At 64.1% G+C, this 113,341-nt stretch carries 101 protein-coding genes, 4 tRNA genes, 1 pseudogene and 1 riboswitch (1 of these 107 cut by a window edge); of the genes and pseudogenes, 60 read left to right on the plus strand and 46 right to left on the minus strand.

The features are described 5' to 3' along the window. Positions 1-603, plus strand: a pseudogene (locus ABEA18_RS17620) (DUF3417 domain-containing protein); the annotation flags it as partial. A gap of 43 nt (positions 604-646) precedes the next feature. On the opposite strand, the gene ABEA18_RS17625 reads toward ABEA18_RS17620, so the two are convergent. Next, the gene (locus tag ABEA18_RS17625) at positions 647-1,006 is read right to left on the minus strand and encodes a barstar family protein (protein WP_345451267.1); all 360 of its coding nucleotides are present in this window, start codon (positions 1,004-1,006) and stop codon (positions 647-649) included. Positions 1,007-1,011: 5 nt separating this feature from the next. Further along, the gene (gene glgX, locus ABEA18_RS17630; protein WP_345451269.1) at positions 1,012-3,120 is read right to left on the minus strand and encodes a glycogen debranching protein GlgX; all 2,109 of its coding nucleotides are present in this window, start codon (positions 3,118-3,120) and stop codon (positions 1,012-1,014) included. 280 nt (positions 3,121-3,400) lie between these two features. Here glgX and ABEA18_RS17635 point away from each other — a divergent pair, with 280 nt between their 5' ends. Next, positions 3,401-4,213, plus strand: a complete 813-nt coding sequence (locus tag ABEA18_RS17635; protein WP_345451271.1) for a carbon-nitrogen hydrolase family protein — start codon at positions 3,401-3,403, stop codon at positions 4,211-4,213. Positions 4,214-4,399: 186 nt separating this feature from the next. Here ABEA18_RS17635 and rlmB read toward each other — a convergent pair whose 3' ends face one another. From rlmB to ABEA18_RS17660, 5 genes are all read right to left on the minus strand, one after another. Then, the gene (gene rlmB / locus ABEA18_RS17640) at positions 4,400-5,395 is read right to left on the minus strand and encodes a 23S rRNA (guanosine(2251)-2'-O)-methyltransferase RlmB (RefSeq protein ID WP_345451273.1); all 996 of its coding nucleotides are present in this window, start codon (positions 5,393-5,395) and stop codon (positions 4,400-4,402) included. Between the two features lie 79 nt (positions 5,396-5,474). Beyond that, positions 5,475-6,938, minus strand: a complete 1,464-nt coding sequence (gene cysS / locus ABEA18_RS17645) for a cysteine--tRNA ligase (protein WP_345451275.1) — start codon at positions 6,936-6,938, stop codon at positions 5,475-5,477. A gap of 68 nt (positions 6,939-7,006) precedes the next feature. Then, positions 7,007-7,516: a 2-C-methyl-D-erythritol 2,4-cyclodiphosphate synthase gene (ispF, locus tag ABEA18_RS17650; RefSeq protein WP_345451607.1), complete on the minus strand. Its 510-nt coding sequence runs from the start codon at positions 7,514-7,516 to the stop codon at positions 7,007-7,009. Between the two features lie 23 nt (positions 7,517-7,539). Beyond that, positions 7,540-8,322 (minus strand): 2-C-methyl-D-erythritol 4-phosphate cytidylyltransferase, encoded by a 783-nt coding sequence (ispD, locus tag ABEA18_RS17655; protein WP_345451277.1) that lies wholly within the window; start codon positions 8,320-8,322, stop codon positions 7,540-7,542. Positions 8,323-8,479: 157 nt separating this feature from the next. Then, positions 8,480-8,962 carry a CarD family transcriptional regulator gene (locus ABEA18_RS17660; RefSeq protein ID WP_011690592.1) on the minus strand — a complete coding sequence of 161 codons (483 nt, stop codon included), beginning with the start codon at positions 8,960-8,962 and terminating at the stop codon, positions 8,480-8,482. Positions 8,963-9,257: 295 nt separating this feature from the next. Here ABEA18_RS17660 and ABEA18_RS17665 point away from each other — a divergent pair, with 295 nt between their 5' ends. Beyond that, a complete protein-coding gene (locus ABEA18_RS17665) occupies positions 9,258-9,836 on the plus strand; it encodes a hypothetical protein (RefSeq protein ID WP_345451609.1) in 579 nt (192 codons plus the stop codon). A gap of 93 nt (positions 9,837-9,929) precedes the next feature. Here ABEA18_RS17665 and ABEA18_RS17670 read toward each other — a convergent pair whose 3' ends face one another. Both ABEA18_RS17670 and ABEA18_RS17675 read right to left on the minus strand, forming a co-directional pair. Beyond that, entirely contained in the window at positions 9,930-10,610 is a 681-nt protein-coding gene (locus ABEA18_RS17670) for a response regulator transcription factor (protein WP_059388662.1), read from the minus strand. Next, the gene (locus ABEA18_RS17675; RefSeq protein ID WP_236818303.1) at positions 10,607-11,812 is read right to left on the minus strand and encodes a sensor histidine kinase; all 1,206 of its coding nucleotides are present in this window, start codon (positions 11,810-11,812) and stop codon (positions 10,607-10,609) included. The genes ABEA18_RS17670 and ABEA18_RS17675 overlap by 4 nt, the downstream gene beginning before the upstream one ends. Before the next feature lie 206 nt (positions 11,813-12,018). Between ABEA18_RS17675 and phoU the strand changes: the two genes are divergently transcribed. Further along, positions 12,019-12,672 (plus strand): phosphate signaling complex protein PhoU, encoded by a 654-nt coding sequence (gene phoU / locus ABEA18_RS17680; RefSeq protein WP_078106623.1) that lies wholly within the window; start codon positions 12,019-12,021, stop codon positions 12,670-12,672. 73 nt (positions 12,673-12,745) lie between these two features. On the opposite strand, the gene ABEA18_RS17685 is transcribed toward phoU, so the two are convergent. Continuing rightward, complete coding sequence (locus tag ABEA18_RS17685; RefSeq protein WP_345451282.1) at positions 12,746-13,492, minus strand: phosphoglyceromutase; 747 nt, start codon at positions 13,490-13,492, stop codon at positions 12,746-12,748. Between the two features lie 129 nt (positions 13,493-13,621). On the opposite strand from ABEA18_RS17685, the gene ABEA18_RS17690 reads away from it, so the two are divergent. Then, entirely contained in the window at positions 13,622-14,434 is an 813-nt protein-coding gene (locus tag ABEA18_RS17690; protein WP_425550549.1) for a class I SAM-dependent methyltransferase, read from the plus strand. Between the two features lie 130 nt (positions 14,435-14,564). Here ABEA18_RS17690 and ABEA18_RS17695 read toward each other — a convergent pair whose 3' ends face one another. Both ABEA18_RS17695 and ABEA18_RS17700 read right to left on the minus strand, forming a co-directional pair. Beyond that, complete coding sequence (locus ABEA18_RS17695) at positions 14,565-14,903, minus strand: DUF2516 family protein (protein ID WP_345451284.1); 339 nt, start codon at positions 14,901-14,903, stop codon at positions 14,565-14,567. A gap of 10 nt (positions 14,904-14,913) precedes the next feature. Beyond that, the gene (locus tag ABEA18_RS17700) at positions 14,914-16,098 is read right to left on the minus strand and encodes a trans-sulfuration enzyme family protein (RefSeq protein WP_345451286.1); all 1,185 of its coding nucleotides are present in this window, start codon (positions 16,096-16,098) and stop codon (positions 14,914-14,916) included. Positions 16,099-16,236: 138 nt separating this feature from the next. Between ABEA18_RS17700 and tmk the strand changes: the two genes are divergently transcribed. The 3 genes from tmk to ABEA18_RS17715 are packed head-to-tail and all read left to right on the plus strand — an operon-like array spanning position 16,237 to position 19,713. Then, entirely contained in the window at positions 16,237-16,917 is a 681-nt protein-coding gene (tmk, locus tag ABEA18_RS17705) for a dTMP kinase (protein ID WP_345451288.1), read from the plus strand. Beyond that, positions 16,914-18,062, plus strand: coding sequence for a DNA polymerase III subunit delta' (locus ABEA18_RS17710; RefSeq protein ID WP_345451290.1), 1,149 nt, complete (start codon positions 16,914-16,916; stop codon positions 18,060-18,062). Before tmk ends, ABEA18_RS17710 begins: the two co-directional genes overlap by 4 nt. A 49-nt stretch (positions 18,063-18,111) precedes the next feature. Next, positions 18,112-19,713 (plus strand): alpha/beta hydrolase, encoded by a 1,602-nt coding sequence (locus tag ABEA18_RS17715; RefSeq protein ID WP_345451292.1) that lies wholly within the window; start codon positions 18,112-18,114, stop codon positions 19,711-19,713. A 61-nt stretch (positions 19,714-19,774) separates the two neighbouring features. Here the strand turns inward: ABEA18_RS17715 and ABEA18_RS17720 are convergent, their stop codons facing one another. Continuing rightward, positions 19,775-20,518: a phosphonatase-like hydrolase gene (locus ABEA18_RS17720; protein WP_345451294.1), complete on the minus strand. Its 744-nt coding sequence runs from the start codon at positions 20,516-20,518 to the stop codon at positions 19,775-19,777. A 222-nt stretch (positions 20,519-20,740) separates the two neighbouring features. On the opposite strand from ABEA18_RS17720, the gene ABEA18_RS17725 reads away from it, so the two are divergent. The 3 genes from ABEA18_RS17725 (at position 20,741) to srmL (ending at position 23,022) form a co-directional block, all read left to right on the plus strand. Then, positions 20,741-20,813: transfer RNA gene (locus ABEA18_RS17725), tRNA-Thr, on the plus strand. A 221-nt stretch (positions 20,814-21,034) separates the two neighbouring features. Next, on the plus strand, positions 21,035-21,709 hold the full coding sequence (locus ABEA18_RS17730; RefSeq protein WP_345451295.1) for a hypothetical protein: 675 nt from the start codon (positions 21,035-21,037) through the stop codon (positions 21,707-21,709). A 194-nt stretch (positions 21,710-21,903) separates the two neighbouring features. Beyond that, a complete protein-coding gene (gene srmL, locus ABEA18_RS17735) occupies positions 21,904-23,022 on the plus strand; it encodes a PheS-related mystery ligase SrmL (protein WP_345451297.1) in 1,119 nt (372 codons plus the stop codon). A gap of 99 nt (positions 23,023-23,121) precedes the next feature. Here srmL and ABEA18_RS17740 read toward each other — a convergent pair whose 3' ends face one another. Continuing rightward, complete coding sequence (locus tag ABEA18_RS17740) at positions 23,122-23,673, minus strand: GNAT family N-acetyltransferase (protein ID WP_345451299.1); 552 nt, start codon at positions 23,671-23,673, stop codon at positions 23,122-23,124. A gap of 281 nt (positions 23,674-23,954) precedes the next feature. On the opposite strand from ABEA18_RS17740, the gene ABEA18_RS17745 reads away from it, so the two are divergent. From ABEA18_RS17745 to ABEA18_RS17755, 3 genes are all read left to right on the plus strand, one after another. After that, complete coding sequence (locus ABEA18_RS17745; RefSeq protein ID WP_425550550.1) at positions 23,955-24,776, plus strand: nuclease-related domain-containing protein; 822 nt, start codon at positions 23,955-23,957, stop codon at positions 24,774-24,776. 177 nt (positions 24,777-24,953) lie between these two features. Then, positions 24,954-25,130, plus strand: a complete 177-nt coding sequence (locus ABEA18_RS17750) for a CsbD family protein (protein WP_236815163.1) — start codon at positions 24,954-24,956, stop codon at positions 25,128-25,130. 186 nt (positions 25,131-25,316) lie between these two features. After that, positions 25,317-25,838 carry a DUF7793 family protein gene (locus ABEA18_RS17755; RefSeq protein WP_345451306.1) on the plus strand — a complete coding sequence of 174 codons (522 nt, stop codon included), beginning with the start codon at positions 25,317-25,319 and terminating at the stop codon, positions 25,836-25,838. Here ABEA18_RS17755 and ABEA18_RS17760 read toward each other — a convergent pair. The 5 genes from ABEA18_RS17760 to ABEA18_RS17780 all read right to left on the minus strand — a co-directional run bounded on the left by ABEA18_RS17760 (position 25,835) and on the right by ABEA18_RS17780 (position 31,181). Further along, the gene (locus ABEA18_RS17760) at positions 25,835-27,004 is read right to left on the minus strand and encodes a Gfo/Idh/MocA family protein (RefSeq protein WP_345451308.1); all 1,170 of its coding nucleotides are present in this window, start codon (positions 27,002-27,004) and stop codon (positions 25,835-25,837) included. The genes ABEA18_RS17755 and ABEA18_RS17760 overlap by 4 nt on opposite strands. Next, positions 27,001-27,846, minus strand: a complete 846-nt coding sequence (locus ABEA18_RS17765) for a sugar phosphate isomerase/epimerase family protein (protein ID WP_345451310.1) — start codon at positions 27,844-27,846, stop codon at positions 27,001-27,003. Before ABEA18_RS17765 ends, ABEA18_RS17760 begins: the two co-directional genes overlap by 4 nt. A 49-nt stretch (positions 27,847-27,895) precedes the next feature. Next, the gene (locus ABEA18_RS17770; RefSeq protein ID WP_345451614.1) at positions 27,896-28,684 is read right to left on the minus strand and encodes a carbohydrate ABC transporter permease; all 789 of its coding nucleotides are present in this window, start codon (positions 28,682-28,684) and stop codon (positions 27,896-27,898) included. A gap of 161 nt (positions 28,685-28,845) precedes the next feature. Then, positions 28,846-29,805, minus strand: coding sequence for a carbohydrate ABC transporter permease (locus tag ABEA18_RS17775; RefSeq protein ID WP_345451616.1), 960 nt, complete (start codon positions 29,803-29,805; stop codon positions 28,846-28,848). An 8-nt stretch (positions 29,806-29,813) separates the two neighbouring features. Next, positions 29,814-31,181 carry an ABC transporter substrate-binding protein gene (locus tag ABEA18_RS17780; RefSeq protein WP_345451312.1) on the minus strand — a complete coding sequence of 456 codons (1,368 nt, stop codon included), beginning with the start codon at positions 31,179-31,181 and terminating at the stop codon, positions 29,814-29,816. 227 nt (positions 31,182-31,408) lie between these two features. Between ABEA18_RS17780 and ABEA18_RS17785 the strand changes: the two genes are divergently transcribed. Continuing rightward, on the plus strand, positions 31,409-32,446 hold the full coding sequence (locus ABEA18_RS17785; RefSeq protein WP_345451314.1) for a LacI family DNA-binding transcriptional regulator: 1,038 nt from the start codon (positions 31,409-31,411) through the stop codon (positions 32,444-32,446). Between the two features lie 153 nt (positions 32,447-32,599). Here ABEA18_RS17785 and ABEA18_RS17790 read toward each other — a convergent pair whose 3' ends face one another. The 6 genes from ABEA18_RS17790 to ABEA18_RS17815 all read right to left on the minus strand — a co-directional run bounded on the left by ABEA18_RS17790 (position 32,600) and on the right by ABEA18_RS17815 (position 36,791). Then, on the minus strand, positions 32,600-33,439 hold the full coding sequence (locus tag ABEA18_RS17790; RefSeq protein ID WP_345451316.1) for an aldo/keto reductase: 840 nt from the start codon (positions 33,437-33,439) through the stop codon (positions 32,600-32,602). A 117-nt stretch (positions 33,440-33,556) separates the two neighbouring features. Continuing rightward, the gene (locus ABEA18_RS17795) at positions 33,557-34,009 is read right to left on the minus strand and encodes a hypothetical protein (protein WP_345451318.1); all 453 of its coding nucleotides are present in this window, start codon (positions 34,007-34,009) and stop codon (positions 33,557-33,559) included. Between the two features lie 8 nt (positions 34,010-34,017). After that, positions 34,018-34,671 carry a bacterial proteasome activator family protein gene (locus ABEA18_RS17800; RefSeq protein ID WP_345451320.1) on the minus strand — a complete coding sequence of 218 codons (654 nt, stop codon included), beginning with the start codon at positions 34,669-34,671 and terminating at the stop codon, positions 34,018-34,020. Positions 34,672-34,697: 26 nt separating this feature from the next. Beyond that, positions 34,698-35,165, minus strand: a complete 468-nt coding sequence (locus tag ABEA18_RS17805; RefSeq protein ID WP_345451322.1) for a GNAT family N-acetyltransferase — start codon at positions 35,163-35,165, stop codon at positions 34,698-34,700. Between the two features lie 25 nt (positions 35,166-35,190). Then, positions 35,191-35,772, minus strand: coding sequence for a PadR family transcriptional regulator (locus ABEA18_RS17810; protein ID WP_345451324.1), 582 nt, complete (start codon positions 35,770-35,772; stop codon positions 35,191-35,193). 35 nt (positions 35,773-35,807) lie between these two features. After that, positions 35,808-36,791 (minus strand): NAD(P)H-quinone oxidoreductase, encoded by a 984-nt coding sequence (locus ABEA18_RS17815; protein ID WP_345451326.1) that lies wholly within the window; start codon positions 36,789-36,791, stop codon positions 35,808-35,810. A 114-nt stretch (positions 36,792-36,905) separates the two neighbouring features. Here ABEA18_RS17815 and ABEA18_RS17820 point away from each other — a divergent pair. Continuing rightward, a tRNA-Ser gene (locus ABEA18_RS17820) sits at positions 36,906-36,993 on the plus strand. A 91-nt stretch (positions 36,994-37,084) separates the two neighbouring features. Here ABEA18_RS17820 and ABEA18_RS17825 read toward each other — a convergent pair. Both ABEA18_RS17825 and nirD read right to left on the minus strand, forming a co-directional pair. Then, positions 37,085-38,347: a plasmid pRiA4b ORF-3 family protein gene (locus ABEA18_RS17825; RefSeq protein WP_345451328.1), complete on the minus strand. Its 1,263-nt coding sequence runs from the start codon at positions 38,345-38,347 to the stop codon at positions 37,085-37,087. Positions 38,348-38,399: 52 nt separating this feature from the next. Beyond that, complete coding sequence (nirD, locus tag ABEA18_RS17830; RefSeq protein WP_345451330.1) at positions 38,400-38,768, minus strand: nitrite reductase small subunit NirD; 369 nt, start codon at positions 38,766-38,768, stop codon at positions 38,400-38,402. A gap of 279 nt (positions 38,769-39,047) precedes the next feature. Here nirD and nirB point away from each other — a divergent pair, with 279 nt between their 5' ends. Then, positions 39,048-41,666: a nitrite reductase large subunit NirB gene (gene nirB / locus ABEA18_RS17835; RefSeq protein WP_345451332.1), complete on the plus strand. Its 2,619-nt coding sequence runs from the start codon at positions 39,048-39,050 to the stop codon at positions 41,664-41,666. 20 nt (positions 41,667-41,686) lie between these two features. On the opposite strand, the gene ABEA18_RS17840 is transcribed toward nirB, so the two are convergent. Beyond that, complete coding sequence (locus ABEA18_RS17840; RefSeq protein WP_345451334.1) at positions 41,687-42,460, minus strand: potassium channel family protein; 774 nt, start codon at positions 42,458-42,460, stop codon at positions 41,687-41,689. 109 nt (positions 42,461-42,569) lie between these two features. Here ABEA18_RS17840 and ABEA18_RS17845 point away from each other — a divergent pair, with 109 nt between their 5' ends. Continuing rightward, complete coding sequence (locus tag ABEA18_RS17845; protein WP_345451336.1) at positions 42,570-43,448, plus strand: undecaprenyl-diphosphate phosphatase; 879 nt, start codon at positions 42,570-42,572, stop codon at positions 43,446-43,448. Between the two features lie 124 nt (positions 43,449-43,572). Continuing rightward, positions 43,573-44,352: a VOC family protein gene (locus tag ABEA18_RS17850; protein ID WP_345451338.1), complete on the plus strand. Its 780-nt coding sequence runs from the start codon at positions 43,573-43,575 to the stop codon at positions 44,350-44,352. A 112-nt stretch (positions 44,353-44,464) separates the two neighbouring features. On the opposite strand, the gene ABEA18_RS17855 is transcribed toward ABEA18_RS17850, so the two are convergent. Further along, positions 44,465-46,468 carry an FAD/NAD(P)-binding protein gene (locus ABEA18_RS17855; protein ID WP_345451340.1) on the minus strand — a complete coding sequence of 668 codons (2,004 nt, stop codon included), beginning with the start codon at positions 46,466-46,468 and terminating at the stop codon, positions 44,465-44,467. Positions 46,469-46,527: 59 nt separating this feature from the next. Here ABEA18_RS17855 and ABEA18_RS17860 point away from each other — a divergent pair, with 59 nt between their 5' ends. The 3 genes from ABEA18_RS17860 (at position 46,528) to ABEA18_RS17870 (ending at position 50,311) form a co-directional block, all read left to right on the plus strand. Then, positions 46,528-48,789, plus strand: a complete 2,262-nt coding sequence (locus tag ABEA18_RS17860) for a prolyl oligopeptidase family serine peptidase (RefSeq protein ID WP_345451342.1) — start codon at positions 46,528-46,530, stop codon at positions 48,787-48,789. A 183-nt stretch (positions 48,790-48,972) separates the two neighbouring features. Continuing rightward, positions 48,973-49,060 (plus strand) — tRNA-Ser (locus ABEA18_RS17865). Positions 49,061-49,228: 168 nt separating this feature from the next. After that, positions 49,229-50,311: a metallophosphoesterase family protein gene (locus ABEA18_RS17870; RefSeq protein ID WP_345451344.1), complete on the plus strand. Its 1,083-nt coding sequence runs from the start codon at positions 49,229-49,231 to the stop codon at positions 50,309-50,311. Positions 50,312-50,399: 88 nt separating this feature from the next. Here the strand turns inward: ABEA18_RS17870 and ABEA18_RS17875 are convergent, their stop codons facing one another. Both ABEA18_RS17875 and ABEA18_RS17880 read right to left on the minus strand, forming a co-directional pair. Next, positions 50,400-51,839 carry an MFS transporter gene (locus ABEA18_RS17875; RefSeq protein ID WP_345451346.1) on the minus strand — a complete coding sequence of 480 codons (1,440 nt, stop codon included), beginning with the start codon at positions 51,837-51,839 and terminating at the stop codon, positions 50,400-50,402. Beyond that, positions 51,836-54,007 carry a RecQ family ATP-dependent DNA helicase gene (locus tag ABEA18_RS17880; RefSeq protein WP_345451348.1) on the minus strand — a complete coding sequence of 724 codons (2,172 nt, stop codon included), beginning with the start codon at positions 54,005-54,007 and terminating at the stop codon, positions 51,836-51,838. Before ABEA18_RS17880 ends, ABEA18_RS17875 begins: the two co-directional genes overlap by 4 nt. Before the next feature lie 125 nt (positions 54,008-54,132). Here ABEA18_RS17880 and ABEA18_RS17885 point away from each other — a divergent pair, with 125 nt between their 5' ends. From ABEA18_RS17885 to ABEA18_RS17900, 4 genes are all read left to right on the plus strand, one after another. Further along, positions 54,133-55,551 (plus strand): phosphomannomutase/phosphoglucomutase, encoded by a 1,419-nt coding sequence (locus ABEA18_RS17885; RefSeq protein ID WP_345451350.1) that lies wholly within the window; start codon positions 54,133-54,135, stop codon positions 55,549-55,551. A 27-nt stretch (positions 55,552-55,578) separates the two neighbouring features. Next, positions 55,579-56,031: a hypothetical protein gene (locus ABEA18_RS17890; protein WP_345451352.1), complete on the plus strand. Its 453-nt coding sequence runs from the start codon at positions 55,579-55,581 to the stop codon at positions 56,029-56,031. A gap of 24 nt (positions 56,032-56,055) precedes the next feature. Continuing rightward, positions 56,056-56,505 carry an RrF2 family transcriptional regulator gene (locus ABEA18_RS17895; protein WP_345451354.1) on the plus strand — a complete coding sequence of 150 codons (450 nt, stop codon included), beginning with the start codon at positions 56,056-56,058 and terminating at the stop codon, positions 56,503-56,505. Between the two features lie 154 nt (positions 56,506-56,659). Next, positions 56,660-57,820, plus strand: a complete 1,161-nt coding sequence (locus ABEA18_RS17900; RefSeq protein ID WP_345451356.1) for a globin domain-containing protein — start codon at positions 56,660-56,662, stop codon at positions 57,818-57,820. Between the two features lie 164 nt (positions 57,821-57,984). On the opposite strand, the gene ABEA18_RS17905 is transcribed toward ABEA18_RS17900, so the two are convergent. From ABEA18_RS17905 to ABEA18_RS17915, 3 genes are all read right to left on the minus strand, one after another. Next, entirely contained in the window at positions 57,985-58,617 is a 633-nt protein-coding gene (locus ABEA18_RS17905) for a TetR/AcrR family transcriptional regulator (protein WP_345451357.1), read from the minus strand. A gap of 1 nt (position 58,618) precedes the next feature. Beyond that, positions 58,619-61,255 (minus strand): PEP/pyruvate-binding domain-containing protein, encoded by a 2,637-nt coding sequence (locus ABEA18_RS17910; protein WP_345451358.1) that lies wholly within the window; start codon positions 61,253-61,255, stop codon positions 58,619-58,621. Between the two features lie 158 nt (positions 61,256-61,413). Next, entirely contained in the window at positions 61,414-63,240 is a 1,827-nt protein-coding gene (locus ABEA18_RS17915) for a phosphoenolpyruvate carboxykinase (GTP) (RefSeq protein WP_345451360.1), read from the minus strand. Positions 63,241-63,523: 283 nt separating this feature from the next. Here ABEA18_RS17915 and ABEA18_RS17920 point away from each other — a divergent pair. Next, positions 63,524-63,597, plus strand: a tRNA-Arg gene (locus ABEA18_RS17920). A 301-nt stretch (positions 63,598-63,898) separates the two neighbouring features. On the opposite strand, the gene ABEA18_RS17925 is transcribed toward ABEA18_RS17920, so the two are convergent. Next, entirely contained in the window at positions 63,899-64,627 is a 729-nt protein-coding gene (locus tag ABEA18_RS17925; RefSeq protein ID WP_345451362.1) for a FadR/GntR family transcriptional regulator, read from the minus strand. A 363-nt stretch (positions 64,628-64,990) separates the two neighbouring features. Between ABEA18_RS17925 and ABEA18_RS17930 the strand changes: the two genes are divergently transcribed. From ABEA18_RS17930 to ABEA18_RS17985, 12 genes are all read left to right on the plus strand, one after another. Then, a complete protein-coding gene (locus ABEA18_RS17930; RefSeq protein WP_345451364.1) occupies positions 64,991-66,631 on the plus strand; it encodes an ABC transporter substrate-binding protein in 1,641 nt (546 codons plus the stop codon). A 135-nt stretch (positions 66,632-66,766) separates the two neighbouring features. Continuing rightward, positions 66,767-67,723, plus strand: a complete 957-nt coding sequence (locus tag ABEA18_RS17935; RefSeq protein WP_059388624.1) for an ABC transporter permease — start codon at positions 66,767-66,769, stop codon at positions 67,721-67,723. Between the two features lie 2 nt (positions 67,724-67,725). Continuing rightward, a complete protein-coding gene (locus ABEA18_RS17940; RefSeq protein ID WP_345451368.1) occupies positions 67,726-69,864 on the plus strand; it encodes a dipeptide/oligopeptide/nickel ABC transporter permease/ATP-binding protein in 2,139 nt (712 codons plus the stop codon). Then, on the plus strand, positions 69,861-70,667 hold the full coding sequence (locus tag ABEA18_RS17945) for an ABC transporter ATP-binding protein (RefSeq protein ID WP_345451370.1): 807 nt from the start codon (positions 69,861-69,863) through the stop codon (positions 70,665-70,667). Before ABEA18_RS17940 ends, ABEA18_RS17945 begins: the two co-directional genes overlap by 4 nt. Before the next feature lie 36 nt (positions 70,668-70,703). Then, positions 70,704-71,621 (plus strand): dihydrodipicolinate synthase family protein, encoded by a 918-nt coding sequence (locus ABEA18_RS17950; RefSeq protein ID WP_345451372.1) that lies wholly within the window; start codon positions 70,704-70,706, stop codon positions 71,619-71,621. A 572-nt stretch (positions 71,622-72,193) separates the two neighbouring features. Further along, entirely contained in the window at positions 72,194-73,153 is a 960-nt protein-coding gene (locus ABEA18_RS17955; protein ID WP_345451374.1) for an ROK family protein, read from the plus strand. 61 nt (positions 73,154-73,214) lie between these two features. Further along, positions 73,215-73,901, plus strand: a complete 687-nt coding sequence (locus ABEA18_RS17960) for an N-acetylmannosamine-6-phosphate 2-epimerase (RefSeq protein WP_345451376.1) — start codon at positions 73,215-73,217, stop codon at positions 73,899-73,901. A 61-nt stretch (positions 73,902-73,962) separates the two neighbouring features. Continuing rightward, positions 73,963-75,423 (plus strand): dihydrolipoyl dehydrogenase family protein, encoded by a 1,461-nt coding sequence (locus tag ABEA18_RS17965; RefSeq protein ID WP_345451378.1) that lies wholly within the window; start codon positions 73,963-73,965, stop codon positions 75,421-75,423. Positions 75,424-75,498: 75 nt separating this feature from the next. Continuing rightward, positions 75,499-76,215 carry an ABC transporter ATP-binding protein gene (locus ABEA18_RS17970; RefSeq protein ID WP_345451380.1) on the plus strand — a complete coding sequence of 239 codons (717 nt, stop codon included), beginning with the start codon at positions 75,499-75,501 and terminating at the stop codon, positions 76,213-76,215. Beyond that, positions 76,212-78,248 carry a YhgE/Pip family protein gene (locus tag ABEA18_RS17975; RefSeq protein ID WP_345451381.1) on the plus strand — a complete coding sequence of 679 codons (2,037 nt, stop codon included), beginning with the start codon at positions 76,212-76,214 and terminating at the stop codon, positions 78,246-78,248. Before ABEA18_RS17970 ends, ABEA18_RS17975 begins: the two co-directional genes overlap by 4 nt. After that, complete coding sequence (locus ABEA18_RS17980; RefSeq protein ID WP_345451383.1) at positions 78,245-78,877, plus strand: TetR/AcrR family transcriptional regulator; 633 nt, start codon at positions 78,245-78,247, stop codon at positions 78,875-78,877. Before ABEA18_RS17975 ends, ABEA18_RS17980 begins: the two co-directional genes overlap by 4 nt. A 62-nt stretch (positions 78,878-78,939) precedes the next feature. Next, positions 78,940-79,554 (plus strand): hypothetical protein, encoded by a 615-nt coding sequence (locus ABEA18_RS17985; RefSeq protein WP_345451385.1) that lies wholly within the window; start codon positions 78,940-78,942, stop codon positions 79,552-79,554. Here the strand turns inward: ABEA18_RS17985 and ABEA18_RS17990 are convergent. Then, on the minus strand, positions 79,527-80,483 hold the full coding sequence (locus ABEA18_RS17990; RefSeq protein WP_345451387.1) for an EamA family transporter: 957 nt from the start codon (positions 80,481-80,483) through the stop codon (positions 79,527-79,529). The two genes, ABEA18_RS17985 and ABEA18_RS17990, sit on opposite strands and share 28 nt — an antisense overlap. A 72-nt stretch (positions 80,484-80,555) precedes the next feature. Here ABEA18_RS17990 and ABEA18_RS17995 point away from each other — a divergent pair, with 72 nt between their 5' ends. Further along, complete coding sequence (locus tag ABEA18_RS17995; RefSeq protein ID WP_345451389.1) at positions 80,556-81,527, plus strand: LysR family transcriptional regulator; 972 nt, start codon at positions 80,556-80,558, stop codon at positions 81,525-81,527. Positions 81,528-81,609: 82 nt separating this feature from the next. On the opposite strand, the gene ABEA18_RS18000 is transcribed toward ABEA18_RS17995, so the two are convergent. The 3 genes from ABEA18_RS18000 to ABEA18_RS18010 all read right to left on the minus strand — a co-directional run bounded on the left by ABEA18_RS18000 (position 81,610) and on the right by ABEA18_RS18010 (position 84,682). Further along, entirely contained in the window at positions 81,610-82,140 is a 531-nt protein-coding gene (locus ABEA18_RS18000; protein ID WP_345451390.1) for a SixA phosphatase family protein, read from the minus strand. Positions 82,141-82,351: 211 nt separating this feature from the next. Further along, positions 82,352-83,221 carry a winged helix-turn-helix domain-containing protein gene (locus tag ABEA18_RS18005; protein ID WP_234752433.1) on the minus strand — a complete coding sequence of 290 codons (870 nt, stop codon included), beginning with the start codon at positions 83,219-83,221 and terminating at the stop codon, positions 82,352-82,354. A 567-nt stretch (positions 83,222-83,788) separates the two neighbouring features. Continuing rightward, positions 83,789-84,682 (minus strand): hypothetical protein, encoded by an 894-nt coding sequence (locus ABEA18_RS18010; protein WP_345451392.1) that lies wholly within the window; start codon positions 84,680-84,682, stop codon positions 83,789-83,791. Between the two features lie 560 nt (positions 84,683-85,242). Here ABEA18_RS18010 and ABEA18_RS18015 point away from each other — a divergent pair. The 13 genes from ABEA18_RS18015 to ABEA18_RS18075 all read left to right on the plus strand — a co-directional run bounded on the left by ABEA18_RS18015 (position 85,243) and on the right by ABEA18_RS18075 (position 102,161). Then, on the plus strand, positions 85,243-85,983 hold the full coding sequence (locus ABEA18_RS18015) for a response regulator transcription factor (protein ID WP_078106594.1): 741 nt from the start codon (positions 85,243-85,245) through the stop codon (positions 85,981-85,983). Between the two features lie 12 nt (positions 85,984-85,995). Next, positions 85,996-87,474: a sensor histidine kinase gene (locus ABEA18_RS18020; RefSeq protein ID WP_345451395.1), complete on the plus strand. Its 1,479-nt coding sequence runs from the start codon at positions 85,996-85,998 to the stop codon at positions 87,472-87,474. 164 nt (positions 87,475-87,638) lie between these two features. Continuing rightward, a riboswitch (cyclic di-AMP (ydaO/yuaA leader) is annotated at positions 87,639-87,812 on the plus strand. Positions 87,813-87,814: 2 nt separating this feature from the next. Then, on the plus strand, positions 87,815-88,543 hold the full coding sequence (locus ABEA18_RS18025; RefSeq protein ID WP_345451397.1) for an aggregation-promoting factor C-terminal-like domain-containing protein: 729 nt from the start codon (positions 87,815-87,817) through the stop codon (positions 88,541-88,543). 148 nt (positions 88,544-88,691) lie between these two features. Then, positions 88,692-90,059, plus strand: coding sequence for a glycosyltransferase (locus tag ABEA18_RS18030; protein ID WP_345451399.1), 1,368 nt, complete (start codon positions 88,692-88,694; stop codon positions 90,057-90,059). Continuing rightward, complete coding sequence (locus tag ABEA18_RS18035) at positions 90,056-92,119, plus strand: ArnT family glycosyltransferase (RefSeq protein ID WP_345451401.1); 2,064 nt, start codon at positions 90,056-90,058, stop codon at positions 92,117-92,119. Before ABEA18_RS18030 ends, ABEA18_RS18035 begins: the two co-directional genes overlap by 4 nt. Positions 92,120-92,125: 6 nt before the next feature. Beyond that, the gene (locus tag ABEA18_RS18040) at positions 92,126-94,231 is read left to right on the plus strand and encodes an ArnT family glycosyltransferase (protein ID WP_345451403.1); all 2,106 of its coding nucleotides are present in this window, start codon (positions 92,126-92,128) and stop codon (positions 94,229-94,231) included. 124 nt (positions 94,232-94,355) lie between these two features. After that, a complete protein-coding gene (locus ABEA18_RS18045) occupies positions 94,356-95,888 on the plus strand; it encodes a sodium:solute symporter family protein (protein WP_345451405.1) in 1,533 nt (510 codons plus the stop codon). Next, positions 95,885-97,150 carry an AGE family epimerase/isomerase gene (locus tag ABEA18_RS18050; RefSeq protein WP_345451406.1) on the plus strand — a complete coding sequence of 422 codons (1,266 nt, stop codon included), beginning with the start codon at positions 95,885-95,887 and terminating at the stop codon, positions 97,148-97,150. The genes ABEA18_RS18045 and ABEA18_RS18050 overlap by 4 nt, the downstream gene beginning before the upstream one ends. Beyond that, on the plus strand, positions 97,147-97,896 hold the full coding sequence (locus tag ABEA18_RS18055) for a 6-phosphogluconolactonase (protein ID WP_345451407.1): 750 nt from the start codon (positions 97,147-97,149) through the stop codon (positions 97,894-97,896). Before ABEA18_RS18050 ends, ABEA18_RS18055 begins: the two co-directional genes overlap by 4 nt. Further along, positions 97,893-98,657, plus strand: a complete 765-nt coding sequence (locus tag ABEA18_RS18060; protein ID WP_345451408.1) for a sugar isomerase domain-containing protein — start codon at positions 97,893-97,895, stop codon at positions 98,655-98,657. The genes ABEA18_RS18055 and ABEA18_RS18060 overlap by 4 nt, the downstream gene beginning before the upstream one ends. Then, entirely contained in the window at positions 98,654-99,817 is a 1,164-nt protein-coding gene (locus ABEA18_RS18065) for an N-acetylglucosamine-6-phosphate deacetylase (RefSeq protein ID WP_345451409.1), read from the plus strand. The genes ABEA18_RS18060 and ABEA18_RS18065 overlap by 4 nt, the downstream gene beginning before the upstream one ends. Further along, positions 99,814-101,097: a neutral/alkaline non-lysosomal ceramidase N-terminal domain-containing protein gene (locus ABEA18_RS18070; protein ID WP_345451411.1), complete on the plus strand. Its 1,284-nt coding sequence runs from the start codon at positions 99,814-99,816 to the stop codon at positions 101,095-101,097. The genes ABEA18_RS18065 and ABEA18_RS18070 overlap by 4 nt, the downstream gene beginning before the upstream one ends. Beyond that, entirely contained in the window at positions 101,094-102,161 is a 1,068-nt protein-coding gene (locus ABEA18_RS18075) for a LacI family DNA-binding transcriptional regulator (RefSeq protein WP_345451413.1), read from the plus strand. Before ABEA18_RS18070 ends, ABEA18_RS18075 begins: the two co-directional genes overlap by 4 nt. On the opposite strand, the gene ABEA18_RS18080 is transcribed toward ABEA18_RS18075, so the two are convergent. The 3 genes from ABEA18_RS18080 to ABEA18_RS18090 form a co-directional block, all read right to left on the minus strand. After that, a complete protein-coding gene (locus ABEA18_RS18080) occupies positions 102,096-102,773 on the minus strand; it encodes an HAD-IA family hydrolase (protein ID WP_345451415.1) in 678 nt (225 codons plus the stop codon). The two genes, ABEA18_RS18075 and ABEA18_RS18080, sit on opposite strands and share 66 nt — an antisense overlap. Before the next feature lie 55 nt (positions 102,774-102,828). Next, positions 102,829-103,206, minus strand: a complete 378-nt coding sequence (locus ABEA18_RS18085; protein ID WP_345451417.1) for a VOC family protein — start codon at positions 103,204-103,206, stop codon at positions 102,829-102,831. 61 nt (positions 103,207-103,267) lie between these two features. Continuing rightward, positions 103,268-104,746 (minus strand): MFS transporter, encoded by a 1,479-nt coding sequence (locus ABEA18_RS18090; RefSeq protein WP_345451419.1) that lies wholly within the window; start codon positions 104,744-104,746, stop codon positions 103,268-103,270. Between the two features lie 102 nt (positions 104,747-104,848). On the opposite strand from ABEA18_RS18090, the gene ABEA18_RS18095 reads away from it, so the two are divergent. Then, positions 104,849-105,556: a TetR/AcrR family transcriptional regulator gene (locus ABEA18_RS18095; RefSeq protein ID WP_345451421.1), complete on the plus strand. Its 708-nt coding sequence runs from the start codon at positions 104,849-104,851 to the stop codon at positions 105,554-105,556. Between the two features lie 16 nt (positions 105,557-105,572). On the opposite strand, the gene upp is transcribed toward ABEA18_RS18095, so the two are convergent. Further along, positions 105,573-106,208 (minus strand): uracil phosphoribosyltransferase, encoded by a 636-nt coding sequence (gene upp, locus ABEA18_RS18100; RefSeq protein ID WP_059388604.1) that lies wholly within the window; start codon positions 106,206-106,208, stop codon positions 105,573-105,575. Between the two features lie 23 nt (positions 106,209-106,231). Between upp and ABEA18_RS18105 the strand changes: the two genes are divergently transcribed. The 6 genes from ABEA18_RS18105 to ABEA18_RS18130 all read left to right on the plus strand — a co-directional run bounded on the left by ABEA18_RS18105 (position 106,232) and on the right by ABEA18_RS18130 (position 110,839). Continuing rightward, positions 106,232-106,741: a nucleoside deaminase gene (locus ABEA18_RS18105; RefSeq protein ID WP_345451423.1), complete on the plus strand. Its 510-nt coding sequence runs from the start codon at positions 106,232-106,234 to the stop codon at positions 106,739-106,741. A 112-nt stretch (positions 106,742-106,853) separates the two neighbouring features. Then, positions 106,854-107,843, plus strand: coding sequence for a glycosyltransferase family 2 protein (locus tag ABEA18_RS18110; RefSeq protein ID WP_345451425.1), 990 nt, complete (start codon positions 106,854-106,856; stop codon positions 107,841-107,843). Beyond that, complete coding sequence (locus tag ABEA18_RS18115; protein WP_345451427.1) at positions 107,840-108,259, plus strand: GtrA family protein; 420 nt, start codon at positions 107,840-107,842, stop codon at positions 108,257-108,259. The genes ABEA18_RS18110 and ABEA18_RS18115 overlap by 4 nt, the downstream gene beginning before the upstream one ends. Then, positions 108,252-110,129, plus strand: coding sequence for a glycosyltransferase family 39 protein (locus ABEA18_RS18120; RefSeq protein ID WP_345451429.1), 1,878 nt, complete (start codon positions 108,252-108,254; stop codon positions 110,127-110,129). The genes ABEA18_RS18115 and ABEA18_RS18120 overlap by 8 nt, the downstream gene beginning before the upstream one ends. 48 nt (positions 110,130-110,177) lie before the next feature. Beyond that, positions 110,178-110,564, plus strand: coding sequence for a VOC family protein (locus ABEA18_RS18125; RefSeq protein WP_345451431.1), 387 nt, complete (start codon positions 110,178-110,180; stop codon positions 110,562-110,564). Beyond that, complete coding sequence (locus ABEA18_RS18130; protein ID WP_345451432.1) at positions 110,561-110,839, plus strand: acylphosphatase; 279 nt, start codon at positions 110,561-110,563, stop codon at positions 110,837-110,839. The genes ABEA18_RS18125 and ABEA18_RS18130 overlap by 4 nt, the downstream gene beginning before the upstream one ends. A gap of 42 nt (positions 110,840-110,881) precedes the next feature. Here the strand turns inward: ABEA18_RS18130 and ABEA18_RS18135 are convergent, their stop codons facing one another. The 3 genes in view from ABEA18_RS18135 to ABEA18_RS18145 are tightly spaced (at most 49 nt apart) and all read right to left on the minus strand, a layout consistent with a single transcriptional unit that may run on beyond the window. After that, on the minus strand, positions 110,882-112,093 hold the full coding sequence (locus ABEA18_RS18135) for a DNA glycosylase AlkZ-like family protein (RefSeq protein ID WP_345451433.1): 1,212 nt from the start codon (positions 112,091-112,093) through the stop codon (positions 110,882-110,884). Between the two features lie 49 nt (positions 112,094-112,142). After that, the gene (locus ABEA18_RS18140) at positions 112,143-112,538 is read right to left on the minus strand and encodes a 6-pyruvoyl trahydropterin synthase family protein (protein WP_345451434.1); all 396 of its coding nucleotides are present in this window, start codon (positions 112,536-112,538) and stop codon (positions 112,143-112,145) included. Between the two features lie 2 nt (positions 112,539-112,540). Further along, a protein-coding gene (locus tag ABEA18_RS18145) for a zinc-dependent alcohol dehydrogenase (RefSeq protein WP_345451435.1) crosses the window boundary here: on the minus strand, positions 112,541-113,341 show its 3' portion. It continues 222 nt past the right edge of the window; 801 of the gene's 1,023 nt are visible here — the last part of the coding sequence; its start codon lies beyond the right edge, outside the window — the gene reads right to left on this strand; it ends in the stop codon at positions 112,541-112,543.

Consider the following 113,341-nt stretch of genomic DNA (forward strand, 5'->3'; position numbering starts at 1 on the left):
TTCTACGGCTCCACGGTCTCCGCGGACGCCGGCGCGGCCGGGCCCTCGCAGTCCGGCCCGGAAGCCGTGCCGACGCACTGGGTGTCCATGATCAAGCACACCCTGGCCCACCTCGGCCCGGCAGTCTCGGCCGACCGCATGCTCCAGGACTACGTCAACACCCTCTACCGCCCGGCAGCAGAGTCAGGACGGCGTGCCGTGGCTGGCTCCTTCAAGGAAGCGAAGGAGCTGGCGGCCTGGACCACCAAGGTCCGCAACGCCTGGCCGCAGCTGATCGTGGAACACGTCGATTCCATCGGCGTCTCCGAGGAACCCCAGATCGGCGACACCCTCCAGGTCAACGCCTACATCGCCCTCCACACCCTGACACCGGACGACGTCAGCGTCGAGGTGGCATACGGGCGGGCTGAAGAAAGCGATGAGTTGGAGGACATCACCGTGGCCGAACTGAGCTCGTTCGAGGACCTCGGCAACGGGCGCCACCTGTTCACCGGTTCCATCCTGATCAACCGTTCCGGATCGTTCGGCTACACCGTCCGCGTCTTCCCGAAGCACCCCTCCCTGGCCTCCAAGGCCGAACTGGGGCTGATCGTCAACGCGTAGTGGCAAACCGGCTGGGTGGGCATCGCCCGCCCGGCCAGTCGAGCTACTGCTGGAAGACCGCTATCACAGCGAGGTCCCGCCCGGAGTAGAACTCGGCGTCCTGGAGGATCTCGCAAACCAACCCGAAGGACCGGTCCGTCCGGTAGGCCGCCGGGACCTGCCAAATCAGGGTGACGGGTGATTGCTCGTCCTCGGACACACTGTCTGCGAAATCGTGGAGTGAATCGTTGAGCGCATCCAGGTCCACCCCGTCGTACTCGGGGAAATCGAGCACCTGGCCGAACACCTCCAGGACGCCTTCCTTGTTTGCCGCCGGCGGCACCATCACGGTGCGGCGGCCGGCGTCGGACACTTGTTCCTGTAGTTCTTCCAGTGTCCACGTGTCTGCCGAATAGATTTTCATGGTTCCTAGGTGCGGTAGATGTTGATGGTGTTGCCTTGGACGACTTCCCGTTCGCCTGCCGCGACGAGCGCTCCTTGCCTGCGGTCATTGAGCTCGGACGTTGTCAGCCTTAGTTCGAACATCCGGCTGCCGGCCCCTGATTCGGCGACCAGTTTCGGCAGGACGACCTTCTGGTCATCCTTGTTCCCGTTGATCACGAGCAAGCCGCGGTGGGCGCCGCCTTCCGAGCTCACCAAGAGTTGCACAACACGCAGGGAAGGATCGTGCCAACGGGCCGCCGTCATGGGCTGGCCCTCCTCATCAAACCAGTCCAGGCCCGTCCCCTTGTCAGGGAAGCCTGCGTCCTGCGCTTGCAAGAACTCCTTGCGGAGCCGGATCACCCGTTTGGTGCTCCGCAGCATGTCATGCGATTCGGGTGTCTGGGTCCAGTCGATCCACGTCAGGGGGTTGTCCTGGCAATAGGCATTGTTGTTTCCCTGCTGTGTGCGCCCAAGCTCGTCACCGGCAGTGATCATGGGTACGCCGATGGAGATCATCAACGTAGTCATGAGGTTCCGTTTGGAAAGGGCACGGGCCGCGAGAATCCTCTCGTTCTCCGTTCGTCCTTCGAATCCGTGGTTGTAACTACGGTTGTCGCCGTGGCCGTCGCGGTTTTGTTCGCCGTTGGCTTCGTTGTGCTTGCGGTCGTAGGACACGAGGTCGGCAAGCGTGAAACCGTCGTGGGCGGTGATGAAGTTGAGGGAGGCGAGCCTCGAGCGCCCCGAAGGTTCAAAGACCCGGGCGGAGCCAGTCAAGGCGTCCGCCAGGACCCCAACATTCCCGCCGGACATCCCGGCGTCGGCGGCGCCCCGGTCAGAGAGCCAGAAGCGGCGCACGCCGTCGCGGAAGTGATCGTTCCAGTCCACCCAGCCCTTGGGGAACCGTCCGGTCTGCCAGCCGCCGTAGCCCACATCCCATGGTTCGGAAATGAGCTTGGTCTTGGAGATCACGGGATCTTCCGCGATGCGCTTCAGGAAAGGGTGCTCGGGATCGAACTCGTTGCCGGCATTGCGGCATAGGGTCACGGCAAGGTCGAAGCGGAAGCCATCGATGTGGAATTCTTCCGCCCAATAACGCAACGATTCAATGGCCAGATCCACTACCCTGGGTTCGGCAAAATTGAGGGTGTTGCCGCAGCCCGTCGTATCGAGGTAGCGGCCGTGGGCATCGTGGCGGTAGTACCACTGCTCGCCCAGGCCCCTGAAGCTGAAGGTGTCGCCGTCGGGCCCGCCTTCCGCCGTGTGGTTGTAGACGACGTCGAGGATCACTTCGATCCCCGCCGCATGCAGAAGCTTCACCATGCCCTTGAATTCGTCCTGGACGGCGTGCGGACCGGCCTGCTGGGCGGCTTGTGTAGCGTAGTCCGAATGGGGGGCGAAGAAAGCTGCGGTGTTGTAGCCCCAATAGTTGGTCAGGCCCAAGTACTGCAGGTGCTGCTCGTCCACGTGGAAGTGGATGGGCAGCAATTGAACGGCCGTCACTCCCAATGAGTGGAAGTGTTCGATCATGGCGGGGTGGGCCATGCCCGCGTAGGTGCCGCGAAGGTGCTCCGGGATATCCGGATGCAGCATGCTTTGGCCGCGGACGTGAGCCTCATAGACAATCGTGTCCCGCCACGGCGTGCGCAGCGGACGGTCGTCGCCCCAATCAAAAGCCGAGTCCATCCGCACGGAAGTCAGTAGTTCTCCCCGCTGGTGGACCGCCCGACCGTAGGGATCGAGCAACAGCTGCTCGGCGTCGTCGGCGTCAAAGTCCGGGGCAGGAACGGACAGTGGAAGCGCGTCCTCGTGGACTGCTGCGCGGAAGCCGTACCGGGTGCCGAGCGGCAGCCCGTCCACGATCCCGTGGTGCACGCCGTCCTCAAGTTTGGGAAGCGTGTGGACTTTCCAGGAGTCGCCGGGGGCCTTGTAGGCGATTTCGACCCGAGTGAGTCCGGGGGCCCATACAGCGACGTTGACCCGGTCCGGCGAGGGGGTGTCGCGGTCGGATTTCCCAGGCAGCGGAACACTCAGCCCGAGCGGCGATGGCCGCGAGGCGTCCACTGTAGATGCTGTGTCAAAAATCGGCATAACCATTAGTTGAGAGTTTAGTCTCTGACGCCAATTCTCCCCTGCCCGCGGCCCATATGACAGTGCCCATGCCCGGCGGTCGAAACCACGCCAGAGGCCCCTGCGGACGCAAACAAGCCGCTCACCTGCTGAAACGTCGAACCGCCCGGTTCGTTGCGCTTTTCGTGAAACCTGTCGTTTGAGCGGATTGTGTCGATTGCGCCGAATACGCCCGCCCGCGCGGACGAGTTCGTATCCTCAGCGCGCTCGTTGCATACTTTGGCTATACACCAACGTGGAGGTAATTGTGCGAATCGCCCTTGCTCAACTCATCAGCGGCCGCGAGCTGGCAGACAACCTGCTCCTGTTGGAAGGCTACGCCCGCCGGGCAAAAGATGGCGGCGCCGAGCTCGTAGTATTTCCGGAAGCGACCATGCGGGCGTTCGGGAATTCCCTGCTGGACATCGCTGAGCCCCTGGACGGGCCATGGGCCAGCCAGGTGCGGAAGATCGCCCAGGATCTAGGAATCGTGATCGTCGCCGGAATGTTCACCCCCGGGCTGGCCGCCGACGGCAGCAGCAACGGCAAAGTCCGGAACACGCTGATCGCCACCGGGCCCGGGGTGGACACCAGCTACGACAAGATCCACCTCTTCGATGCCTTCGGCTTTACGGAATCGGATACCGTCGACGCCGGCACCGATCCGGTGACATTTGACGCCGGAGGCCTCACCTTTGGCCTGGCCACCTGCTACGACATCCGTTTCCCGGCCCTCTTCACCGCCAATGCCGACCGCGGCGCCGATGTGAATATCGTGTCCGCTTCCTGGGGTGCCGGGCCTGGGAAGGCGGAGCAGTGGAAGCTGCTCGCGCGAGCCCGGGCGATCGACACCACGACCTTCGTGCTGGCGTGCGGCCAAGGCGATCCCGCGAGCCAAGGCCGTGAACCCAAGGGTGCAGCGCCTACCGGAGTGGGGCACTCGGTCGTCGTGTCTCCCTTTGGGAACGTGCTGGAAGAGCTCGACGCCGAACCCGGCCTCTTGTTCGCAGAGCTGGACGCCGCCGTCGTCAAGGAAGCGCGGGTCAAGCTCCCGGTCCTGGCGAACCGCCGCGACTTCTAGCCCCGGCTTCTCGAGGAACACTGACGCTCGCTCACATATGGCGCCAAAGACACTGACGCTCGCTCACATCTGGCGGTAAATAGACGGACGCTCGCTCACCCTGTGAGCGAGCGTCCGTCGGAAACACCAAATAAGTGAGCGAGCGTCGGCATTTGGCCGGCGGCTGTGCCGCCACCCACCGCAGGGTTACTTCGTGGCGCGCTGCCTTGAGACTTCGTACAAGGAGATACCCACGGCCATGGAGGCGTTGAGCGATTCCATGGCGGAGTCGATCGGGATGGAGATGATCTGGTCGCAGTTTTCGCGGACCAGGCGGCTGAGGCCCTTGCCCTCGGAACCCACGACAATGCACACGGGATCGGTGGCCAGGGCGAGATCCGGCAGCGAGACATCGCCGTCGCCGTCCAGGCCCAGCACGAAGATGCCCATCTGTTTGAACTGCTTGAGCGCGTTGTTCAGGTTGGCCGCGCGGGCCACGGGAACGCGGACCGCCGCGCCGGCGCTGGTCTTCCAAGCCGAAGCGGTGACGCCTACGGAACGACGCTCCGGGACAATCACGCCGTGACCGCTGAAGGCGGAAACGGAGCGGATGATCGCGCCTAGGTTGCGTGGGTCGGTGATGCCGTCGAGCGCAACGAAGAGGGGCGCGTTGGGGATGTACCCCTTCTTCCACTTTGTGACCGTCTCTTCGGCGAGGTCGTAAGCATCCTGGTATTCGTACGGCGGGATCTGCAGTACGAGGCCCTGGTGGACAGCGTCTTCGGTCATGCGGTCCAGCTCGGGCTTACCGGTTTCCAGCAGCGGGATGCCGCGTTCGGCAGCGAGCTTGAGCGACTCCTTGACGCGGTCGTCCATCTCGATCCGAATGGCAACGTGCAGTGCCTTCGCGGGGATTCCGGCGCGAAGCGCCTCCACCACGGAGTTGCGTCCGGTGACGACTTCCTCAGTAGCGCGGCCCTTCGGGCCTGAGCGGGCGCCCGGGTTGGAGCGGCTGGCGCCCCCGGCCGCGCGCTTGGCCGCGGAGCGCTCTGCAAGCTGCTTGCTCTTGTACGCCTTGTGGTACTCGCGGTCCTCAGCCTTGGGGGTTGGACCCCGGCCTTCGAGGGCCTTTCGACCGTGGCCACCGGTTCCGGTGGTGGGGCCCTTCTTGCTCTTGACAGCCCGGCGACCGTTGTTGGCCATGAATTCCACCCTTGATTGTGTTGAGTACGTCTGCAATCAAGTCTACTGAATCAACTTAAATCGGGACGACGGCGCTTTCTCAGTCCCTCTTGAGGCTCCAGCTGGCTCCATCGGCGCCATCCTCGACGGCGATACCGGCTGCGGCGAGAGTGTCGCGGATCGCGTCGGAAGCCGCCCAATCCTTGTTCACCCGCGCTTCGGCGCGAGCCTGCAACTGGGCTTCCACGAGGACCTCGAGGGCCTGGGCAGTCTCGGAGTTCTCCTGGACTTCGCCGCGGACGTCGTTCAGTCCAAGCACGGTGGTCATGGCCAGCACGGCCCGGAGCGCCTGCTCGGCCCCGGCGTCGTCTCCGGACGCCAGGGCGGTGTTCCCCGCGCGGACAGTCTCATGCAGCGCGCCGAGGGCCTGCGGGACGTTGAGGTCGTCATCCATGGCAGCACCAAAGGCATCCGGAACGGGGCTCGACTCAGGGTGCGCGGCGAAGTCGCCACCGAACTTCTTGGAAGCCTTCGCAACAAAGCCGTAGATCCGCTCTACTGCCGCCGCAGCCTCCTGGAGCGAAGTGGGCCGGTAGTCCAGGATGGAGCGGTACTGCGCCTGGCCAAGGTAGTACCGGACAACCCGCGGACTGGCGAGCTCGAGCATTTCCGAGGGGCTCACTGTATTGCCCACGGATTTGGACATCTTTTCGCCCTCGTACGTGACCATGCCGTTGTGCAGCCAGAAATTGGCGAATCCGTCACCCGCGGCCTGCGATTGTGCCATCTCGTTCTCGTGGTGCGGGAAGCGGAGGTCCAATCCGCCGCCGTGGATGTCGAACTGCCGGCCCAAGTACTTCGTAGCCATGGCGGAGCATTCAAGATGCCAACCCGGCCGGCCCGTTCCCCACGGCGAAACCCAGCTCGCCGTCGTCGGCTCCCCGTCCTTGTAGCCCTTCCACAGCGCGAAGTCGCGCGGGTCGCGCTTCCTGTTGCTGAATTGAGGCTCGACGTCGGCGGCTCCCTGCATGTCGTCGATGTTCTGGCGGGTCAGCGAGCCGTACTTGCTCCAGGAGCGGACGTCGAAGTAGACGTCCCCGGAGTCGTCCAGCGCAGGGTAGGCATGGCCGCGGTCGATGAGCCTTTGAATGAGGGCGTGCATCTCCGGGATGTGGCCGGTGGCGCGCGGCTCGTAGGTGGGGCGGGAAACGCCCAGGACGTCGTAGGCCTGCTCGAATTCCTGCTCGTAGCGGTAGGCCAGGGCCCACCATTCTTCCTCGGCCTTGGCTGTTGGTTCCTCGGCCCAGTCCGGCCCGAACGACTGCGCCGACTTGGCGAGGATCTTGTCGTCGATGTCCGTGACGTTGCGGACAACAGTGACACGCAGGCCCCGGTATTCAAGCCAACGTGTCAACTGGTCGAAGGCGATCGCGGAACGGACATGCCCCACGTGCGGCATCCCCTGCACCGTGGCACCGCAGTAGTAGACGCTGGCCTTGCCGGCTTCAAGGGGAACGAAGTCACGGACTTCGGCGGATGCAGTGTCGTAAAAGCGCAGGGTCACCGCTCCAGATTAGCGGATGCGCACCCTCTGGCTTCGTTGCACACCATCTATCCCTGGTCAGGCGCTATTTAGGCGCTATCGCTTTGGGGCGCTGCCGGCACGGCGTAGACGAGGGCCGTGGCGACAGCGGAGATGCCCTCTCCCCGTCCCGTGAAACCCAGGCCATCGCTGGTGGTTGCCGTGACGCTGACGGAAGCTCCTGCGGCGGCGCTGAGGATACGCTGCGACTCCTCACGCCGCGGCCCGAACTTCGGCCTGTTGGCAACGAACTGCACTGCCACGTTCCCGATCTCAAAGCCGGCAGCCCGGACAATCCTGGCCGCCTCCCCCAGCAACTTCACCCCGGACGCACCTGCGAATTCGGGACGGTCGGTGCCAAAATGCGTGCCGAGATCACCAATGCCGCAAGCGGAGAACAGCGCGTCAGCAGCCGCATGGGCAACGCAATCGCCGTCGGAATGCCCGGAAAGTCCACGCTCCCCCTCCCAAAACAGCCCGCCGAGCCATAGCGGCTGCGGATCGTTGTCAGGTGCGTAGGCGTGAACGTCCACCCCGATGCCTGTGCGCGGCAGAATCATGGCCACGGTCTCCGAGCCTGCCATCAGCCTTCAACCCAGCGGACTCCGAGCGGTCCCTCCAGCAGGCCTTCGGCAATGATGAGATCCAACGGCGTGGTGATCTTCAGGGACTGGCTGGCACCGCGGACCGCGTGGACCGGCACGCCCAGGAGCTCGACCAGCATGGCGTCATCCGTGACTGCCGCCGACTGCTCGTCGTCGAACGTCGCGGCCGCCGCGTGGGCGCGCAACAAGGTCTCAAAGTCGAATCCCTGCGGAGTCTGCACCGCACGAAGTTGTTCGCGCGGGGCGGTGCCGGTGACGATCTCCGGCGCGATTCCGGCGTCGTCACCGTCAGTTTCCGCAACCATCTTGACGGTATCCACCACCGGCATGGCAGGAATGACCGCTTTGGCCCCGGACGAGAGCGCCACGGCAATCCGGTGGAAGACCCGTTCGGGAGTCAGCGCACGCGCGGCGTCGTGAACCAGCACAGCGCGCGTTCCTTCGAGGACCGCCCCAAGGGCGGCGCGGACCGAATCGGCACGGGTGGATCCGCCGTCGACGACGGTAATCAGCGGGCCGTCAGCGCCCAGTTCCTGCCGGAATTCCTCGCACAGCTCGCGCAACTCCAGGTCCCCGGCGGGGACGGCCACGCAGATCTGGCGGGCAACGTCCGCCGTCGCGACGCCGCGAAGAGCATGGGTGAGGATCGTTTCGCCGCCCAACGGCACTTTTGCCTTGGGCATGCCGTAGCCAAGCCGTTCACCGGAGCCTGCCGCAACGACGACGACGGCGGTGGCCTCGCGCTGGGATGGTGTAGTCATGCGCCCAAGCCTACGTGGTGGCCACCCGCCCAACTAGCTGGCAGCAAGTGTCGTTTTGGGCGCCCAGAACGACATCTACTGCGAGGTAGTTGGCCTTTTGGGCAAAAGGAAACCCCGGCAGCAGGTTGCTACCGGGGTTCAAATCTTTGAATCTCTGTTAGGAAGCCAGAACTTCGTCGAGAACGCTTGCGGCCTTCTCTTCGTCGGTCTTCTCAGCCAGTGCCAGTTCTGAAATCAGAATCTGACGGGCTTTGGCCAGCATTCGCTTTTCACCTGCGGAAAGGCCGCGATCGTGATCACGGCGCCAAAGATCGCGGACGACCTCTGCAACCTTGATGACGTCGCCGGAAGCAAGCTTCTCCAGGTTTGCCTTGTAGCGACGGGACCAGTTGGTGGGCTCTTCAGTGAACTCGGCACGGAGAACGTCAAATACGTGCTCCAAGCCTTCCTTGCCCACTACGTCGCGGACCCCAACAAGGTCTACGTTTTCTGCTGGAACTTCAATGGTCAGATCACCCTGAGCCACCTTGAGCTTGAGATACATTTTCTCTTCGCCCTTGATAGTGCGCATCTTGATTTCTTCAATTTTTGCTGCACCGTGGTGAGGGTAAACTACTGTCTCGCCGACCTCAAAAACCATGTGGACTTTCCCCTTTCCCGCAGACCAGTTTATCACGCTTAAGGCATACGATTGGCACGGAAAGGGGTCCTGAGCCCTGTAAATACGCGGAAAATGGCCTTTTCGACCCTCCGGCACCCTCTTGACGGGAGGGCATAAAAGTGCATTGGACGCAGCGTTCCGGACGACCCTACTCCTTCTGGGGGGCCGCCACAATGGTGATCGGAATCCTTGTTCCTGCTAGTTTGCCGATAGGCTATGGCTGAAAAGTGTTCCAATGACTCTTAGAGGAGTACGTGTCGTGCGCATTACTGCGATGAACCGTGTCCAGCGCGGCAAACTGGCGATGGCGGCGGCCGCCATCAGCATCGGTCTCTTGTCCGTGACCGGCTGTGGCTATATCAATCCCCAGCAGACCAACGAGCAGTACTCTCCGTCTGACGGCGTCAGGGAAGACCTCGGTCCGCTTCAGCTGCGCAACATGCTCATCGTCTCCACGGATGCCAACAAGCCGGGACGCGTCATTGGTGCCGTGTTCAACACCTCCTCGAGCGATGCAACCTTGACCATCAGTGGTGCCGGCGGGTCACAGGCGACCATTCCGGTCAAGGCCAAGTCGCAGACCTACCTCAACGAGACCACGGACGCCGCGGTTCTGAGCACGAGCGGCGGAGTCCCTGGTTCCATGGCTTCCGTGACCATCAAGACCGGCTCCGATTCCCGCGCCGTGCAATTCCCGGTCCTGGACGCTTCCTTGAAGGAATACGCGAAGTACCTCCCCACCGCTTCCGCTTCTCCGAGCCCCTCGGCCAGCGGTTCCGCCACCCCGAGCAGCAGCGCGACTCCGGGCAGCAGCGCGACCCCGACGCCGAGCACGAGCGCCACCGGCCACTAGGCGGCCGGCGTCGCTCGGATCGGCAACACGCTGGATCCTCGAAGACAAAAAGGAAGGGCTCCCGAGGGGAGCCCTTCCTTTTGCTGTGGCTTCTTACGGCTCGAACTTGTAGCCCAGGCCCCGAACCGTCACGAGGTAACGGGGAACGGAGGGGTCCGGCTCGATCTTGCTGCGCAAGCGCTTCACGTGGACGTCCAGGGTCTTCGTATCGCCCACGTAGTCCGAACCCCAGACGCGGTCGATCAACTGCCCGCGGGTGAGCACCCTGCCCGAATTGCGAAGGAGCATCTCAAGGAGTTCGAATTCCTTCAGCGGAAGCGACACCTGTTCGCCGTTGACGCTCACTACGTGCCGCTCGATGTCCATGCGCACAGGGCCGGCCTGCACGGTGGATGTGATGAGCTCTTCCGGCTCGCCTTGCCGGCGGAGCACAGCACGCACGCGTGCCACGAGTTCCCTGGAAGAGTACGGCTTGGTGACGTAATCGTCCGCGCCAAGCTCCAGTCCTACTACCTTGTCGATTTCCGAGTCCTTGGCCGTCAGCATGATGACCGGGACGCTGGAACGTTGGCGCAGTTGCCGGCAAACCTCAGTGCCAGGAGTCCCCGGGAGCTGGAGGTCCAGCAGGACCAGGTCGGCCCCGTTCCGGTCGAACTCCACCAAGGCGTCACTCCCGTTGTCCACAACCTGGACATCGAAGCCTTCCTTGCCCAATAGGTAGGACAGAGGGTCGCTGAACGACTCTTCGTCCTCCACGATCAGAATCCTGCTCAAGCGCCAGCTCCTTGCTCTAGGGCGCGCACAGCGCCCGTCGATTGAATCACGCTCCGGGGCTTCGCCCCGGCGTCGTCGTCCTCCTGGCCTTCCATTTCCGGAAGGCGGATGGTGAAAGTAGAACCTTGGCCGGGCTGGGACCAGACGGTGACCTCGCCGCCGTGGTTGGACACCACGTGCTTGACGATACTCAGGCCCAAACCCGTTCCCCCGGTCTGCCGGGACCTCGCCGCATCCACGCGGTAGAAGCGTTCGAAAATGCGTTCCTGGTCTTCGGGACTGAGACCCTCGCCCTGGTCTGTGACGGAAATGGCCACCACGCCCTCTTTGGCGCGGACCCCCACTCCCACACGGGTGTTCTCCGGCGAATAACGGATGGCGTTGTCGATCAGGTTCCGTAGTGCGGTCACCAACAGGTCCTGGTCACCGAACACCATTGTTTCCGAGCGCCCGCCGACCACGATCTTGATGTTCTTGAGCTCCGCCGGGAGCTGCGACCGGTCCACGGCCTCGGCGATCACCGTATTGATATCCACTGCGTGCCCTTGCTGGGCCACGTTGGCGCCCTGCAGCCGGGACAGCTCTATGATGTCCTGCACGAGCGCGGCGAGTCGTGTGGATTCCTTGTGCATGCGCTTGGCGAAGCGGCGCACGGCTTCTTCGTCGTCCGGGCTTGCCTCGAGCGCCTCGGCAAGCAGGGAGATAGCGCCCACAGGCGTCTTGAGTTCGTGCGAGACGTTCGCGACGAAGTCGTTCCGGATCTCTTCGGTGCGGGTGATTTCGGTGCGGTCATCGGCCAGCAGGACGATATATTCCCATCCGAGCATGGCTGCCCGCACCTGCACCACAATGGTTCCCTTGCCCAGAGGACCGCGGGGCAACTCGAAAGTCTTTTCCAGGATCACGCCGTCGCGCCGCACCTTTGCGGTCATGTCCAGCAACTGCTTGTGCACCACGGTGTGGCCTCTCACGAGGCCGTATGCGTAGGCCGCGGGACTGGCCCGGACCACGCCGTCGATCGCGTCCACCACGACGAAAGCGCGCCCGACGACGGACAGCACCTCCGCGGCTCCCTCCGGAAGCAGCGGCTCGGTTACGTCCAGGTCAACAATCTTTCGCTGCCGTTCGCTAAGCCTGAACGCGAGCACGCCAAAGACGCCGCACGACAGGCCGACTAGACCTGCGATGACACCGATGAGCACTGGATCCACGGATCTAGCTTATGCGCTCAAAACACTGCAAAATATGGAACGGTCACCAAACGGCCCCGATTCAGCTAACGTTCACCTAAAGGTGCGCAATCGTTCATTGACCACTGCCACCCTTACTAGTTGGACCGTAGTTAGCTGTGATGATTTTCGCGCCGCCAGAAGGGTGCGGAGGAGATTTCCAAGGAGAGGACGCCACCGTGCGCAAGGTTTTTCAGGAGGAGCTCATCCAGGTCGGTGAGGACCTCATCGAGATCTCGAAACTGGTCACTGAGGCGATCCAGAACGCTACCACCGCATTCGAAGGTGCCGACGTAGATCTCGCCCAGGATGTCATTGCCGCCGATGCCCGGATCGATTTCCTGCAGAACGGCCTCGACGAACGGGCCATCGATATCCTGGCCCTCCAGGGCCCCGTTGCAAGCGATCTCCGGATGATTGTCGGTTCCCTGCGGATGAGCGCATCCCTCGAGCGCATGGGCGACCTCGCCCGGCACGTGGCCCAGCTGGCCCGTTTGCGCTACCCGGCTACGGTCATCCCCGAGCAGCTGACGGCAACGTTCAAGGACATGGCCCGCCTCGACCTCGAAATCGTCCAGAAGGTCACCCTGCTCCTGGAGTCACGCGACCTGGAAGTTGCCCGGGACATCCTCAAGCTCAACATCCGGGTGGACGATCTGCACCTGAGCGTCTTCAGGGCGATCGCCGATCCCGCATGGGCCGAAACTGCCGCCACCACGGTGGATGTGGCCCTCGCCAGCCGCTACTTCGAGCGCTTCGCCGACCACGGCGTCTCCGTTGCCCGCAAGGTGACCTACCTGGTCACCGGTGAGTGGCAGCCGGAAGGCTTCTAGCCAGGTTTAACAAACAACGACGGCGGCAGGCCCACCTTGCGAGGTGGGCCGGCCGCCGTCGTTCTCTCAAAGCTTATTTCTTGCCTTGGGCAGCTACAGCCTTGATGGACTCTGCCGCAGCCTCGGGGTCGAGGTAGGTTCCGCCCGGATTGATCGGCTGGAAGTTCTCGTCCAGGTCATAGACCAACGGGATGCCCGTGGGGATGTTGAGGCCCGCGATGTCTTCGTCGCTGATGCCGTCGAGGTGCTTGACGAGGGCGCGCAGGGAATTGCCGTGTGCGGTGACCAGGACGGTCTTGCCCGCCTTGAGGTCTTCCTTGATGTCGGACTCCCAGTACGGCAGGAGACGCACGAGGACGTCCTTGAGGCACTCGGTGCGCGGGAGGGCGTCGCCGAGGTCCGCGTAACGGGGATCGTGTGCCTGCGAGAACTCGCTGTCGTCGGAGAGCGGGGGCGGCGGGGTGTCGTAGCTGCGGCGCCATTCCATGAACTGCTCTTCGCCGAACTCGGCGAGGGTCTGGGCCTTGTCCTTGCCCTGCAGCGCGCCGTAGTGGCGCTCGTTGAGGCGCCAGTCGCGCTTGACCGGGATCCAGCCGCGGTCGGCCTTGTCGAGGGAAATGTTCGCGGTGTTGATGGCCCGCTTGAGCAGGGACGTGTACAGGATGTCCGGGAGAACGTTGTTCTCGACCAGGAGCTCTCCGCCGCGCGCTGCTTCCTCGCGGCCTTGGTCGTTCAGGTCGACGTCCACCCAGCCGGTGAACAGGTTCTTGGCGTTCCAGTCGCTGTGGCCATGGCGCAGCAGAATCAGCTTGTAAGTCATGGTTTTCATCCTAAGCGATCATGCCCTGCTGTTGCCGGGCGTTACGCCTCAACGCGGGGTCACTTAGCGCCGATGTTTGCGGGCCGGATGGGCCGTAAGTGACCCCGCGTTGGAGGATAAAGTGGGACCGTGGTGCAAAAAGCGGAGCGGGTGCAGGGAAGACGCGGCAAACCCGTCGGCAACATCACCAGGGGCACCACCAATCCCAACCGCATGCGCCGTCTGGACCGCTGGTTGGCGGGCCCGCAGGGATGGCGTCTACGCTCCGCCGTCGACCCCTTGGTAGTGGACCTGGGCTACGGCGCTTCCCCGGCCACCGCCGTCGAACTCTTCGAAAGGCTGCAGGCAGTCCGCCCCGACGTCCGCGTGTGCGGGATCGAGATCGAACCCGAGCGCGTCCGGATCGCGAAATCCCTGGAAAGGCCCGGGCTCAGCTTCCACGTGGGCGGTTTCGAGGTTCCTGTTCCAGGCAATCCCGTGTTGGTGCGGGCCTTCAACGTGCTGCGGCAATACGAGGAATCGGACGTGGCGGGGATCTGGACGCTGGTGCAGTCTCGGCTGGCACCGCGGGGACTGTTCATCGATGGCACGTGTGACGAAATCGGCCGCAGGGTGACGTGGGTTGCGTTGGATCCGGACGGGCCGCTGAGCCTGAGCCTGTCCATGCGCTTCGGCGGTTTCGAACTTCCCTCCGACGTGGCCGAACGCCTCCCGAAGGCACTCATCCACCGCAACGTCCCCGGAGAACGCATTCATGCTTTCCTGAATGCGCTGGACCAGGCATGGTTGGAAGCCGCACCGCTCGCGTCCTTTGGCAGCAAGCAGCGGTGGACCGCTATGTGCCAATCAATGCGCGACGCCGGTTGGCCCCTTCAGGACGGAACGTCGCGCTGGCGCCTTGGGGAACTTACCGTCGATTGGTCAGCGGTGGCTCCCGCTTAGTTGGCCGCGGGCGGGCCTGGGCCCACGCCGGCAGGGTTCCCTGAGCGAGCTTGCGAGCTTAGGGAGCCGGTTGGGCCCACGCCGGCAGGGTTCCCTGAGCGAGCTTGCGAGCTTAGGGAGCCGGTGGGGATCACCAGGGACCGTACGGCCCCTGGTTGCGGCCGCTGTTGCCGATTTCCTTTACCGCGGGACGGACGTCCGCCAAATAGACACACGCTGCCGTGACGGCTGCGATGCCAAAGATGCCGAAGCCACCGCCGCCACCGAGGAGCGATAGCCCGCCGATCACCGCGGCGACGCCGGTCAGGGCCAGCCAGAAGGTCTTGGTGCGCTTGGATGCGGCTTCGTAGGACGAGGGCTTGTGGCGCAGGCAATCGACCAGCGCCCACAGCTCCAAAGCGAAGGCAACCAGTCCCAGAATGAACCAAATTCCATTCTGGATGTATGAAATCAAAATTTTTCCGTCCACGCCCTCAAGCCTAGCGGTCAAGCGCCTTGAGCGCTTGCTCCAAATCCGCCCAGAGGTCTTCGACGTTCTCGATCCCGACGCTCATCCTGATCAGGTTGTCCGGCACGCTGAGCGGTTCCGCGGTGTGCCGGCGTCGGCGTTCGATGAGGGATTCGACCCCGCCCAGCGACGTTGCGGGGATCCACAACCGTAATGCACGAACCAGTTGATCTGCTGCGTCGGCCCCGCTGCGGGTTCCGTCTCCGGCCAACTGGATGCACAAGATGGAGCCGAAGCCCTTCATCTGGGACTTGGCCCGTTCGTGGCCGGGATCGGTGGGCAGGCCCGGGAAGCGGATCGACTCGACGCGCGGGTGGGTGCTCAGCCGCTCGGCCAACGTCGCGGCAGAAGCTTGCGAGCGCTCGATCCGGAGTGCCAGCGTGCGCAGGCCTCGGAGCGCGAGCCACGCCTCGAAGGGGCCCGCGATGCCGCCGTGGATGATCCGGTGGTGAAGGAGTTCCGCGCGCAGCTCCGCATTCGAGGTCACCAAGGCGCCGAGTACGACGTCGGAGTGTCCAGCCAGGTATTTGGTCACCGAATGGAGCACGACGTCGGAGCCCAGGCTGAGGGGCTGCTGAACGAGCGGCGTGGAGAAGGTGTTGTCCGTGACCACGATGGCGCCGGCTTCATGCGCGGCGGTGGCCAGTGCCCGTACGTCGGCGATGCCGAGCATGGGGTTGGTGGGGCTTTCAATCCACAGCATGCTGGCGGGTATTCCATCGGCGGGGGCGAGTTGCGCCTTGACGGCGTCGGTGTCCGCGATATCAACGGTCCGCAGTTCAAGGATGCCCTTGGCCGCGAGTTCGGTGGCCATGACGAGCGATCCTGCGTAGCTGTGCGTCGGCATGACCAGGACACCTCCGGCCGGCACGAGCGACAACGCGGAACTCACTGCGGCCAAGCCCGAGGCATAGAGCAAACCGGGCAGTTCGGCTCCTTCCAGCTGGGCCAGTGCTTCCTCGAACGGATCCCACGTGGGGTTGGCATAGCGTCCGTAGCCGCGGTCGCCGTCGCTCAGTGCTCCTGTGCCGAAATACGTGGAGGACAGAACGATGGGCGGGTTGACGGGTTGGTCATGGCTTCGTTCGGGACGGCCTGCCGCCACCACCACAGTGTCTGGGGACAGATCTGCGGCATGTTCTCGGGAAAGACTCATTGCCCCAGCCTACGGCGCGGGGCGCGGGCGTTGGAAAGGTGTTACGGCTCCGTCTCGTCGAGCGGCAGGTTCGGTCCCGCGCAGGTGGGCGAGCGCCGTCGTCGGGCACTGTCAGAGTTCCTCTGTACGCTTAGATCCGTGACTACGCAGCGCCTCAAGCAGGACCAGAGCCCCACGCCGGACTCGGGCCCAGGACTCTTCATCGCCTTCGAGGGCGGGGATGGCGCCGGCAAGTCCACGCAGGCCGCCCGATTGGCTGAATCGCTTGAGTCCCTCGGCTTTTCGGTGCTGCGCACCCGCGAGCCCGGGGGCACCCCGATCGGCGAGAAGCTGCGTTCCTTGGTGCTGGACCACGGCCACGGCACTATCGACCCCCGGACCGAAGCCCTGATGTTCGCCGCATCCCGGGCTGCCCACGCAAGCCAGGTCATCCGCCCGGCCTTGGCGCAGGGTTCTGTGGTGATCACGGACCGCTATATCGACTCCTCCGTCGCTTACCAGGGTGCCGGCAGGGACCTCGGGACCGTCGACGTCAGGCGGCTCAACGAATGGGCCACCGAAGGCCTCGAGCCGGACCTGACAGTGCTCCTGGACGTCCACCCGGGCGATGGCCGGGACCGCAGAACAGCCGGAGACGCTGCCGAGGACCGGCTCGAGTCGGAACCGGACGATTTCCATGCCCGCATCCGTGCGGCGTTCCTGGAACTGGCGGAGGCCCGCCCGGAGACGTACCTTGTGCTGCCCGCCAAGGACGCCGTCGAAAATCTCGCCGCGCAGATCCTGCGGCGTGTACAGGACTTGCTCGGGAGCCGCACGTGAGCGTCTGGGACGAGCTCCAGGGCCAGGCGCCCGTCGTCGCACAATTGCGCGCCGCCGCCCAAGGCGAGGGCCTCACGCACGCATGGTTGTTCACCGGTCCGCCGGGTTCAGGCCGTTCCAACGCGGCCAAGGCATTCGCCGCGGCATTGAATTGCGAACAGGACGACGTCGCACTTCGCGGCTGCGGCGAATGCGCATCGTGCCGGACCATCCTGGGCGAAACCCACTCCGACGTGACCTTTGTCCGCACGGAGAAGGTCACCATCACCATCGACGAAGCCCGCCAGTTGGTGTCCAAGGCGGGCGACCGGCCGGCTACCGGCCGTTGGCGCATCATCGTGGTGGAGGACGCGGATCGCATGGCCGAACGCACCACCAACGTGCTCCTCAAAGCCATCGAAGAACCGACTCCCCGGACCATCTGGATGCTGTGCGCGCCGTCGCCCGCCGATGTGCTGGTCACCATCCGCTCGCGTTGCCGCCCGGTGAGCCTCCGGATTCCACCGGCTGCCGACGTCGCCGCCCTGCTGGTGAAGCGCGACGGCGTCGACCCCGCCATTGCGGACAGGGCCGCCCGCGCAGCCCAAAGCCACATCGGAATTGCGCGTCGACTGGCCCGCGATCCGGAAGCCAGGGAACGCCGGATGGAGACTGTCCGTTTCCCGCTGGGCCTGCGGGGCGTCACTGCTGCCGTGATGATGGCCGAAAAGCTGGTCAAGATCGCAACGGATGAGGCCAACAGTTCCAACGACGAACGCGACGCCGCCGAGAAGGTCGCCCTGCTCGCGAGCCTGGGCGCTCCGGAGTCGGGCACCCTGCCGCCGTCGATGCGCAGCCAGGTCAGACAGCTTGAGGACGACCAGAAACGCCGTGCCAAGCGATCCATCACCGATTCCCTCGACCGCACGCTGACCGATCTACTGTCCTTCTACCGGGACGTCCTGGTCATTCAGCTGGGGAACGCGGTCGAGTTGGTCAACGTTGAACTCAGGAGTGAACTGGAGGGCTACGCGGCCAGCTCCACGCCAGAGATCACCTTGGCGCGCATGGATGCCATCAACAAGGCGCGAGTGCGGATCACCACGACCAACGTGGCACCGCTGTTGGCCGTCGAATCCATGGCGAGCAGCCTGATTCAGCAATAGCCGGATAGTTTAGAAACACAGCACGCTTCCCCAGCCTGAGGAGAAACGCATGACCCCCGCACGACGCCGGCCCGCCGGGTCCAGTTCCAGGACACGGTTCCCCTCACTGCGGCGGGCGGCAGCGGCAGTCGCTGCCACGGTCACCGCGAGCCTGCTGCTGAGCGGCTGCGTGTTCTCGGTACCGGTGCCCAATGATGGCGCCAGCAACGGGTCCGGTAACGTCAGCACCCCGGACGCGTCCATCGCAGCCGCGGCGCCGGCAGGACTGGAAAGCTTCTACTCCCAAAAAGTGAACTGGACGTCCTGCGAGCAGGGATTCCAGTGCGCCAACATCAAAGTGCCGGTGGACTACGCAAAACCCAATGGTGACAGCATCTCCATCGCTGCCATCCGGCTCCAGAGCCAGGGCACAAAGAAGGGTTCACTACTGGTGAATCCTGGTGGCCCCGGAGCTTCAGGCTATGACTTCGTGAGGGACGCGGCGAAAACACACTTCACCAGCAAGCTGCGGTCCAGCTTCGACCTGGTGGGTTTCGATCCCCGCGGCGTCAAGCGGTCTGCGCCGGTAACGTGCCTCAGCGATGCCGAGCGGGACGCCTCCCGCGAGAAGGTCTACAACTACGACACTGACCAGGGCGTCGCCGCGGCGCTGGCCGACACGAAGGCCATGAATGCCCAGTGCGTGGAAAAGTCCGGGCCCGCCCTGCCGCACATCGACACCGCCAGCTCCGCCAAGGACATGGACATCCTCCGCGCAGTGCTGAACGACGCAAAACTCAACTACCTGGGCTTCTCCTACGGAACCTCCCTCGGTGCCACCTATGCGTCCTTGTTCCCGAACAACGTAGGCAAGCTCGTTTTGGATGGCGCAGTGGATCCGTCCCTCAACAACGAGGACCTCACCGCGGGACAGGCAGAGGCGTTCGAAAAAGAACTCCGAACGTATGTGGCGGATTGCCAGGCAAAATCCGGATGCCCCATGACCGGCAGTGTCGATAATGGCGTGCAGCAGATCCAGAACCTCATCGCCGACGTCGAGCAGAATCCAAAACGCGCCAAAGACGGACGGCTCGTCACCGGGGCTACGTTCGTCAGCGGTATTTTCACCCCGCTCTACGACAACGAATCGTGGCCTGTCCTGACCCAGGCTCTGGTGGCAGCGTTCAAGGGCGACGTGTCGCTCATGCTTCGGATTGCCGACTTCGGCGCGGACCGGGACCCGAACGGCACCTACACGTCAAACACCTCGTTCGCGTTCAACGCCATCAACTGCCTTGACTACCCTATGGTCACGGATACAGCCGGGATGCGTTCCGAAGAAGCCCGATTGAAGCAACTCTCCCCCACCTTCGGCTATTACTTCTCCTACACCGGCATCAACTGCAAGGACTGGCCCTATAAGCCGGTGCACACGCCTGCTCCCATCAAGTACACCGGTGCGGCGCCGATTGTGGTTGTAGGCACCACCGGGGACCCCGCAACGCCTGTCGCCTGGGCTGGTTCGCTGCGCAAACAACTCGGCAACGCTTCCCTCGTGACGTGGAAGGGCGAAGGCCACACCGCCTACGGCCGCTCCAACCAATGCGTGTCCGACGCCGTGGACAACTACTTCGTGGATGGAAAGGCGCCTTCGGACGGGACTATGTGCTGATTCCCGCAGGGAATTTGCCTTCAGACCCACGAAATCCCAGTCCTCAGCGACTAGGCCTGCGCTAGAGCCGTGCGGCGCGGGGCTCCAGCAGCGCGGGAAGGTTCTTGACTGAGGGCACGACGGCGGTGGCGCCGGCCGCGCGCAAAGCCGCCTCGGAGTGGAAACCGGTGAGCACGCCCACCACGGCGGAGGCGCCGGAGCGAACGCCGGACAACATGTCCGAGCTTGTGTCCCCCACGACGACGACCTCACGGACATCGTCCAGGTCAAGAGCCAACACGGCCGTGAGAATCATGTCCGGGTAAGGGCGACCGCGGCCGGCGTCAGCGGGGCACAGGCTGAGATCCGCCTTCCCCATCCACCCCAGCGACTCAAGCACCATGTTCTGTGTGTGCCGGCCGAAGCCCGTAGCCAGGCAGACTTTCACGCCGGAGTCCCGCAACCAGTCGATGGTTTCCTCGGCGCCTGGAATAGCCCGGACGCCGCCGTCGGCAATCAGATCGTCGTAGGCGCGTTCGAAAGCCTTGTTGGCGCTCTCGGCCCGTTGAGCTTCTTCAAAAAGGTGGCTGAAGACGGTCAACTTGGAAAAGCCCATGGTGTCCCGGGCGTAGCCGAGCATGCTTTCGAAGCGCGGCGAACCAGGCTCGACGCCGGTCTCCTGCAGGGCGCGGGACATAGCACGCTCTGTGAGACCATCGTCGGTAATCGTGGTGCCCACCATATCCAAGACAGCAAGCCGGAGCCGCTGCGCACGATGTGCCCCGGCGTCGTCCGCGTTGATCCTCTTGCCGCTGTCCATGCTCATGGCGCCCCTTCGCTGGTTGATGACCGAAATCGTGCGGCCATGTTAGTCCGCCCAGCTTGGCCCCGGTCCGCGACGACGGCCTGAACCCGGCGCGACGAGCGGATGAATTCCGCAACAACGGCGCCGCGGTAGCTCCGCCCGGGGCTGTTTTGACCCGGACGACGTGACTCTATTACAGTTGTATCTTGCGTGATTCAGCCGGTACCCGGCCGATAACGCGGTGCTTCCTTAGCTCAGTCGGTAGAGCGTTTCACTCGTAATGAAAAGGTCATCAGTTCGATTCTGATAGGAAGCTCGAAAAGCCCCGCCAATCCATTGGAATGGCGGGGCTTATTTTTTAGGTTCTTGGCGGCTTCCACGGCGCGGGGGTGAATGCCTGGGCTCGCGACGCCCGGTGCGCCGGGCGCTGCGAAGTTCAGGCAACAGGATAGAAAAGATGGGCGGGAGTTACTGGCTCCCGCCCGTCGTTCCCCCTTTCCGGGGGCAGACTTCCGAGCTCCCGAACACCTGAGGATCATGAACTTCCGCAATCGTCTCTCCCTGCCCACCGCATTCCTCTTTGCCGCATTGGCCCTCGCGGGATGCCAACAGGGAACCCACCCGGCCGAACCTACGGCCAAGTCCGCGTCGCCGGCAGTTCCTCAGGCAGTTGCGGCGGCTGGAAACACACCTTCCGGTGCGGCGGCTGCAGCCGTGAAGTCCATCCACTCCCCCGGCATCGTCGCAACTGACGAGCAGCTTGCCGCCGGACAGTGCGCCGCCAAAGTGGTCGACGCCGCCACCGGCGAGTACCTGCCCGACCCGGCCTGCACTCCAGGGGCCGCAGATCCAGCGGTTACCCAGGAGAACATCGATTCAACCATTTGCACGAGCGGCTACACGGCCACGGTGCGCCCGCCCGCTTCGAACACGGACAAGGTGAAGGCCGAGAGCCTGCGCGAATACGGCCAGGTCGCCATGAAGACCACGGAATACGATCACCTGATCAGCCTGGAGCTCGGCGGTACCAACTCCGTCTCGAATCTGTGGCCTGAGCCGAACAAGGCGAGCGCCACGGGCACCACGAACCCGAAAGACGCGGTGGAGAACACTCTGCACAGGGCCATCTGCGCTCACAAGGTCACCCTGTCGGCTGCCCAGGAGGCGATCGCCCACAACTGGGTCACTGCCGTCAAAGACCTCGGTTTGTAGCTGCGCGAAGCGCTGACGCCGACGATCAGGGTCGGCAGCTGGGGTATAGTCACCCCATGCTCTCCATGCGCCGATTTACTTGCCCCCGACCGGGTTCCGGTCGCGAGGGCTCTCAGGCGCGCGCCTAGGTCCTGGCGCCGGATTCGAGTCGGGGGAAGTAACCCGCCACTCAAATCCAAACAATAGGACCAGCAATGCCTGCTTATCTCAGTCCCTCCGAACTCAACGATGCTCTGACCACCCGGGATCTCTCAAATCCGGACGGCGGACCTCATGCAATGCAAACACTCTTGCAAGGCGTCATCGACGCGCTCGGCAGCAAATGGGGTGTGCCTTCACGGATCGTTCGACACAGCCCTCTGGTGAGCGTGGCCGACAACTACGACCGCCTGGGGTTCAACGAATCGGACGTGACCAGGGATCAAAGATATTCCCGCTACGTCAGTCCTACGGTGATGCTCCGCAGCCATACTTCGGCTTCCATCCCCTCTCTGCTGCGGGAGTTGGATTCAGCCGAATCCAACGACGAGCTCTGGGCCATCCCCGGTCTTGCCTACCGGCGCGATTCCATCGACCGCACCCACGTGGGTACGCCACACCAGGTCGACTTGTGGCGCGTCAGCTCCCGGGAACGACGCGGCTCCGGTGATCTCCAGGAAATGCTTGCCTCCCTCGTGCAAGCGGTCATTCCAGGGGCGCAGTGGCGAGCAGTTCCGGCGGTTCACCCCTACACCAGGGAGGGCTTGCAGCTCGATGTCCTCATGGACGGGGAATGGCTCGAACTCGCGGAGTGCGGACTCATGGCCCCGCATCTGTTCTCCGAGGCCGGCCTGGATCCCGCAAGGTGGTCCGGGCTGGCTCTGGGGATGGGTTTGGACCGTGCCCTGATGCTCCGCAAAGGCATCCCCGACATCAGGTTGCTCAGGTCCACGGACAAAAGAGTCGAACAGCAAATGCTGGATCTCTCCCGATGGAAACCGGTGTCCCAGATGCCCTCCATCCGGAGGGACATCTCGATCGTCGTTCCGGCAGATCTGAACGCCGAAGTGCTCGGAGACCGGGTACGGACAGCCTTGGGCGAGCAAGCCGAAGACTTGGAAAGCGTGGAGCTCCTGGCGCTGACTGCATCCGGAGAACTCCCCGCGGCAGCGCGGGAACGGCTCCGCATCCGCGACGGACAGGCCAACGCCCTCATACGTTTGGTGCTTCGCCCCATCGCCCGGACCATGACGGATCCACAGGCCAACCAGATCCGGGACATTGTTTATCTAGCCCTGCACGAGGGGCCGGTCAAGGAGCTCATCGCAGGATAGGGCATGCGCGGCCTGCAGCAAATGATGCCGGGCGCCGCGGCTTATGCGCGCATATATATTGGAGCGAAAGGCCCTAGAGCGACCGTCATCCTCAGTGCCCTACCAAGGGGTTCCCCGAAGGTCGATCGGTCCGGCGGGCCACGATGCGGTGGTCTTACCCGCGGAGCAGATCAGGATCGGACTGTCCACGGACTCGATGATTGTGGTTCCGTCAAGTCGTGAAAAGCACCGCTCTTGCGCTCGGATCCGCCGCCAGCCGCAGGACTCATAGAACGGCGCGATCTCTTCACGGCAGCCGAGGTAGCCGAAATCCGCGCCAGCTGTCTCCATGGCCACCCGGGTGCGTCTCATCAGCAGAGTGCCGAGTCCTGTTCCTCGTGCTGGAGGTGCCACGAGTACCCCGCCGGTGCCACCCACAAGGATCCCGATAGGGCCGACGCCGATCAGCCTCGTCTGGAATCCGACGTGACCAAGGAGGCCTAGACCATCGAAAGCGAGGACATGGACATCGGCGGGCGAATACCCATAGGGATGGTCAGGATCCCACACGCCGAACGTCTCGTAATATTCGGCGTCGAAGAGGGACCGAAGGCCCTCAATGGTTCCGCTATCAAGGTGGCTGTGCCTGACAACCCGGATCGTCGTCTGCATTTCCCTATCCTCACATGGAGTTTATCGATTTGCGGGCGCACGCCCTGGATCCGGGGAGTGACCGATCTGCGGGCCACAGGAAGCCGCCACGGTCTACGGGCTTCGTCTATCCCTGACACCCCGGTGCGTTCCCCTTGTCAGGCACGGGACGGACCCAACCCCGGAGTCTGGACGAGACCGGATGCGGTACCTCCCAGAAACGTCCCCCTCTGAGAGTGAGAATGGACCATGCCAGCGCGTATCTCCGACCCAGCAACCCAGTCCGCATCCTCATGAAGCAGATAAGGCTTCGGTACGCCGGGGCATGTCGGGATTGCGGGACTCCTCTTCCGCCCGGCACGAAAGCGATCTACGAAGCCGCCACGAAGACTGTCCGCTGTCTGGGGTGCGTCCCCGTGGCCAAGTCCCCGGATCCCCAACCGGCCGGACCACCCGAACTAGCCGATGAGGACTTATCGCCCACCGCGTCCGGAGTAGCCGGTTCGTCAGCGCGACGAGAATACGAGCGCCGCAAGGCCAAGGATGAGGCGAGGCTCCGCGAGAAGTGGGGCCGATTGGGTGGTCTCGCCGTCGCGCTCTCTGACGAGCGGCAAAGCACCAAGGCCTGGGACCAGGGTGCGATCGGCGAGGAACGACTCGGGGCCAGGCTGGATTCCCTCGCCACCGCCGGCGTCGCGGTCCTTCATGACCGCCGAATCCCCGGTTCGAAGGCGAACATCGACCATATCGCCATAACCCGCCAGGGGGTCTGGGTGATCGACGCCAAGCGGTACAAGGGGCGGCCCGAGCTGAAGATCGACGGCGGCATCCTTCGCCCGCGCGTCGAGAAGCTCCTCGTCGGCCGGCGCGACTGCACGAACCTGGTCGATGGGGTGCTCAAACAGGTCGGACTCGTACGCGACCTCGTCGGAGATGTGCCGGTCACCGGGGCGCTGTGCTTCGTCGAAGCCGACTGGCCCCTGATCGGGGGCGCGTTCGCCACCGGCGGCATTCACGTTCTCTGGCCGAATCGCCTAGCCAAAGTACTAGCAGAGCAGACAGCCGGCGACGTTGATGTCGCCGCTACGTGTGAGTCGGTGGCCTCGCGGTTCAAGTCTGCGTAATGACCTTGTCAGCGTTCGAAGCCGTCCGTAGGGCCATCGGAATGTCGTCGAGTCCCCGGGCTGGTAGAGGTGCCTAGTCATCGGGTAGCCGCCCCGGACTTGAAATCCAAACCCGAAGCATGCTTAGTATGTAGTAACGGCCGGATCGATCGGCTGCCGAACCAGAGGAGGAACACCATGGGACTAGGCGACAAGATTGAGAACGCTGCCGAGAAGGCTGGCGGCAAGGGCAAGGAAGCTGCCGGTAACGCCACAGGCGACGAAAACCTGAAGGCGGAAGGCCAGGCCGACCAGGCCAAAGGCGATTTGAAGCAGGCCGGCGAGAAGGTCAAGGACGCTTTCAAGAAGGACTGACCTGACCGTCTAGCGAAGGGCGCATCCCATCGGGGTGCGCCCTTCGCTGTGCCCGCTAGTTGATTCCAGACGGACTCCCTCGGGAACACTCCGCATACTTACTAATCATGGACGCCGGGCAACCTCACCGGTACTGTGATCACACCCGAATGTTGCTCATCCGGGGACTGCGTCAATGGAGTTGCAGTGAAATCACATCTGGGGGATTTGATGACAACGCTGGTTCAGTCCGAGGGCGAATTACACCGCGACGCAGAGGTCGACACCGTTTCCGGTGCGGACGGAGGCGAGGCGTGGTTCAGTTCAGAACATGAAAATGTCCGTGTTGAGGACAGGGGTGAAGGGGTACTCCGGATCACTTTGCGCCCGGGCCGCCGGATCACCGCAGAGGACGGAGCGCTTGTCCGGGAAAGATACGTGGCTCTGACGGGCGGAACGGGCGCCGCGGTGCTGCTGCAGGTCATCGGCGTCGAGTCCGTCAGCCGCGACGCTGTCCGATTCTTCAGTGAGGCCGCCACCATCACGGCCTTTGCGATCCTGGGCAGCACGCCCGTGGACCGTGTCATTGCCCACGGCAGGCACGGGCTCCCCGCACCGCAGTGCCCGACCCGGTATTTCTCCGACGAACTAGAAGCCCTGGGGTGGTTGCGCGATCTGCGTGCTGGCGCCGCAAAGAGCGGCACCAGCACGGCAGTCAGGCAGACTTAGGCGCCCCCGGTGTGGACGACGAGGTCGTCATACTTGCCGGCCAGGACGTCTTCGAAGTACACGGCCGTCCCCAAGGTTGCCGACACGTAAAGGGCCCGCACCGTGGCCAGGGCCGCGGTTGCTTCCTGAACTCCGACCCGCGGATCTTTTCCTTCGCGGATGGCTTCGACGACGTCTGCGTACTGCTTTTGGTGCGCGGTCTGCAGGTCATCCGATCCGTCGATGTTGGCTGAGGCATCATGCGCCCCGACCTCAAGTTCGGACTGGTTCCCGGCCCCGGCCACGCCGTAGGAAGATTCTCCCTCTACAGGAGCGTTGTCTGCGGCGTGGAAATACTGCAGCCGATCATTGTCGACAACAGCCGAGCCCTTCTCGCCGTGGACCTGGATCCGGGCAGTGAGTCCGGGATAGGCCGCGGTGGTGCAGTGGATGACTGCCAGGGCGCCCGAGGCGAAGCGGACAGTGGCAACTGCCGTGTCCTCCACCTCGATGCGCTCGTGGGCAAGAAGCGCAGTATGGGCGTGGATCTGAACAGGGGTGCCCAGGAACCAAAGAAGCAGATCAACACTGTGAACGCCTTGATTCATCACGGCCCCGCCGCCGTCGAGCTCCCAGGTGCCCCGCCACTGGCCGGAGTCGTAGTAGTTCTGGCCCCGCCACCAGGCCAGCGAAGCCACTCCCGAGGTGATCCTGCCGAAGCGTCCGGACCGGACCGCGCGGGCCACGGCGACGCTGGCCGGATCGAAGCGGTGCTGGCTGATCACCGAGACGACCTGCCCGGTCGCGGCAGCCGCCGCATCCGCAACGCGCCTGGCGCTGGGCAAGTCCACGTCGATGGGCTTTTCGATGATGACGTGCTTGCCGGCGTTCAGGGCCTCGACGGCCAGGTCGGCGTGGAGGCCGCTTGGCGTGCAGACTGCGACGAGGTCGATGTCCGCGTCCTTCAGCGCTGCTGCCAGCGACGAGTAAACAGCCGGACGAGGGTGGTGCAGCTCGTTCTCAACGGAGCCTGCCAGCGCAGCCGCGGCTGGCCCAACCGGGTCAACGAGGGCGATAAGCTCCAGATCCTTGTTGTCGGTGATAACCCGGGCGTGCTGGCGGCCGATGACTCCGCAGCCGACGACGGCGGTCCGCAGCTTACGCTTGGGCGTGGTTGCTGTGGTCATTTGGTACCAACTCCGGCTTCAGCGAGGAGCCGGTTGAATGCGCGGCCCGCAACTCCGAACGCCGCAGGTCCGGAGAATCCCCCGAGGTGATGGGTGTTTGCCAGGTGGGGTTCCAAGGAAGCGAAGCCTTCGAACCCGTCCGCCTTCAATGCGCTGATGGTTTCGCGGAGTTGGCCGTCGCCATCCCCAGCCGGCATCACCAAACTGTCATCGGCGCGGGCATCCTTGACCTGGAGATATTCCAGGTACGGGCGGAGCATGCGGTAGGCCTCGCTGAAGGGTTTGACACCCACCTGGACGAAGTTCGCGGCGTCCCAGGCAACCCGCAACGCCGGGGAATTAACAGTCGTCATGATGTCCAGGACGCGTTCAGGCGTGTCGCCGTAGATGTCCTTTTCATTTTCGTGGAGGAGTACGACGTCGTGCGCCTGGGCCTCCGCGGCCAAGGCACGCATGCGCACCATGACGGCGTCGCGGATGTCTTCAGCGCTGATGCCTTCCTCTCGATAGAAGGAGAAGATCCGGATGTAGCGGGTGCCTAGGACCTTTGCGGCCCGGATGGCCGCGTGGAGGCGGTCCACCTCGAAGGCGACAGGCGTGGTGATGTCGACCTTGCCGATGGGAGAGGCGATGGCGGACACCCCCATGTTTTGCCCGCGCAGTATCTGCTCCAGCCGGGCGAGGTCCTTTTCGGACAGCTCCACGATATTGGTGTCCCAAGCGCTGCGGACTTCGATGTGGTTGGCGCCCAAGGCCTGCAGAACTGCGATCTGGATGAACGGGTCCGGGCTTATTTCGTCGCCGAATCCAGACAGTGTCCACTGGGTTTGCTTGACGGTCACGTCGTTTTCTCCTTGAAGTAATACATGGGTGGCAGCCGGTGTGGCCGGCCTATTTGACGCCGCCGGCAGTCAGGCCGCCGACGAGGAAACGCTGGAAGATGAGGTAGAGGATGACCACCGGGGCGGCGCAGACCAAGGATGCGGCCATCATTTGGCCATACAGGGGCAGCGCCCCACCTTCCGCGGAGGAACCGAAGATCTGCAGTACAACCGCAACGGTCTGGGTATTTGGACGGGTCAGGACCGAGGCGAACATGACATCATTCCAGCCGAGCAGGAAGGAAAAGACGCCGGCGACCACCAATCCGGGCCAGCTAAGCGGGAAGATGATCCGGAAAAGAACACCGAGGGAGGAGGCTCCGTCGATGCGGGCTGCTTCCTCCAGTTCCTTAGGCAAGCCCCTCAGATAGGTGACCATGACCCAGATGGAAAACGGCAGCGCAAACGTCAGGTACGCCAGGAAAAGGCCCCAGTAGGTTCCAATGACAGTGACTCCCAGATAGTTGCCCGCCGAGGCAAAGAGAACAAACACAGGGAGCAGCAGCAGGCCGCCGGGAACGCTTTGCAAACCGATGAGCCCGCGCAGAATGCTGAGGCGGCCCACGAACTCGAACCGGACCAGCACGTAGGCGGTGATGATGCCCAACAACGAGGAAACGACGGCGACCGCTCCGGCGATCATGACGCTGTTGATCAGCCCGTTGCCCAAGGGCAGCGTGCTCCAGATCTTTGTGTAGTTGGCCAGGGTGAATTCGGTCGGGAAGAACGCTCCCCTGGCTACCTCCACATCGGAGTTCATGGACGAAAACACGATGTACAGCAGGGGAATCCCGACCATGGCGCACAGCAGAATGGTGCCTCCGACCAGCAGAGGTGTCGGAAGCAGCCGGTATACCGCGGCAGTCTGCCGCCCGGCCTTGCGGGGCGCGCTTCCAGCGGGAAGCGCCGGGGAGGTATCCAGCGGGACCTCCATAACGACGTCGGGGGCCTGGTTGTTGCTCATTTCTTGCCTCCCGCGTCGGTGCCGGTGTCGAGTCGAACGGCCTTCAGGTAGAAGTAGAGCGGTACGGCAATCAGCAGAAGCGAGATCAGTGCCATCGCCGCGCCCATGCCGAACCGCAGGCTGGTGAAACTCATGCTGTAAACGAGGGTCGGCAGTACTTGCACGTCAAATGGAGCAGGGACTCCGAAAAGCAAGAAAGCAAGCGAGAAGTTGTTCATGTGGTGGAGGGTCGCGATGAGGCAGGCCAAGGCGACTGGCCCGCGCAAATAAGGAAAGATCACGTAGCGCAGCTTCGTCCACCACAGGGCGCCGTCGATGGCCGCGGCCTCGTGGACTTCCTGGTCCACGGATTGAAGGCCCGACAATGCCATGAGGTAGATGAACGGCCAGGCCGCCCACACCTCGACGAGGATCAGTACCCAGAAGCTCGCCGGACCGGTGAGCCACTGGCCGGCAGGCAGCCCGAGCCCGGTCAGCACCTTGTTGACGATGCCGTCGTGCTGGAGCATGGTGCGCCAGAAGCTTCCCACCACGAACGATGGGAGGACATAGGGAATCAGGAACATCGAGCGCACCAGCGACCTGCCACGATAGGCATTCTGGGTCGCGAGTGCGGCGTACACACCGATCGGTACCGTGATGACGGTTGCGATCAGAGAGAAGCCGACGCTGTTGCCGAATGCGTGGACCAAGTCAGTGGATGTGAACGCTTCGACGAAGTTGTTCAGTCCTACGAAAGGGGCACTGATCCATTTACGGATGGTGTACTGATCGAGCTGAAGCATCGCGATGTAGATGCCCAGAATCAGGGGAACGATGATAATCAGGCCGATCAGGAGCGCACCCGGGGTGAGCATCCACAGCGGCCGGTTTCGTTCGCTCACAGTCCGCCGACGCTTGGCGGGAGGTTGCCCGCCAAGCTCCGGGGCGCGCCGCAGTGCGGCGTCTTTTTTCATCGTGATGCTCACTTGTTTGCCGACGCCCTGTCGAGGGAGGCTTGTGCGTCCTTCTGGGCTTTGGCCAGCGAAGCCTTGAGATTGCTCTCATTGAAGGTGCCATTGCCAAGATCGGGGCGGGACTGAACGACGACGTTGGTCAGGGCCAGCTGGATGTCGCCCCAAGCGCCGGTGAACGGCGTGGTCTTGGACTTGGACGCCGAATCAATGATCGGAGCCAGCGAGGGATCAGCGTCCTGGACCTTCTTGGCCGCCGCAGCGTTCGTGGGCAGATCCCCGAACAGCTTGTTGTAATTGATCTGCTCGTCGTCGCTGGTGAGCAACTTGATGTACGCAGCGGCGAGGTCCTGGTTCTCCGAGTACTTGGCGATCACCATGTTGTCACCGGAAATGATTGAGCTCACCGGCTGGCCACCGGAGGGCGCGGAGCTCTGTCCGGGCGGCACGGTCGGCATCACGGCGTACGCGTACTTGCCCTTCACCGGTGAGGCATCGAAGGTGACTTTTGACGATGCGGTGGTCATCAACATCATCGCGGACTTGCCCGCGGCGAAGTCAGCTGCAGCCTGGGTGTCGTTCCAGCCCACTGCGGCCGGGTTGACGACCTTGTCTTTGGTCAGCCAGCCGAAGTATGTTTCATATGCCTTGAGCACCGTCGGGTCATCAATGCGGGCCGTCTTTCCATCCACCAGGGTGTTGCCGGACTGGTTGGCCATTGCCCAGGCAAACTTCCACGGTGTGTAGTTGTCGGCATATCCGGTCGCGAACCCGTACGTGGATCCCGTGGTCAGCTTCTTGGCCTGATCCAGCAGCCCGTCCCAGGTGTTCGCGGGCTTGTCGAGCCCGGCCTTCTTGAACAATTCGGTGTTGTAGGCAAGAACGTAGGGCCTGGAGGTGAAGGGGACGCCCACTTCGTTCTGGGCGTCGGGACCGGAAATTCCGAGCGTCGCCGGAACGAAGCGATCGCGGCCGCCTACTTTGTTCCACATATTTGAGTCGAACTTCACGAAGGCGTCTGTTGAGTACGCGGTCGGGGTGAAGGTCGTACCCACTGCGTAGACGTCCGGGCCTTGGCCTGCGACAACGGAGGTTTGGATCTTCGAGAGCTCATCGTTGGCGTTGGCGAACGTCTCGAATTTCAGGTCAGCGCCGGTCTGCTTCTTGAATGCGTCGGCAATGTGGGTCTGCCAGGCCTTGAACTGATCGGCTTTGTTCGTGTTGGCACCGACCAGGACATCCAGGGTCTTGCCCTGGCCGTTGGGGGCGCCGCCGCTCGCGCTTGCGGAGCTGTTGTCGCCACCGCATCCGGTTACTCCTAGTGCTCCCAGCGAAACGAGAACGACCGCGCCAATAAGTCGCGTCCTTGAGTTCTTCATGTCTTCTTAATGCTCCTCGTTGAGTCGCCCCGAGATCTTCGGGGGAACCGGCCAGACAGACCGGATGTTAGCTGGAACACTATGACAGTTGCTGCAACAAGTGCAACGGTTGCCAAAAATTGCCATCGTTGCTTCTGGGGCCGGTCTGTCACAGATGGGAAGGCGGTTCGCAAATGAGAGAAGATGGACTTTCAGACCGCATTGCGGGGCCGCAAGGGGGCAGCACAATGAGCATTAGCGAGGCCAGCATTGGAGCCAGTCCGCTGGGGCGGGGACCGACTATCAGGGACGTTGCCGCTCTCAGCGGCGTGGCCGCCTCCACGGTCTCGCGGGCATTAACCCAACCGCACCGCGTCAACCAAGCCACCCGGGAACGCATTGAAGCGGCCGCACGCGAACTGGGATACGCCCCCTCCACATATCCCCGCAGTACTGGCCCAGGAAGGTCCGGAGCTGTCGCCGTCCTGGTTCCGGACATCACGAATCCGTACTTTTTTGACTTCATCCGCAGCACGCAGCACCAACTCAAGACTGCCGGCTACACCCAACTGCTCGTCGACACCGAAGAGGATGTCGAGCTGGAAGCAACATATCTGGAAGAGTTCCGGGGCTCCGCCGTCGGCTTCATTCTTCCCGCAACCCGTCTCAGCGACGAACAGCTGATCAGCGCCGCTGCCAAATCCCCCTTGGTGACAATAAACCGCAGCACACCCGGTGTGCCCAGCGTGATTATCGATACTCCTTCGGGGGTCCAGCAGGCCATGGAGCATCTGTTTTCACTCGGGCACAGGGACATCGCCTATCTCGCGGGGCCGCCGAATTCCTGGTCCGACGGCCGGCGCTGGGACGCGCTGCAGGAGAGAGCCGAGTTGTTGGGAATCATCATCCGGCGCCTTGGACCCTACCACCCGAGTACGCGGTCCGGCGCAGCCGCCGCCGACACCCTGCTCAACAGCGGGGCCACTGCGTGCATTGCGTTCAACGATTTGGTCGCCATCGGCGTTCTCGTCAGGCTGAGGGAGCGCGGCATCGACGTTCCCAATGAAATGAGCGTGGTCGGGTGCGACGACATCTTCGGAGCCGACTTCTGCCAACCGCCCCTGACCACCCTCACCGCACCGATCGAACAAGCCGGACGGGTCGCAACGGACATGCTCGTCAGCAGGCTGCGACCCGGCCGGTCCCAGATGCGGATGAAAGCCGAGCTCCCCACCCATCTGACGATCCGCGCCTCCACCGGTCCGCCCCTCCGCCCAGCGAGGTGAGCCCACAGCGCTCCCCTCTGAGCAACGCGGGGTCACTTACGGCCCATTTGGTGCCGCTGAATGGGCCGTAAGTGACCCCGCGTTGCGAGATCCCGCCTGATACACGCAAGAAGGCCCCGCACCTGTTTGGTGCGAGGCCTTCCCGTTGAGAAACTAGGCGAAGTCGGAGACTGCCGGGTCCGGTCCGATGCGGCCTTCGGCGCCTCGGTCCAGGCCGTTGATGGCCTCAATGTCGGCCTCATCCAAGGTGACGCCGAGTGCTGCGAAGTTTTCCTGGATCCGGGACTCGGTCACGGACTTGGGGATCACGACGTTGCCGATCGCCAAGTGCCAGGCGATAACCACCTGCGCCGGGGTGGCGCCGTACTTGGCAGCGATCTGGGCGATAGTGGCGTTCTCAAGGAGCTCGCCGCCCTGGCCGAGAGGCGACCAGGCCTGGGTCAAAATGCCGCGCGCCGTAGCGAACTCCCGGAGTTCGGCCTGATTGAAGAACGGGTGCAGTTCGATCTGGTGGATCGCCGGAACAACGCCGGTCTCGTCGATCAGGCGCTGCAGGCCTTCCTTGCTGAAGTTGGAGACGCCGATGGACTTGACGCGTCCGCGCTTCTGGAGCTCGATGAGCGCCTTCCAGGTGTCCACGAACTTGTCCTGCTTCGGCTGCATCCAGTGGATCAGGTACAGGTCGAGGGTTTCCAGGCCGAGGCGGTTCATGGATTCTTCAAAAGCCGCGAGCGTGGACTCGTAGCCCTGGTCCGCATTCCACAGCTTGGTGGTGATGAAGATTTCCTCGGGCTTGAGGCCGGAGGATGCGATGGCGCGTCCCACGCCTGCCTCGTTGCCATAGATCTTGGCTGTATCGATGTGTCGGTAGCCGGCGTCGAAGGCCTGACGCACTACCTTTTCGGCTACATCGTCCTCAACCTGCCACACCCCGTAGCCGAGCTGGGGGATGGCGTTGCCGTCGTTAAAAGTAAGGTTCGGTGACGAAGTCATGGCTTCCATCCTGCCAGCCCCGCACACCGGGTGGCTACGGATTCCGCCCCCTCTAAGCTAGGCGCTTAATAGTTGTTATGTGGGAATAGACGCGTCTGCACCTAAATCGCCAATAGCCTACGAGCCGGCCTTGGCCCTCAGCAGGCGTTCGGCTTCTTCGACATTTTCGTAAACGGCTTCAGCGCGTCGTCGTACCGAAACGGCTCCTACAGGAACGGGCCCGACGGCGAGACGCAGCATCGCGGCTGCCTCCGCCGTGGTGGCAAGAGAGTTCCCCGCTTTGGACAGCGCGCGATGGACACCCGCGAGCGATCCAGGAATGTCCAGCCCATCACTGGGCGCCTGGAGTTGGGCCTCCACGCAGATCGCACGCACCCTGGACGACAAGTCCGCCAGTTCGTTCGCAACGGCCACGAGTTCGACGTAAAGCTGTTCGTCTTCTACGCCTTCAAGCACTTGGTGGTACCGGTCAAGGCCGCGATGGAAGCGATCGTGGGCACGGCGCCACAGTCCTTTGCCAAGTTCAGCGTCATCCTTCCGTCCCTGTCGGACGGCCCCAAAGAATCCCAACCCAGCGCTCAGAGGTACTGACCCGGGTGTCGGTCCGGGTCTTCAACGCGAGAAGGTTCGTCTGGTTCCGCTTCCTTGCCGTGAAGGCGGGCACGCTGCGGCTCACCATTTTCGCCAATCACGACGCCCGGGGCGATCATGGTTCCGGGCGGGAGCTGGCGAAGCTGCAACTGGGCAACAGCATGCTCCCGGGCTGCCTGCTGGGCAGCAATGGCGGTCTGGATTCCATGGAACAACCCTTCGAGCCAACCGACGAGCTGGGCCTGCGCGATCCGTAGTTCGGCGTCAGAGGGCGTGGCGTGTTCAGGGAAGGGGAGGCTGATGCGCTCCAGCTCTTCCACTAGTTCCGGTGCGAGGCCCTCTTCCAGCTCTTTGATGGAGCGTTCGTGGATCGCCGCAAGGCGTCCGCGGGCTGCCTCGTCCAAGGGTGCGCTCTTCACCTCTTCGAGGAGCTGGCGGATCATGGTGCCGATCCGCATGACCTTGGCCGGTTCGTCGACGAGGTCCTGCAGGGTGCTGCCCTTCTTGACGCCAGGCTTCCCGTTGGCCTTCGGACCTGCTTCCGATGTGCTCTGTGCCGTGCCAGCGTCCAAGGTTGTGCCCTCCACCGGGATGTCGTCAAAACTCTCGCCACTGGGTTGAGTGTCGTCCTGATCGCTCATGCGTTCATACTCTCACGGGCCGCAACTCAGCCCAGTGCCTTGACGAGTATTTCGCCTTCGTCCTTAGCGAAACCACATTTTTCGTAGAAGCCCGTCGCATAGAGGTTGGCCGGGACCCAGACTTCTTCCATCCCGTGTTCCCGCATCCACTCCTCCATGACGGCCAAAAGAGACCGGCCGATACCACGGCGGCGCCACTGCGCATGAGTCCCCATTTCCATGAGGAGCAGTTCGGCCCAAGGTCCGGCATTACGACGGCGCTGAATGCAGCAGTGGAGGAATCCCATTGTCTCGCCGCCGAGCTCAGCCAGCCAGAAAAGCACGCCGGGGTCGCCCAGAAAGGAGCGGGCGCCGTCGTACGTCAACGCGCCTGACGGCACGACTGAAGGATCCTCGTCGAACAAGTTGTCCGTCTCCGCCAAGCGAATCAGCGCGTCGGCGTCCTCGGGGCCGAGCAGCCGGATCCGGACGCCGGCATTCGTCAATGTTTCCATGTCAGCACCTCCCCTGCGGAGCAGTTTATGCGGTGGGTGTCCCCGTGGAGCGGACGGTTCCGATCATGCCGTTGCTGGCGCCGTTGGCCTGCTGGACCAGCCTCGCGTCGCAAAGATCCAGCCAGCGGGCCTCCGCCTCGGCATGGAAGATCAGGGAGTCCAGGACGAGCAGCCTGGCCGTATCCGTCACTCTTTGGTTGGCGGCCAGGTCCCTGCGGTCCTGGGTATACGCCTGCAGCTCGCGCAAGGAAATCTCCCGTTGGGCCTGAATCAGCGCGGGGACGTCGGTGCCCGCCGTCGTGACGGCCAACGCCAGCTTGATGGCCAATTCGTTCCTCGGCGGCGCTCCACGATCCACTGCGGTCGCGAACCATCGACGGATCTCCGCAGTCCCGGCGTCGGTGATGCTGAAAAGCACGTGGCCGCGTCCGTCGTCGCCCTCTTTGCGGACCAAAGCGTCGCGCTCCAGCCGGTTCAGGGTGGTGTACACCTGTCCGATGTTCAACGGCCAGACGGCTCCCGTGCGTTCCTCAAACGCCGCTCGCAATTGGTAGCCGTAGCGTGGTTGCTCCTGAAGTAATGCCAGGATGCTGTACCGGATGGACATCGATCTCCTTCGTGCTGCCGGTTCGGCGGGCGCCGCTAGAGCAGCAGCAGGACTTTGCCCATGTGCTCGCCGGAATCGAAGTATTCGTGGGCTTCGCGGACCCGCTCCAAGGGGAACGACTTGGCCACGAACGGCTTGATCCGGCCGTCGGCCAGCATCGGCCAGACCGATTCACGGACGGCATTCATGATGACACCCTTTTCCGCGACCGGCCGCGGACGGAGCGCCGTGCCGATGATGGCCGCCCGTTTGCTGACCAACTGGCCGAGGTCGAGTTCGCCCTTGACGCCACCCTGCAGCCCGATCACCACCAGCCGGCCGTAGTCCGCGAGTGCTTCCACGTTCTGCTGCAGGTATTTGGCACCGACGACGTCGAGAATGACGTCCGCGCCTTTGCCGCCGTTTTGTGCCCTGAGGCTTTCGACGAAATCTTCCTCCGCGTAATTGATGGCAATGTCGGCCCCGAGGAAGGCTTTCGCGGTTCCGACCTTTTCGGCCGTTCCGGCCGTCGTCGCGACCTTAGCGCCGTACGCTTTGGCGAGTTGGATGGCCATGGTGCCGATGCCCCCAGTGGCGCCATGGATCAGTACCGTTTCACCGGCCTGCAGCTGTGCAGTCATGATGAGGTTCGAGTAAACCGTTGCGGCTACCTCAGGCAGGGATGCGGCGGTGACCAGGTCCACGCCGTCGGGCAATCGCAAAACCTGCTCCGCCGGGACAGCAACCTGTTGCGCATAGCCGCCACCCGAAAGCAGGGCCACTACCTTGTCGCCGACCGAAAACGGCTTGCTCACCTCGGGCCCGAACGCGGCAATCCTGCCGGAGACCTCTAGGCCGGGAATTTCGGACGCTCCCGGCGGCGGCGGGTAGAAACCGCGGCGCTGCTGGACATCCGCCCTGTTGAGACCTGCAGCGACGACGTCGATGAGAACCTCGCCGGGGCCTGGAACCGGAGCAGGGACGTCCCGGATTTCCAGAACCTCGGGCCCGCCCGGTTCGGAGATGTAGACGGCTTTCATAGAGTGCTCCCGATCCCTCGCTCAGTGCAGTTGGCCATTCAGACACCTTAACCGCGTTAATCGCGGCGGCAGGTTTTTGGCGCAGCCAACTCCCTATGAAACACTACTAGGCAGGGAAGGTTGTCCGAGCGGCCTAAGGAGCTGGTCTTGAAAACCAGTGTGCGGTAACCCCGCACCAAGGGTTCAAATCCCTTACCTTCCGCGTGGCGCGCTTTAAGGCGCGAACTGGCAGCAGATGCCCACAGAATCGCTTCTTGTGGGCATCTGCTGCTTTTTCGACGGCGCTAGCCAGTTCAGTAGCTGCGGTCCCCTAATCGACGCTGCACGTCGAGCAGGAATTTGAGCCCGCCGTCAGACAGTTCCGAGTTCCGGAGACTCCAGCTGGCCGACTCCCGCAATGCCAGGCACCGGAGGGTCCGGCTGTTGTCCAGATCCAGGTGCCAGGCGTCATCCAAGGGAATCTCGGTGCCGCCAGGCATCCGGTAACCCTTTGCGTGGAGCGCCGACTGAATCACTTCCCGGCGCACGTTGTACGGGGGCGCCTCGCCGCTAACAGCCCAATGGACCAGCAGGCGCATGACCTCTTTGTCGACGCCGTGCTGCGGAAAGGCGAACCGCTCGGCCAGATAGTCCCACAGGGCTGCAGGATCCTGCACAGCGTGACGGCCAGCGGGGGTGAGGACCAGCCTTCCTTTAAACTTGCGTAACAGTTTCCAATCCTGCAGTTGTTCACGAAGGTCCAGGATCGGAACAACGTTGTTCTCATTTCGCCCCGGCATCGGCCACTCATCATCCCAGCCGAGCTGGGTCATGGCCCGTTTGACTATTGCGGGTTTGAGGTAGCCGGCGGATGTCAGTTCCAGCCCGTCCGGGTGTGCTGCATTTAGAAACCACGAAACCGGGCCAAGGACGGTCTCCCTGTCTTCCGGTGTAGCGTCGCCCGGCCAGATCCGTCGTGCCAGTTGGCACAGCTGCCCATTCACCGCGACGAGATCGAAGTCGGTGGGGTCGAAGTCGGCTGCCGGCTGATGGGTTACCAATTCGAGCCACTTCGCGCACTGGCCACGCTCGGAGTGGCCAGGGTTGCCAAGCACGGCCACCACATTCGCGTAGCCCGCTGCCCCGCCAGAGTCTTCCAGGGGTCCCCGCATCGCGCCATCGAGGCAGGCAACGGTGTTTTCAGGGAGAGTGGCCGGGCCCACGACCTCGATCTCGTGAATCCACGAATCACCAAAATCGTACTCGTACTCCAGCGGAGCTTTACCCGGCCGGGCCGGGTCAATGAGCTCAAGCAGCCCGACGTCGGCAGCAAGCTCGGCGCCGGGTTGCACGCCGTCGTCGTCGGTTCCGATGATGATCCGGCGGACGCCCTGACGATCGACACCGCTAACGCCGTAAAGGTGGCAATCCTTCCAACCGAAGGCCGTCTGAATGCTTCCGTGCAGGACAGCGACGGTGGCCGACTCGGGGAGGACCACCCGCCTCCAAATGAGCGGTTCAGTACCGAGAATTTCTATACGGAGCTCGACGGCGGGAAACTGCTTGGGTGCGTCCATATCGGCCATTCTGCCAGTAGGGGCAGCGACGCCGGGACGCCCCTGATGCAGCCTAGACGGCTACTTCGACATATCCGTCCACCAAACGGGTGTTGTAGGTGGCGAGCCGCAGTTCAGGGTTGGTGAAGCATTCGCCGGTTTCCAGGTCGTACACCTCTTTGTGAAGCGGCGAGGCGATGGTGGGACGGCTGCCCCGGGAACCGACGATGCCCCGCGCCATGACGTTGGACAGGGTCGCCGGGTCCTGCTGGGATACCGCCAGGACCTGATCCGGCGTAGTGCGGAAGAGCGCTACTTGCTTGCCTCCGACCAGGGCAGCTTCGCCCCAAGCCGGTTCCAGCTCGTCGATTGCGCAGACGCGGTGCCAGCCGGACGCGGTCGGTGCGCCCATCAGGTTTTGCCGATCCAGAATTACGGTCATTTCAGCCCCTATCGCTAAGCCTGCCGGTCCGGCGGATCCAATTCCGCCAGCCGGCACGGGCCGTTTGCGGCCACAACTTCACGGTAGGCCCGCGATGTTTCGCCGGAATGCAATCAATGTGTCCTGCTCGTAAAGGAGACCTCACATAACCGCAATCCTCACCGTGATGCCGAAGTTAAGCCCCCGAAACAAAAGGGAAACTGACGCGAAACTGCGTGTCTTTAGTCTGAAGTGACAAGTCGCGGATGACGGTTCTGCGGCACATGCGAAAGGCCGCCAGTGACCGGACATACTTCCCCTTCAGAGAACCCGCGCCGCATTGTGGTCGCGGGCGGAGGCCCTGCGGCCCACCGCTTTGCCGATGCCATGCATACCCGCGGTCTCGAGGGCTGGCACGTCACGGTCCTGACCGAGGAAGCGCATCTTCCCTATGACCGGGTCACGCTGAGCAAGGCGCTCATCGAGGTGGACTGCGACCTCACCCTCGGACACGCGTCAATGTGGGAGCACGAGGCCCTGGACCTGCGCACTGGCGAGCGGGTGGTCAAGATCAACGCCGATGCCAAGTCGGTGGAAACCGCGGCTGGCAATAGCTATGAATACGATGCCCTCGTGGTTGCGACTGGTTCGAATGCTGCCCGTCTGCCGATCCCGGGCGCCGAGCTCACCCATGTCTACCGCACCCTCGAAGACGTCTGGGCCATCAACGAAGCAATCACGCAGCTCACGGAAAAGCTGGGCCGCAAGGTCAACGCTGTCACCATCGGCGGCGGTCTCCTCGGCCTTGAATCGGCAGCAGGGACGGAGCGGTTGGGTGCCACGCCGATCGTCATCGACGGCGCGTCCTGGCTGATGGCCACCCAGCTCGACGAAGGCGCCGGCCAGGCACTGGGCCGACTTATCAAAGACAAGGGCTTCGAAATCCACGGCGGCGTCTTCCCCTCGGAAGTTTTGTCCGACGACGACGGCCAGGTCACCGGTGTCCTCATGGCCGACGGCCGCACCATCGACGCCGACATCGTGATCGTCGCGATCGGGGTCAGGCCGCGCGATGAGCTCTTCCGTGCAGCGGAGGGCGAGGAACAGGTCTTCACGCTTGGCCAGCGCGGCGGTGTTGTCATTTCCGATGCTTGCGAGACTGAGATCCCCGGAATCTTCGCCATCGGTGAGGTGGCGAACTTCGGCGGGATGTGCCTGGGCCTCGTGGCACCGGCGAACACGATGGCCGAGATCGTCGCGGACCGCCTGCACGGCGGACAAGCGACCTTCCCCGGTTTCGACACGGCCACCAAGCTCAAGCTCTCCGGCGTGGACGTCGCGAGCTTCGGCGACGCGTTCGCCAAGACCGAGCACTCCCTGGAAATCGTCTATGCCGACCCCGCCCGCGGCGTGTACCAGAAGATCGTCACCACCGACGACGCCAAGACCCTCCTCGGCGGCATCTTCGTCGGCGACGCCACCCCGTACATGAGCCTGCGCCCCCTGCTCGGCCGCGAACTGCCCGCAGAACCCGGCGCCTATTTGACGGCCGCCGGCGGCGGGGACGCCCCCGACACCGAACTGCCCGATGACGCGATCCTGTGCTCCTGCAACAACGTCCCCGCCGGGAACATCCGGGACGCGGTCAACGCGTGCGGGACGTGCGAAGGCAAGGAGCCGGTCCGCGATGTGCCAGGCCTCAAGGCCTGCACCCGGGCCGGGACGCAGTGCGGTTCGTGCGTGCCGATGCTCAAGAAGCTCCTCGAAGGGGAGCTGAAGAAGTCCGGCATCGAAGTCTCCAAGGCGTTGTGCGAGCACTTCGAGCTCTCCCGGCAGGAACTTTTCGACGCGATCCGCGTCCTGGAACTGACATCCTTCGAAGACATCCTGGCCAAATACGGCACCGGAGCGGGCTGCGACATCTGCAAGCCAACCATCGCCTCGATCCTGGCGTCGCAGCATTCCGCGTACGTGCTCGACGCCGGCCGCGGCAGCCTGCAGGACACCAACGACCGCGCCTTGGCCAACATGCAAAAAGACGGCACCTACTCCGTGGTCCCGCGCATCCCGGGTGGGGAGATCACGCCCGACAAGCTCGTGGTCATCGGCACGATCGCCAAGAAGTACGGCCTGTACACGAAGATCACCGGCGGCCAGCGCATCGACATGTTCGGCGCCCGCCTCGAACAGCTCCCGGAGATCTGGGGCGAACTCATTGACGCAGGCATGGAGTCCGGCCAGGCGTACGGCAAGAGCCTGCGCACTGTGAAATCCTGCGTGGGCTCCACTTGGTGCCGCTTCGGTGTGCTCGACTCTGTTTCCATGGCTATCAACCTCGAGTTGCGCTACCGCGGCCTGCGCAGCCCGCACAAACTCAAAATGGGGGTCTCCGGCTGCGCCCGCGAATGCGCCGAAGCCCGCGGCAAGGACGTCGGCGTGATCGCGACATCGGAGGGCTGGAACCTCTACGTCGGCGGTAACGGCGGAGCGAACCCTGCCCACGCCCAGCTCCTCGCCGGCGGCTTGGACGACGAGACCCTGGTGAAGTACATCGACCGCTACTTCATGTACTACATCCGCACCGCCGACCGGCTCCAACGCACCGCCCGCTGGCAGGAAGAGCTCGACGGCGGCCTGGAGCACGTGCGCCAGGTTGTCGTCGAGGACTCCCTCGGCATCGCCGAGGAGCTCGAAGCCGCCATGGCCAAGCACGTTGGGTCGTACGAGGACGAGTGGGCCGCGACCCTGAAGGACCCGGAACGCCTCCGTCGCTTCCGCTCCTTCGTCAACGCCCCCGAGCAGGAAGACGAGGCCATCGTCTTCGTCCCCGAACGCGGCCAGATCCGTCCGGCCACCAACGAAGAAAAAAGCGCCGTCTTGATTTCTTCCGCGAGCATCCCGGTCCGCGGAAGGGACTAAGGACGCACCGGGACGGCGGGCTAGGGCGACGGCGAGTGGTCGCCGCGGGCTCCGACCACGCCGCCCCGTGGCTCGCCGTCGGCGGTTTCCAGAAGCGCGCTAAGGCGTTCGACTTGCTCTGCCAACCGGCGGATCTCCTGTTTCATGGGCTCCTCGGCGACTGTCGCGGCCGCCGCAGCTCCGGAGGAGACCTGTTCAACGAGCCACGAGGCAACCGAAGCGGTTACGACGCCCAGGACAGCGATTCCGCAGACCATCAAACCTCCGGCAACGCAGCGGCCCACAACCGTCACCGGGTAATGGTCCCCGTAGCCGACGGTTGTGATGGTGACCATCGCCCACCAGATGGCATCGCCAAAGTTGGTGATGTTGGCGCCCGCGGCGTTCTCCTCAGCATCAAGCACGGCGAGGGCACCGCAATACGTCAGGAGGGCCGCGGACCCAAGGACAAAAGTGAGGATGCGGCCCCGCATCGCGTTCCCGGCGGTGCGGTGAAGCAGCTTCAGGAGTGTCACGAGCCGCAACAACCTCAAGGGCCTGAGGACCGGGAGGGCCAAAATCAGCAATTCGTGCAGGTTCCGCACGAACCACTGGGCGCGACGCCGCGCCAGGACCAGGCACATCGCGTAGTCCAGGGCAAACACCAGCCAGGTGACCCAGATGATGGTGTCAACGACCGTGGATTGGGCCTCGCTGAGATTGGCGATTACTTGGAATGAATAGGCCACCAGGAACAGCACGGCTGCCGCCACCATGGGCCATTCGGAAACCTGCCGCCATCGCTCTTGAGTCATTCGTCGATATTAGCCACCCACCCTGTTGACCGCGTTCACCTGCTGGCACACGGCTGCCTCCCAGCAAACGTTCATCTCCCAGTAACCGGTTCTGGCTAGGATCGAACCCATGATTAATATGATCCAGGCCATCGTTATGGGCCTGCTGCAGGGAATCACCGAGCTCTTCCCGATTTCCAGCCTCGGCCACAGCGTCATCCTGCCCAAACTCTTCGGTTGGGGCCTGGACCAGAAGGCGCCCGAATTCCTGAACTTCCTCATAGCCACCCACCTGGCTACAGCAATTGTGCTGTTCTTCTTCTTCCTCCGGGACTGGATTGAAATCGCCAAGGGTCTTGGCCGCTCCATCCGGGACCGGAAGATTGCTCCGTCAGACACGTACGCAAAGCTCGGCTGGCTCCTCGTGGTTGGAACCGTGCCGGCCGGAATCATCGGTTTGGTCCTGGAAAAGCCCATTCGGAACCTCTTCGGTTCGCCGCTGATCGCTGCCGCCTTCCTGGTGCTCAACGGTCTCATCCTTTTTGCAGCCGAGCGTCTGCGGACAAGGGACAGCCGCCGCGTAGCGGAGCAGGCGGCCACTGCAACGGTTTCCGACGCCGAAATCGCCACCCTGCCGTGGAAACGCGCCTTGGCAATCGGAACCGCCCAGGCAGCCGCCCTCATCCCGGGAATCTCCCGCTCCGGCTCGTCGATGGCCGGAGGATTGCTGTCCGGGCTGAACAACGAAAACGCTGCGCGGTTCAGCTTCCTGCTCGCCACGCCGATCATCGGCGCGGCCGCCGTGCTCAAGCTGCCTGAACTCTTCACCCCGGCCATGGCCGACGAGCGTGGCGTGTTCCTGGTGGGGGCCCTGTGCGCGGGTGTCGCCGCATGGTTCGCCACCAAGTTCCTGCTCCGTTTCTTCGAGACCCGGACCTTGACGCCTTTCGCCATCTACTCGGTGGTCGGCGGAGCGATCTACTTCATCCTGATGCTCGTCATGGGCTAGGTTCCGCTGAAGGCATCGAGCCAGGCATTGAAACTGTCGGAGGCCCCGCATAGGGTTTTGTCTGTCTCCACCACCCACTCATGAAGCCGTGGCAACAACCGCGGTAAACGACACAGGAGCAAACATGCCTACGCCTGACATCACCCCCGGTTCACCTTGCTGGATCGACCTGATGACCTCGGACCCGGAGAAGGCAAAGTCCTTCTACAACACGCTCTTCGGCTGGACGTACGAGACCGGGGACCAGGAAAAGTACGGCGGCTACATCACGGCCTCGAAGGACGGCAAGATGGTGGCCGGGATCATGCAGAAGCAGGAAGACATGGGCCAGATGCCAGATGTCTGGTCAACGTACCTGCGCACTGACGACATCAAGGCCACCACCGAAGCGGCCCTCGCCAACGGCGGCCAGGTCTACATGGAACCCATGGAAGTTCCGGACCAGGGAACCATGGCGATGTACGCGGATTCCTCTGGAGCGGCCATCGGTGCCTGGCAGTTCGGCGAAATGAAGGGCTACCAGCTGGCTGCCGAAACAGGCGCACCCGCCTGGCACGAGCTCTTCGCCAAGGAGTACGACTCGGCAGTTTCCTTCTACCAAAACGTCTTTGGTTGGGAAACCACCGTCATGGGCGACTCCCCTGAGTTCCGCTACACCACGCTCGGGGCGGGCGACAACGCCAAAGCCGGCATCATGGACGCCTCCGGTTTCCTCCCGGCGGAGGTCCCGTCCTACTGGGGCGTCTACTTCGCGGTGGACAAGGTCGATGACACCATCGAGCAGGCGGTCGGGCTAGGCGCCACCGTCGTCCAGGCGGCTGAGGACACTCCCTACGGCCGGATGGCCACCCTGACGGACCCGACGGGTGCGATCTTCAAACTCATCCAAAACCAGGCTGCATAGGCCCAACCGCTAGGCGCAGCCCGCCACCCACCAGAGAGCATGCTCTCCCCTCGCTCCTGCGAGTGGACATATAAGGTTTATGTCCACTCGTTGGAACGGGAGGGGAGCATGCTCATTCTTGGAGGGGAAGGCCGAGCATGTCCCGAGCGATTTCGTCCGCGTCGCGGAGGGTCCGTTGGCCGCTTCGGTAACCGGTGCCATCGGAAGGCCGGGCTTCGGCGGCGATGGCCGTTCCCCACTGGGTAGAGGAAAGCTGCAGGCCAAGGGCGTATAGCCCCGGAGTCACTGAACCGTTGGCGCCCACCAGCCGGTAGGGGTGCGGCTGCACATCCAAGCCAGAGGTCTGCACCGGCATTCCCTCGGCAGTCATCATCACTTTGGGCCGCACCAGTCCGTCGGCCAGCAATTGCCGCAGGAACGGAGAAACACTCACGCCAACGCGGTTCGCGGGAGACATGGCCTCAATCAGGGTCCTGGCTTCCACGGCGTCGTCGTGCACCCAGGCAGATACCGCGCGGAAGACGCGCTTGGAACGGTCAACGCTGAAGCGCGGATCCGGGCCAACGAAACCCACGACGCCGGCGCGCGCCAAAGCGGCCAACTGTTCGGCGCGCAGGGCGGGAGGACCGCTCGCGAGTCCCTCAACGAAGGATTCGAACCAGCCCCGCAGCTCGCCCACCCACGATTCGTCCGTGATGCCGCCGTCGGCCACGGCGCTCTTCAGGATCGCCCGTCCGGTATGCAAGGCACCGATGGCCATCTTCACGGGATCTGACTCACCGAGCGCGGAGCGGCGGGCGTCGTCGTCCAGATAGTCGACGACGGCGGCGTCGAGTTCTTTCCTGGACGCGAAGGAATGCCCGGCCAAGGGCGCTGCGAGGCCCAGCAGGTCAAGGCGGCGCGACGCGGCAACGTGGGTGGCAACCAGCTCTGCAACCTGGTTTTCCCATCGCCCGGTGGCATGCGCGTGCGGCTGCAATAAGTCTTCGAGGGCAGCAAGGAATTCCCTCGCATCGGACACGGCCACGGGTTCCGCTACGACCAACGTTGAGTAGTAGGCCCACAGGGCGTCCCGATGCAGGAGGGGCCAAAGATCGTGGTCGAAGCCAGGTTGGATGCCTGCCGCGGCGAAGCGTTCCACCGCGCTCTCGGTCAGATACCGCAAGCGCACGGACTTGGGATAGTACCCGTCCAACCCGGCCTTGGCCCGGTACGGGGTTCCCCGTCTGGATGCCGCGATGATCTTCGGTTCCCGGCCGGAAGGCAAGTACTTAAGCTTGCCCGGGAGACCGACTTCAGCCGGCACGAATTGTCCCCCTCGGCCTTCGGTCAGCTGGCCCATGACGTCGAAGAAATTCAGGCCCATGCCGCGGACCAGGACCGTCTCCCCGTCCGGGACCAATGCCCAGTCCACATCGGCGGGTGCGGCGGGCGGCACGTACAGCAGCCCGAGCTCCGAGGCCACCTCACTGAACGACCGCTGCTCCGGGTTGAGCCGGGACTCAAGGTGGCCCAGCGCGAGGACGAGGGAATCCACGGTGAGCCGGGCGCCGTCGTCGAGTTCGACGTCGAACCCTCCGCCCGCGGGCTCACCGGGCGAACCGTCCGGTGCACCGTCCGCCCGGCCGCCCGGGAGCGGACGCGCCGCCACGGCGTTGCTTCGGTGAAAGGCGATCTCCACGCCGGCCGGGACACGGTCGAGTAGTTCCTCCAGCGTGGATCGCAGATACCGCCCGTAAAGGGCACGGCTGGGAAAGTCGTCGGAGGCGAGCCCGGCAAGTTCGGCCCGTTCCTCGTCGCTCAGGCCGTGACCGCCACCTGACCGCTGCTCCGCCCGCCACTGCTCAAAGGAGCCCCCGGCCAAAGGCGGTGCGAGTCGCTCGTCCTCGGGGATCAACGTGGGGTAGAACGACTGCGTGTTCATGAGGTACAGCCGGGACTGCTCGGGCTGCCAGACGTGCCCGGGGCCGGCGGGATAGGGGTCCACGACGTCGATGTGCAAGGAACGCGTTTGGGTTTCTGTCGCAGCCCAATTGGCGAGCAAACGCTCCAGCACACTGGTGCCGCGGGGACCTGCCCCGATCAGCCCGACCCGAATGTTCTGCGATTTACCCACGCCCAAGCCTAACTTCTTGTGACTTGCTTCCTTCTCAGACAGTCACTCTAGGATGGGGGATGACCACCACAGCAGCTGATCAAGCGCCCGCGCCCGACAACGAAACTGCCCAGGGAACCGCAATCGCCCCCGAACCTGTCGACGAGAATATCTGGCTGGAAGACATTCACGGCGAAGAACAGCTGGCCTGGGTGCGGGAGCAAAATGCCCGCACCGAAGACTTGCTCGACGACGCCGACTACACGGTTTTGGAAGCCGGAATCCTGGAGGTCCTGGACTCCACGGACAGGATCGCCATGGTCAACAAGCGTGGCGAGCACTACTACAACTTCTGGAAAGACCAGCAGAACCCCAAGGGCCTCTGGCGCCGGACCACCTGGGAAAGCTACCTCAGCGACGCCCCGGAATGGGACGTGCTCCTCGACATCGATGCGCTGGCCGCCGCCGAAGGCGAAGAATGGGTTTTCCACGGCGCCAACTTCCTGCGCCCGGCCGAGGGTGAACCGCACCGCCTCGCCATCATCGCTCTCTCCCCCGACGGCGGTGACGCCAACCGCCACCGCGAGTTCGACGTCGAGACCCGTGCCTTCGTGGACCCGGCTGCAGGCGGTTTCGACCTTCCGACCGCGAAGGGCAACGTGAGCTGGCTCGACGCCGATACCCTGCTCGTTGCCAGCACCGCCGACGGCCTGCCGAAAACCAGCTCGTCCTACGCGCGCACCGGGGTGAAGCTCCGTCGCGGCCAATCCTTGACTGAGGCGGAGCGGATTTTCGAGATCCCCGAAGACCACATGATGGCACTCGTCGCCCACGACTCCACCCCGGGTTTCGAACGCACTTTCGTCGTGGACTGGATCGACTTCTTCAACCGGACCACTTCCGTTCTGCATGACGACTCGTGGCTGGCCATCGATGTCCCCACCGACGTCAACCTCAGTTCGCACCGCGAATGGCTCATGTTCCGTCCGCGGCAGGACTGGAACGTGGACGGAACCACCTATCCCGCAGGGTCTCTGCTGGCCGCCGACTTTGAGGGCTATCTGGCCGGGGCACGCGATTTCACGGTACTTTTCACCCCGGATGAACACACGTCCCTCCAGTCGTGGAGTTGGACCCGGAACTACCTCCTCCTGAACCTGCTGCACGACGTCTCTTCCGAAATCAGGGTGCTCGACCCGGCCCACAAGGACTCCGCTGGTGGGTGGGCCTCGACTTTGTTGGATGCGTGCCCGCCGCTGCACGATGTCAACGCCTACGCCGTCGACGACGAGGACGAAGCGGAAGGCGACGACGCCGGCAACGACTACTGGCTCGTCGCAACGGGCTTCACCACCCCCACCACCCTCATGCGCGGCACCCTGTCCCCCGGGATCGCGAGCTACACGCTCGACGGAGGCCACGACGGCGGTGTGGCGAGCACGCACGCAGTGGTGAAGTCCTCGCCGTCGTTTTTCAACGAGGCGGACTACGAGGTCCAGCAGCACTTCGCCACCTCGGCAGACGGCACGCGCGTGCCCTATTTCCAGGTGGCGTCCAAAGATCTTGACCTCGACGGCGAGAACCCCACACAGCTCTCGGGCTACGGCGGCTTCGAAGTCTCTAGGACCCCGGCCTACAGCGGAGCCATCGGGCGCGCCTGGCTGGAACGCCGGACCGAAAGCATCCCGTCCGAAGACGGCTCTGCTGCACATTCACGTGGCGGCGTCTACGTCGTGGCCAACATCCGCGGCGGCGGCGAGTACGGTCCCGCTTGGCACAGCGCAGCCTTGCAGGCGAATCGACACCGCGCGTTCGAGGATTTCGCTGCTGTGGCGCGGCACCTCATTTCGCGGGGCGTCACCAGTCCGCGGCGGCTCGGCTGCGTGGGCGGCTCCAACGGCGGACTGCTGGTGGGCAACATGCTGACCCAATACCCCGAGTTGTTCGGAGCCATCTCCTGCGGCGTCCCGTTGCTGGACATGCGGCGCTACACCAAGCTTTCGGCCGGCTACTCCTGGATTGCCGAGTACGGCGATCCCGACGTCCCGGAACAGTGGGAGTACATCCGCACCTTTTCGCCGTACCACCTGCTGCGCGACGGCGTGGAGTACCCGGAGACGTTCATCTGGACGGCCACCTCCGATGACCGTGTAGGCCCGGTCCAGGCCCGGAAGATGGCAGCCCGGATGCAGGCAATGGGCATCCCGAACGTGTGGTTCCATGAAGCACTTGAAGGCGGTCACGCCGGAGCCTCGGACAACCGCCAGGCAGCCTCACTCCAAGCCCGCAGCCAACACTTCTTGTGGCGGGCGCTTGCGGGCAAGGAAGGCTCGGGGCACTAGCGCCCTCGACGGGGAGCGCCCGACGGCGGCCCGCGCCAAGTCCGACAGGCGGCAGTGTGGCGCCCGACGGCGGCCCGCGCCAAGTCCGACAGGCGGCAGTGTGGCGCCCGACGGCGGCCCGCGCCGCCGTTTTGCGCTCGGTGCCCAGTTCTGCGTATCCTTGGTTGGCTAGCAATAGCAACTGGAGACGTGCCAGAGCGGCCGAATGGGCTTCACTGCTAATGAAGTGTGGGGCACAACTCCACCGGGGGTTCAAATCCCCCCGTCTCCGCGTTTGGCCCCGGTCCCTGACCGGGGCCTTTTGCGTTCCTCGGGCCATCAGCGGCCTGGGTCTTCAACGGCGCCGACGGCGGGGAAGGTTCATGTCTCCGACTCTTTCAATTCAGCTCGCGCCAATAACCTCGTCCGGGTAACGGAGACCAACGACGAGGAGAGATTCATGCGTTCAATGACCAGATTCGCGATCGCAACGGTTGGGGCCGTCCTGCTGTCAACCACATTGCTCACGCCGCCGGCGCTGGCGGCCAATGACGGTAACAAGGCGGGACAAGACGGCTCCAACGGCAACGGACACCAAGGCAATACCGAGAGCTTCAGCTTCGGCGTCATCGGGGACGTGCCCTACGGTAACGCTGAAATCCAAGCCTTCCCCTCCTACATTCAGGACCTGAACGCGCACAAGGAACTGAGTTTTGTAGCACACGTGGGCGATATCAAGAACGGATCATCCCAGTGCACGGACCAGTACTTCCAGGCCATCAAGACGAACTTCGACAGCTTTACTGCCCCTCTCGTCTACACCCCGGGTGACAACGAATGGACTGACTGCCACCGAACGAACAACGGTGCATACAACCCCCTGGAAAGACTGGCCAAGGTGCGGGAAGTCTTCTTCCCGCAGCCAGGTGTCACGCTCGGTTCGCCGATGCAGGTGAAGTCACAGGCAAAGGAAGGCTTCCCGGAGAACGTCAGCTTCCGCAAGCATGAGGTCGCCTTCACTGCCGTCAACATTCCGGGCAGCAACAATTCGATGCTGCCTTGGACGGGACTCGGCCAGACCCAGCCCACCGCCGCCCAACTTAACGAGGTACAGCAGAGGACCGAGGCTGATATCCAGGAGTTGAGGGATACCTTCCGGAAGGCGCGGAACAACGGTGACCGGGCCGTCGTCGTGATGACTCAAGCGGACATGTTCGACCCGACAGTCGCGACCCCTTCCGAGGCGGATTTGGGTGCTTTCAAGCCCCTGGTGCAGACCTTGATCGAGGAATCGAACTCGTTCGGCGGCCCGGTCTACCTGATCAATGGCGACAGCCACGTTTACAACCAAGACCACCCCCTCGCCGCCGGTTCCACGTGGCTGTCCTTCTACGGCCAGGCCACAGCGGCGAAGAACCTGACCCGAATCACCGTGGATGGATCCAACAATGCCAAGGACTGGCTGAAGATCACGGTCAACCCAGGTGAAGCAATGAGCGTCATGTCGTTCGACCGGATCCCCTTCACGCACCCAGCGTCCTAGCTAAGCGATCCAAGCACCACGGCGGACGGCCGAAAGTCGCCGGAACCTCCAGCATGGAAGTTCCGGCGACCAGCGTCCTCGAATGCCTCTAGCCCCGCCGTTTTTCGGGTTTGCTCACAGCACTTCGACTGACTTCCGCTCCGGCGTGCCGGTGCAGAGTGAGGCTGTCCGCTGTGCTCAACAGCATCACGGCAGCCATGGCGAGGAAGGCGCCACGGTACGCCGAGGAAGGGCCGTCGCCAAAGACCGGCGCATGGTCGAAGAGACGCAGGAAGAGTGCACCCACTGCAATCCCAGCGCCCGCGGCCAGTTGCACCAACGTGGCTGATACGGCGTTGGCCGAGGGAAGCTCCCCCGGGACGATATCCGCATACTGCACCGAGGCGTACGCCGAGAATCCGATCGAGCGGAAGGCTCCGCTGGCCAGCAGCAACGCAAAAATCAGCGGCTCCGGGGTGCCTGCGTTGAGCGCTGCACAAGCGGCAAAGGTGACTGCCGAAGCGAAAGAGGCGAAGACCAACACGGGCTTGAAGCCGAATCGCCGAATGATGGGCGTCGTGGCAGGCTTGATGCCGATGTTGCCGATGAACACCGCGGCCACCATGGCACCGGATTTGAGTGGATCCCAGCCAAAGCCGTCCTGGAACAACAGAGGCAGCAGGAAGGGCACCGAGCTGATGGTCAGGCGATAGACGAACCCTCCGGTGGAAGTGGCCCGGAACGTGCGAGTGGCGAAAACCCGGAGATCGAAGAGCGGAGCCTTGGCTTTGAGCATCCACCAGGCCGCTCCGGCCAAAGCCAGTGCTCCGGCCAGCAGCACGACTGCCGGGACCACGCCCGCGCCGTGGCCGCCAACCCCTTCAAGACCCACCACAAGCGATCCGACGCCGAAGGTGGTGAGCGTGAGCCCCCGCCAGTCGAGCCTCCGGCCAGCATCGCCTCCCGTACGCGGGACCAGCCTCAGGGCTGCGATGAACGCAGCAAGCCCCAGCGGTACGTTGATCAGGAAGATCCAGTGCCAGGAAAGATAGGTAGTGAACGCTCCGCCCACAAGCGGCGCCAAAACGGGGGCCAGCAACCCGGGCCACACAAGGAACGCGGTGGCTCGAAGGAGCTCAGACTTGGGGGTGCCCCGCAGCACTACCAGAGTCCCGACCGGCACCATCATGGCCCCGCCGGCCCCCTGTGCCACCCGGCTCAAGGTCAGCAGGGTGAGGTCCTGGCTGGCTGCGCACAACAGCGACGCCACGGTGAACACGGCGATCGCCAGGCAGAAGATCCGACGTGCGCCAAAGCGTTCTGCGAGCCAGCTACTGAGCGGAATTCCCATGGCCACAGTCACCAAGTAGGCAGTCATCGTGATGTTGACGTCGGCCGAGACCACTTTGAAGTCGGCCGCGATGCTCGGCATGGCGGTGGTAAGGACTGTCCCGTCAAGGAACTCCATGAAGAAGGTGGCGGCAACCAGCAAAGCGAGCCGCGGCTGCCACTTGGATTCGGACGGGACGTCCGGGACTGCGCCGGTCACGCTGCCTGACCGAGGACGAGCGGCAACACCGATCCTGCCCCGGCCTGCCTGAGTGCACGGCCGGCAACGGTCATGGTCCAGCGGCTGTCCGCCAGGTCGTCGACCAAGAGGATGCCTTGACCGCCCAGCGACGCAAGGTTCTGTCCAAGTTCCGGACCCACCACGAGGCGCTCCCAGACGCCGGCGAGCCGATAGGCGCTGTTGCCACCGCGCCCGCCCGTGGGTCCGCCGTGCTGGAGTTGGAGTGAACCCAAATACGGCATCCGGCCGATGCCGGCTATGCCGCGGGCCAAGGATTCGACCAGCGCCGGCTTGTTCCTGGAGGGGATGCTCACGACGGCTGCCGGGCGCCCTTGGCCGCTCCACCCCGGGGATCGGCCGTCTCCGGCAGACCATTCGCGCAAGAGCTGCACGCAGGCCTGCAACATGCCCGGTTCAATCTCGCGGTCAGCCGCACCGGCGGCAAAGAGCTCGCGCAGGGCACCACCCCAGCCGAGGTCGGTCAGGCGGGCCAGCACGCGCCCTTCGGCCAGTAACTCCTCCGGCTTGATCTTGCCTTTCACTGTCACGCCGAGCCGATCCATGCCACTGGGCCATTGAAGCCGTGGTTCCAGCGCAAGACCCGCGCGCCGAAGCGTCTGCCCGGCGGCGTCGGCGGCGGCTGCTGCCACGTCCGCCGGGAACCACCTGCCGGCGCAATTGTCGCAGCGGCCGCATGCACGCGCGGACTCGTCATCCAGGACCGCGGTGATGTATTCCATGCGGCATCCGGCGGTGTCTTGGTAAATCACCATGGAATCCTGCTCGTCCACCCGGGCCTCGGCGATCCGGGCGTAGCGCTCGGCGTCGTAGATCCACGGACTTCCAGTGGACCTCCAGCCACCGCCCACGCGCTCCACCGCTCCATCCACGGCGAGCACCTTCAGCAGGAGTTCCAAAGGCGTCCGGCGCAGGTCCACCCGTGCTTCGAGGGCCACCGTGGACAAGGCAGAGCCGGATTCGGCCAAGACGTCGAGGACGGCTGCGGCCTTTTCCTCCGAGGGCATTGAAGCAGTCGCAAAGTACTGCCAGATCTCGCGGTCCTCGGATCCAGGCAGGAGGAGCACATCGGCATTTGCCGCGCCACGGCCGGCACGTCCGACTTGCTGGTAGTAAGCCACCGGCGATGACGGGGCACCAAGGTGGATGACGAACCCGAGATCCGGCTTATCGAAGCCCATGCCCAGCGCCGATGTGGCAACCAACGCCTTCACTTGGTTGTCCTTGAGGAGTTGCTCGGCCCGTTCACGATCCGCGGGGTCCGTCCGCCCGGTGTAGGACAGGACGTTGTGGCCTGCCTCGGAGAGCAGCCGGGCGGTGTCTTCAGCGGCAGAAACGGTCAGGGTGTAGATGATTCCGCTGCCTGGCATGTCTGCAAGATGGGTCAGAAGCCAGCCAAGGCGATCCCGCGAGTCGGCGAGCTTCAAGACACCCAGCCGCAAGGACTCCCGGCCAAGCTCACCGCGGATGGTCAGCACTCCAGCCCCGAGCTGTTCTTCGATGTCATGGACCACCCGGGAGTTGGCCGTGGCCGTGGTGGCCAACACGGGAACACTGCCAGGCAATTGCTCGATGAGATCGGAGATGCGCCGATAGTCGGGACGGAAATCGTGCCCCCAGTCCGAAATACAGTGTGCCTCGTCAATCACCAGGAGACCGGTACGGCGGATGAGCTCGGGAAGCTGGTTTTCCCGGAAGGAAGGATTGGTCAGCCGTTCCGGCGAAACCAAAAGAACATCCACTTCGTCCGCGGCCAGTTGTTCGCGGACGTTGTCCCACTCAAGCTGATTGGCGGAGTTGATAGCTACGGCCCGCACCCCGGCACGTGCGGCTGCCGCCACCTGGTCCCGCATTAGTGCGAGCAGCGGCGAAACGATGAGGGTGGGCCCTGCGCCCCGGCGCCTCAACAACAACGACGAGACGAAGTACACAGCCGACTTGCCCCAGCCTGTCCGCTGCACCACCAATGCGCGCCGTCCGGCGTCGACGAGGGCCTCAATCGCCTCATACTGGCCGTCGTGAAAACGGGCGTCCGCATTTCCCACAAGCTCCTTCAATACTTCAAGGGCCTGCAGCCGGGTGGTGGACTGATCTGCTGCGAGTAGGGCGGCATCCGGGTTGTTGGGCATGGCTTCAGTATTCCAGCACCCGCAGACAGCCAGAACCCGGGACTTCATCTATGTGGACAAAACGTTTTCCACATAGATGAAGTCCCGGGGCAGCGTCGACCTCGCTCCACAGTAAGATTGAGCCCGTGACTAGCGAGCAGAAGAAGACATTTGACCTCTCGGCTTCCTTCAAGGCCTATGACGTCCGGGGAATTGTTGGCGAATCCATCACCTCCCACATCGTGGAATCCGTCGGCGCGGCCTTCGTCGACACCCTCGGCCTCGCTGGCGAGACGGTGCTGGTTGGCGGCGACATGCGCCCGTCATCCCCTGAATTCATCAAGGCATTCGCCGCCGGCGCTGCCCGCCGCGGCGCCAATGTCCAGCTCCTGGACCTCATTTCCACCGATGAGCTCTACTACGCTTGCGGTGCCCTCAATGCGGCCGGTGCCACCTTCACCGCAAGCCACAACCCCGCCGAGTACAACGGCATCAAAATGTCCAAGGCCGGCGCCCAGCCGATCTCGTCCGAAACAGGCCTCAAGGAAATCCAGGCACTCGCGGAGAAATACCTCAACAACGGAAACATCCCGGCTGCTGATGTCCAAGGCAAGATCGGCGCCCGCGATGTCCTGAAGGACTACTCGGAGTACTTGCGCAGCCTGGTTGACCTCAAGGGCTCCCGTCCGTTGAAGATCGTCGTCGACGCCGGAAACGGCATGGCCGGGCTGACCACTCCCGCAGTGCTTGGTGACCTGCTGCTTCCTGCCCTGCCGTTCGAGATCGTCCCCCTGTACTTTGAGCTGGATGGCTCCTTCCCGAATCACCCGGCCAATCCGCTTGAGCCCGAAAACCTGCGCGACCTTCAAGCCGCAGTCATCGAGCATGGTGCGGATATCGGCCTGGCGTTCGACGGTGACGCCGACCGTTGCTTCGTGATTGACGAGAAGGGCGAAGCAGTATCCCCGTCTGCCATCACCGGAATGGTTGCGCGCCGGGAAATCGCCCGAGCACAGGCCGCGGGTGAAAAGACCCCCGTAATCATCCACAACCTTCTGACCTCGCGGGCAGTCCCGGAGCTCGTCGCGACGGATGGCGGCAGGGCCGTGCGCACTCGTGTGGGGCACTCGTTCATCAAGGCAGTCATGGCCGAAGAAGGAGCCGTCTTCGGCGGCGAACACTCGGCGCACTTCTACTTCCGCGATTTTTGGAACGCGGACACCGGCATGCTCGCGGCCATGCACGTCTTGGCGGCATTGGGCGAGCAGGACGGCCCACTATCCGATCTTGGTCGCCAGTACGAGCCTTATGTCTCTTCCGGTGAAATCAATTCCGAAATCGAGGACAAGGCAGGAGCCATTGAGCGGGTCCGCGCCGATTTTGATGGCGATGACGTCGACGTGGACTACATGGATGGCAGCACCTTCACCGCGAAGGACGGCAGCTGGTGGTTCAATCTTCGTCCGTCCAACACGGAGCCTTTCCTGCGCCTGAACGCCGAGGCGAAGGATGTTGCCACCATGGAGAAGGTACGGGATCGCGTCCTCGCACTGGTCCGGTCCTAGCCGGCAACCCCTAAGGCGGGCAGCAGCATGAATTCCCAGATCAACGGCCTTGAGAGCACACAGGACCACGAACTCCGCGAAGTGCGTGAAACGCTGGGGGCCGCCTTGGCAACAGCGCAGGAACAACTGGAGCAAAACAGTGGCTTCCTGCCCTTCGCAGTCACGCTCGCCGAGGACAACGAACTTCGGATCGTCTTCGTAACGCCTGGAGAGCCGGACGACGAGGGAAACGTTGACACAGAGTCGATGCTGGCAGACATCCTCGAATTGCTGCGCCAAGGCCGTGATGAATACCGCGCGGTGGCGATTGCCAACGACGTCATCCTTCCTGAACACGGCTCGGACGGGATTCACGCCGCGGCTGAGCATCGCAGCGGCGGTCTCCTCGCAGCCGTTGTCCCTTACGTCCAGACCGCCGAAGGCTTTACCTTTGACAACGCCGAGGCCGACACCAATGAGCCCCTCGTATGGGTGGACTAGACCTTACTCCGTAAGCTTGAGGGCATGAAGATCAATGCCTTCGCGGATGTGAGCCTGCGTGCGCTCCTGGTTCTATCGTCCGCGCCCGCAGGAGAACTCCTGACGACCCAGAACATCGCAGACGCCGTGGGGACTCCTTACCACCACGTCAGCAAGGCCATCGTGCGGCTGAGGGAGCTCGGCCTCATCGACGTCGAGCGCGGCCGAAACGGCGGATCACGGCTCAGCGCCGCCGGACAGCAGGCCACCGTTGGCCAGATCCTGCGTGAACTGAATACCAGGGCCGACCCCGCCGAGTGCCAATCCGTACATGGCGACTGCCCGCTGATTACTGAATGCGGCCTGCGCCATGCCCTGGCCCGCGCGAGGGAAGCCTTCTACCGGGAGCTGGACGACGTCGTCGTGTCCTCCCTGCCGCGCCTGCGGCAAATGGTGCCGGCATTCCAAGCGATCGGATTACGCCCCGGACTGTAAGCCCGGCTTGTAGCGGGCCTCTGTCATCTTCGGACCGTCGATTAGGCAAATACTTCTACGACGTGTAGAAATTAGCTATAGATACTTGCATTCCAAATACAAGTATTAATTCCGGTCCGTATGCGTCCCACGGGCCACTACGACAGGAGTACCTATGCTCTCGGACAAGTCCTTCCCCGTCATCGAGGCCACTTTGCCGCTCGTCGGCGCCCGGATTGGTGACATCACCCCCAAGTTCTACTCCCGACTCTTCGCTGCGCACCCCGAACTGCTCGATGGGCTGTTCAGCCGTTCGAACCAGCGCTCCGGCAACCAGCAGCAGGCCCTCGCTGGAAGCATCGCCGCCTTTGCAAGCCATCTGGTGAGCAACCCCGGAACCCTGCCGGAGACAGTTCTGTCCCGCATTGCACACCGCCACGCTTCCCTGGGGATCACCGAGCCGCAGTACCAAGTGGTCTACGAGCACCTCTTCGCCGCCATCGCGGAAGACCTGGCCGAGGTCATCACCCCTGAAATCGCTGAAGCCTGGACAGAGGTCTATTGGCTCATGGCCGATGCGCTGATCAAGCTCGAAAAGGGACTCTATGCAGCGCAGGCCAATGGCAAGATGTGGAGCCCCTGGAAGGTCGCGTCGAAGACTCCTGCCGGCACCGGGTCCACGACCTTCACCCTGGAGCCGGCCGACTACACGCCGATCACTGAAGCTCTGCCGGGCCAGTACATCAGCGTCAAGGTCACACTCCCCGACGGCCTGCGCCAGGTCCGCCAGTACTCGCTTTCCGGCAACGCCGGCACCAGCCGCAGCTTCACGACAAAGATCGACGACGGCGGTGAGGTCTCACCCGTGCTGCACAACACCGTTCGGGTCGGTGATGTCCTGGAGATCTCCAACCCCTATGGCGAGATCACGCTCAAGGAGGGCAACGGTCCCGTGGTCCTCGCCTCGGCGGGCATCGGCTGCACGCCCACGGCTTCCATCCTGCGCTCGCTCGCCGATTCCGGCTCCGACCGCCATGTGCTGGTCCTGCACGCAGAGAGCAATCTGGACAGTTGGGCGTTGCGCGGCCAGATGACGGACGACGTCGAGCGCTTGGATGGTGCGGAACTCCAGCTCTGGCTGGAGGAACCGCAGGCCGGGTCCAAAGCGGGCTTCATGTCACTGCGCGAAGTGGACCTTCCAGCCGATGCCTCGCTGTACCTGTGCGGACCCCTGCCGTTCATGAAGCACATCCGCAACGAAGCCATCAACGCCGGAATCCCCGCCACAAGGATTCATTACGAAGTCTTCGGACCGGACATCTGGCTCGCCAACTAGCAATCAGCAGATGACCCCAAGTAGTCCCCACCGCCACCCTCGCCTCGCAAGTCCCCACCGGCTCCCAGCCTTCGCAAGCTCAGGCCGGGGCCCTCGCCGGCGGGGCCCCTCGGCCAGGGAACCCTGGCGGCGTGGGCCCACGCAGTTGTTGTCGTTTTGGAGCCTCAAAACGACAACAACTGCGAGTCAGTTGGGCGGCCCGGCGGGCTGGCCAACAGTGGCAGCATCACCTCGTCCACCACGCGCACCAGATAGTCGTCGTCGATCGGCACTCCGGAGAAGATGAACCGCTGCCGCAGCAAGGCAGGGCCGGCCTCGATCCTTGTCTCCGTGGCCACTCTGGGATCGCATTCGCCGCGGGCCGCGGCCTGCTCAATGATGGCACGCATGGTCTTGGCTACGTTGCCGCGGGCGTACTCCTGGACCTCAGCAGCCACCGCCGGATTCTGCAGCGCCTCCCCCAATAGCCCGCGCATTGCTTGCCCCACGGCCCCTTCGAGTTGTTGGGCCACGAGCCGCAGGATCGCCAGGGCGTCTTCGCGCAGGCTGCCGGTGTCCGGCGCGGACGCCGGGCCGGGCATGGCATCGTAGGCTGCCTCAAGCACCAGGGCCGCGCGTCCGGGCCACCGCCTATAGAGCGAAGCTTTACTCGCCCTTGCGCGTTCGGCCACACTGTCCATGGTCAACGCCGCGTAACCGGATTCGGCGATCTCTGCCCGGACCGCCTCGAAAATCGCACTGTTCAGGGCCGCCCCCCGCCGGCGCGGCAGCTTCCGGTGGTCCCGGTTCCCCGGCATCTCAAGGCCTCTCCGCCGAAGCGGCCGGCAGGACTACCCCCCGGGTTCCGTCCACGAGCACTTGCTGCCCGTCAGCCAAGGCGCTGGTGCCCGAACCAGTGCCCATAACTGCCGGAATTCCGTATTCCCTCGCAACGATCGCCGCATGCGAGCCGAGCCCGCCGGCGTCCACCACAACCGCGGCGGCCCGTTGGAACAACGGTGTCCAGGCCGGATTGGTGTACGGGCACACGAGGACCTCTCCGCTGCGCAGCTGTCCGAACTCGGCCGGTCCACGGATCACACGGACCGGTCCGGTCGCTTGGCCGCGGCTCGCCGCCGTGCCGGAGAGGAGAACCCCTTCCACCTGGCGGCCTCGGCGGCTCGGGCGGCTCGGGCGGGACCCTCCGAAGAGCAAAGCCAGATCGAGCAGCGGGATGCCTTCGAGTTCGCGCCGCTTTGCCGCGCGAGCCAGTACCAGCGGCCGGAGACGGTCACGGAGTGAAGCCGGCAGCGCGCCGTCGTCGTTGTCTGTGATGGACTCCAGTTCCTCGAACCGCAGGTGATAGATCTCGTCGGACTCATCGATGACACCGGCCATCGCCAGCCGGCGGCCGAGCTCCCGGTAGGCCCGGCGGATCGGCGGGATGGCTTTGGTGGCGTAGAAGTGGCTGTCCTCGCGGAACGCCATTCCGGCTTGGGCGGACTCGACGGCGGCGAGCACCCTCCGCCGCAACGGTTCGAAGCGGAGAGCCGGATGGCGTTTCAATTCCGCAAGCGCAATCCCGCCTTGGTCAACTGTTTGGGGGCGCTCTCCGGACAAGGCTTTCACAAGACCAAGAACCACCTCGGGGGCATCAGACCACGTGGGCGAACTGCTGAGGACAACGCTTGTGGTTTCGCGGTGGCCGTACTCAAGCTGGAACGCCGTGAAGGCCTCGCGGAAAGCGCGATGTTCGGGCTCATTTTCCACCAACTCCAGGAGCTCACGGGGTCCTGAATCACGTAACGCGCGGGACAGCCCGGGATCGTCCGCCGCGATGGAAGCGAGCCGTTCAAGGGCCCGGTTCGCCTGACTCGTCCGGGTTTCCGCCCCCGCGATCAGCGCAGGCGCAAGCTTTGTCTTGCCCAGGAACAAGAGCATGGAACGCATTTTCAGCACCGGCACGGGAATGCCGGGCAGGTAGGAGACCCTCAAGTCCGTGATGCCCTGCATCGCCGCGAAGCATTCCCCCGCAAATGCAACCACCGCACTCCACCGCAGCGGGCCGAGGTCCTTACCGTTCAGCCGTTCGATGTTGTCGATGAACAAGGAGAAACGTGGATCCCGGGTCCAGTCGGCGGCTTTGAACCGCCTCGACCGGCGCAGCAAGGACACCGGTGCGGCAAGCGTTCGGATGGTCGGGCGCGGCACAGGCGGGATGAGCTGCACCACAACCCCGTCTTCCTCCGGCAGCAACTCCTCCACTGCAGGGAAGATCACGCCCACGCTCCCAGCCATCCCGTGCAACATGGCGAGAATTCCCCGCTTCATCCAGCCGGATACGTCCAAAGGATAAGGCCGCTCCTGGAACATCTCGATGAAGAACGGCGCCACCCGACGTTGGACCGCGTTGAGGACGGGCGGTTGGGGTGGAAGCGCCGTCATCGGCCGCGACTGCAGTACGTACAGCGTTCCGCCGGCGGCCGCCCACTCGATGTCCTGAGGCCGGCCGAAATGCTGCTGGGCTTTGTTTCCCAGCATGGCCAACTCCGCCAATTCCTCCGCGGCGAGGCCGGGCTTCGTGCTTTGCTTACCGGAGCTTTCTCGCGTGCCGCCACCCTCAGCCGCGCTGATCACCACCTCGCGGCCACCCGGCGTGAAACTCAGCCCTTTCCCCGAGCCGTCCAGGAGATAATGTTCTGGGGTCACCCGCCCGGAGACCACGGCCTCCCCTAGCCCGGGGCTCGCGTCCACCACCATTTCGCGGCGCTCGCCCGTGACCGGGTTCGCCGTAAACAGGACGCCCGCCATGGCGGCCGGCACCATTTTTTGCACGACGACGGCGATGGCCACCTCGTGCGGATCGATCCCCTGCCGTCGGCGATAGGCCATGGCCCGGTCCGTCCACAACGATGCCCAGCAATTGGCGACCGCCTGGACAACACCGTCCCCGCCCAGCACGCTGAGATAGGTGTCCTGCTGACCGGCGAACGCGGCTCCCGGAAGATCCTCCGCCGTGGCACTGGATCGGACCGCGACCGCCCCGCCGCCCAGCCGCTCATATGCATCGAGGATCTCCTGCCGCAGCCGGCCGGGCATTTCCGTCGCGGCGAAAAGTGCCCGGAGGGCCGCACCGCCGGTACCGTCGCCGCCGTCGGGCGCACCGCCGTCGGGAGCTTCATCAGGCCCGACGGACAGGAAACCGCTCAGTGCGGCACCCACGTTCGTTTCCGCCAGGAAGGAGGAGTACGCGCCCGTGGTGATAATAAATCCCGGTGGCACTGGAAACCCTTGACGCACCAATTCCCCCAGCGCGGCACCCTTTCCGCCGGCAATGGCGACATCCCCGACGCCAAAATCGGCCAAGGGGGCGGTAGCCTGCTGAGCCGTCTTGGGCCCGTCACGCGGTCCTGACGGCGGAGTGGAGACTTCTGTGTGCCGCTGGGAATCATCCATGGCCCGGACCCCGAAAATAGAGAACTGCTGGTTCTCTAAAAGCTACGCTCGCGCCAAACGCGGCACAATGCTCGGCGACGGCAGCTCCAAGATAGGGGAAACAACGACGACGGTCCCGCACCGAGGTGCGGGACCGTCGTCGCAAGCCTGCGGGTGGTCTAGGCCAGGCGGGCCTTCAGGCCGTCGAGCTCAGAGAGGAGCGCGGCCGGCAGGGAACCGCCGAACTTTGCGTACCATTCTTCGATCGATGCCAGTTCGGTCTTCCACTCGGAGGCGTCGACGCGCACTGCGGCTTCCACCTCGGCGGGGGTCATGTCCAGGCCTTCGAGATCGATGGACTCGCCGGTCGGCACGAAGCCGATGGGAGTCTCGACGGCGTCGGCCTTGCCTTCAAGGCGCTCGATGGCCCATTTGAGGACGCGGGCGTTGTCACCGAAGCCGGGCCAGGCGAAGCCACCCTCGGCAGTGCGGCGGAACCAGTTGACCAGGAAGATCTTGGGCAGTCGCTCCGGATTAGCCTTGGCAGACAGGTTGACCCAGTGGTTCAGGTAGTCGCCTGCGTCGTAGCCGATGAACGGCAGCATGGCCATGGGATCACGACGCACAACGCCAACGGCGCCGGCCGCAGCAGCGGTCGTCTCGGAGGACAGCGTGGAACCCATGAAAATGCCGTTGGACCAGTCTCGGGCCTCGGTGACCAGCGGGATAGTGGTCTTGCGGCGGCCGCCGAAGAGGATCGCGGAGAGCTCCACGCCGTCGGGGCTGAAGTATTCCTCGGCGAGCATGTCGATCTGGTCGATCGGAGTGCAGAAGCGGGAGTTCGGGTGTGCCGCCGGCTTGTCGGAGTCGGGGGTCCAGGAGTTGCCCTGCCAGTCAGTCAGGTGCGCCGGAGTTTCCTTCGTCATGCCCTCCCACCACACGCCGCCGTCGTCGGTCATCGCGACGTTGGTGAAGATGCTGTTGCCCTTGGCGATGGCACGCATGGCGTTAGGGTTGGTGCCCCAACCGGTGCCGGGAGCGACGCCGAACAGGCCGGCCTCGGGGTTGACGGCGCGGAGCTCGCCCTCCTTGCCGAAGCGCATCCAGGTGATGTCGTCCCCTAGGGTCTCGACCTTCCAGCCCTTGATGGTGGGGTCGAGCAGCGCGAGGTTGGTCTTGCCGCAAGCGGAGGGGAACGCCGCAGAAATGTAGTAGGTCTTCTGCTCAGGCGAAGTCAGCTTCAGGATGAGCATGTGCTCGGCCAGCCAGCCTTCGTCGCGGGCCATGACGGATGCGATGCGCAGGGCGTAGCACTTCTTGCCGAGGAGGGCGTTGCCGCCGTAGCCGGAGCCGAAGGACCAAATGGAGCGCTCTTCCGGGAAGTGCACGATCCACTTGTCGGGGTTGCAAGGCCATGCGACGTCGGCCTGACCGGCTTCCAACGGAGCGCCTAGGGAGTGCAGCGCAGGGACGAAGAAAGCGTCGGTCTGCGTAATGCGCTCAAGGACGTCGGTGCCGATGCGCGCCATGATGCGCATCGAGGCAACAACGTAGGCCGAGTCGGTGATCTCGACGCCGAACTTCGGATCTTCGGCATCCAGGTGGCCCATGACGAACGGAATGACGTACATGGTGCGGCCGCGCATGGAGCCGGCGAATAGCCCGCGCAGCTTCTGCTTCATCTCGGCCGGAGCCATCCAGTTGTTGGTGAAGCCTGCGTCATGCTCCTTCTCGGAGCAGATGAAGGTCTGCTCTTCGACACGGGCTACGTCCGCGGGATCAGAGAATGCAGCAAATGAATTGGGGAAGAGTTCTTGGTTCAGCCTCTTCAGGGTGCCGGCCGCGACAAGTTCGTCGGTCAGCTTCTTGTTTTCAGCTTCGCTGCCGTCAACCCAGTGGATGCGGTCCGGCTGTGTCAGCTCGGCTACTTCCTCCACCCAGGCCAACAGGCGTGCATGCGTAGTAGGTGCCTTCTCAAGCAACGGCAGTCGCGCCAGATCGCCCATCGTGGTTCCCTTCCTCGGGTTCAGTGGTGTGTCCTAAATGCTAGGGGTCGCGGAGTAGACCAATCTGGGTTCGGACGTGGGATCTCTTGACCATTTCGGAGCAAAACCCCTAAAAATCAAGGATCCGCGTCACGGATACGCTAAATTTAGTGACTAAGGTCACATAGACCGGTCTAGTTAGGCAGATTACACCGCATCGATTTGGCACCAACAGGGATCTCGCGTAAAGTTTATTGAGGTTCGAGGGGGGAGCGAGTTTGAAACTCCCGAGAATCACCAAGATGCGCCCATAGCTCAGCTGGATAGAGCGTCTGTCTACGGAACAGAAGGCCGGGGGTTCGAATCCCTCTGGGCGCACAAATGAAGACCCGCACCGGGCCGGTGCGGGTCTTTTTTCGTTAAATTGTTAAATTCCCGGCCCGGGTTTGGTTTGCCGCAGCGTCCTCCCTGGCTTGCTCGGCGTTGCTCGCGCCTTCCTGACCCTCTTTGCCGCGCCGCGGCCACCAAATGACGAGACTCGCCGTGTCGCAAGCGCTTTCTCAAACCAAAGAAGGTCAGGAAGGGCAGCCCTCCAGCGAGACACACGCGCATAGGCAAGGGCCGCCGTCGTACTTCATGAAAAAGTACGACGGCGGCCCTCGGGCTTGGGTGCCAGGCCTTAGACTGCGACGGCCTCGCTGATGCGGCGGCGGATTCCGTCGAAGTGACGGTTGAGCAATTCGGCGGCCGCGGTCTTGTCCCCGGTAGCGACGGCGGTGTAGATGCTTCGGTGCATGGCAGCGGTGGCTACAAGATCTTCGTTGTCGGAGCCGATCTCCACGTGGATCTTCCGGTAGACCTTCCAGAAAACGCCCATCAGGTTGATGAGGAGCTCGTTGTTCAAGGGTTCAAACAGCCGGCGGTGGAACTCGGCGTCGGCGGCTACGAAGTTCTCGCCGGAGGCTGCGAGCTCCTCCATCTGCTTGACGGCCTCTTCGATCAGGGCCAGCTGCTCGGCGGCCATCACGTCCATAGAGGATCCGATCAGCCCCGATTCGAGGGCCTGGCGCACGTCCACGAGTTGCAGCGCCTCGAGCCCCTGGTGCCGCAGCGACAAGCGGCCCCGGAACGTCAGTCCGTCGGCGAGCGCCTCAAAGTTGCTCGGGGCGACGAACATTCCGAAGCCATGGCGGATCTCGATGACGCCCAGCGCCTGCAGCACTTTCAGGGATTCGCGCAGGGTGTTGCGCCCCACCCCCAGGGCCACGGAGAGTTCATTTTCCGTGGGCAATGGATCGCCCGCCTCGAGCTCGCGTTCGAGGATCAATTCCATAATGTCCGACTGAAGGGCCCTGAGCCGGGCCTGTGCGCTGAACCGCGCCTGCGGAACGACACCGGAAGTGGTCATGGCTCTCCTTGCAAAAGTACCCATCCCCGGCCCGGATCCTTTCGGGACCGGGGACAAGGAATCAGTGCAGTGTTAATGTTGAGGTGAGCCTAGCGCCCACCGTGGATATAGTGCTTCGCAACATACAATATCGGATGTCCCATCTCCTTGATAGATGTTCGCCTTTATTTTTCAACGAGCCCCAGGCTGAACTTCGCAAGGTGAACCCTGGCGCAGCGCCCGTCGGGAGCACCCCACCGGGAGCCTCGCGGCCGCTCCCCGGGTCGCTAGTGATCCAGATCTCGCTTGACGACTTCATGTGACCACCCTTACAGTTTCTTTACGAGCATCGGATGTCCTACATCCGATAACCAGAAAACTTGAATGGTGAGGCATCTTATGAGCAACACGATTAACAACCTGCCGCTGGTCAGCGACGCCAGCCGACGCAACTTCCTCAAGCTGTCCGGGGCGATTGGAGCCGCGGCAGCGTTCACGGCCAGCCTGTCCGCATGTGGCGGTCCTGCCTCCACCACCACGGGCGCAGCAAACAACACTGCGACCGTCAACAAGGACCTCACCATCGAGGCAGGCATCTCCTATGCCCTGTCCACGGGTTTCGACCCGATGACGTCCTCCGGCGCCACGCCGCAGGCCGCCAACCTGCACGTCTTCGAAGGCCTCGTGGAACTCCACCCCGCCACCCGCGAGCCCTACAACGCGCTTGCGGCGAGCGACCCCAAGAAGGTCAACGACACCACATACCAGGTGACCATCCGCGACGGTGCCAAGTTCCATAACGGCACCCCTGTCACCACCGACGATGTTGTCTACTCCTTCACCCGCGTGATGGACCCGGCCAACAAGTCCTTGTTCTCCCAGTTCATTCCATTCATCAAGGACGTCAAGGCCCTCGATGCCAAGACGGTCGAGTTCTCGCTGAAATACCCCTTCCCGGGCTTCGGACCGCGAATCTCCGTGGTGAAGGTAGTTCCGAAGGCGCTGGCCTCCGCCGATCAGAAGGGATTCGACGCCAAGCCCGTCGGCTCCGGCCCCTACAAGCTGATCTCGGCAGTCAAGGACGACAAGATCGTCTTCGAAGCATTCGCCGACTACAACGGCCCCAAGCCGGCACTCGCCAAGGGCATGACGTGGCTGCTGCTCTCGGACGCGGCAGCCCGTGTCACCGCAGTGCAGTCGGGCCGTGTCCAGGCAATCGAAGACGTCCCCTACCTGGACATGGACGGGCTCAAGTCCAAGACCCGCGTTGAGTCCGTGCAGTCCTTCGGCATGCTGTTCCTCATGTTCAACTGCGCCAAGGCCCCGTTCGACAACAAGCTGGTCCGCCAGGCACTCCACTATGGACTGGACAAGGACGCCATCATCAAGAAGGCCTTGTTCGGCAATGCCAAGGCTGCGTCGTCGTACTTCCAAGAGGGCCACCCGGACTACGTCAAGGCCAAGAACGTCTACGGCTACGATCCCCAGAAGGCCGCGGACCTCCTCAAGCAGGCCGGCTTGAGCAACCTCGAATTCGAGCTGCTCACGACCGATACCGCCTGGGTCAAGGACGTTGCCCCGCTGATGCTTGAATCCTGGAACAAGATCCCGGGCGTCAAGGTCACCGCAAAGAACCTGCAGTCCGGCGCCTTGTACTCAGACAGGGTTGGCAAGGCCGACTTCTCCGTGGTTGCGGCCCCGGGCGACCCCTCCGTTTTCGGCAACGACGCAGACTTGCTCTTGAGCTGGTTCTACTCCGGCGCCACCTGGATGGCCAAGCGCGCCTACTGGACCACTCCGGAAAGCGCCACCCTCCAGGGCCTGATGGACAAGGGCTCGCAGGCCGCAGCCGCCGACGCGAAGAAGATCACCGGCCAGATCGTGGACCTCGTCTCCGACGAAGTCCCGCTGTACCCGCTGTTCCACCGCCAGCTCCCCAGTGCATGGGACGAAAAGAAACTCTCAGGCTTCAAGCCGCTGCCCACCACGGGACTGTCCTTCATCGGCGTCGGCCGCACCTCCTAGCCAGCAGTACACACGCCCAACTAGCTCGCATTTGTTGTCGTTTAGACGGCTCAAAACGACACTTACTGCGAGCTAGTTGGGCCTACCCCGCGGGACCGCCACGCAGCCCCCGCACCAAAGCAACCGGAGAACAAATTGGTCATGATATTGCGCCTGCTTGGACGCAGACTCGCAGCACTGCCCTTGATGATCCTGGGCATCACACTGCTGGTCTTCCTCGTCCTTCAAGCAGCCCCGGGCGACCAGGCCAGCACGGCCCTCGGCGAAGGCGCCAGCGAGGCAGCCAAACAGCAGTACCGCCAGGACAACGGCCTGAACGATCCCCTGTTCGTCCAATACTTCCGCTTCCTGGGCAGGCTCCTGCAGCTCGATCTCGGCGTGACCACTCCGCCGTCCAAGTCGGTGGCAAGCATGATCGCCTCAGCCTTCCCGCTGACCCTCCAGCTGACCTTCCTCGGCGTGATCATCGCCGTCGTGCTGTCCTTGGTTTTCGGCATCATCGGCGCTCTTTACCGCGACAAATGGCAGGACCAGCTGGTCCGGATCTTCTCAATCGCGGCCATCGCCACCCCGTCCTTCTGGCTTGGCATCCTGCTCATCCAGTGGTTCGCGCTGGGTGACAACCCGCTGTTTCCCTCGGGCGGGATCGCGACGCCGGAGTCCGGCTTCGGCGGTTGGCTCAACTCGATGGCGCTCCCGGCCCTCGCGCTCGGCATTCCGGTCTCCGCTTCCCTGATCCGCGTGGTCCGCACGTCCATGGTGGAGGAACTCGACCGTGACTACGTCCGCACAGCCATCGGCAACGGAGTCCCCTACCGCGAGGTGGTTTCCCGGAACGTCCTGCGCAATGCGCTCGTGACTCCGGTGACCGTGCTGGGACTCAGGATCGGCTACCTCCTGGGCGGCGCCGTCGTGATTGAAATGATCTTCGCCCTTCCAGGCATGGGCCAGCTGATCCTCAACGGCATCACCAACCTGGACGTCAACTTGGTCCAGGGCGTGGTCCTCACCATCTCGGTCACCTTCGTGCTGGTGAACATCGTGGTGGACCTCCTGTACCTGCTCATCAACCCCCGAATCAGGACGGTATAGCCATGCGCAGCAAACTTGCTGAACGGCTCAGCGCCCCGGGCGTCCGCTTCAAGTCCCTCCCGTGGGGTTCGCGTTTTGCCCTGTTGTTCCTCGTGGTTATCGCTTCGGCAGCCATCTTCGCCCCGGCCATCGCGCCACATGACCCCCTGGAGACGTTCATCCCGGCACAAGCTCCGGACGGCGACCACTTCTTCGGCACCGACCGGCTGGGCCGCGACGTCTTCTCCCGGCTCCTTTACGGCTCGCAGTCCTCCCTCATGATCGGCCTTGGCGCAGTGGCCCTTGCGATCGTCGTCGGCGCGGTGCTTGGCTCGCTCGCCGCGACGTCCAGCAAGGCCGTCAACGAGATCGTCATGCGCCTCATGGACATCCTCATGGCGTTCCCGGGCATCGCCCTTGCAGCCGTACTCCTGGCCGCGTTCGGCAACTCGGTGCCCACCATCATCGTTGCGATTGCCATCATCTACACCCCGCAGCTCGCCCGCGTGGTCCGTGCCAATGTGCTCTCCCAATACGGTGAGGACTACGTTCGCGCCGAACGCGTGATGGGTGCCGGCCGCGCCTACATCCTGCTCAAGCACATTGTCCGCAACACCGCGGCCCCAGTGCTGGTTTTCGCCACGGTCATGGTTGCCGATGCCATCATCCTCGAAGCATCGCTGTCCTTCCTCGGCGCCGGTGTCCAGGATCCCGCGCCGTCGTGGGGCAACGTGATCTCCTACGGCCGCAACCTGGTCCTGTCGGGCGGCTGGTGGGCTACGACCTTCGCCGGCCTCACGATCCTGCTCACCGTGCTCGCGCTGAACATCCTGGCCGAGGGCCTCACTGACGCCATGGTGAACCCGAAGCTGCGCAAGGCCCCGGTGGTGAAAGACGATGACGGTGCTGCCGCCGCTTTTGCCGGCGCTGCCGTAGCGGGTGCAGCAGTCGATACCGAGATCGCGACGTCGGTGGCCCAGCCATCTGTCGTGGAACAGCACGAACTCGACGGCGTACGCGCCGCCAACGGCGATCCGCTTTCCGACGAGGACTATGCGGCGTCGGTCCTGAACGATCCGCGGATTGCGTTGACGAATCCGCATGCCCTCCTCGATAAGGAACTCGAACTCCTGGCTTCCATCGAGGCCAAGCGTACCGACCGGCTCCCCCAGGTCCCGGCCGGCGCCCGGAACGTGCTGGAGGTCAAGAACCTCTCCATCCGTTTCCCCGGCCGCTTCGGCGAAACCGCGATCGTGGACAACGTCTCCTTCACCGTCCGTGAAGGGGAAACCATGGGCTTGGTGGGTGAGTCCGGTTGCGGCAAGTCCATCACCTCCCTGGCCATCATGGGCCTCCTGCCCAAGACCGCCGAGATCACCGGCTCCATCACCTTCGATGGCAAGGAACTCCTGGATTCCGGATCCAAGCACAGCAACCCCAAGGCCTACCAGGGCCTGCGCGGCGAACAGATCGCCATGGTCTACCAGGATGCGTTGAGCTCGCTCAACCCGTCCATGAAGATCAAGGAGCAGATGACCCAGCTGACCAAGCGCGGTGGCCGCAAGACCCCTGCCGAGTTGCTGGAAATGGTCAAGCTGGATCCCGTCCGCACGCTTGCCAGCTACCCGCATGAGCTCTCGGGCGGCCAACGCCAGCGCGTGCTGATTGCCATGGCTCTTTCCCGCTCGCCGAAGATCGTGGTGGCCGACGAACCCACCACCGCCTTGGACGTCACCGTCCAGAAGCAGGTAGTGGAGCTGCTCAATGAACTGCGCGAACAGCTCGGTTTCGCCATGGTCTTCGTCAGCCACGACCTCGCCCTCGTTGCCTCCCTCGCGCACCGCATCACGGTCATGTACGCCGGCCAGGTGGTGGAATCCGCGCAGGCTTCGGAGCTCCTGCAGAACCCGCGGCACGAATACACACGCGGCCTGTTGGGCGCCGTCCTTTCGATCGAGGCCGACGCCGTCCGCCTCCACCAGATCCCCGGCACCGTTCCGTCGCCGCGCGATTTCGCTCCAGGCGACCGCTTTGCGGCACGTTCGTTGAGGCCCGACGCCGACCCCAACCAGCAATTGGTCCTCGCCGTTGTTGAACCCGCGGGCGGCGGAGCAGACCGCGATCACTACTGGGCCAGCCACCTCAAGGAGGACGCAAAGTGAGTGTTTCAACCGGCAAGCCGGTCATCGAGCTCAAAAACGTCAAGGTCCACCACCGGGCCCGCACCGGCGGCCTCTTCCGGCCCAACATCGTCAAAGCCGTCAACGGCGTGGACTTCAGCATCAGCCGCGGCGAAACGGTGGGCATCGTCGGCGAGTCCGGCTGTGGCAAGTCCACCCTCGCGTCGGTGCTCGTGGGGCTGCAGGCCCCGACGTCGGGCCAGGTCCTGTTCCACGGCAAGCCGGCCATCAAACGCAACGCCCGGATGCGCAAGGAATTCGGACGCGCCGTATCAGTGGTCTTCCAGGACCCTGCCACGGCACTTAATCCGCGCATGACCATCCAGGACATCCTCACCGATCCCCTGCAGGTGCACGGCATCGGCAACACCGCGTCCCGCTCGGCCAAGGTCAAGGAACTGCTGGCCCTCGTCGGTTTGCCGCAATCGGCTGCCGAGGTCACGCCGTCGCAGGTTTCCGGCGGCCAGCGCCAGCGCGTGGCCATCGCCCGCGCCCTCGCCCTGGACCCGGACATCATCGTGGCGGACGAGCCGACGTCGGCCCTCGACGTTTCCGTCCGCGCCCAGGTCCTGAACCTGCTGTCCGACCTGAAAACCCAGCTGAACCTCGGCATGGTGTTCATTTCGCACGACATCCAGACCGTCCGCTACGTCTCCGACCGCATCTGCGTCATGTACTTCGGAGAGATCGTCGAGGAAGGGCCGGCCGCACAGGTCTTCGACAACCCGAGCAACGACTACACCAAGAAGCTGCTCGGGGCCGCACCAAGCCTGCTCCACACCTAAGTTTTTCCCTTTCAGATCCAAACAACGGAGATTTCTGTGTCTACTCAGTTCCAGGGCGTCATTCCCCCGGTCATCACCCCCCGCCACGCTGACGGCCGCGTTGACACCGCGTCCCTGAAGAACGTCACCAAGCACCTGCTCGACGGCGGCGTGTCCGGCCTGTTCGTGTTGGGCTCCTCAGGCGAGGTCCCTTACATGACCAACGAGGAGCGCGAACTCGTCGTCTCGACTATCGCCGACGCGAATGCCGGTGCCGTGCCCTTGATCGTGGGCGCCAACGAACAAACCACCAACCGCGTGATCGAAGAAGCCAAGAAGGTGATCGACCTCGGAGCCGACGCAATCGTGGTCACCTCCATGTACTACGCCATCGGCAACGCCCAGGAGACCGAAACCCACTTCCGCAGCATCCACGCTGCGGTCGACAAGCCGATCTTCGCCTACGACGTCCCTGTCCGCACCCACTTCAAGCTGCCCACAGACCTCCTGGTCCGTCTGGGCCGCGACGGCGTCATCGCGGGCGTCAAGGACTCCTCCGGCGACGACGTCTCCTTCCGCCAACTCGTCCTCGCAGCCAAGGACATCCCCAACTTCGACATCTTCACGGGCCACGAAATAGTAGTGGATGGCGCCCTCCTCGCCGGCGCCCAAGGCGTAGTCCCCGGCCTCGGCAACGTCGACCCCGCCGGTTACCGCCGCCTGTTCGACGCTACCCAAGCCGGAGACTGGACGGCAGCCGTAGCCGAACAGGACCGCCTGGCGGACGTCTTCGAGATCGTCTACACCCCCAATGGCCGCGTCTCCGGCGGCGCAGCAGGACTGGGTGCCTTCAAGACGGCCCTCCAAATCATGGGCATCATCGAGTCCAACACGATGAGCGCCCCGATGCTCTCCCTGAACGCCGAAGAAACCTCCGCAATCCGCACAATCCTCGAACGCAACGGCCTGCTCTAAGAGGGCGGCGCCGACTCGCCTGGGCTTCGGATCTGCGCTCATCTGAGCGGGTTGCCGTCACTTTCGTGGATTGCCGTCAGCTCATCCGCGCTTGTTCCCGTGGTCGGGTCGTGCCGCAGGTCCAGTTTTGCCGTCCCTTAGACACCTCCCGACGCACTGCTACAGTCGCTGAGCGACTTCCGCAATGCTCTGGTCGGCGATGCGGGACTACACAAAACCGTCCCTCCGGCACTCGGGCGATCGCGGAACCTTTGCGGCGGGCCGAGATCCGCACCGTGCCGCCGGAGGCGACAGTGAGCGACAAGGTCCCGATCGGCGAGTCGACAGCGCAAAGCGCGGGCGCATTGTTTCGTGTAGGCGCGCATCGCCGACCAGAACCGTTCGTAGGTCGCCCAGCGACCGGAGAACGGCGTCGGGAGGTGTCTAAGCGCCGGCGAAATGATGGGTCCGCGCTGTCCCGGCCACAGCTAACCTGACCATAGACAGAGCGCAGCGTAACGCCGCCGCGACGACGGCTAACCTGACCACACAGCAACCGCAGCAACAGCAACCGAACGATCCGGAGGACAAACATGATGTACGTGGTCGGGGTTGATCTTGGGGGGACGAAGACTGCCGCGGGGGTTGTGGGGGCCGATGGGGAGGTGTTGTTTTCGGAGCAGATTCCTACGCTGAATCGGAGTGGAGGCGACGCTATTTTGCGGGCGACTGCGGCGCTCGTGGGGCGGCTCATGCGGCGGGCGGCGGGGGAGGGAATCGACGTCGGGCGTGTTGGCGTGGGTTCGGCCGGGGTCATCGATGCCGTGAATGGTGAGGTGGTTTCGGCGACTGATGCGATCCTGGGGTGGGCCGGGACCAGGTTGACGGCTGGGCTGGCGCAACTCCTTGGCTTGCCGCGGGGGTCGGTCAGTGCAGTCAACGATGTGCATGCTCATGCTCTTGGTGAGGCGTGGCGTGGGGCGGCTGCGGGGTCTTCGAGTTCGCTCATGGTGGCCTTCGGGACGGGCGTGGGCGGCAGCTTCGTGCTGGACGGTTCTCCTGTTTTGGGGCACCACTATGTGGGTGGGCACGTGGGGCATTTTGCTTCGCCGTACGCCTATCACGAGGGGAAGGCCCTCCCGTGCGTGTGCGGCGGCTCGGGCCACGTCGAGGCGATCGCGTCGGGGCCGGCCATCCATGAGTCGTTCATCCGTTTCGGCGGTTCCTCCGAGGTCGCGGACACGCGTGCCGTGTTTGCCGTGGCTCGCGACGGCGATAGTACCGCCGCGGCTGACAGTGCTGCCGCCATCAAAGCCATCGGCGCGGGTGCAGGTGCCGCCGGGCAGGCGATCGGCGGCCTCGTCAACATCCTCGACCCGGAAACGGTAGTGGTTTCCGGCGGTCTCGCAGATGCGGGAGATTTCTGGTGGAAACCCATGGAACGCGCCCTGCGCAAGGAGCTCATGGGCCCCCTTGCTGACATTCCCGTGCTTCGCGCTGCGCTGGGCAATACCGCGGCCATTGTGGGCGCGGCCAAACTCGTCCTGAACTGACACCCGAACACCCGCACACCCGCACACCCGCACACCCGAACACCTCGCAAGGAGACACCCCATGATCCTGACCCCCGATGCCCTCGAAGCCCTCCGCTCGCAGTTGATCGTGTCCTGCCAGGCCTACCCCGGCGAGCCAATGCGCGATCCCCGGACGACCGGCCAAGTGGCGGCGTCGGCGGTTATCGGTGGTGCCGCCGCAGTCCGGGTCCAGGGCATCGCCGACGTCCAGTTCACCCGTGCGGCGGTGGAGGTCCCGGTGATCGGGCTATGGAAGGACGGGCACGACGGGGTGTTCATCACCCCCACGCTCCGGCACGCCCTCGCCGTCGCGAATGCCGGCGCACACGTCGTGGCCATCGACGGCACCCGACGCCCGCGTCCCGATGGCTTGAGCCTCAAGCAAACCGTTGATGGAATCCACGCTGAATCGCATGCCTTGGCCATGGCTGACTGCGGTTCCTACGCTGATGCGATGGCCGCCGTCGAAGCCGGTGCTGACCTGATCGGCACCACGCTGGCCGGGTACACCGGCGAGCGTACCAAGACAGTCGGCCCCGATCTTGAGCTTCTCGCGGAGATCGCCGGCGCAGGACTGGCCAAGCCGCTCATCGCCGAGGGCCGCATCCACACCCCCGAACAAGCCCGCCAGGCCCTCGACGCCGGGGCGTTCGCCGTCGTCGTCGGCACCGCCATCACCCATCCGGCGAGCATCACGGGCTGGTTCAAGGACGCGTTGGAGTCCTGATCGAGCAGAATCCGTCGCCGGGTCCCTGATCCCGGTCTGGGTCCGGGCGTAGGCTTCTCCCATGGCTGAGGAGAATATCCGGGAATTCGATGTCATCGTGATCGGCGCCGGGGCGGTGGGTGAAAACGTTGCAGACCGGGTGGTCCGGGGCGGCCTCACTTGCGCAATTGTGGAGGCTGAGCTCGTCGGAGGGGAGTGCTCCTATTGGGCCTGCATACCGTCCAAAGCGCTCCTTCGGCCTGGAACCGCGCTGCACACAGCACAATCAGTGCCCGGAGCATCGGACGCCGTCACGAAGGTCCTGGATCCCGCACCGGTCCTGGAGTACCGCGACTACTTCACCAACAAATGGCAGGACGACGGCGCGGTCAAGTGGCTCGTGGACACCGGCATCGAACTCATCCGGGGCCGGGCACGCATCACTGGCCCCCGCGAAGTCCAGGTGGATGGCAAGGACGGCACCAGCTACTCGCTCAAGGCCCATCACGCCGTGGTGGTGGCCACCGGATCCACACCGCTCATCCCGAAAATCGACGGCTTGCGCAACGTCCCCTACTGGACAACCCGCGGCGCCACCTCGGTGCGGCAAATCCCCAAACGGTTCATCGTGCTAGGCGGCGGTGTCGCCAGTGTCGAACTTGCCCAAGCTTTCGCCCGGTTGGGCTCGTCGGTTTCGATCGTTGCCCGAGGCCGGCTGCTGAGCGCGTTCCCTGAAGAAGCCGCCGAGCTGGTTGCTGCGGGACTTAGGGCCGACGGCGTCGATCTCCGTCTCGGGACAGACACGACGCGGGTCGAACATAACGCGGACCATTCCTTCAGCGTCACACTCGGCGACGGGACGGTCTTGAACTCCGACCAGTTGCTGGTGGCGACTGGTCGGCGGCCGGCCCTGGACAATTTGGGACTCGAGAACGTAGGGCTCGACGCCGAGGAGGGCAAGCCTTTGCGACTCACCACGGACTCGAGCGGCTTGGTTGAGGGTGCCGCGAGCGACGGCACCAGCGGGCTGTGGCTTTACGCGGCCGGCGATGCTGCGGGATCGGTCTTCCTCACCCATCAGGGCAAGTACGAGGCCCGGGCAACCGGCGACGCCATCGTGGCCCGCGCCAAAGGAACCCTCCACGGCGACCCTAAGCCCTGGAGCGCCCTCGCGAAGACGGCCGACGAATACGCAATCCCCAGCGTGGTCTTCACGGATCCGGAGGTGGCATCCGTGGGCCCGAGCCTCAAGCAGGCGTTGCAGAAGGGCATCAACGCAAGCTCGGTGGAGCTCCCCATCAACGTGTCCGGCTCACAACTGCATTCGGAGAATTACCAAGGCTGGGCACAACTGGTGGTGGACGAGGACCGGAAGGTGCTGCTGGGCGCGACGTTTGCCGGGCCCGGAGTGGCCGAGCTTTTGCACGGCGCCACCATCGCGATTGTGGGCGAAGTGCCGTTGGATCGGCTGTGGCATGCTGTGCCGTCGTTCCCCACTATCAGCGAGGTGTGGCTGCGCCTGTTGGAGAAGTACGGACTGTGATAGAGGTCTATTTGAACTGACTGGTCAGTTCAGTTACGATTGGAGCAGATAACAGGTTCTGCGAAAGGTCCAATTGTGCTGTCTGCACAGCAACTCCAGATCGACGGCCGCCGGGACGATCTCCTGCCTCCCACTTCCCTCGAAGCCAGGCGCGGGGAACTCCTCTTGGTCAGCGGCGACGGTCAGGACCAGCGCACGGCATTGGCGCTTGCGCTGAGCGGCCGGATGAAACCCAGCAAAGGCCTCCTAAGCTGGGACAACTCGGCGGAGACCAAAAAGGTCCGGGCAGCGAGCGCCCTCATTGACGCTCCCGGCGTCAACGAGCCGGAGCAGCATTTGAGCGTCCGCGACCTCGTCACCGAAGACCTCTCCCTCATCCCCCGCCGCTACCGTGGCGCCCTGCTCAGCAAGCCGTGGCTCAAGGTCAACCGTTTCGAGGACATCGCAGGGCTGTGGATTGAGCAGCTCCCTGCGGACCGACGCCTCGAGCTGCTGACTGCCCTGGCCCTTGCGGACCCTGCCCTTGACCTCCTGGTGCTCGACTCCCCGGACCGGCACAGCGCAAACACCGCGGACTGGCTCCCCCGGCTTGAGCAGTTGGCGTACGACGCCGGGCGGCCGCTCGCCGTCGTCGCGGTCGTTTCCGCCCTCCCGGACAACTGGGACGGCCCGGCCGCAGTGATCGGCAACTCGATCACGCACACGGCACCAGCCGAACCCGCCGAGCTCCTCGACGACGCGCAAGAAGATCCCGAAGAAATACTCGAAACCCTGCAAAGGACCGCAAAGTGACTGTTCTGCGGCTGGCCCGCTCCGAACTCAAGCGCATGACCGGCGGGCTCCTGCCTAAGCTGACCATCCTCGCCCTGACCATGGTGCCCCTGCTCTACGGAGCCGTGTACCTTTACGCGAACTGGGACCCTTACGGCAATCTCAACCAGATTGACGCCGCCTTGGTCGTCGAAGACGCGGGAGCCCAGCCGGCCAACGGCCCCGAACTGCAGGCGGGCCAGAAGGTTGCCGACAGCCTCGTGCAGAGCCACGTCTTCAACTGGCAGCGCGTGACCACCACGGCCGAAGCCGACGCCGGCGTGGAATCCGGCAAATACGCCTTCGCCCTGAAGATCCCGAAGGACTTTTCCGCCAACCTGGTCTCGCCGGGCAGCTTCGACGCCGCCAACCAGGCGATGCTCAACGTCACCACCAACGACGCGAACAACTATCTCCTCAGCACCATCGTCGACAAACTCACCACCGCGGTGCACTCCACCGTAGCCAAGGAAGTGGGCGAGGAAACCGCCAACCAACTCCTCACGGGCTTCGGCACGATCCACGCCTCCATCGTCAAGGCGTCCGACGGCGCCTCCCAGCTCGCCGATGGCGTCGGAAAGCTCAGCGACGGCGCGGCCACCCTCCACAACGGCACGAGCAAGCTCAGCAGCGGCGCGTCCGAGCTACTGGCGGGCCAAAATAAGCTGCGCGACGGCGCCAATCAGCTGAACGGCGGCGCCGGGCAGCTCAGCGCAGGGCTCACCGAACTGAAGAACAAGACCGCATCCCTTCCGGCCGACTCACAGAAGCTCGCCGACGGCGCCGCCCAAGTAGCCGCCGGAAACGCGCAGTTGAACGCGAGAGTCCAGGACGTCGTCGGGCAGCTCTCAGCTTTCGACGCCGGGGCGCGGGACCGCGTTGTGGCCTCCAACGCTCGGCTCGTGTCCGCCGGGGTCATCACGCAGGACCAGGCGACCAAGATCCTGGCAGACTTCGACACCGCCGCTGCTTCCGGTCCGGTCACCGACGCCAAAGCCAAGATCTCGGCGGATGCCGGCCAGATCCAGCAGCTTTCCGACGGATCGGCCGCGGTCAGTGCGGGCGCCGCCAAACTTGCCGGTGCCACGCCGGCGTTGACGGGCGCTATCGGCCAGGCCTCGGCAGGCGCGGACCAGCTCAGCTCCGGCGCCGCGACGCTGGCCGCGGGCGAACAGTCTGCCGTCAACGGCACGGCGGCCCTCGCGGACGGTGCGGCAAAGCTCGACGACGGCGCGGCGCAGCTTGCGAGCGGTGCCGCGACGGCCGCGGACGGATCCCGCACCTTGGCGAGCGAGTTGGCGAAGGGCGCAGGCAAGGTCCCGAACCCGAACGACGCCCAAAAGAGCGAGGTGTCCAAAGTGATCGCGGATCCTGTGGCGGTCAACAACGTCTCGCAGGCCAAGGCAGGGTCCTACGGTGCGGGCCTGGCCCCGTTCTTCCTGACGCTGTCCCTTTGGATCGGCGTGTTCATGCTGGTCCAGGCGATGCGTCCCATCACGCAGCGGGCCTTGGCCTCGAACGCTCCGTCGTGGAAAATCGCCGTCGGCGGCTGGCTGCCGTTCTTCGTGGTGTCCGTGCTGCAAGCAAGCATCCTCACCCTCGTGGTGGACCTGGGGCTGGGCCTCAACGCGGCGCACCCGGTCTGGATGTGGTTGTTCATGCTGGCCGCGGTCATGGCGTTCACGGCCCTGATACAGGGCATCGTGGCTTTGCTGGGGACTCCCGGAAAGTTCGTGGTGTTGATCCTGCTGGTCCTGCAGTTGGTGTCTTCCGGCGGAACGTTCCCGTGGCAAACCACCCCCATGCCGCTGCACGTGGTGCACGAGATCATGCCAATGGGCTACGTGGTGACCGGCATGCGGCACTTGATCTACGGCGGCGACTTGTCTATGATCTGGCCGATTGTCCTGGGACTGCTTGGCTACACTGTGCTGGGAGCCGCTCTTTCCACGCTGGCTGTCCGTAAGCACAAGTTCTGGACCCTCAAGACCCTGAAGCCGGAGATCGCGGTATGAGCATGCAAGAGCCCGACGTCTCGGGGCTCCCGGAGAAGAAGCTCCGCCCGGCCCGCACGAACGCGACTAAGCAGCGCCTCTTCGACGCTTCCATGGAGCTGATCGGCGAGCGCGGCGCAGCGGGCGTCACGGTGGACGAGATCGCGGCCGCAGCCGGAGTGTCCAAGGGAACGGTCTACTACAATTTCGGCAGCAAGTCCGATCTGATCGCCCAGTTGCTGCGCCACGGCGTCGACATCATGCTCGGCCGGCTCCAGACGATTGAAGGCCTGCACGCCGATCCGCTCGAGGCGATGGAGGCCATGCTCGGGCAAGCCATGGACTTCATGGACGACTACCCGTCCTTCGCTCGGCTCTGGATCAGCGAAAACTGGCGGACGCCGAGCGAATGGGGCAAGCTCTTCGTCGAACTCCGCAGCGAGTTGCTGGCCGTGATTGGCTCAGCCATCGAAAAGGTCGCCACCACGTACACCGTGGATACGGGCATTGCCCGGGGCAGCCTCGAGGCGGCGATGTTCGGAGCGATCTTCGTGGTGGGCCTTGACCGGCAGACGTACAACCCCGAGCGCACGCGCGAGCAGAGCATAGCAGCAATCATGACCATCATGCGCGGCTACGTACTGCGGTAACGGTATGGCAACTGCCGCGTCTTGGGGCGTGGCGCTGCCCACCGTCAGGGATGATTAATCCCATGCGTCACATGGGGAACAGTGGAAAGCTAGCGATCATCTCTGCCGTGGTGTCCGCTGGTTTGCTGGTGCTCCTCGCCATCACCCTTGACGAAACGGTGATGTACATCTTCCTCGGGGTCTTGGCGATCGGCTACCTGGCGTGCGTCGCCGAGGTTTTCACCCGTCGCAGGTACTTCATGCTGGTCCTCGGAGCCATCTCGACGATCTTCTTCATCGCGTTCGGAATCGCGTTCCTGCGCATGTGGGGCCTCGCCTTCAACCAGGACGAGAACGCCCTCGGCAGCGCAGTGAGCACTAAAGATTCGGACGTCTATTTCTACCTCGCCGCGCTTGCCGGTTGCAGCTCCCTGCTGATCTTGTTCGTGGGGGCGGTATGGCCATCCCGCCGTGCGAAGGCCGCGGCCCGTCCGGTTGCCCGCCGGCCGGCGTCCCGGCCTGCTTCGCGGCCTGCCCCGGCACCCGCCAGGCCCGCCCAGCGGCCGGCGGCCCGTCCGGCGTCGGGGGCTGTGAAGCGCCCGGTCCAGAGGAAGCCGGCAACCCCTGCCAAGCGCCCGACGTCGGGGTCCCTTCCTCCGCGATCGCCGGCTCAGCGCAGGCCGGCACCCAAGCGCTGACGTACTTCGGGCGCCGCCAGCTCCCCAGGCTTCGCGCGCCGCTGCAGCACGGCAGTCGCCACGCCGCCCAGCAGGAGGAGGCCGCCGGCCAGTTCCGCCGTCGTCGGGACCTCTGAGATGAGCAGCCACGCCGCGGTCATTCCCACCACCGGGACCAACAACGTGAAGGGCACCACGGCCGAGCTCGGGTAGATGCTAAGCAGCCGGTTCCATATGCCATAGCCCACCAGCGACGCGAAAATGGCGGTGTACAGGGCGCTCAAGATGGTCGCCGGCTGAAGGTTGGTGAGGGTCCCGACGACGGTGGCCGGGCCGTCCACGATGAGCGACAAGGCCGCGAGGGGCAAGGGGACCACGGCCCCGGACCAGACCACCAGACCCAGTCCCGAGGCCGCCTTGGCTTTGCGTGCGATGATGTTTCCCGCGGCCCAGGACAACGCCGCTGCGAGCACAATCATGAGCGGCACCACCGGGGCCACCAAACTTCGACCCACCGCTACGAGGGCAAGCCCTGCGACACCCAGAACCACTCCGGTCAGTTGGCGCTTGCTCGGCCGCTCCCCGAGGAACCGGGCCGCCAGCAGCACTGTCAGGAGCACTTGCGCCTGCAGCACAAGCGAGGCGAGCCCGGCAGGCATCCCGAGCGCCATGCCGAGGTAGAGAAGGCCGAACTGACCGGCGCTCATGAAGAGCCCGACGCCGACGATCGCCTTCCAGCTGACGTCCGGCTTGCGGACGAAGAAGATGCAGGGGAACACCACCAGCACGAAGCGAATGGCCACGAACAGCAGCGGCGGCACGTCGGCCGTGCCGCCGCCCCCGTTGCTGCCGTTCCCGCTTGCGGGGTGTAGGCCAAAGTCGATCGCGACGAAATTCAGGCCCCAAAGGACGGCGACAAGGACGGCGAGTGCTGAGTGTCGGATATTCACGATTCAACTCTGACAGTCAAGTGGATGAAGCACCAGCGTTGAATTCTGCATCAGATCATGTACGTTTGCTTCATGATTGAGATTGCGGCGCTACGGGCCCTCGTAGCAGTGGAACAGCAAGGCTCGGTGGTGGCTGCCTCGGAAGCCATGGGTTTCAGCCCCTCGGCGGTCTCCCAGCAGATCAAGAAGCTCGAGAAGCAGAGCGGTGTCACCGTCCTGGAGCGGCATGGCCGCGGCGTACTGCTGACCGACCGCGGCATGGCATTGGCCGAGTACGGACGCCGGATCCTGGGCGAGTTGGAGGAGCTGCAGGCCACCTTGCTCGCCGACCCCGCGAAGCCGAGCGGAGTGCTTCGGCTCGTCGGGTTCTCGACGGCCTGCCGCGGGCTGGTGGGTCCGATGCTGCGGAAACTTGGCGCAGATCAGGCTGTTGCCGCCGCTTCGTCCGCGGGGAGCTCCGGGAATGGCGGCGCGGGGCTTAGCGGCTCGGGGCTTGAAGTCCGGGTGGTGGCCGAGGACCCGCGCGAGGCCGTCCAAAGGGTCGCCACCGGGGAAGCCGATCTCGGCGTCGTGCACAACTGGCACTCGGTGCCCTTGGTGATTCCGGAGAACATGGTCCACGAGGACCTCTGCCTCGACACGGCCGACGTCCTGCTGAACTCCGCCCACCCGCTGGCCGGGCGGACCGCCGTCGAGCCCTCCGACCTGGTGGACGAACGCTGGATCAGCACGCCGGCCGGTGCCATCTGCAATGAGGCGTTGCTGGCGATCCTCGCAGGCCTGGGGCGGGTGCCGGACATCCGCATCTACGACCCCGACTTTTCCACGCATATCGCCATGGTCCAGCAGGGTGTTGCGGTGGCGCTCGTGCCGCGGCTCGGCCGGCCCGAGCTCCCCGCTGGAGTGGTGGCGGTTCCCGTTGTCAACCCGATGCAGCAGCGCCAGGTGGGAATCGTGTACCGGAAGACCATGACGGCAAGCCCCAGCATCCGCCACGTCGTGCGCCTGCTTCAGGACGTGGCGGCTGGCCTCGAGGTGGGCTAGCTCGGACCATCCGCGCGAACTGGCAGCAGATGCCCCCTGGCGGCGCAAAAAAGGGCATTATTTGCCAGTTCGCGCGAGGGAGCTACTTCTTTGGGCGCGGAACTGCGAAGTGCGTCAGCCGTGCATCCTGGCCATCGAGTTCAGCCCACGGCTTTTCGAGTTCCATCACGGTCATGGCGCTCGTGGGGTAACGCGTTGCGGCATCCATGTAGGCGTCGTGTTCCGAGTCGCGGGAAGCCAGGTGCATCGCGAGGTCCTGAACACCGGGCATGTGGGAGAAGATCATGAGTGTGGTGACGGTTTCCGGCACATGGTTGATGACCGTCAGCATGCGCTGTGCGGAGGCGGCGTACAGGCCGTCCTCGAGTTTCGGCGTCGGGGCCTTGTCCCCCAGCTCGCTGCACACCCAAGTACAGGTCTGCCGGGTCCGCAGCGCGGACGAACACAAGATGAAGTCCGGAATCACGTGGTGTTTGAGGAGCCATTTCCCGGCAAGGGGAGCCTCCCGGTGGCCACGCTCGGCAAGGGGGCGCTCATGGTCCGGCACCCCGAGAGGCCAGTCCGACTTCGCATGCCGCATGATCACCAGCCGCTTAATGTGATGCTCGCTCATCCCCCCACCCTATCGCCGCGGAGGCACATGCTCACTGGTCCTGAGCGCAGGAATGCGGCCGCCTGGTTCGCGCGGGCGCTGTAGCGTGAGCGGGACATCCCGAAAGCGCCGTTGTTGCGTGAGGGACGAGCGCAGGCGCCGAGGGATCGTCCCGCGGAAGCGAAAGCGCCCGCCCCCAAAGAACGGAGCGGGCGCTTTGAGCGGGTTGAGACTAGATCGAGTATTCCGGAGCGGCCCAGACGATGACCTCGGGGTGCTCGTAGAAGCGGTAGCCCTGGCCGCGCACCGTGCGGACCGTGTTTGCGAGGCGGCCGAGCTTGGAGCGGAGGCGCCGGATGTGGACGTCGATGGTGCGCTCGTTGGGGACCTCTTCGGCGTTGCGCCAGAGGCCCTCGAGGAGTTCGTCGCGGCCCACGGTGCGGGTGCCGTTCTCGACGAGGTAGTTGAGGAGCTCGAATTCCTTGAACGTGAGGTTCAGCGATTCGCCGTCGAGGTGCACTTCACGACGGGCGAGGTCGATCAAGACGCCCGACGGGCGGGCTTCCTGGGCAGGCTGCGGACGGAGCGCCTCAGCGCGCTGGCGGTTGCCAACGGTCGGGTCACCGAAAGTCGAGCGGACGACGTCGAGCGCGGAACCGGGCGCACTGGCCGGCGCAACCGCGACGGCGGCATAGCTCTCGGCACCGGAAACGAGGGACTGCGCGTAGGCCCGGATTTCCTGGGCAAGCTTGGCGATGGACGTTCCCGCGGCCGCAGCGGTGTCTTCGTCGATGCCCATGTAGAGCACGAACCCGCGGGCCACATTGTCATTTGCAACGGGACGGATGGAACGGTCTGCCGGAGCCAAGACAGGCGTAGGTGCAGTCATCGGCGAGGCCTCGTTGGCGGGAACCGCGCGGAGCTGGCCGTAGGAGTTGGGGTTATAGCCCTGGGGGACGTACCCGGGCGCCTGGCTGCCACCCTGCGGAGCGGGCTGGGCGTAGGCCGGGCGGTTGCCGAAGCCGGGCCGAAGGCCGGCGTTCGACGCGGCCTTATTGGCGTTACGGACGGAGATGTGGACGTATCCGGATGCAACTGACATGGATTGCTTACCTCAAAGTGAATAGCCGTCATCGCGGCTTCGAATGCTGGTCTGGTCCCCGCAATGAGATGGGGAGGGGCGCCCGACGCTGGGCAGGGGGCGAATGCCTGAAACTTCCTGGGGTCTAAAGTTAGGCATGCATTCGACAACAGCTCATCGAAAAACCAGCGGGTGCGCTGGGCTCGATCGCTGCGGCTGCAGATGCTGTTGAGTTCTTGTTCACATTTGAAGTGTGCAACGTAACAAAGGGAACTTGCAAGTAACAAAGGACCGAAGCGTCCACATTTTGAGACGAATCGGACTATTGTGCCGCACATCACAATTCAGACATGTCCAAATGTGACCCATTCTCGTTCGTCACACTGGCCATTAGGCGCGCAATATTCGAATAAAATTTGATTGAATCATCGTTCTCTGAATCTCAAGCCACGTCACGCGCTTGCCTTTGAATCTCGAGATATGAAACAACCCTTGTCCAATCCTGGATCGGCATCTCCTGAAAATTCTTTGGCAAATCGTCTGCTAGGACCCCCGCAATCGCCCCGCGGGGGCAAGCAGCACCCATCGCTAGTTCGTCGTGCCGGTGCCTTGGGTACTTGATGAGGTGGCAGTCACGATCTGGATGGACTCGGCCGTGTACTTGTCGGATTCCCTGAGCGCAGTAACCCTCACGCTGGATCCGGTTTTCACGTCGGCCAAGGTCAAGGTGGTGCCGCTGGTCGTGCTCCCGCGTTGCCGCATACCCTCCGCCACCACGACGTCGGTTCCCAGAGCGTAGGTTTTCGTGAACCCGTCCTCGCTCTTGACGGTCATGGAGCTCGCTGAGATGTCGGTGACCGTCCCCAGCTGGCCCGCCATGGCGACGTAGCTGCCGTTCTGGAGAACCACATATTCCGAGTGGATTGCAGCATTCAGGCCGCCCATGCCGACGCCGAGCCCGCCCGGGCCTGCGTTCGTCCCGCCCGGGCCGCCGAATCCGCCTTGGCCGTTCTGCCCGGCACCCGGTCCCTGCGCGTTGGTGGTATCGGCCGCCGCCGTCCCGTTCCCGGCTGCATATGCACCGGCTCCTGCCGCTGCAGCGACCACCACCGCGACGCCGCCAACAATGAGCCCTTTCTTCAGGCTCCAATTCTTAAAAAACGAAGGCCGGGGCTGTCCGGAGTTGTATTGCTGCGGAGTACCCCACCCGGCGGCAGGCTGCTGGCTCACCGGCGGCTGCGGCGCACCCCAACCAGCGCCAGGCTGTTGGTTCACCGGCGGCTGCGGCGCACCCCACCCCGCGGCAGGCTGGCCGGGCTGGGTGACCGGGCTCTGCTGCGGCGAACCCCAACCAGCGGCTTGATTCGCGGGAGGCTCCCCGGCAATAGGCTGCGCGGACTCGTCCAAGGGCCGGATCACCGGCTGAGGCTGCTCGTTTTCAGGTGTGGATCCAGGTACGGAGGGGTTGTTGTGCGGTTCCATGGTTTTCTCCATCGAAGTCAAGACTGCTGCGGTTGTTGTCCTTGTCCCAAACAGCGTCGGTCGCTTTGCTGTGCGCTGGCTGTGTCGAACTGAAGGGCTGCCTGTGACCTTCCGCGGTGTTGTGGCGGATTCTGCTGGATCATTCGCCGCGCGCGTGCATCGGGGGCCGCAAACATGCGGATCGCCCAGCTGAACCGAGGAATGATCCAGCAAAATGAAACGGCTCACGCTGGCCCCACCTCGCCCGCATCGCCGGACAGCAGGGCTGCCCGTGACCTCAAATGAAGGAGCGGCGTTCGATTCTGCTGGATCACCCGGCACCAACAAGAAGCCAAGACTCGGAATCCCGCGAATCACCGTCCAAGACATTGCGAATGATCCAGCAGAATGTGACGGCTCTCCCAACCCTCCCGCTCGCCGCACCCGCCCGCCCGCCCGCACCACCCGAACACAGCGCGTTGGGCGTACCGTGCGTCCGGACAGGTGGCTAGGCTGGGACTCACAGGGTGCTCACAGCAACGGCAAAGCACCGGCAAACCAGCAGATTGGAGAGTTGTCCCATGGCATCCTCGCACTCCATGACCAACAACCTTCCGCAGCTCAGCCACCCGGACGGTTCTCCCATCCGCGCCCTTGTGGTGGACGACGAACCCAGCCTCGCCGAGCTCATGAGCATGGGCCTGCGCATGGCGGGTTGGTCGGTGGCCGTGGCCGGCGACGGCCCCGCTGCGGTAAAGCTCGCCAAGGATTTCCGTCCGGATGTCCTGGTGCTGGATGTGATGCTTCCGGGGTTCGACGGCGTTGAGCTGCTGGGGAGGATCCGCGCCTTTGCGCCAGAGGTGCCTGCGCTCTTCCTCACGGCGAAGGATGACGTGCAGGACCGCATTGTCGGGTTGGCCGCCGGCGGCGACGACTATGTCACCAAGCCGTTCAGCATGGAGGAAGTCCTGCTGCGCCTGCACCGCCTGGTCCAACGCTCGGGAGTGGCGGCGATGGACACGGCCGAACTGGTTGTAGGTGACTTGACCCTGAACGTAGACACACGAGAAGTCACCCGCGGCGGCGAAGACATTCCGCTCACGGCGACCCAGTTCGAGCTCCTCCGCTACCTCATGGAGAATCCCAAGCGCGTGGTCAGCAAGGCCCAGATCCTTGACCGCGTGTGGGACTACGATTTCGGCGGGCAAGCCAACATCGTGGAGCTTTACATCTCATACCTGCGCAAGAAGATCGAGGCCAACCACCCGCCCATGATCCACACGGTGCGCGGAGCAGGCTACGTCATCAAGCCTGCCGAATAGCCGGGGCTCCGAATGTCCGCACTCTCGGGTATCCCCCGCCAGACCGACCACACCTGGTTCAATCCTTCAACCTGGCACTTGCGCACGCGCTTGATCCTTCTCTCCATGGCACTCCTCGTGGCCATCTGCAGTGCCGTCGGTGTGGTCAGCTACGCGTCAATGGATGTGTTCCTCACGAAACAGCTGGACCAACAATTGGCGCAGGCCTCCCATGGCCGCCCGCCGCAAGGCAACCCTGGCGGCCGTCCGGACCCACTGGATCCCCGGGGCCAGAGCATCGGCACGCTCAATGCGCGTATTCTTGCCGGTCAGGTGAGCAGCGATGCCGGCTTCTTGTCCTCCGATGCGACCCGTGCGCCGTTGTCGCCCAGCGACGCTCGAATCCTGTCGGCCCTCCCGTCCGATGGCCGCCCGGTTGATCGCACCCTGTCCAATGGCGGCTACCGGCTGGTGGCCACCGAAACTCCCTACGGCGATGTTGTCATCACGGGGCTGCCACTCGCCTCGAAGGAGGACACCGAGGCCTCGCTCGTCTGGACCATGGTGCTGGTTTCCTTGGGCGGACTGGTCCTGATCGGGCTGGCCGGAACCGTGCTGATCCGCCGCACCATGCGCCCCTTGGAGCAGCTCTCCGACGTCGCCACGAAGGTGTCGAAGCTTCCGCTCGACGCCGGTGAGGTGGCACTCGCTGTGCGCGTTCCGGCGTCGGCGGCCCACCCGAGCACGGAAGTGGGAAGCGTCGGCCATGCTTTGAACTTGATGTTGGACAACGTGTCCAGCGCCCTAGAGGCGCGCCAGCAAAGCGAAACAAAGGTGCGCCAGTTCGTGGCCGACGCTTCACACGAGCTGCGCACTCCGCTCACCGCCATCCGCGGCTACACCGAACTCTTGCGCATGACCGAGACGTTCACGGAGGACGGCCGCAAGTCACTGGGCCGGGTGCAGAGCCAGTCGGAACGCATGACCACCCTCGTGGAGGACCTCCTCTTGTTGGCCCGGCTGGACGAAGGGAAGGCCCCGGAGTTCACCGATGTGGATCTCACGCAGTTGGTGATCGAAACCGTCAGCGACGAGAAGGTCATGGCCCCCGAGCACATTTGGCAGCTCAAGCTCCCGGACGAGCCCCTCACGGTCCGCGGCGACACCACCCAACTCCACCAGGTTTTGGCGAATCTGCTTTCCAACGCCCGTAAACACACCGAGGCGGGAACCACCGTGGTCACGGGCGTCATGCGCTCCGCCGATGGCAGCGCCGTGGTGACCGTGACCGACAACGGGCCGGGCATCCCGCCTGAATTCCAGGGGAGGATCTTCTCGCGCTTCGCCCGTGCCGACGCCGCACGGTCCGGCTCCGAGGGCACGTCCGGGCTCGGCTTGTCCATTGTGGAGTCCATTGTCCAGGCGCATGGCGGCACGGTCGAAGTGGCGTCGCGGCCCGGCCGGACGGAGTTCGCGGTGCGCCTCCCGGCGCTCAGGACCGCCACGGCCTGACGGGCGAACCAGAAGCGCACGACGCCGGTGCGCGGCGAGCGCAAGTCGACGCACCGATGTGGTGACCTCCGTTACCTAAATGTGACTTAAGTAAGATCCTCCTGTACCGTCGAATGGGTGCGTTGGATCATTCCGGCCACCGCCGGGTAGGCGCCGAGCTCTGCCACTCCCCGGTGCCCATCAGTCCAGGCAGAGACGGGGGACCCAGGTCTCCGGGCAAGCGCTCATGTTGAGCCAGCCCTAGGGGTGAAGCCGTACCGCCACGTTCCGCTGTGGCCACGGCCGGATGACCTCATCCGAATCCGACAGCTAACTCCGCAGGCGTCGAGAGGCAATCACCATGTCTGATTCAAGGAATCAGTCGCGCCCTGTTGCGCGCCACCGCGGCGAACCTGCCCGGAATAACAAGTCACGCTCCACTTTGAGGCGAGCCGCGTCGAACCTCGGCACCGGCCAGCGCATGGCAGTTGTTGCCAGCGTCGTTGCCGTGTTCCTCGGTGCCGGTGCCGCCACCCAGGCCGCCGGTCAAGCCATCAACGCCCAGGACATGAGCCGCACGTCCGAATCCCGCACGGTGGATCACTCAGCCACGCCTTCGGCCACCGCCACGCCGTCGGCGAGCGCAAGCGCGAGCCCCAAGCCGAGCGCTACGTCGACGCCAAGCCAGGCAGCGGCCCCCGCTCCGACCGCCGTTGCGCCCCAGGCTGCCGCACCGGCCGCACCCCCTGCTCCGGCAGCCCCTGCCGCACCCGTCGCCGTCGATGATCCCTCCGGCGCCCAGGCTTATGCCGCAAGCATCCTTCCCTCCTACGGTTGGGGACAAGGTGAGATGTCAGCCCTGATCACCTTGTGGAACAAGGAATCGGATTGGCGCACCACTGCCACCAACTCCTCCAGTGGCGCTTACGGCATTGGGCAGTCGCTGCCGGCCGAAAAGATGGCGTCCGAAGGCGCCGACTGGCAGACCAACTACCAGACGCAGATCCGCTGGGGCCTGAACTACATCAAGGAACGCTACGGATCGCCGTCCGCGGCGTGGTCCTTCCACTTGGCCCACAACTGGTACTAGGCCAAGAGCCACGCACAAATACGTCGAGGTCCGTCCCTTCAGGGGCGGACCTTTGCGTTTTTTGGCCAGGCATGTGATTTGGTACATCCACAGCCACGTCACAGGTTCCGCCTAAAGCCTTCATATTCTGCAACGGCACTGTGGATACATGACGCTCATCGAATCCACCTCCGGAACCCTGAAGGACCCCGCGGTGGTGCCGCCGGGCCTTCCCATCCAGGCTAAGACCCCCGTCCAGCGCAGCGGACGGCGTGCCCCTGTGGACACCCACACCGCCATCCCCGTCCTCGATGTCACGATCCCCGTCTTCAACGAGGAACGCGACCTCGAAGAGTGCCTGCGCAGGCTTCACGGCCACTTGCGCGAATCCTTCCCTCATGGCTTCCTCATCACAGTGGCGGACAACGCAAGCACTGACAGCACCTTGAAAATCGCGGAGCGCGTGGCCAGAGAACTGCCCGAGCTCGCGGTTGTCCATCTCGAGGAGAAGGGGCGCGGCAACGCCCTGCGCAAGGTGTGGCTCGCATCGCCGTCCCCGGTTCTGGCGTACATGGACGTGGATCTTTCCACGGACCTCGCCGCACTGGCGCCCCTTTTGGCGCCACTCATCTCCGGCCATTCGGACCTCGCCATTGGGACACGGCTGACCCGCAACTCGCGGGTTGTCCGCGGCCCCAAGCGCGAGTTCATTTCGCGCAGCTACAACCTGATGCTGCACTCGTTCATGGGCGCCCGCTTCAGCGATGCCCAGTGCGGCTTCAAAGCGATCCGGGCAGACGTCGCACAGCAGATCCTCCCCCACACCATGGACAACTCGTGGTTCTTCGACACTGAACTCCTGGTCCTCGCCGAACGCTGCGGCCTCCGTGTCCACGAAGTTCCCGTTGACTGGATCGACGATCCCAATTCCAGCGTCGACGTGGTGCGCACCGCCCTGGCCGACATCCGCGGCATGGTCCGGCTCACCCGGGATCTCGTCTCGGGCCGCATTCCCATTCCGGAACTGCGCGCAGCACTTGCACGCGGGCCGCTCCCGGCGTCGTCCCGCACCGCCGAGCAGAACCCGCGCAGCAGCCTTTTCGGACAACTGGTCCGGTTCGCCGCGATCGGCGCTGCGTCCACCCTCGCCTATGGGCTCATCTTCCTGTTCTGCCGCGGCTTCATGGACCCGCAACTGGCCAACTTCCTGGCGCTGCTCGTCACGGCCATCGCCAACACCGGCGCCAACCGGCGCTTCACCTTCGGCATCCAGGGCGGCAATCCCGCTCGGCACCACTTCGAGGGATTGATCGTCTTCGGGATCGGCCTCGCGCTCACCTCCGGGGCACTCGCCTTGGTGCACAGCACGACGACGCCGGACCGCTGGGGCGAGCTCCTCACAGTGGTCGCAGCGAACCTCGCCGCCACCGCAGTCCGCTTCCTGTTGTTCAGACTTTGGGTCTTCCGGCAGCCTGCCGCGCAGGCGACTGTACCCACCACACAAGCCAAAACGCGCACAGAAACGGCAGCATCATGACCTCCACGATTACTCCCGCAAGCACAGGTCCGGCAGGTGCCGAACTTCCTGCCGCCGTCGGCACCGTCCAGGCACCGCAGGACCGTCACTCGACGGGCCCGTCAACCCCCGACGCCGCGCCCCGCTGGACGCGATACGCCTTTGGCCGGCAGCCCCGCTGGGTGCGGCCATCCGCTGCCGGGCTCCTCGTAGCCACCGCCTTCCTGTATCTCTGGAACCTCGCGGCCACCGGCTACGGAAACTCCTTCTACGCCGCGGCCATCCAGGCCGGCACCAAGGACTGGACCGCGTTTCTCTTCGGTTCCCTCGACGCCGGCAATGCCATCACCGTCGACAAGCCCCCGGCTTCATTGTGGATCCCTGCTTTGGCGGGCCGGATCTTCGGCTTCTCACCCCTGAGCATGCTGGTTCCCGAGGCGCTGATGGGCGTCGCCGCCGTCGGTTTCCTCTATTTGACGGTCAAGCGGGTCTCCGGACCAGGCGCTGGCTTGTTGGCCGGCGGCGCTTTGGCACTGACCCCGGTGGCGGCCCTTATGTTCCGCTTCAACAATCCCGACGCCATGCTGACCCTGTGCCTGGTACTCGCGGCCTACTTCACTACCCGTGCCATCGAACGCGCAGGCTGGAAGTGGCTCGCCGCAGCCGGCGCCGTGGTGGGCCTCGCGTTCCTGAGCAAAATGCTGCAGGGCTTCCTGATTGTTCCGGGCCTTGGACTCGCGTACCTCTGGGCCGCACCCACCCCGTTGCGACGGAGGCTGCTGCACCTGCTCGGCGCATTGGCCGGCATCGCGGTAGTGGCCGGCAGTTATGTCGCTCTGTTCCAGCTGACCCCTGCTTCAGCACGTCCTTACATGGCAGGTTCGCAAACCAACAGTTTCCTTGAGCTGACGTTTGGCTACAACGGGCTGTCCCGCATCACTGGCTCGGGCGAAGGGACGCCCGGCGGAGGCGGCGCCCCTGCAGTGGGCAGCCTCGGCGGGTTCGGCGGCGGCGGGAGCGGCAACAGCGGCTTCGGTGGAGCTGCCGGGATCGCCCGCATGTTTGGCACGAGCTTCGGCGCCGAGGTCTCCTGGCTTCTCCCTGCTGCACTGATTCTGCTGGCAGCCGGCCTGTGGTTCACCCGCCGGGAAGCGCGAGCCTCCCGCACCCGTGCCGCGCTCATTCTCTGGGGCGGCTGGCTTCTGGTCACGGCCGGCGTCTTCAGCTTCATGAGCGGCATCGTCCACCCCTACTATGCGGTAGCGCTCGCACCGGCAATCGCAGCCTTGGTGGGCATTGGCAGCGTTGAACTGTGGCGTGGCCGAGGGTATTGGCCGGCCAGGATCGTCCTGGCCGTGGTCATCCTCGGCAGTTCGGCCTGGTCCGCGGTTCTCGTGGGCCGCGACGCGTCATGGCTTCCGTGGTTGCGCATCGTGATCGTCGTCCTGGGCGTCGTGGCGGCCGCAGCAATCCTGCTTCGCCTCGACTCACTGCGCTTTTCCGGTCAAAATACGGCGGGGCGGTTCCGGAACGCAGCCGCTGCGGCCGTCGTCGTCGTTTCCCTTCTGGCCGGCGGCCTCGGAACAGCGGCGTGGACGCTCGCGACGGCGGCTACCGCGCACTCCGGTTCCATCCCGACGTCGGGACCCAGCGGTTCCGCGATGGGCGGCTTCGGAAACCGTGCTGGAGGGTTCGGCGCAGCCGGTGGGGCGGGTCAGGCGGGTGGGCCCGGTTCCGAGGGAACGGCCGACGCCGGACTGACCGCGCTGCTGACATCCACCACCACGAAGTGGTCGGCGATCGTCTCCGGTGCCACCCAAGCCGCGAGCCTTGAGCTCGCCACGAACACCAACGTGATCGCACTCGGTGGCTGGAACGGCGGCGATCCCTACCCCACGCTGGCACAGTTCCAGGACATGGTGGCCAAGGGTCAGATCGGTTACTACATTGCAGGCGGCGGCATGGGTGGCGGCGGCGGACTCGGAGGCCGAGGCGGCAATTCCGAGGTAGCCTCCTGGGTACAGGCCAACTTCCAAGCCCAGACGGTGGGCAGCTCCACCGTCTACAAGCTGACAAAGTAGATTCCGATGACCACTTCCTATTCCATAGACACGGACTCCGAGGCAGGGCAGCCGGCTCCGCCGTCGCGGTTGGTGGATCCTGCGGAAACGGCCGCTCCCCGGGGAGCCGGCAGCCGCGCCCGGCCGGGCCTGACCCGAAAGTCCCGCCCCAACCATGGCCCGCATGCCCTGCGTCACCACGTGGAGCTCGGCGTTGTCCTCCTTGCAACTGCGGTCCTGTATCTCTGGAACCTCGGCGCTTCCGGCTGGGCCAACCCGTTCTATTCCGCCGCGGCCCAGGCCGGTTCGCAGAATTGGGCCGCGTGGTTCTTCGGATCCTCTGACGCGGCCAACTCCATCACGGTGGACAAGCCTCCTGCGTCGCTCTGGATCATGGGCCTCTCGGTACGGATCTTCGGGCTAAACTCCTGGAGCATCCTGGTTCCCGAGGCACTCATGGGCGTTGCGACGGCATGGTTGCTTTATCTGGCGGTCCGACGGGCCGCGGCCCCCGCCACCGGCGATCCACGGCTCGCCCACCGGGCCGGGCTGCTGGCCGCCGTCGTCATGGCCATCACGCCGGTTGCCACCCTCATGTTCAGGTTCAACAACCCGGACGCCCTGCTAGTGCTGCTCATGACGGCCGCCGGCTATGCCACACTCCGGTCCATCCAGGAGAATAAGTTGCGTTGGCTCCTGCTCGCGGGAGTGTTCCTGGGCTTCGGTTTCCTGACCAAGCAACTCCAGGTCCTCCTGGTGGTTCCTGGATTTGCGGTGGCGTACGTGGTTGCGGCGCCGAGCGGTGTGGGGCGCAGGCTGCTTCATCTGCTGGGCGCGGGGGCGGCCATGGTGGTCTCGGCCGGCTGGTGGCTCGCCGTCGTCGAACTCATTCCGGCGAACATGCGGCCGTACATCGGCGGCTCCCAGAACAACTCCATCCTGGAACTGACGCTCGGTTACAACGGCCTGGGCAGGCTCAGCGGCCAGGAGACCGGCAGCGTGGGAGGGGGCAACGGCTGGGGAGTTCCCGGGCTGTTCCGGATGTTCAACAGCGAGTTCGGCGGCCAGATCGCGTGGCTGCTCCCCTCCGTGTTGGTCCTCGGGGCCGGGCTCCTGTGGCTGGGCCGCCGTGCCCCGCGTACGGATTCCGTCCGGGCCTCGGTGATCGTGTGGGGCTCGTGGGTCCTTGTCACCGGGCTCGTGTTCAGCTTCATGGCAGGCATCATCCATCCGTATTACGCGGTGGCGCTGGCTCCGGGCATTGCCGGGCTTGCGGGCCTGGGCGGTGCGCTTTTGTGGCAGCACCGCGCGCAGCTCGTCGCCGCGGTCATGCTCGCCGTAGCAGTGGCCGCAGCGGGATTCCTCGCCTTCGACCTCTTGGGCAGCACCACCGCGTATGGTCCGTGGCTGCGCTGGGCGGTGCTGTTTGGCGCCCTGGCAGCCGCGGCCGGGCTGCCGCTCTCGGGACGCTTCACCTCCCGCATCCTTCAGCGCACGGCGGCGGCGCTCGCCCTCGTGGCCTCCCTCGCCGGTCCCCTGGCGTACTCGATCTCCACCGCCTCCGTGACGCACACCGGCGCGATCCCCAGCGCCGGTCCAACGACTACGTTCGGCGGCTTCGGCGCAGGTGGTTTCGGCGCAGGTGGTTTCGGCGGCCGGGGCGGCTTCGGACAAGCCAGCCAAAACAACGCAGCCCAGAACAACCCGCCCCAGCCCCTCCAGCAGCCGGGCACCCAGGGTGGCGGCTTTGGCGGGAACCGGCAAGGCGGTGGGATGGGCGGCCTGCTCGGTGCCACGACGCCGTCGTCGGGAATGGTTTCCGCGCTCAAATCGGGCGCTTCGAACTACACGTGGGCGGCCGCCGTCGTGGGTTCTAACAACGCTGCCGGCTACCAGCTGGCCACCGAACTGCCGGTCATGGCGGTGGGTGGCTTCAACGGCACGGACCCGTCCCCCACGCTTGCACAGTTCCAGCAGCTCGTGGCGCAGGGCAAGATCCACTACTTCATCGCAGGCGGGACCATGCAGGCGAACAGCGGATCGGAGGCTCCTGCCCAGATCGCGCAATGGGTGGCTGCGAACTTCCAGGCACAGAGCATCGGCGGGACCACGGTCTACGCACTGGCTGGTTAGGTCCGGAACTGAAGCACCCGGAATAAAACTTTCAAAAAGACCCTTGTTTTGCAAACGTTTGCAGAGAAAAGTGGACGCCACTGCAGATCCCATTTCCAAGCTTTCGTTGCATCAAGGAGGATGTATGTATTTCGCCGACTGGCTCGTTTTAGGCGCCTATTTCGTCGTCATGATAGGGATCGGCTGGTGGGCCAAGAGCAGAGTGAAAAACGCCGCCGACTTCTTCACAGCGGGCGGGAAGATGCCGTGGTGGCTGGCAGGGATTTCCCACCACATGTCCGGATATTCGGCTGCTGTCTTCGTGGCGTACGCCGCCATCGCCTACACCACCGGTTTCGCGCTGTATGTCTGGTGGGCGCTCACCATCACCATCGCCTGCCTTGTTGGCGCTTTCTTCTTCGCCCCGCGCTGGCCGCGTCTCAGGCAGCGCTTGGGGATCATCTCCCCGCTCGAATACCTGGCCACGCGCTACAACCTGCCCGCGCAGCAAGTACTGGCTTGGTCCGGTGCCGCATTGAAAATCTTCGATGTTGCGGCCAAGTGGGCAGCCAGTGCGATCCTCCTGAACGTGTTCGCCGGGGTTCCGATCGCCGTTGGCATCCTGATCGTCGGCGGGGTCACACTCATCTATTCGACCATCGGCGGCTTGTGGGCCGACGCATTGACGGATATGGGCCAATTCATCATCCAGTCCGTAGCCGGCGTTGCGATGCTCATCTTCGCCGTGGCCAAGCTTGGGGGCGTTTCCTCGATCGCGGGAATCTGGTCCCGTCTGCCCGCCTCCCACTCGCAGCCATTCGCCGGTGATTACACCATCGGGTTCTTCCTCGCCTATTGCCTGATCAGCACGATTTCCTACAACGGAGGTACCTGGAATCTGGCTCAACGCTTCATTGCCGCTCCGTCCGGCTCAGCGGCCCGCAAATCGGTCCTGCTTTCGGGCGCCCTTTATCTCGTGTGGCCGCTGGTCCTTTTCTTCCCGATGTGGGCCGCGCCGCTGATCCTGCCCAATCTGACGCACCCGGATCAGGCTTACGCGCTCCTTACCCAGCAGCTGCTGCCGGCCGGCCTGGTGGGGTTGGTTGTCGCCGGAATGTTCTCACACACCATGGCCATGACCTCTTCGGACGCCAACGCGATTTCCGCCGTCGTCATCCGGGACATCATCCCTGCGCTGCGCGGTTCCCGGCAGCCCCTGACGTCGCGGGCGGAACTGCTGGGTGGCCGGATTTCCACGTTCCTGTTCATCGGATTGTCGATGGTCATTGCCCTGAGCGCGGATTCATTCGGCGGCGTGCTTGGCCTGATCATCCTCTGGTTCGGGGCCTTGGTGGGGCCGATCGCCGTTCCCATGCTGCTGGGGATGTTGCGCCCGTTCCGGCGCTGCGGTCCCTCGGCAGCCCTGTTCTCCTGGGCCACCGGTTTGATCGTTTTCGCACTCGCAAAGTACGCCTTGGCCGCTCCCATCGCGAGCCTGGGCACGGCCAGCGCGCAGACAATCAACGTGGCCGCCCCGGTGCTTGCCTCCGCGATCGTATATTGCGTCTTCGGCTGGCTGCGCCCTTGGCACAACGAGGCGTCCGATGCCCTAGTCGAGTCCCTCGACCGCGACCTTGAGCCGGCCACACCGCTCCCGGTTGAAAGCAGCATGGCATGAGCGGAACCGGATCCGAAATACGGGATCAGCTGCTCAAGGGCGTCCTCCCCTGGTGGCTCGAGAACGGAGTCGACAGGGAAAGCGGAGGGGTTTTCACCTGCTTTTCCAACTCAGGGCGGTTGCTTTCGAACGAAAAATATACGTGGTCGCAAGGCCGCTGGGCTTGGCTCTGCTCGCGGATCGCGCTGGACAGCGAGGCCGGAATCATCGGGGAAAATCCCCTGTTGTGGGCAACTCTCTCGATTGAAACTGCCAGGTTCATCCAAGCCCACGCCATCCTGGACAGCAGCGTAACGGCATACCGCACGTCGGCTGACGGGCATGCGCTGCCGTCCGGGCCGCAAGGGGAGATCGCCGTCAGCGTACTGGCTGACCTCTTTGCGGCCTTGGGCCTGGCGGGTGCAGCCCGGCTTCCCCAAGCGGCGGGCCACGAACGTGACGCGTGGCTGCAATCAGCCCATGCGCTTCTCGCCCACGCCGAAGAACGGATCGAGGCCCGGAACGCTCCGTCCGAGCCCTACCCCGTGCGGTCCGGATTCAAGGACGCAGCCGGGCTGATGCTGCTGCTGAATGTGGGCGCCCAACTCCATTTGGCCAGCGGATCGGCTGAAAGCGCTCGCACAGCCAGTGCCGCGCTTTTCCAGCTGCTCGGCGACGCAACCTCCGAAGGCATGTGGAAGACCGACTCGTGGTGGGAATACCGGCCCGACAGCAGCGATGACCTGGACACGCTCCTGGCCCGCCACCGCACCCCCGGCCACTTACTGGAGATGCTCTGGATGGTCATGGAATCCGTCGAGATCATGCCTGAACTTGCACCTCGTATTCCGGATTGGCTACCGGACCTTGCGGTCCGTGCTCTGGAAACCGGCTGGGATGAGCAGCACGGCGGCATCTTCAGATACGTCGACAGCACCGGGGATGAACCGCGGGGCAGGCTTTTCGGCAACGACCCCTACGAAACGTTGGTGACCCAAACGTGGGACACCAAGCTGTGGTGGGTCCAGGTTGAGGCCCTCTACGCAACCAGGCTGCTCGCCGAGCGTTTCGGGCGTCCTGACCTCCTGGGTTGGCATGAGCGGATCTGGTCCTACACCCTCGACACCTTTCCGGATCCCTCCGGCCAGGAGTGGCTGCAAATCCGCGATCGCGAGGGGAAACCCCTCGACAAGGTGGTGGCGCTGCCCGTCAAGGACCCCTTCCATATAGCCCGATCACTCCTCCTGACTACTGAACTAGAAACCCGAAGGACACACACGTGACAGCACTGACCACTTACAGCCCCGCCGTTTCCACACACCCGGACCGGGCAGCGTTGGGGAGACACGCCGGCGCGCATGCGGCGGAAACGCTGCGCAGCGCGCTCCGGAACCAGCGGGAGGTCCGGCTGATGCTGGCGGCAGCTCCCAGCCAGGAGGCAACGCTTCAGGCGCTCGTCCAGGAGCCTGGCATCGATTGGAGCCGCATAACGTGTTTCCATATGGACGACTACCTCGCGCTCGAGGCCGACGCACCCCAAGGGTTCGGGAACTGGCTGCAACGGACGTTCTTCAGCTACCTTCCCCCGACCACCTTTCACCGCATCAACCCGGGGAACCCCGCCGAAGCCGAGGCACAGCGCTATGGCACGCTGATGGGCCACGATCCCTTTGACCTCGTGCTGCTCGGACTGGGAGTCAACGGCCATCTTGCCTTCAACGATCCCCCGGCAGACCTCGCCGACCCGCTGCCAGCCCGCGTCATCAACCTGGACCACGTCAGTCGCCAGCAACAAGTGGACGAAGGTCATTTCGCCAGTTTCGACGACGTTCCGCAGCGCGCCATCACCGTTTCCATCCCGCGTTTGCTGCACGCCTCCGAAATCATCGCCTCCGTGCCAGGGCGTGCCAAAAGGGCTGCCGTGCACAACACCCTGAACCAGCCGGTCAGTGGAGACCATCCCGGAACTGCGCTGCGCACGCACCCCAACGTCACCATCTACCTCGACGCCGAATCCAATCCGCGATGAACGCAAATTTGCAGCTCTCGGGCGACTACCTCGGAAAAATCACCGAGCTCCTCGGGCGGATCCGCCTGGAAGAAGCCGAAAACATCAGCGTCGCCGCCGGCATTCTCGCGGCCCGGGTGGCCAAGGACGAACTGGTACACATCTACGGCCCCGGCGGTCATTCGAACCTGGCAAGCCAGGAAGTGTTCTTCCGGGCAGGCGGACTGATGCACGTCTCCGCCATCTTGGACGAAGGCACCTTGCTCTCCAGCGGCGCCCTCCGCTCAATGGCCATGGAACGGACGCCGGGTTACGGCCGGATCGTCATCGAGGACGCTGGCCTCGGACCAGGGGACCTCCTGATCCTGGTCAACGCGTACGGCATCAACAGTGCGCTCATCGACGCGGCCCTGACGGCGCGTGAAAGATCGGTCAAGACCATCGGAGTTTCCTCGCGGGAGCACGCAGAGGAAACAGCCAGTGACCACCCCGCACGGCATCCGCAAAAACTGAACCTACACGATGTCGTCGACCACCACATCGACACGAAGGTTCCGGTCGGGGACGCCGTCATGACGGTTCCCGGGGCGGTCGAAAAGACGGCCGCCGTGTCCACGTTCGCCAACGCCTTCGCCCTGAACTGGCTCATGATGTCCACCATCAGCAAGCTGAACGAAATCGGGATAGAGCCGCCATTGTGGAGATCAGGGAATGCGCCCGGCGGGGACGAAGCCAACCAGCAGTTCATTTCACGTTTCAAAGGACGGGTACACAAGCTGTGACACACCCCAAAAAGATCGTGGGCAAAGACCCCCACCGGGGGATCAACATAGAAATCGCCTACGACACGACCATCCTGTCGGTGCGGGAGATCGACCCTGACCAGGGGCTGCCCGTCATCGCGCCGGGATTCATCGACGGCCAGGTCAACGGTTACGGCGGACTGGATGTCAATGCCCCCGACATCACCCCGCAAACCATCATCAACTTGAGCGCGAAGCTGGCGAAGCTGGGCGTCACGACGTGGGTGCCGACCATCGTGACAGCGTCCGAAGAGGCAATCACCGGCGCGCTCGAACAGATCAAGCGGGCCTGCGAAATTGATCCAAGCACCCGGGCGGCCATCCCCTGTGTCCACATCGAGGGCCCCTTCATCTCGGACCAGGACGGCCCCCGGGGCGTCCACGACGCCCGCTTCGTTCGCCCCTTGGACGTTGAGGAGGTCCGGCGCTGGCTTCGCGCAAGCGGAATGGTCGGCATCGTCACCGTCTCTCCGCATACCCCCGACGCGCCGGCCCAGATCGCTGAAATCCGCGAACTCGGCGTCCAAGTGGCCATCGGACACACGCACGCAAGTCCTCAACAAATCACGGCTGCCATCACGGCCGGAGCCCGCCTGGCGACCCATCTGGGCAACGGCATAGCCACCACCCTGCCAAGGCACCCCAATGCCCTGTGGACTCAACTCGCTGACGACCGCCTCACGGCGGGACTCATAGCGGATGGCCACCACTTGCCCGGCGATACGCTCAAAGTCATGATCAGGGCCAAGACCCCCGAACGGGCCTATCTGGTATCTGACAGCACCGCACTGGCCGGCAGCGCGCCTGGCCGCCACCGCACTTCCGTCGGCGGCCTCGTGGACCTCGCCCCCGGCGGGAGGCTCTCCCACGTGGGCACGGATCTGCTCGCTGGGGCCGCGGCTACCCTCCCGGACGGTTTCCGCAACGTGATCCGAAACGTCGGCCTGGATCTATCGGAAGCCCTCAAAATGGTGACGTCCACTCCCGCCCGGGTGATCCCGGGCACCCGGCCGGGGCTCGGTCACCTTCGAGTCGGTTCCCCGGCAGATTTTGTCCTGATCACCGCGGACGGACCCGAAGCAGGGACCATTACCGAGGTTATCCAGTCCGGCCGGAAAGTATCAGGCGGACCGCAATGAGTACCACCCAAGCCGAGGAGCCCGTCCTGCGGGTGGGCGCCGCCGTCGTCGAGATCTCGCCGCCGGTTGGGACGCCGATGGCCGGATTCGCAGCGAGGACGGAACCGAGTACCGGCGTCCACGATCCCCTGACCGTCCGGGCGCTGGCTGTCGATGACACGTGCTGGATCACCGTGGATGTGTGCGGCCTCCACGAAGACACGTGCACCCGCATCGCACGCGGCTTGCCCTTTATGCCGGAGCGTGTCGCAATCACCGCGACGCATACCCACGCGGGTCCGTGCGTCATGCCGGGCCGGCTCGGAGGCCATGACCCGCGGCTCCTGGAGGAGATCGTCCGGGCTTGCCGCGAGGCCACGGAGGCTGCCGTGGCCTCCCAGCGGCCGGCCACCCTGCAGTACGGCGAATCGCGCGGAGTGGATGTTGCCAGGAACCGCCGCCATCCTGAACGCACCGTGGATCCGCCTGTCCAGCTTGCCTCTTTCAGCGACGCAGCCGGACAAATCATTGCCTGGCTGGTTCTCTATCCTTGCCACCCGGTAGTTCTAGGTCCGGAAAACCGGCTCATCAGCGGCGATTACCCGGCGTTCACTAGGAGCGTCCTGGAGGAGCGTTCCCCCGGCTCGGTTGCACTTTTCCTGCCCGGGACCGCCGGGGACATCAACTCCGGCCATCCCGCTGACGCGTCGTACTCGCTATCCGGCTTTGCCGGCAGGACGATGGAGCAGGCGCGAAAGATCGGAGAACGTGTGGCGGCAACCGCATTGGGGACCCCGCTCTTGCCGGTCTCCGGTTCCGGTTCCCGGCAGACCACGGCAGCCCGGAGGACCATCAGCGTCGCAATGAATTCGCGCGACGCCGTTTCGCCCGCCGAGTTGAGCCGGCTGTGGGACGCCGAAGCGGTTTCTGCCGACCCGGGCCGGCGATCCCTTCTCAACGCGTGGATGCAATGGGCCAATGACCGCGGGCCCGACGACGAAATGTCCTGGGAGGCGCCAGTGAGCGTCTTCAACTGGCAGGGCCTGACCCTCGTAGGATTACCCGGAGAACCATTCCTGGCCGCAACGGAAGCCATCGCCTCCGAGGTCGAAGGGCCGGTATTCGTCACGGGTTACACCAACGGGTGCCCCGGATACTTCCCGAGCGCGGACGAATATGACTTCGGAGGATACGAAGTGGAGGACGCCCACCGCTACTACGGTATGCCGGCCCCCTTCGCTCCTGGCAGTGCCGAAGCCCTGATCCAGGCCGCTTTGGAACTCGCGGGTGAGCTCCAATGACAGGCCGGCCTACCATCACGCAGTTGGCGGCCGAACTCGGCATCGCCCCCTCAACCGTGTCCAGGGCCTTTACCCGACCAAACCTGCTCAAGCCGGAGACGGTGGCAATGGTTCAAAAAGCGGCCGAAGCCGCCGGTTACGTACCGAACCATCACGCACGCGCCCTCTCAACAGGACGCGCCGGCGCGATCGGACTCATCGTGCCGGACATCGCCAACCCGTTCTTCCCTCCGCTAGTCCGTGCGGCCCAAAACTACGCGAGCGACCTCGGACTGTCCGTATTTTTGGCGGACACGGATGAAGACCCCACCCGGGAAGACCGCCTTATCTCACGGATGGCGCCCCAGGTCGAAGGGTTGATCGTCGTATCTTCCCGGCTCGCTTCGTCCCGCATCCGGCAGATCGCCGATTCCCAGCGGGTGGCATTCATCAACCGCGACGTTCCAGAGACCTACCGGATACTCCTGGACACTACGGCCGCCATCCGCTCCGCGCTGGCGCACTTGTCCGAGCTCGGCCACCGCCGCATCGCCTACATCGGCGGGCCACCACAATCATGGGCAAACAAGCAGCGTCGCTCGGCCGTGGACAACTTCTCGAAGGCCCATGCCCTCGAGGTGACGCATTTCAGCGCGGATCCGGGCACCTACGAAGCTGCGAAGGCTCTCAGCGATTCGGTGGCAGCGTCCGGAGTCACGGCGGTCATCGCTTTCGACGACGTCATCGCGCACGGCCTAATGGGCGGATTCGCTGCCGCGGGCGTGGACGTCCCGAAGGACTTGAGCGTCATCGGATGCGACGACACCCTAGCAACTACAACGTTTCCTGCCCTTTCGACGATCGCGGTCAACGTCGGTGCAGCAGCCCGACGCGCCGTCGCCGCCCTCTCCGAGAACCCAGGCTCAACCAGCCTGACCGGGGCGAGGATCATCTTCGAGGGAACCCTCGTCCTCAGGGGGACGACAGGACCCGTCCGGCCCGCATCCAGCCCGCTGACGCTAGAACCGGAGCTCGATCACCCGGCGGCCCGAAGCGTCCAGACCGGCCGTGGCAGTGACAGCTGAGTAATCCGCGATCTGCCACAGCCCATCAGCTGCCTCGCCGCCGGCGTCGCCCACCACCACGGTTCGCATGCCGGCCGCACGGGCGGAAGCGATACCCGCCGGGGCATCTTCGAAGACGACGACGTCGGCCGGCTCGGCACCCAGCAGCGCGGCGGCCTTGAGGTAGCCTTCCGGGTCAGGTTTGCCTCGGGTCACGGCCTCGGACGTGACAGTGGTCGCAGGCATCTCGAGCCCGGCTGCCTGCATGCGCACCCCGGCAAGGATCCGATCGGCCGAGGTGACCATGGCGAGTGCGTCGGCAGGCAAGGACCGCAGCAGTTCCGCGGCTCCGGGCAACGCAACGATCCCGTCCGTCCGGGTCCGCTCCATCTCGCCGAGTTCCTCCGCCAGCGCGTCGATGTCAGCTCCGGCCGGGGCGAAACGGCGCACCGTGTCCTTGGCTTGGACCCCGTGTGAAGTCCGCAGGATCTCCTCGATGTCCAGTCCATACCGGCCCGCGAATTCGCTCCAGACTTCCTCCACGATCGCGGTGGAATCCACCAAGGTTCCGTCCATATCGAAGAGGACAGCCCGGACGGTCAGGGTTTTCACGGCTTCAGCAGGCAGGTTCATGCATCCATCCTGCCTGCTGAAGCCGGTCTGCGGCCCAACTCTTACGGTGTGAGTCCTAGCCGTTCGGCCGGTGGGGGATGTACTGAACGGCCCATTTGTTGCCGTCCGGATCGGCGAAGTACACAAAGTGGCCCCAATCCTGGATGTCGATGTCGCTGACGTCCACGCCGTTGGCCTTGAGCTGGCTGTGGGCCTCCTGGATATCGCCCACCACCATTTGCAGGCTGGGAGCGGTGCCTGGAGGGGCGTCGTTGAGGCCCTCGCCGATGCAGATGGAGCAGGCCGAGCCAGGCGGAGTCAGTTGGACGAAGCGGATGCCGTCCATGGGCCGCTCGTCGTAGTCGGCGTTGAAGCCCACTTTGTTGACGTAGAAATCCTTGGCGCGGTCCACATCGGACACAGGGACAAACACAAGTTCAAGTTTCCAGTCCATGGGCCACAGGCTATCGGCGGAGCTGGAAAACCGGTAGGGGCGGAGCACAACGCGGGGTCACTTACGGCCCATGTTGCTGCCCGAATTGGGCCGTAAGTGACCCCGCGTTGACGAGTTCGACGGCGGCGCCTCCCCAGGTGCCCACGCCGGCTTCTGTTTCAGCTTGCGCGCGGGCGCGGGCGCGGGATGGAAGGAGCCACGCCACCAAGGTGGCAAGGACCAGCACGGATGCACCCACGTAGACGGCGGGAATGGCCGCGTCCACATAGCCCGTGGGAGTGAGTTTGCCGCCGGCTCCCGTGAAGACTGCCGTCAGGACGGCCACGCCCAGTGCTACGCCGATCTCCCGGAGAGTCGAGTTGGTGCCGCTCGCCTTGGCGTGGTCCTCGGCGCGCATGTTGGCGAGCACCGCCGTCGACATCGGGGCGAAAACCAGGCCCATGCCGATTCCTGCCGCAATGAAGCCTGGCACCAGGGTTTCATACGGGACGGTCGCGGAAAGGACCCCGGCCAGCCAGAACATGCCGGCCGTGAGGAGGGCAAGGCCCGCGATCATCAGGGTCCTGGTGCCAATCCGCGGTGCCAGCAGGCCGGCGAGCGGTGCGACGAACATGGGGGCCAACGTCCAGGGCATCGTCATGACGCCGGCTGCGAGGGGTCCGTGGCCCTGCACCACCTGCAGGAACTGGATGAGGATGAAGACGGACCCGAAGATCCCGAAGCTGAAGGTCAGGCCGATCAGGTTGGCCACAGTGAAGCTGCGGTCGCGGAACAGCCGAAGCGGAAGCAACGGCGCGGCGACCCGGGATTCCCACAGAACGAAGGCAAGCAGCAGGACCCCGCCACCGATCAAGCCGCCGAGGACTTCGGCACTTGACCAGCCGGCGTCGTTCCCTCGGACAATGCCGAAGACGAGCGCCAGGAGGCCCAGTCCGGAGAGAAGAAGACCTACGACGTCGGCGCGGACGCGTGCGCCGAAGCTGTTCGGCAGCGCGAAGAGCGCCAGCGGAATCGACAGGATGCCGATGGGCACGTTGGGCCAGAAGATCGCTTCCCAGCTCCAGCCTTCCACGACTGCGCCTCCGATGAGCGGTCCCAGGGCGACACCCAGGCCGGAGACTCCGCCCCAGATGCCGATGGCGAGCGGGCGCAGCTTGTCGCTGACCGAACCCACCAGCAGGGTGAGCGATAGCGGCATGAGCGCCGCGGAACCAACGCCCTGGACGGCGCGGGCAGCGATGAGCTGCCACGGATCGGTGCTGACTGCTGCCGCTGCGGAAGCGATGGTGAAGATGGCAAGGCCCGCGATGAACACATGGCGGCGGCCGAATCGGTCCCCCAGGCCGACGGCCAGCAACATGAACGCCGCGAAGCTCAGGGAGTACGCATTGACGATCCACTGAAGTTCCTCGACGCTCGCGCCGAGGGCCTTGTGCATGACGGGCAGTGCGTTGGTAACCACAAGGTTGTCCAGGGTGGCCATGAAGACGGGCAGGGAGGCCGCCACAATGGCCAGCCAGACGGGAATGGTGCGTTTCATGATGACTCCACAGGGCCGCTGAGATGCCGCTACGTTCGGGATGTTGTAATCGAATGATTACTTAAAGTCCAAAGTTAGTTATCGACTGATAACATGTCAAGTGTGGTGAAGAAAACAATGGGCACAGGCGCCCCGGGAACGGACTCAAGCAGCCAGGCAACCGCCGAACGCATACCTGCGGCGAAACGGCGTGAACTGATCCTGGAAGCCGCCACGGGCGTGTTCGCCGAGCGTGGCTACGCCGGTTCCACCACAGACCAGGTGGCAAAGGCCGCGGGCATCAGCCAGCCGTATGTCGTGCGGATGTTCGGCACCAAGGAGACCCTGTTCCTGGAGGCCCTGGACCGCGCCCACGGCAAGTTGATGCGCGCTTTTCGCGACGTCATCGCGGCCTACGACGCCGGAGAACTCGCCGAAGAATTGCATCACCTCGATCCCGCCGCCGGGAGCGGCCGCCCGGAACAGCTCAAGCAGCTCATGGCCATCGCCTACGCGGATCTGGTGGAGGACCGCGGGATCCTCATGATGCTGATGCAGGCTTTCGTGGCAGGCCACGAACCCGCCATCGGGGCACGGGCCAGGGAAGGATTCCTGGACATTTATCGCCTGGTGCGGGACGAAGCCGGCCTGTCTCCCGAAACTTCCCGCGACTTCCTTGCGCAGGGCATGCTCATGAACACCCTGATCGGGATCCGCCTGCCGGAGATCTACGAGCAGGACGAGACCGCCGAGGAGTTGCTTGAGTGCACCCTGCGGTCCAAGCTGCCCATGGTGCTCAAGGCAAGCAAAGCGCAGCGTCGGGCGGGTTGAGGCGCGGACGGGCTCGTTAGCCGGCCACGCCGTAGAGGCGGTCTCCGGCGTCGCCCAGGCCCGGAACGATGTAGGCCTTTTCGTTGAGCCTCTCGTCGATCGAGGCGAGGACGATCTTGACGTTGGCCTCTGAAAGCTCTTCTTCGAGCTTGGCCAGGCCTTCCGGCGCGGCCAGCAGGCAGATGCACGTGACGTCCGAAGCGCCGCGCTTGAAGAGGAACTTGATGGCTTCGCGCAGGGTGCCGCCGGTGGCGAGCATGGGATCCAGGACGAAGATCTGGCGGCCCGTCAGGTCCTCCGGGAGGCGCTCGGCGTAGGTGATGATGTCCAGGGTTTCTTCGTCGCGGGCCATGCCCAGGAAGCCCACCTCGGCAGTGGGGACCAGCTTGGTCATGCCCTCAAGCATGCCGAGGCCTGCGCGCAGGATGGGAACCACCAGCGGCGTCGGCTTCGTGAAGGCGGTACCGATCGCCTTGGTGACCGGGGTTTCGATCTCTACCGCTTCGGTCCTGACCTCGCGGGTGGCCTCGTAGGCCAGCAACGTGACGAGTTCTTCAGTGAGTTGCCGGAAGACCGGTGAAGGAGTGTTCTTATCCCGCAGAACGGTGAGCTTGTGAGCGACCAGCGGGTGGTCCACGACGAGTGTGCGCATGACTCCAAAACTATCATTGAGGCATGAGCACCAACGAGCCTTATCACGCAGAGCACGCGGCCTGGATGGGCCTGGCCCTGGACGAGGCCCGGCTGGCGCTTGATACGGAGGATGTGCCGATCGGCGCTGTCGTTTTGGGGCCCGACGGCGGCGTGCTGGGCGCCGGGCGGAACGAACGGGAAGCGCACGGCGACCCGACGGCGCACGCCGAGATTGTCGCCATCCGTGAGGCAGCCGCCGCCCTGCAACGCCACGCCCTGGAGCTTGGCGAAGGCGGAGACGGCTGGAGACTCGAGGACTGCACCCTCGTCGTGACGCTGGAGCCCTGCGCAATGTGCGCCGGAGCGATTGTGCTGGCACGGATTCCGCGGGTGGTCTTCGGCGCCTGGGACGAGAAGGCCGGTGCCGCCGGATCCGTGTTCGATATTTTGCGGGAACGCAGGCTCAACCACTGGGTGGAGGTCTACGCGGGCGTGCGCGAAGAGGAATGTTCAGCCTTGCTCCGGGATTTCTTCGCAGCCCACCGGAAGTGATAGCCATCCGGGAGCCCCCTACCGTTTGATTATCCAGACGTTACGCTAACCTGATATGGCAACAGTTCCATACGCAGTCGTCCATGCCTGCGGCCTTCAGAAACGACCGATAATGACGCACAGCGGCGGGCGAAAGTCCATTTCATATGTCTTTCCCATCTTCAACGAGTCTGGAAACATCCGTCGCCTTTATGACGTGATCTCCGAAACTACAGCGGGCCTCGACTATGATATCGAGCTTGTTTTCGTCAACGATGGCAGCAAAGACAATTCCCTGGAACTGCTTCGGGACCTGCAGATGACGGACCGCCGCATACTGGTCATCGATTTCGCTCGTAATTATGGCCACCAGGTCGCCGTAACAGCGGGCATCGACGCAGCAACCGGCGATGCCGTGATCATCATGGACAGCGACCTCCAGGATCCTCCGGAAGTCAGCCTGGAGCTGATCTCTCGGTGGGAGGAGGGGTTCGATGTCGTGTATGCCCAACGCCGGACTCGCAAAGACACCCCTTTCAAGAGATTCACCGCCTGGGCTTTCTACGTCATGCTCCGGCGCATTGCATCAATCGAAATCCCGGCCAATACGGGTGATTTTCGGCTGCTTGACCGCGTAGTAGTTGATGAAATAAAGAAATTCCGCGAACACGACCGCTTTATTCGCGGGATGGTCAGCTACGTTGGATTCAATCAGGCCGCCGTCCAATTTGACCGCGATGAACGCCTCAATGGAAAGTCCGGATATCCGCTGGGAAAGATGCTCAAATTGGCCGCGGATGGCGTCTTCGGTTTCTCCACGTTCCCCCTCACCTTGATCTCCAGAATCGGTATGATCACAGCGCTGCTGAGCGTGGTTGGCATCGCGTATGCCGTGCTCATGAAAGTGTTTTCTCCGAACACCGTGGTGGAAGGATGGACGTTCATTGTCACGTCGATCCTCTTTGTGGGCGGCTTGCAGCTCATCATGCTCGGCATTCTGGGTGGATACATCGGGCGCATCTACACGGAGGTTCAGAACCGGCCGTTGTACGGGGTCCGGGCCGTATACGGCGCCACCGACCGCAGAGCAACACCGGCCATCTCGGAAGCGGAGACGGAATGAAGTCGCCCCGTGCAAGGCTGCTCGAATCCACAGGAAAGTTTGCCGTGGTAGGCATTGTCAACAATATTGTCGGGTACACGATCTTCGCTGTCCTGTCCTTGATTGGGACGCCCGCTATTCCGGCTATGGCCGTCAGTTACGGCACCGGAATGGTCATCAGCTACTTTGGCAACCGGTCCTTCACCTTTAAGCACGAGGGCAAATCGGGACCCGCGATCCTCAGGTTCCTCGTAGTCAATGCCGCAGGTTTTACGCTGAACGCCGCACTGTTGTGGTTCTTCGTGGATGTCGCCAGAATGCCCCAACTCCTTGTCCAGCTGTTCGCGATCGCTTGCGTAGCTACGCTGACCTACACCTTGATGCGTCTTTGGGTTTTCCACGAGAGCAAAGTTCAGCCGGAGGCATCCAATGCCTGAGACCCAAGCCCGGCCCGTCCTCGAGGCTCCAGAGCAGGCCGTTACGCGGAACCCGCCCAAAGTGAAGTTGTCGACGTGGATCTGGCTCGGTTCCGCCGTTCTCGCGGCTCTGGTTGCCGGATTCATCGCGCCGACCCTGATGCCTTCCCGGGCATTCCAGATACTGGCTGCGTTCGGCGTCTTCATAGCTGTGGTTGGCGCCCGGACCACGTTCGGGTTCTACTCGGAGTTGGCCGGCCGGATCCGCGGATGGCGCGAAGAACCCGTTAGGCACCATAAGCTGTCCGCAGCCCCTGGCCTGATCTTTTGCGGAATGCTCGCATTCATACTGCTTGGGGTGCTGTTCTGGCCCTCCCCGCACATCGCCAACTACAACTATGCACTTACTGGTTGTGGCGCCTTGTTCGTGCTCTTCGTTCTTCCCCCGTTGTATCGAGCCTCCGCGGCTTTTGGCCGCCGACTCGAGACCGCGCCGCGATGGGTCCGTCCCGCATTCCTCTGTGTAGCCATGGTCCTTGCCCTGTTGGTTCAGTTGAGGCTCGGGTATGCGTTGCAGGTCCTGCCCGGGTGGGACGCTGGCGCGGTTGCAGAGAGCGCGTTCGGCGTCGCCGATGGCAGCAAGTCCACCATCTACGACTACTTCAACATGTACCCCAACAACCTGGCGATCACGGTCGCGCTCACGAGGTACTCCCAAGTGATGGTGGCCCTGGGTGTCCCCTCGGGCGGGCTCCTCTACGCAGCTATCGTCCTCAATTGCGTGGTGTTGTGCACGGCAATCCTGCTCACCTATTTGTGCGCACGGCAACTTGTCAACGAAGGTGCCGCCGTCTTCACGCTTCTCCCATCTGCGCTGTACCTCGTGCTCTCTCCGTACATCTCCGTTGTGTACTCCGACAGCGTGGGCATTCTCTTTCCAGTGTTGCTCTTCTACCTCCATCTCAAGGCGGTGCGAGCGGGCAGGTGGCAAGTCAAACTTGTCCTTTGGACGCTGCTTGGCGCCGTCACGGCCGTGGGTTATAACCTCAAACCGACCGCTGCATTCGCAACCGCAGCGATAATTGGTGTTTACGCACTCGAATATCTTTTCCGCAACAAGAGCGCCCTGCATAAGTTGCGTGCGCTGGTTGGGGTTCTGGCCGCAACGGCAATCGGGTTCACTGCCACAAACACGGCAATGTGGGTAGACATCAAAGCCCAGTCCTATGTTGGTTTCAACGTCGATCAGAACACCAAGGCCTTTCCCTGGACGCATTTCCTTATGATGGGAGCAACCGGGATTGGCGCGTTCACGCAATCGGATGTGAACGGCACTGCGGCGATTCAAGATCCAACTGAGCGCTACCAGCACGGCCTTGAAGTGTACGCCCAGCGCGTTTCGGATATGGGATATCCGGGCTACCTGCAATTCATTGACCGCAAGGCCGTATGGACGTTTGGCGATGGGAGTTTTCATACCTGGGGAGAAGGACTCCTTTTGAATCAGAAGGATCCCTTCCCGATCAAAGATCCGCTCAGCAATAAGATCAAGGACTACCTCTGGGGGAACGGCGCCCACTTTGACCTGATGACAGGCGTCTGGCAGTCCGGTTGGCTGGCGTTGCTCTTCCTGGTCGCCCTGCCCCTGCGCGTGCGGTCACCGCGGCTTCTGACCTCCAGTGCAGCAATCATGCGTTGGTCTTTGCTCGCGTTGACCCTATTTCTCCTGTTTTTCGAAACGCGGCCACGATACCTCTACCTGTACGTTCCGTTCTTCATTCTTCTGGCAACGCTGACCCTCAGCGCGCTCACAACGCCGTCTCACGGGCGGAGATCCATTCTTTCCGCTGCATCTACGAATCCCGACGAAAAGGCGCCCTTGAAATTGTGAGGTGTTGGACGTCAGATGGTCTCAGGCAGCACATCTGAGGAGGACCTCATGACCGTCTCTTTCAACCACACCATCGTCTACGCGACGGACAAACGCCGTTCCGCGGAGTTCCTCGCCAAGGTATTTGGCCTGCCGAAGCCGCAGCCCATGTGGTCCTTCATGACTGTGTCCTTTGCCCATGGAGTAGCCCTCGATTTCGCCACGGCGAACCGGCCCGTCTCGCCCCAGCACTATGCGTTTCTGGTCAGTGAGGACGACTTCGACGGAATCTTCGCGAGGATCCAGGCCGAGGGAATCCCCTATTGGGCGGACCCTGCACGGTCACGCGCCCAGCAGATCAACCACAACGACGGCGGACGCGGCGTCTACTTCGCGGATCCGGACGGGCATTTCCTGGAGGCAATCACGCGGCCATATGGATCGGGTGCCGCATGAGTTCCCCGGTGCGGGTCACGGCCATGGTGACCGGCCGCGTCCAGGGCGTCGGTTTCCGCTACTCGACAATGCACCAGGCCCGGATGCTCGGACTGACCGGGGAGGCGGCCAACCAGTTGGATGGCTCGGTACAGGTGATCGCTGAGGGTGATCGCGAAGCCGTCGATTCCCTGCTGGAATGGCTGCAATCCCGGGATGCCCCGGGCCGCGTAAAACACGTGGATGCCACCTTCTCGCGAGCCACCGGGGAGTTCTCCGGATTCTGGGTGGACTGAACTTGCCCCAAACTGAGACCAATAGCGTCCGCGGCGTTCGCCTTATGAATTGGCACTGTCCAAGGCGTCGATGCGCTTCTGCCGCGATGCTGGCGAGTCCAGGCTGAACGAGCGGAAATCCCCGAGGTCCTCGCGGATCCAGCTCTCCACCTCACTAATCCGCTGTGTGACGGCCGCGCTGGGCTTGTCAAACGTCCAGGCGGCGATCCGCTCCTTGCCCGGATCGTATTGCCACAGCCCGATGATCCTTCCCCGGTCCAGGATCGGATGGTCGGACAGGTCTGCCTGCAGCCCCAGAGTGCCGTCCATGACCTTCCGGCCCCGATCCCGCTCGGCGAGCATGTCCGCCGAGTTCCTGCGCAACAGCACCAAAGAGTCCGTCCCGGCCAGAAGCTGGATCTGCTCCTCCTGCGGTGCCCGGAACGCGGAAAGGTGCTCGACGTCGTCGGGCAGCATCCAGAGCGACTCGCCTGCCTCCGTGGTCACTTCGACGGCGCCGACGGCGGCCAGCGCCGCCTTGCTCTGCGCGACGGTGAAACCCGTTAGCCATTGGCTCTGCTTGAACGTCGCTCCGCCGGTCCAGCGCAGATACCGTTCGATCAAGAGCGCGCGGGCGGCGTCGTCGTCGAGGGAGCTGGGCGGCAGCGCCCATGAGGTGTAGGCGTAGCGCTGCTGGTCGAGGCGGCCATTGACGGGGACGCGACGGATGCGTCCGTCGGCTTGGAGGAGGCCCAGCGCCGTGGGGAGGGTGGTCGACGCACCCTTCTTCTTGCCTTCTTCGCCAAGGCTGCGGACGGACTCGCCGAGCTCGTCCCTGAGCTGCTTCGGGTCCATGGGGTCGCTGGATTCAATGAGGGTGTGCAGGACTTGCTCTTCGAGCAGGGTGATCTCACCGCGTTCGACGCCGAGCCGGGCCAGGACCTTGAATGGCGCCACCGCGGCCTCCCGGCCGACTTGGAGTCCCCACGCAAAGTCCTTCCGGCCGAGGACGTAGGTGCAACCACGGGCTGTGGGGAGCTCGTGGATTTTCAGCTCGGCGACGTCGCGATCGACCTGTTCGCGCCGGATCCCGGCCCGGGCGAAGAGCGTCAGGTAAGGATTGGCGCCGCCCACGGAACGGGCCCAGCCGGCGCGGTCCAGGACTTCCTCGGACGTCTTGCCGGAGAGGGAACCGTCCAGGCCCTGCCTATGCCACGCCCAGGCGCGGAGGAGTTCCGGGGTGAGCGTTTGGGTGGAAAGTACGGCGGACGTCATGGCCCCATTCTGCACTGTTTGTCCGCCCTCCGGGGCAGTCCCGCGCTAGCTATCGCTCGAAATCCAGCGAGAAGCCCGCCCAGGCGTCGGGATGTTCCCGGAGGACGACGTCGACGCCGGCAAGCGCACCGCCGTCGTCGCTCCCGCTGACTTTCGCCGCGACCGCCTCAGCGATGAAGCGGGCCAGCACTTCCGTCGTCGTGAGCTGTCCGGCGAAGTCCGGGTGCTCGTCGAGGTTCTTGTAGTTGAGGCCTGCCAGCACCTCGTCCAGGATGGTTCCGGCAGCGCCGATGTCCATCACGATCGCGTCGTCGTTCAGCTCCGCCCGGCGGAACGTCATCTCGGCGACGAAGGTGGCTCCGTGGAGTCCCTGCGCCGGGCCGAACGACTCCCGCGGGAGGCTGTGGGCGATCATGAAGTGCCGGCGGACGGTGAGGCTGAACATCGTTAGCCTTTCTTGGTTTCGGGGTAGTTGATGACATGGCAAAGATCGTCCAGTTCACCGTTTTCCAGGCCGTTGAAGACCTCCGGCAGCTCCTCGAACTGCGAATCTCCCGTGAGGAAGGCGTCGAACACGGGGTCCCGCAGCAGGGAAACCGCCAGCGCCAGCCGCTCGTTTGACGTGCGGCGGTGCCGGCGCGACCGTGCAACCACTCCGACCTGGCTGGCTCGGACGGAGAGGCGCCTGGCATGGAAGTCCTCCCCCAGCGGCAGGGAGACCTTTCGGTTCCCGTACCAAGACATCTCAATGATCTCGCCCTCGTCCCCGGCTAACTGCAGGCTACGGGCCAGTCCTTCGTCCGTGGCCGAGCAATGGAACACGATGTCGCAGTCCTGTTTTGCATCGTCCGGAAGCACGAACTCCACCCTCAGGGATTCCACGAACCCGCGCTTCCCCGGATCCGTCTCCACGAGCTGCAAGCGCTGCAGCGGGAAACTGCGCAGGAGCGCCGCGGTCATGCCGCCCACCAGTCCGGCACCGACGACGGCGATCCTGTCACCAAGGCGGGGTCCGGCCTCCCAGAGGGCGTTGAGGGCGATCTCGGCGATGCCGGTGAGCACAGCGCGGCGTGCAGGCACGCCGTCGGGAATTCGGGTGAGTGAGGTGAGCGGCACGACGTAGCGGTCTTGGTGCGGGTGCAGGCAGAAGACGTTCTGGCCGATCCAATCTTCGGGGCCTTCCTCAACGACGCCAACCGACAAGTAGCCGAACTTGACCGGCGCCGGAAAATCCCCGGTTTGATGGGG

The sequence above is a fragment of the Arthrobacter gyeryongensis genome, from assembly GCF_039543785.1.
GTDB lineage: Bacteria > Actinomycetota > Actinomycetes > Actinomycetales > Micrococcaceae > Arthrobacter > Arthrobacter gyeryongensis.

What these genes read in the sequence shown, in the direction of transcription:
- ABEA18_RS18060 (WP_345451408.1), top strand. Translation starts at nt 97,893, where the DNA reads ATGAACGCAAATTTGCAGCTCTCGGGCGACTACCTCGGAAAAATCACC.
- ABEA18_RS18005 (WP_234752433.1), bottom strand. Translation starts at nt 83,221, where the DNA reads ATGTCAGTTGCATCCGGATACGTCCACATCTCCGTCCGTAACGCCAAT.
- ABEA18_RS17905 (WP_345451357.1), bottom strand. Translation starts at nt 58,617, where the DNA reads ATGCCGGGGAACCGGGACCACCGGAAGCTGCCGCGCCGGCGGGGGGCG.
- ABEA18_RS17955 (WP_345451374.1), top strand. Translation starts at nt 72,194, where the DNA reads ATGATGTACGTGGTCGGGGTTGATCTTGGGGGGACGAAGACTGCCGCG.
- ABEA18_RS17775 (WP_345451616.1), bottom strand. Translation starts at nt 29,805, where the DNA reads ATGAAAAAAGACGCCGCACTGCGGCGCGCCCCGGAGCTTGGCGGGCAA.
- ABEA18_RS17770 (WP_345451614.1), bottom strand. Translation starts at nt 28,684, where the DNA reads ATGGTCGGGATTCCCCTGCTGTACATCGTGTTTTCGTCCATGAACTCC.
- ABEA18_RS17860 (WP_345451342.1), top strand. Translation starts at nt 46,528, where the DNA reads ATGACCACCACAGCAGCTGATCAAGCGCCCGCGCCCGACAACGAAACT.
- ABEA18_RS17895 (WP_345451354.1), top strand. Translation starts at nt 56,056, where the DNA reads ATGAAGATCAATGCCTTCGCGGATGTGAGCCTGCGTGCGCTCCTGGTT.
- ABEA18_RS17760 (WP_345451308.1), bottom strand. Translation starts at nt 27,004, where the DNA reads ATGACCACAGCAACCACGCCCAAGCGTAAGCTGCGGACCGCCGTCGTC.
- ABEA18_RS17960 (WP_345451376.1), top strand. Translation starts at nt 73,215, where the DNA reads ATGATCCTGACCCCCGATGCCCTCGAAGCCCTCCGCTCGCAGTTGATC.
- ABEA18_RS17890 (WP_345451352.1), top strand. Translation starts at nt 55,579, where the DNA reads ATGAATTCCCAGATCAACGGCCTTGAGAGCACACAGGACCACGAACTC.
- ABEA18_RS17965 (WP_345451378.1), top strand. Translation starts at nt 73,963, where the DNA reads ATGGCTGAGGAGAATATCCGGGAATTCGATGTCATCGTGATCGGCGCC.
- ABEA18_RS18040 (WP_345451403.1), top strand. Translation starts at nt 92,126, where the DNA reads ATGACCACTTCCTATTCCATAGACACGGACTCCGAGGCAGGGCAGCCG.
- ABEA18_RS17665 (WP_345451609.1), top strand. Translation starts at nt 9,258, where the DNA reads ATGAACCGTGTCCAGCGCGGCAAACTGGCGATGGCGGCGGCCGCCATC.
- ABEA18_RS17985 (WP_345451385.1), top strand. Translation starts at nt 78,940, where the DNA reads ATGCGTCACATGGGGAACAGTGGAAAGCTAGCGATCATCTCTGCCGTG.
- ABEA18_RS17740 (WP_345451299.1), bottom strand. Translation starts at nt 23,673, where the DNA reads ATGCAGACGACGATCCGGGTTGTCAGGCACAGCCACCTTGATAGCGGA.
- ABEA18_RS18105 (WP_345451423.1), top strand. Translation starts at nt 106,232, where the DNA reads ATGAGCACCAACGAGCCTTATCACGCAGAGCACGCGGCCTGGATGGGC.
- ABEA18_RS17825 (WP_345451328.1), bottom strand. Translation starts at nt 38,347, where the DNA reads ATGGACGCACCCAAGCAGTTTCCCGCCGTCGAGCTCCGTATAGAAATT.
- ABEA18_RS17750 (WP_236815163.1), top strand. Translation starts at nt 24,954, where the DNA reads ATGGGACTAGGCGACAAGATTGAGAACGCTGCCGAGAAGGCTGGCGGC.
- ispD (WP_345451277.1), bottom strand. Translation starts at nt 8,322, where the DNA reads ATGACTACACCATCCCAGCGCGAGGCCACCGCCGTCGTCGTCGTTGCG.
- ABEA18_RS17840 (WP_345451334.1), bottom strand. Translation starts at nt 42,460, where the DNA reads ATGACTCAAGAGCGATGGCGGCAGGTTTCCGAATGGCCCATGGTGGCG.
- ABEA18_RS18130 (WP_345451432.1), top strand. Translation starts at nt 110,561, where the DNA reads ATGAGTTCCCCGGTGCGGGTCACGGCCATGGTGACCGGCCGCGTCCAG.
- ABEA18_RS17810 (WP_345451324.1), bottom strand. Translation starts at nt 35,772, where the DNA reads ATGTCCATCCGGTACAGCATCCTGGCATTACTTCAGGAGCAACCACGC.
- ABEA18_RS18030 (WP_345451399.1), top strand. Translation starts at nt 88,692, where the DNA reads ATGACGCTCATCGAATCCACCTCCGGAACCCTGAAGGACCCCGCGGTG.
- ABEA18_RS17930 (WP_345451364.1), top strand. Translation starts at nt 64,991, where the DNA reads ATGGTGAGGCATCTTATGAGCAACACGATTAACAACCTGCCGCTGGTC.
- ABEA18_RS17815 (WP_345451326.1), bottom strand. Translation starts at nt 36,791, where the DNA reads ATGAAAGCCGTCTACATCTCCGAACCGGGCGGGCCCGAGGTTCTGGAA.
- ABEA18_RS17625 (WP_345451267.1), bottom strand. Translation starts at nt 1,006, where the DNA reads ATGAAAATCTATTCGGCAGACACGTGGACACTGGAAGAACTACAGGAA.
- ABEA18_RS17915 (WP_345451360.1), bottom strand. Translation starts at nt 63,240, where the DNA reads ATGGGCGATCTGGCGCGACTGCCGTTGCTTGAGAAGGCACCTACTACG.
- ABEA18_RS17900 (WP_345451356.1), top strand. Translation starts at nt 56,660, where the DNA reads ATGCTCTCGGACAAGTCCTTCCCCGTCATCGAGGCCACTTTGCCGCTC.
- ABEA18_RS17910 (WP_345451358.1), bottom strand. Translation starts at nt 61,255, where the DNA reads ATGGATGATTCCCAGCGGCACACAGAAGTCTCCACTCCGCCGTCAGGA.
- upp (WP_059388604.1), bottom strand. Translation starts at nt 106,208, where the DNA reads ATGCGCACACTCGTCGTGGACCACCCGCTGGTCGCTCACAAGCTCACC.
- ABEA18_RS18115 (WP_345451427.1), top strand. Translation starts at nt 107,840, where the DNA reads ATGAAGTCGCCCCGTGCAAGGCTGCTCGAATCCACAGGAAAGTTTGCC.
- ABEA18_RS18120 (WP_345451429.1), top strand. Translation starts at nt 108,252, where the DNA reads ATGCCTGAGACCCAAGCCCGGCCCGTCCTCGAGGCTCCAGAGCAGGCC.
- ABEA18_RS18035 (WP_345451401.1), top strand. Translation starts at nt 90,056, where the DNA reads ATGACCTCCACGATTACTCCCGCAAGCACAGGTCCGGCAGGTGCCGAA.
- ABEA18_RS18080 (WP_345451415.1), bottom strand. Translation starts at nt 102,773, where the DNA reads ATGAACCTGCCTGCTGAAGCCGTGAAAACCCTGACCGTCCGGGCTGTC.
- ABEA18_RS18090 (WP_345451419.1), bottom strand. Translation starts at nt 104,746, where the DNA reads ATGAAACGCACCATTCCCGTCTGGCTGGCCATTGTGGCGGCCTCCCTG.
- ABEA18_RS18025 (WP_345451397.1), top strand. Translation starts at nt 87,815, where the DNA reads ATGTCTGATTCAAGGAATCAGTCGCGCCCTGTTGCGCGCCACCGCGGC.
- ABEA18_RS17700 (WP_345451286.1), bottom strand. Translation starts at nt 16,098, where the DNA reads ATGAGTCTTTCCCGAGAACATGCCGCAGATCTGTCCCCAGACACTGTG.
- ABEA18_RS17720 (WP_345451294.1), bottom strand. Translation starts at nt 20,518, where the DNA reads ATGAGCATGGACAGCGGCAAGAGGATCAACGCGGACGACGCCGGGGCA.
- ABEA18_RS17785 (WP_345451314.1), top strand. Translation starts at nt 31,409, where the DNA reads ATGAGCATTAGCGAGGCCAGCATTGGAGCCAGTCCGCTGGGGCGGGGA.
- glgX (WP_345451269.1), bottom strand. Translation starts at nt 3,120, where the DNA reads ATGGTTATGCCGATTTTTGACACAGCATCTACAGTGGACGCCTCGCGG.
- srmL (WP_345451297.1), top strand. Translation starts at nt 21,904, where the DNA reads ATGCCTGCTTATCTCAGTCCCTCCGAACTCAACGATGCTCTGACCACC.
- ABEA18_RS17660 (WP_011690592.1), bottom strand. Translation starts at nt 8,962, where the DNA reads ATGGTTTTTGAGGTCGGCGAGACAGTAGTTTACCCTCACCACGGTGCA.
- ABEA18_RS17790 (WP_345451316.1), bottom strand. Translation starts at nt 33,439, where the DNA reads ATGACTTCGTCACCGAACCTTACTTTTAACGACGGCAACGCCATCCCC.
- ABEA18_RS17940 (WP_345451368.1), top strand. Translation starts at nt 67,726, where the DNA reads ATGCGCAGCAAACTTGCTGAACGGCTCAGCGCCCCGGGCGTCCGCTTC.
- ABEA18_RS18135 (WP_345451433.1), bottom strand. Translation starts at nt 112,093, where the DNA reads ATGACGTCCGCCGTACTTTCCACCCAAACGCTCACCCCGGAACTCCTC.
- ABEA18_RS18020 (WP_345451395.1), top strand. Translation starts at nt 85,996, where the DNA reads ATGTCCGCACTCTCGGGTATCCCCCGCCAGACCGACCACACCTGGTTC.
- ABEA18_RS18140 (WP_345451434.1), bottom strand. Translation starts at nt 112,538, where the DNA reads ATGTTCAGCCTCACCGTCCGCCGGCACTTCATGATCGCCCACAGCCTC.
- ispF (WP_345451607.1), bottom strand. Translation starts at nt 7,516, where the DNA reads ATGATTCTGCCGCGCACAGGCATCGGGGTGGACGTTCACGCCTACGCA.
- ABEA18_RS17800 (WP_345451320.1), bottom strand. Translation starts at nt 34,671, where the DNA reads ATGAGCGATCAGGACGACACTCAACCCAGTGGCGAGAGTTTTGACGAC.
- rlmB (WP_345451273.1), bottom strand. Translation starts at nt 5,395, where the DNA reads ATGGCCAACAACGGTCGCCGGGCTGTCAAGAGCAAGAAGGGCCCCACC.
- ABEA18_RS17880 (WP_345451348.1), bottom strand. Translation starts at nt 54,007, where the DNA reads ATGCCCAACAACCCGGATGCCGCCCTACTCGCAGCAGATCAGTCCACC.
- ABEA18_RS18050 (WP_345451406.1), top strand. Translation starts at nt 95,885, where the DNA reads ATGAGCGGAACCGGATCCGAAATACGGGATCAGCTGCTCAAGGGCGTC.
- ABEA18_RS18110 (WP_345451425.1), top strand. Translation starts at nt 106,854, where the DNA reads ATGACGCACAGCGGCGGGCGAAAGTCCATTTCATATGTCTTTCCCATC.
- ABEA18_RS17995 (WP_345451389.1), top strand. Translation starts at nt 80,556, where the DNA reads ATGATTGAGATTGCGGCGCTACGGGCCCTCGTAGCAGTGGAACAGCAA.
- ABEA18_RS17845 (WP_345451336.1), top strand. Translation starts at nt 42,570, where the DNA reads ATGATTAATATGATCCAGGCCATCGTTATGGGCCTGCTGCAGGGAATC.
- ABEA18_RS17925 (WP_345451362.1), bottom strand. Translation starts at nt 64,627, where the DNA reads ATGACCACTTCCGGTGTCGTTCCGCAGGCGCGGTTCAGCGCACAGGCC.
- ABEA18_RS18125 (WP_345451431.1), top strand. Translation starts at nt 110,178, where the DNA reads ATGACCGTCTCTTTCAACCACACCATCGTCTACGCGACGGACAAACGC.
- ABEA18_RS18070 (WP_345451411.1), top strand. Translation starts at nt 99,814, where the DNA reads ATGAGTACCACCCAAGCCGAGGAGCCCGTCCTGCGGGTGGGCGCCGCC.
- ABEA18_RS17850 (WP_345451338.1), top strand. Translation starts at nt 43,573, where the DNA reads ATGCCTACGCCTGACATCACCCCCGGTTCACCTTGCTGGATCGACCTG.
- ABEA18_RS18075 (WP_345451413.1), top strand. Translation starts at nt 101,094, where the DNA reads ATGACAGGCCGGCCTACCATCACGCAGTTGGCGGCCGAACTCGGCATC.
- ABEA18_RS18000 (WP_345451390.1), bottom strand. Translation starts at nt 82,140, where the DNA reads ATGAGCGAGCATCACATTAAGCGGCTGGTGATCATGCGGCATGCGAAG.
- ABEA18_RS17780 (WP_345451312.1), bottom strand. Translation starts at nt 31,181, where the DNA reads ATGAAGAACTCAAGGACGCGACTTATTGGCGCGGTCGTTCTCGTTTCG.
- ABEA18_RS17805 (WP_345451322.1), bottom strand. Translation starts at nt 35,165, where the DNA reads ATGGAAACATTGACGAATGCCGGCGTCCGGATCCGGCTGCTCGGCCCC.
- ABEA18_RS17870 (WP_345451344.1), top strand. Translation starts at nt 49,229, where the DNA reads ATGCGTTCAATGACCAGATTCGCGATCGCAACGGTTGGGGCCGTCCTG.
- ABEA18_RS18085 (WP_345451417.1), bottom strand. Translation starts at nt 103,206, where the DNA reads ATGGACTGGAAACTTGAACTTGTGTTTGTCCCTGTGTCCGATGTGGAC.
- ABEA18_RS18045 (WP_345451405.1), top strand. Translation starts at nt 94,356, where the DNA reads ATGTATTTCGCCGACTGGCTCGTTTTAGGCGCCTATTTCGTCGTCATG.
- ABEA18_RS17715 (WP_345451292.1), top strand. Translation starts at nt 18,112, where the DNA reads ATGACCCCCGCACGACGCCGGCCCGCCGGGTCCAGTTCCAGGACACGG.
- ABEA18_RS17730 (WP_345451295.1), top strand. Translation starts at nt 21,035, where the DNA reads ATGAACTTCCGCAATCGTCTCTCCCTGCCCACCGCATTCCTCTTTGCC.
- ABEA18_RS18015 (WP_078106594.1), top strand. Translation starts at nt 85,243, where the DNA reads ATGGCATCCTCGCACTCCATGACCAACAACCTTCCGCAGCTCAGCCAC.
- ABEA18_RS17685 (WP_345451282.1), bottom strand. Translation starts at nt 13,492, where the DNA reads ATGACTTACAAGCTGATTCTGCTGCGCCATGGCCACAGCGACTGGAAC.
- ABEA18_RS17980 (WP_345451383.1), top strand. Translation starts at nt 78,245, where the DNA reads ATGAGCATGCAAGAGCCCGACGTCTCGGGGCTCCCGGAGAAGAAGCTC.
- nirD (WP_345451330.1), bottom strand. Translation starts at nt 38,768, where the DNA reads ATGACCGTAATTCTGGATCGGCAAAACCTGATGGGCGCACCGACCGCG.
- ABEA18_RS18010 (WP_345451392.1), bottom strand. Translation starts at nt 84,682, where the DNA reads ATGGAACCGCACAACAACCCCTCCGTACCTGGATCCACACCTGAAAAC.